Annotated in this window: 133 protein-coding genes and 2 pseudogenes (1 of these 135 only partly in view); 97 read left to right on the top strand and 38 right to left on the bottom strand. The window is 44.7% G+C overall.

The window, feature by feature from the left end; genetic code table 11:
* The 4 genes and pseudogenes from LCL96_RS15495 to LCL96_RS15510 form a co-directional block, all read left to right on the top strand.
* On the top strand, positions 1–598 hold the 3' portion of the coding sequence (locus tag LCL96_RS15495) for a hypothetical protein (RefSeq protein ID WP_224942459.1). The gene continues 77 nt to the left of window position 1, outside the view; 598 of the gene's 675 nt are visible here — the last part of the coding sequence; its start codon lies beyond the left edge, outside the window; its stop codon occupies positions 596–598.
* Between the two features lie 28 nt (positions 599–626).
* On the top strand, positions 627–1,055 hold the full coding sequence (locus LCL96_RS15500) for a DUF4275 family protein (protein WP_412103599.1): 429 nt from the start codon (positions 627–629) through the stop codon (positions 1,053–1,055).
* Positions 1,056–1,306: 251 nt separating this feature from the next.
* On the top strand, positions 1,307–1,846 hold the full coding sequence (locus tag LCL96_RS15505; RefSeq protein WP_224942463.1) for a GNAT family N-acetyltransferase: 540 nt from the start codon (positions 1,307–1,309) through the stop codon (positions 1,844–1,846).
* Positions 1,847–1,904: 58 nt separating this feature from the next.
* Positions 1,905–2,341 (top strand): annotated as a pseudogene (locus LCL96_RS15510) (DUF4275 family protein).
* Between the two features lie 30 nt (positions 2,342–2,371).
* Here the strand turns inward: LCL96_RS15510 and LCL96_RS15515 are convergent.
* The 3 genes from LCL96_RS15515 to LCL96_RS15525 form a co-directional block, all read right to left on the bottom strand.
* Positions 2,372–2,719 carry a potassium channel family protein gene (locus LCL96_RS15515; protein ID WP_224942465.1) on the bottom strand — a complete coding sequence of 116 codons (348 nt, stop codon included), beginning with the start codon at positions 2,717–2,719 and terminating at the stop codon, positions 2,372–2,374.
* A gap of 424 nt (positions 2,720–3,143) precedes the next feature.
* Positions 3,144–4,136 (bottom strand): Gfo/Idh/MocA family protein, encoded by a 993-nt coding sequence (locus tag LCL96_RS15520; RefSeq protein ID WP_224942468.1) that lies wholly within the window; start codon positions 4,134–4,136, stop codon positions 3,144–3,146.
* A gap of 98 nt (positions 4,137–4,234) precedes the next feature.
* Positions 4,235–5,887 carry an ABC transporter substrate-binding protein gene (locus tag LCL96_RS15525; RefSeq protein WP_224942470.1) on the bottom strand — a complete coding sequence of 551 codons (1,653 nt, stop codon included), beginning with the start codon at positions 5,885–5,887 and terminating at the stop codon, positions 4,235–4,237.
* Positions 5,888–5,987: 100 nt separating this feature from the next.
* On the opposite strand from LCL96_RS15525, the gene LCL96_RS15530 reads away from it, so the two are divergent.
* Entirely contained in the window at positions 5,988–7,241 is a 1,254-nt protein-coding gene (locus tag LCL96_RS15530) for an MDR family MFS transporter (RefSeq protein WP_224942472.1), read from the top strand.
* A gap of 120 nt (positions 7,242–7,361) precedes the next feature.
* Here LCL96_RS15530 and LCL96_RS15535 read toward each other — a convergent pair whose 3' ends face one another.
* Complete coding sequence (locus LCL96_RS15535) at positions 7,362–7,889, bottom strand: AAA family ATPase (RefSeq protein ID WP_224942474.1); 528 nt, start codon at positions 7,887–7,889, stop codon at positions 7,362–7,364.
* 38 nt (positions 7,890–7,927) lie between these two features.
* Positions 7,928–8,311, bottom strand: coding sequence for a hypothetical protein (locus LCL96_RS15540; protein ID WP_224942476.1), 384 nt, complete (start codon positions 8,309–8,311; stop codon positions 7,928–7,930).
* A gap of 227 nt (positions 8,312–8,538) precedes the next feature.
* On the opposite strand from LCL96_RS15540, the gene LCL96_RS15545 reads away from it, so the two are divergent.
* The 6 genes from LCL96_RS15545 (at position 8,539) to LCL96_RS15570 (ending at position 12,011) form a co-directional block, all read left to right on the top strand.
* Positions 8,539–9,018: a GNAT family N-acetyltransferase gene (locus tag LCL96_RS15545; RefSeq protein WP_224942478.1), complete on the top strand. Its 480-nt coding sequence runs from the start codon at positions 8,539–8,541 to the stop codon at positions 9,016–9,018.
* A 3-nt stretch (positions 9,019–9,021) separates the two neighbouring features.
* Positions 9,022–9,561 (top strand): GrpB family protein, encoded by a 540-nt coding sequence (locus LCL96_RS15550; RefSeq protein ID WP_224942480.1) that lies wholly within the window; start codon positions 9,022–9,024, stop codon positions 9,559–9,561.
* Positions 9,558–10,157, top strand: coding sequence for a hypothetical protein (locus LCL96_RS15555; RefSeq protein WP_224942481.1), 600 nt, complete (start codon positions 9,558–9,560; stop codon positions 10,155–10,157). Before LCL96_RS15550 ends, LCL96_RS15555 begins: the two co-directional genes overlap by 4 nt.
* Before the next feature lie 85 nt (positions 10,158–10,242).
* A complete protein-coding gene (locus LCL96_RS15560; protein WP_224942482.1) occupies positions 10,243–10,521 on the top strand; it encodes a hypothetical protein in 279 nt (92 codons plus the stop codon).
* Between the two features lie 74 nt (positions 10,522–10,595).
* On the top strand, positions 10,596–11,585 hold the full coding sequence (locus LCL96_RS15565) for a S66 peptidase family protein (protein WP_224942483.1): 990 nt from the start codon (positions 10,596–10,598) through the stop codon (positions 11,583–11,585).
* On the top strand, positions 11,586–12,011 hold the full coding sequence (locus LCL96_RS15570; protein ID WP_224942484.1) for a DUF3021 family protein: 426 nt from the start codon (positions 11,586–11,588) through the stop codon (positions 12,009–12,011).
* Between the two features lie 19 nt (positions 12,012–12,030).
* On the opposite strand, the gene LCL96_RS15575 is transcribed toward LCL96_RS15570, so the two are convergent.
* Together LCL96_RS15575 and LCL96_RS15580 are read right to left on the bottom strand one after the other, a co-directional pair.
* Positions 12,031–12,390, bottom strand: a complete 360-nt coding sequence (locus tag LCL96_RS15575; RefSeq protein ID WP_224942485.1) for an ASCH domain-containing protein — start codon at positions 12,388–12,390, stop codon at positions 12,031–12,033.
* Between the two features lie 27 nt (positions 12,391–12,417).
* Positions 12,418–13,332 carry a GNAT family N-acetyltransferase gene (locus LCL96_RS15580; protein ID WP_224942486.1) on the bottom strand — a complete coding sequence of 305 codons (915 nt, stop codon included), beginning with the start codon at positions 13,330–13,332 and terminating at the stop codon, positions 12,418–12,420.
* Positions 13,333–13,491: 159 nt separating this feature from the next.
* On the opposite strand from LCL96_RS15580, the gene LCL96_RS15585 reads away from it, so the two are divergent.
* The 3 genes from LCL96_RS15585 (at position 13,492) to LCL96_RS15595 (ending at position 14,558) form a co-directional block, all read left to right on the top strand.
* Positions 13,492–13,695: a hypothetical protein gene (locus LCL96_RS15585; protein WP_224942488.1), complete on the top strand. Its 204-nt coding sequence runs from the start codon at positions 13,492–13,494 to the stop codon at positions 13,693–13,695.
* Positions 13,696–13,859: 164 nt separating this feature from the next.
* The gene (locus tag LCL96_RS15590; protein WP_224942490.1) at positions 13,860–14,132 is read left to right on the top strand and encodes an ArsR/SmtB family transcription factor; all 273 of its coding nucleotides are present in this window, start codon (positions 13,860–13,862) and stop codon (positions 14,130–14,132) included.
* A gap of 39 nt (positions 14,133–14,171) precedes the next feature.
* Positions 14,172–14,558 (top strand): VOC family protein, encoded by a 387-nt coding sequence (locus tag LCL96_RS15595; RefSeq protein WP_224942492.1) that lies wholly within the window; start codon positions 14,172–14,174, stop codon positions 14,556–14,558.
* 611 nt (positions 14,559–15,169) lie between these two features.
* Here LCL96_RS15595 and LCL96_RS15600 read toward each other — a convergent pair.
* Both LCL96_RS15600 and LCL96_RS15605 read right to left on the bottom strand, forming a co-directional pair.
* Positions 15,170–15,709, bottom strand: coding sequence for a cupin domain-containing protein (locus LCL96_RS15600; protein ID WP_224942494.1), 540 nt, complete (start codon positions 15,707–15,709; stop codon positions 15,170–15,172).
* A gap of 180 nt (positions 15,710–15,889) precedes the next feature.
* Positions 15,890–16,180, bottom strand: a complete 291-nt coding sequence (locus tag LCL96_RS15605; RefSeq protein WP_224942496.1) for a DUF4190 domain-containing protein — start codon at positions 16,178–16,180, stop codon at positions 15,890–15,892.
* 181 nt (positions 16,181–16,361) lie between these two features.
* Here LCL96_RS15605 and LCL96_RS15610 point away from each other — a divergent pair, with 181 nt between their 5' ends.
* The 3 genes from LCL96_RS15610 to LCL96_RS15620 are packed head-to-tail and all read left to right on the top strand — an operon-like array spanning position 16,362 to position 20,415.
* Entirely contained in the window at positions 16,362–16,838 is a 477-nt protein-coding gene (locus tag LCL96_RS15610) for a MarR family winged helix-turn-helix transcriptional regulator (protein WP_224942498.1), read from the top strand.
* Positions 16,835–18,559, top strand: coding sequence for an ABC transporter ATP-binding protein (locus LCL96_RS15615; protein ID WP_224942500.1), 1,725 nt, complete (start codon positions 16,835–16,837; stop codon positions 18,557–18,559). The genes LCL96_RS15610 and LCL96_RS15615 overlap by 4 nt, the downstream gene beginning before the upstream one ends.
* The gene (locus LCL96_RS15620) at positions 18,556–20,415 is read left to right on the top strand and encodes an ABC transporter ATP-binding protein (protein WP_224942502.1); all 1,860 of its coding nucleotides are present in this window, start codon (positions 18,556–18,558) and stop codon (positions 20,413–20,415) included. The genes LCL96_RS15615 and LCL96_RS15620 overlap by 4 nt, the downstream gene beginning before the upstream one ends.
* A 311-nt stretch (positions 20,416–20,726) precedes the next feature.
* Here LCL96_RS15620 and LCL96_RS15625 read toward each other — a convergent pair whose 3' ends face one another.
* Complete coding sequence (locus tag LCL96_RS15625) at positions 20,727–20,915, bottom strand: capping complex subunit for YIEGIA (RefSeq protein WP_224942504.1); 189 nt, start codon at positions 20,913–20,915, stop codon at positions 20,727–20,729.
* A 24-nt stretch (positions 20,916–20,939) separates the two neighbouring features.
* The gene (locus LCL96_RS15630; RefSeq protein WP_224942506.1) at positions 20,940–21,857 is read right to left on the bottom strand and encodes a YIEGIA domain-containing protein; all 918 of its coding nucleotides are present in this window, start codon (positions 21,855–21,857) and stop codon (positions 20,940–20,942) included.
* A 222-nt stretch (positions 21,858–22,079) separates the two neighbouring features.
* On the opposite strand from LCL96_RS15630, the gene LCL96_RS15635 reads away from it, so the two are divergent.
* Positions 22,080–23,321 (top strand): ATP-binding protein, encoded by a 1,242-nt coding sequence (locus LCL96_RS15635; protein ID WP_224942508.1) that lies wholly within the window; start codon positions 22,080–22,082, stop codon positions 23,319–23,321.
* 122 nt (positions 23,322–23,443) lie between these two features.
* On the opposite strand, the gene LCL96_RS15640 is transcribed toward LCL96_RS15635, so the two are convergent.
* Positions 23,444–24,004: a helix-turn-helix domain-containing protein gene (locus LCL96_RS15640; RefSeq protein ID WP_224942510.1), complete on the bottom strand. Its 561-nt coding sequence runs from the start codon at positions 24,002–24,004 to the stop codon at positions 23,444–23,446.
* Positions 24,005–24,124: 120 nt separating this feature from the next.
* Here LCL96_RS15640 and LCL96_RS15645 point away from each other — a divergent pair, with 120 nt between their 5' ends.
* Positions 24,125–25,408: an MFS transporter gene (locus tag LCL96_RS15645; protein WP_224942513.1), complete on the top strand. Its 1,284-nt coding sequence runs from the start codon at positions 24,125–24,127 to the stop codon at positions 25,406–25,408.
* 171 nt (positions 25,409–25,579) lie between these two features.
* On the opposite strand, the gene LCL96_RS15650 is transcribed toward LCL96_RS15645, so the two are convergent.
* The 3 genes and pseudogenes from LCL96_RS15650 to LCL96_RS23720 all read right to left on the bottom strand — a co-directional run.
* Positions 25,580–25,777 carry a hypothetical protein gene (locus LCL96_RS15650; protein WP_224942515.1) on the bottom strand — a complete coding sequence of 66 codons (198 nt, stop codon included), beginning with the start codon at positions 25,775–25,777 and terminating at the stop codon, positions 25,580–25,582.
* A 128-nt stretch (positions 25,778–25,905) separates the two neighbouring features.
* Complete coding sequence (locus LCL96_RS15655) at positions 25,906–26,487, bottom strand: lysozyme inhibitor LprI family protein (protein ID WP_224942517.1); 582 nt, start codon at positions 26,485–26,487, stop codon at positions 25,906–25,908.
* A 57-nt stretch (positions 26,488–26,544) separates the two neighbouring features.
* Positions 26,545–26,592, bottom strand: a pseudogene (locus LCL96_RS23720) (GlyGly-CTERM sorting domain-containing protein); the annotation flags it as partial.
* 51 nt (positions 26,593–26,643) lie between these two features.
* Here LCL96_RS23720 and LCL96_RS23625 point away from each other — a divergent pair.
* Positions 26,644–28,371: a phosphotransferase gene (locus LCL96_RS23625; protein WP_318246436.1), complete on the top strand. Its 1,728-nt coding sequence runs from the start codon at positions 26,644–26,646 to the stop codon at positions 28,369–28,371.
* A gap of 31 nt (positions 28,372–28,402) precedes the next feature.
* On the opposite strand, the gene LCL96_RS15675 is transcribed toward LCL96_RS23625, so the two are convergent.
* The 4 genes from LCL96_RS15675 to LCL96_RS15690 all read right to left on the bottom strand — a co-directional run bounded on the left by LCL96_RS15675 (position 28,403) and on the right by LCL96_RS15690 (position 32,699).
* Complete coding sequence (locus LCL96_RS15675; RefSeq protein ID WP_224942519.1) at positions 28,403–28,810, bottom strand: hypothetical protein; 408 nt, start codon at positions 28,808–28,810, stop codon at positions 28,403–28,405.
* A 516-nt stretch (positions 28,811–29,326) separates the two neighbouring features.
* A complete protein-coding gene (locus tag LCL96_RS15680; RefSeq protein ID WP_224942521.1) occupies positions 29,327–30,724 on the bottom strand; it encodes a sensor histidine kinase in 1,398 nt (465 codons plus the stop codon).
* Entirely contained in the window at positions 30,714–31,418 is a 705-nt protein-coding gene (locus LCL96_RS15685) for a response regulator transcription factor (protein WP_224942523.1), read from the bottom strand. Before LCL96_RS15685 ends, LCL96_RS15680 begins: the two co-directional genes overlap by 11 nt.
* 39 nt (positions 31,419–31,457) lie before the next feature.
* Positions 31,458–32,699, bottom strand: a complete 1,242-nt coding sequence (locus LCL96_RS15690; RefSeq protein ID WP_224942525.1) for an FG-GAP repeat domain-containing protein — start codon at positions 32,697–32,699, stop codon at positions 31,458–31,460.
* A gap of 174 nt (positions 32,700–32,873) precedes the next feature.
* Between LCL96_RS15690 and LCL96_RS15695 the strand changes: the two genes are divergently transcribed.
* The 10 genes from LCL96_RS15695 (at position 32,874) to LCL96_RS15740 (ending at position 44,270) form a co-directional block, all read left to right on the top strand.
* The gene (locus LCL96_RS15695) at positions 32,874–33,821 is read left to right on the top strand and encodes a polysaccharide deacetylase family protein (RefSeq protein ID WP_224942527.1); all 948 of its coding nucleotides are present in this window, start codon (positions 32,874–32,876) and stop codon (positions 33,819–33,821) included.
* Positions 33,822–33,841: 20 nt separating this feature from the next.
* Entirely contained in the window at positions 33,842–34,714 is an 873-nt protein-coding gene (locus tag LCL96_RS15700; protein ID WP_224942528.1) for an LCP family protein, read from the top strand.
* Between the two features lie 177 nt (positions 34,715–34,891).
* On the top strand, positions 34,892–36,154 hold the full coding sequence (locus tag LCL96_RS15705; protein WP_224942529.1) for a S1C family serine protease: 1,263 nt from the start codon (positions 34,892–34,894) through the stop codon (positions 36,152–36,154).
* 179 nt (positions 36,155–36,333) lie between these two features.
* Positions 36,334–37,221, top strand: a complete 888-nt coding sequence (locus tag LCL96_RS15710) for a peptidylprolyl isomerase (RefSeq protein ID WP_224942530.1) — start codon at positions 36,334–36,336, stop codon at positions 37,219–37,221.
* Between the two features lie 85 nt (positions 37,222–37,306).
* A complete protein-coding gene (locus LCL96_RS15715) occupies positions 37,307–38,176 on the top strand; it encodes a hypothetical protein (RefSeq protein ID WP_224942531.1) in 870 nt (289 codons plus the stop codon).
* Positions 38,177–38,349: 173 nt separating this feature from the next.
* Entirely contained in the window at positions 38,350–39,051 is a 702-nt protein-coding gene (locus LCL96_RS15720) for a response regulator transcription factor (RefSeq protein ID WP_224942532.1), read from the top strand.
* Positions 39,041–40,444: a sensor histidine kinase gene (locus LCL96_RS15725; RefSeq protein ID WP_224942533.1), complete on the top strand. Its 1,404-nt coding sequence runs from the start codon at positions 39,041–39,043 to the stop codon at positions 40,442–40,444. Before LCL96_RS15720 ends, LCL96_RS15725 begins: the two co-directional genes overlap by 11 nt.
* 148 nt (positions 40,445–40,592) lie before the next feature.
* Positions 40,593–41,705: an NAD(P)/FAD-dependent oxidoreductase gene (locus LCL96_RS15730; RefSeq protein WP_224942535.1), complete on the top strand. Its 1,113-nt coding sequence runs from the start codon at positions 40,593–40,595 to the stop codon at positions 41,703–41,705.
* Between the two features lie 14 nt (positions 41,706–41,719).
* Positions 41,720–42,595 (top strand): sigma-70 family RNA polymerase sigma factor, encoded by an 876-nt coding sequence (locus LCL96_RS15735; RefSeq protein ID WP_224942537.1) that lies wholly within the window; start codon positions 41,720–41,722, stop codon positions 42,593–42,595.
* 334 nt (positions 42,596–42,929) lie between these two features.
* On the top strand, positions 42,930–44,270 hold the full coding sequence (locus LCL96_RS15740; RefSeq protein WP_224943486.1) for a sensor histidine kinase: 1,341 nt from the start codon (positions 42,930–42,932) through the stop codon (positions 44,268–44,270).
* Positions 44,271–44,361: 91 nt separating this feature from the next.
* Here LCL96_RS15740 and LCL96_RS15745 read toward each other — a convergent pair whose 3' ends face one another.
* The gene (locus tag LCL96_RS15745) at positions 44,362–45,507 is read right to left on the bottom strand and encodes an acyltransferase family protein (RefSeq protein ID WP_224942539.1); all 1,146 of its coding nucleotides are present in this window, start codon (positions 45,505–45,507) and stop codon (positions 44,362–44,364) included.
* A gap of 149 nt (positions 45,508–45,656) precedes the next feature.
* Here LCL96_RS15745 and LCL96_RS15750 point away from each other — a divergent pair, with 149 nt between their 5' ends.
* The 4 genes from LCL96_RS15750 to LCL96_RS15760 all read left to right on the top strand — a co-directional run bounded on the left by LCL96_RS15750 (position 45,657) and on the right by LCL96_RS15760 (position 46,944).
* Complete coding sequence (locus LCL96_RS15750) at positions 45,657–46,049, top strand: VOC family protein (RefSeq protein ID WP_224942545.1); 393 nt, start codon at positions 45,657–45,659, stop codon at positions 46,047–46,049.
* A gap of 102 nt (positions 46,050–46,151) precedes the next feature.
* A complete protein-coding gene (locus LCL96_RS15755) occupies positions 46,152–46,364 on the top strand; it encodes a hypothetical protein (protein WP_224942547.1) in 213 nt (70 codons plus the stop codon).
* A 29-nt stretch (positions 46,365–46,393) separates the two neighbouring features.
* Positions 46,394–46,516 (top strand): hypothetical protein, encoded by a 123-nt coding sequence (locus LCL96_RS23475; RefSeq protein WP_263628194.1) that lies wholly within the window; start codon positions 46,394–46,396, stop codon positions 46,514–46,516.
* Between the two features lie 263 nt (positions 46,517–46,779).
* Positions 46,780–46,944 (top strand): hypothetical protein, encoded by a 165-nt coding sequence (locus LCL96_RS15760; protein ID WP_224942552.1) that lies wholly within the window; start codon positions 46,780–46,782, stop codon positions 46,942–46,944.
* Between the two features lie 14 nt (positions 46,945–46,958).
* Here the strand turns inward: LCL96_RS15760 and LCL96_RS15765 are convergent, their stop codons facing one another.
* The gene (locus LCL96_RS15765; protein ID WP_224943489.1) at positions 46,959–48,158 is read right to left on the bottom strand and encodes a YhgE/Pip domain-containing protein; all 1,200 of its coding nucleotides are present in this window, start codon (positions 48,156–48,158) and stop codon (positions 46,959–46,961) included.
* A gap of 381 nt (positions 48,159–48,539) precedes the next feature.
* On the opposite strand from LCL96_RS15765, the gene LCL96_RS15770 reads away from it, so the two are divergent.
* The 13 genes from LCL96_RS15770 (at position 48,540) to pepT (ending at position 62,494) form a co-directional block, all read left to right on the top strand.
* A complete protein-coding gene (locus LCL96_RS15770; RefSeq protein ID WP_224942558.1) occupies positions 48,540–49,397 on the top strand; it encodes an ABC transporter permease subunit in 858 nt (285 codons plus the stop codon).
* A complete protein-coding gene (locus LCL96_RS15775) occupies positions 49,394–50,416 on the top strand; it encodes an ABC transporter permease (protein WP_224942565.1) in 1,023 nt (340 codons plus the stop codon). Before LCL96_RS15770 ends, LCL96_RS15775 begins: the two co-directional genes overlap by 4 nt.
* 33 nt (positions 50,417–50,449) lie before the next feature.
* On the top strand, positions 50,450–51,376 hold the full coding sequence (locus tag LCL96_RS15780; RefSeq protein WP_224942566.1) for an alpha/beta hydrolase family protein: 927 nt from the start codon (positions 50,450–50,452) through the stop codon (positions 51,374–51,376).
* A gap of 52 nt (positions 51,377–51,428) precedes the next feature.
* Positions 51,429–52,277, top strand: a complete 849-nt coding sequence (locus LCL96_RS15785) for an ABC transporter permease subunit (RefSeq protein WP_224942567.1) — start codon at positions 51,429–51,431, stop codon at positions 52,275–52,277.
* Positions 52,274–53,284, top strand: coding sequence for an ABC transporter permease subunit (locus tag LCL96_RS15790; protein WP_224942576.1), 1,011 nt, complete (start codon positions 52,274–52,276; stop codon positions 53,282–53,284). The genes LCL96_RS15785 and LCL96_RS15790 overlap by 4 nt, the downstream gene beginning before the upstream one ends.
* Before the next feature lie 376 nt (positions 53,285–53,660).
* Positions 53,661–54,347, top strand: a complete 687-nt coding sequence (locus tag LCL96_RS15795) for a response regulator transcription factor (RefSeq protein ID WP_224942578.1) — start codon at positions 53,661–53,663, stop codon at positions 54,345–54,347.
* On the top strand, positions 54,340–55,704 hold the full coding sequence (locus tag LCL96_RS15800) for a sensor histidine kinase (protein WP_224942580.1): 1,365 nt from the start codon (positions 54,340–54,342) through the stop codon (positions 55,702–55,704). The genes LCL96_RS15795 and LCL96_RS15800 overlap by 8 nt, the downstream gene beginning before the upstream one ends.
* Before the next feature lie 96 nt (positions 55,705–55,800).
* Positions 55,801–58,821 carry an efflux RND transporter permease subunit gene (locus tag LCL96_RS15805; protein WP_224942582.1) on the top strand — a complete coding sequence of 1,007 codons (3,021 nt, stop codon included), beginning with the start codon at positions 55,801–55,803 and terminating at the stop codon, positions 58,819–58,821.
* 17 nt (positions 58,822–58,838) lie between these two features.
* On the top strand, positions 58,839–59,141 hold the full coding sequence (locus tag LCL96_RS15810) for a DUF4359 domain-containing protein (RefSeq protein ID WP_224942584.1): 303 nt from the start codon (positions 58,839–58,841) through the stop codon (positions 59,139–59,141).
* Between the two features lie 61 nt (positions 59,142–59,202).
* Positions 59,203–59,460 (top strand): hypothetical protein, encoded by a 258-nt coding sequence (locus LCL96_RS15815; RefSeq protein WP_224942588.1) that lies wholly within the window; start codon positions 59,203–59,205, stop codon positions 59,458–59,460.
* Positions 59,461–59,569: 109 nt separating this feature from the next.
* Entirely contained in the window at positions 59,570–59,977 is a 408-nt protein-coding gene (locus LCL96_RS15820; protein ID WP_224942589.1) for a YbaN family protein, read from the top strand.
* 269 nt (positions 59,978–60,246) lie between these two features.
* Positions 60,247–60,918, top strand: a complete 672-nt coding sequence (locus LCL96_RS15825) for a permease (protein WP_224942590.1) — start codon at positions 60,247–60,249, stop codon at positions 60,916–60,918.
* A 340-nt stretch (positions 60,919–61,258) separates the two neighbouring features.
* The gene (gene pepT / locus LCL96_RS15830) at positions 61,259–62,494 is read left to right on the top strand and encodes a peptidase T (protein ID WP_224942592.1); all 1,236 of its coding nucleotides are present in this window, start codon (positions 61,259–61,261) and stop codon (positions 62,492–62,494) included.
* Positions 62,495–62,539: 45 nt separating this feature from the next.
* Here the strand turns inward: pepT and LCL96_RS15835 are convergent, their stop codons facing one another.
* Complete coding sequence (locus tag LCL96_RS15835; protein ID WP_224942594.1) at positions 62,540–64,654, bottom strand: diguanylate cyclase; 2,115 nt, start codon at positions 64,652–64,654, stop codon at positions 62,540–62,542.
* An 83-nt stretch (positions 64,655–64,737) separates the two neighbouring features.
* On the opposite strand from LCL96_RS15835, the gene LCL96_RS15840 reads away from it, so the two are divergent.
* From LCL96_RS15840 to LCL96_RS15875, 8 genes are all read left to right on the top strand, one after another.
* On the top strand, positions 64,738–65,376 hold the full coding sequence (locus LCL96_RS15840) for a hypothetical protein (protein WP_224942595.1): 639 nt from the start codon (positions 64,738–64,740) through the stop codon (positions 65,374–65,376).
* 29 nt (positions 65,377–65,405) lie between these two features.
* Positions 65,406–65,702 (top strand): hypothetical protein, encoded by a 297-nt coding sequence (locus LCL96_RS15845; RefSeq protein ID WP_224942596.1) that lies wholly within the window; start codon positions 65,406–65,408, stop codon positions 65,700–65,702.
* A gap of 123 nt (positions 65,703–65,825) precedes the next feature.
* Positions 65,826–66,374 (top strand): DUF6143 family protein, encoded by a 549-nt coding sequence (locus tag LCL96_RS15850; protein WP_224942597.1) that lies wholly within the window; start codon positions 65,826–65,828, stop codon positions 66,372–66,374.
* A 242-nt stretch (positions 66,375–66,616) separates the two neighbouring features.
* Entirely contained in the window at positions 66,617–66,940 is a 324-nt protein-coding gene (locus LCL96_RS15855) for a PadR family transcriptional regulator (protein WP_224942598.1), read from the top strand.
* Between the two features lie 2 nt (positions 66,941–66,942).
* Positions 66,943–67,713 carry an HAAS domain-containing protein gene (locus LCL96_RS15860; RefSeq protein ID WP_224942599.1) on the top strand — a complete coding sequence of 257 codons (771 nt, stop codon included), beginning with the start codon at positions 66,943–66,945 and terminating at the stop codon, positions 67,711–67,713.
* Positions 67,714–68,032: 319 nt separating this feature from the next.
* A complete protein-coding gene (locus LCL96_RS15865) occupies positions 68,033–68,686 on the top strand; it encodes a lysoplasmalogenase (protein WP_224942600.1) in 654 nt (217 codons plus the stop codon).
* 149 nt (positions 68,687–68,835) lie between these two features.
* Positions 68,836–69,375 carry a sigma-70 family RNA polymerase sigma factor gene (locus LCL96_RS15870; RefSeq protein ID WP_224942601.1) on the top strand — a complete coding sequence of 180 codons (540 nt, stop codon included), beginning with the start codon at positions 68,836–68,838 and terminating at the stop codon, positions 69,373–69,375.
* On the top strand, positions 69,368–70,006 hold the full coding sequence (locus tag LCL96_RS15875; RefSeq protein ID WP_224942602.1) for a hypothetical protein: 639 nt from the start codon (positions 69,368–69,370) through the stop codon (positions 70,004–70,006). The genes LCL96_RS15870 and LCL96_RS15875 overlap by 8 nt, the downstream gene beginning before the upstream one ends.
* A gap of 43 nt (positions 70,007–70,049) precedes the next feature.
* Here the strand turns inward: LCL96_RS15875 and LCL96_RS15880 are convergent, their stop codons facing one another.
* Positions 70,050–70,244, bottom strand: a complete 195-nt coding sequence (locus LCL96_RS15880; RefSeq protein ID WP_224942603.1) for a hypothetical protein — start codon at positions 70,242–70,244, stop codon at positions 70,050–70,052.
* A 398-nt stretch (positions 70,245–70,642) separates the two neighbouring features.
* Here LCL96_RS15880 and LCL96_RS15885 point away from each other — a divergent pair, with 398 nt between their 5' ends.
* The 5 genes from LCL96_RS15885 to LCL96_RS15905 all read left to right on the top strand — a co-directional run bounded on the left by LCL96_RS15885 (position 70,643) and on the right by LCL96_RS15905 (position 73,134).
* Complete coding sequence (locus LCL96_RS15885; RefSeq protein ID WP_224943492.1) at positions 70,643–70,843, top strand: hypothetical protein; 201 nt, start codon at positions 70,643–70,645, stop codon at positions 70,841–70,843.
* 81 nt (positions 70,844–70,924) lie between these two features.
* Positions 70,925–71,578, top strand: coding sequence for a hypothetical protein (locus LCL96_RS15890; RefSeq protein ID WP_224942604.1), 654 nt, complete (start codon positions 70,925–70,927; stop codon positions 71,576–71,578).
* Between the two features lie 115 nt (positions 71,579–71,693).
* Positions 71,694–72,206: a hypothetical protein gene (locus LCL96_RS15895; RefSeq protein WP_224942605.1), complete on the top strand. Its 513-nt coding sequence runs from the start codon at positions 71,694–71,696 to the stop codon at positions 72,204–72,206.
* 152 nt (positions 72,207–72,358) lie between these two features.
* On the top strand, positions 72,359–72,913 hold the full coding sequence (locus tag LCL96_RS15900) for a TVP38/TMEM64 family protein (RefSeq protein WP_224942606.1): 555 nt from the start codon (positions 72,359–72,361) through the stop codon (positions 72,911–72,913).
* Positions 72,914–72,918: 5 nt separating this feature from the next.
* A complete protein-coding gene (locus LCL96_RS15905; RefSeq protein WP_224942607.1) occupies positions 72,919–73,134 on the top strand; it encodes a hypothetical protein in 216 nt (71 codons plus the stop codon).
* An 18-nt stretch (positions 73,135–73,152) separates the two neighbouring features.
* Here LCL96_RS15905 and LCL96_RS15910 read toward each other — a convergent pair whose 3' ends face one another.
* Positions 73,153–73,686, bottom strand: coding sequence for a GNAT family N-acetyltransferase (locus LCL96_RS15910; RefSeq protein WP_224942608.1), 534 nt, complete (start codon positions 73,684–73,686; stop codon positions 73,153–73,155).
* A 105-nt stretch (positions 73,687–73,791) separates the two neighbouring features.
* Between LCL96_RS15910 and LCL96_RS15915 the strand changes: the two genes are divergently transcribed.
* The 6 genes from LCL96_RS15915 to rfbD all read left to right on the top strand — a co-directional run bounded on the left by LCL96_RS15915 (position 73,792) and on the right by rfbD (position 80,570).
* The gene (locus tag LCL96_RS15915) at positions 73,792–73,971 is read left to right on the top strand and encodes a hypothetical protein (RefSeq protein ID WP_224942609.1); all 180 of its coding nucleotides are present in this window, start codon (positions 73,792–73,794) and stop codon (positions 73,969–73,971) included.
* Between the two features lie 648 nt (positions 73,972–74,619).
* Positions 74,620–76,761: a hypothetical protein gene (locus LCL96_RS15920; RefSeq protein WP_224942610.1), complete on the top strand. Its 2,142-nt coding sequence runs from the start codon at positions 74,620–74,622 to the stop codon at positions 76,759–76,761.
* Between the two features lie 532 nt (positions 76,762–77,293).
* A complete protein-coding gene (rfbA, locus tag LCL96_RS15925; protein ID WP_224942611.1) occupies positions 77,294–78,190 on the top strand; it encodes a glucose-1-phosphate thymidylyltransferase RfbA in 897 nt (298 codons plus the stop codon).
* Positions 78,177–78,734: a dTDP-4-dehydrorhamnose 3,5-epimerase gene (gene rfbC / locus LCL96_RS15930; RefSeq protein ID WP_224942613.1), complete on the top strand. Its 558-nt coding sequence runs from the start codon at positions 78,177–78,179 to the stop codon at positions 78,732–78,734. The genes rfbA and rfbC overlap by 14 nt, the downstream gene beginning before the upstream one ends.
* 5 nt (positions 78,735–78,739) lie before the next feature.
* Positions 78,740–79,705, top strand: a complete 966-nt coding sequence (gene rfbB, locus LCL96_RS15935) for a dTDP-glucose 4,6-dehydratase (protein WP_224942614.1) — start codon at positions 78,740–78,742, stop codon at positions 79,703–79,705.
* 16 nt (positions 79,706–79,721) lie between these two features.
* The gene (rfbD, locus tag LCL96_RS15940; RefSeq protein WP_224942615.1) at positions 79,722–80,570 is read left to right on the top strand and encodes a dTDP-4-dehydrorhamnose reductase; all 849 of its coding nucleotides are present in this window, start codon (positions 79,722–79,724) and stop codon (positions 80,568–80,570) included.
* Here rfbD and LCL96_RS15945 read toward each other — a convergent pair.
* The 3 genes from LCL96_RS15945 to LCL96_RS15955 are packed head-to-tail and all read right to left on the bottom strand — an operon-like array spanning position 80,565 to position 83,198.
* Positions 80,565–81,431 (bottom strand): glycosyltransferase family 2 protein, encoded by an 867-nt coding sequence (locus LCL96_RS15945; protein WP_224942616.1) that lies wholly within the window; start codon positions 81,429–81,431, stop codon positions 80,565–80,567. The two genes, rfbD and LCL96_RS15945, sit on opposite strands and share 6 nt — an antisense overlap.
* Before the next feature lie 19 nt (positions 81,432–81,450).
* Positions 81,451–82,092: an acetyltransferase gene (locus LCL96_RS15950; RefSeq protein ID WP_263628197.1), complete on the bottom strand. Its 642-nt coding sequence runs from the start codon at positions 82,090–82,092 to the stop codon at positions 81,451–81,453.
* Positions 82,083–83,198, bottom strand: coding sequence for an aminotransferase class I/II-fold pyridoxal phosphate-dependent enzyme (locus LCL96_RS15955; RefSeq protein WP_224942617.1), 1,116 nt, complete (start codon positions 83,196–83,198; stop codon positions 82,083–82,085). Before LCL96_RS15955 ends, LCL96_RS15950 begins: the two co-directional genes overlap by 10 nt.
* 96 nt (positions 83,199–83,294) lie before the next feature.
* On the opposite strand from LCL96_RS15955, the gene LCL96_RS15960 reads away from it, so the two are divergent.
* Positions 83,295–84,362, top strand: a complete 1,068-nt coding sequence (locus tag LCL96_RS15960; protein WP_224943499.1) for a glycosyltransferase — start codon at positions 83,295–83,297, stop codon at positions 84,360–84,362.
* A gap of 26 nt (positions 84,363–84,388) precedes the next feature.
* On the top strand, positions 84,389–85,918 hold the full coding sequence (locus LCL96_RS15965) for a glycosyltransferase (RefSeq protein ID WP_224943502.1): 1,530 nt from the start codon (positions 84,389–84,391) through the stop codon (positions 85,916–85,918).
* Between the two features lie 225 nt (positions 85,919–86,143).
* Here LCL96_RS15965 and LCL96_RS15970 read toward each other — a convergent pair whose 3' ends face one another.
* Positions 86,144–86,593 (bottom strand): hypothetical protein, encoded by a 450-nt coding sequence (locus tag LCL96_RS15970; protein ID WP_224942618.1) that lies wholly within the window; start codon positions 86,591–86,593, stop codon positions 86,144–86,146.
* A 108-nt stretch (positions 86,594–86,701) separates the two neighbouring features.
* On the bottom strand, positions 86,702–86,842 hold the full coding sequence (locus LCL96_RS15975) for a hypothetical protein (protein ID WP_224942619.1): 141 nt from the start codon (positions 86,840–86,842) through the stop codon (positions 86,702–86,704).
* Between the two features lie 381 nt (positions 86,843–87,223).
* Between LCL96_RS15975 and LCL96_RS15980 the strand changes: the two genes are divergently transcribed.
* From LCL96_RS15980 to LCL96_RS16030, 11 genes are all read left to right on the top strand, one after another.
* Positions 87,224–88,426 (top strand): MFS transporter, encoded by a 1,203-nt coding sequence (locus LCL96_RS15980; RefSeq protein ID WP_224942620.1) that lies wholly within the window; start codon positions 87,224–87,226, stop codon positions 88,424–88,426.
* 97 nt (positions 88,427–88,523) lie between these two features.
* Complete coding sequence (locus LCL96_RS15985; RefSeq protein ID WP_224942625.1) at positions 88,524–88,967, top strand: GyrI-like domain-containing protein; 444 nt, start codon at positions 88,524–88,526, stop codon at positions 88,965–88,967.
* Between the two features lie 118 nt (positions 88,968–89,085).
* The gene (locus tag LCL96_RS15990; RefSeq protein WP_224942627.1) at positions 89,086–89,616 is read left to right on the top strand and encodes a DinB family protein; all 531 of its coding nucleotides are present in this window, start codon (positions 89,086–89,088) and stop codon (positions 89,614–89,616) included.
* A complete protein-coding gene (locus tag LCL96_RS15995; protein WP_224942629.1) occupies positions 89,613–90,224 on the top strand; it encodes an HD domain-containing protein in 612 nt (203 codons plus the stop codon). The genes LCL96_RS15990 and LCL96_RS15995 overlap by 4 nt, the downstream gene beginning before the upstream one ends.
* Positions 90,225–90,366: 142 nt before the next feature.
* Complete coding sequence (locus LCL96_RS16000) at positions 90,367–90,540, top strand: hypothetical protein (RefSeq protein WP_224942630.1); 174 nt, start codon at positions 90,367–90,369, stop codon at positions 90,538–90,540.
* Between the two features lie 4 nt (positions 90,541–90,544).
* Positions 90,545–91,336: an aminoglycoside N(3)-acetyltransferase gene (locus LCL96_RS16005; RefSeq protein WP_224942632.1), complete on the top strand. Its 792-nt coding sequence runs from the start codon at positions 90,545–90,547 to the stop codon at positions 91,334–91,336.
* 16 nt (positions 91,337–91,352) lie between these two features.
* Entirely contained in the window at positions 91,353–91,625 is a 273-nt protein-coding gene (locus tag LCL96_RS16010) for a hypothetical protein (RefSeq protein ID WP_224942634.1), read from the top strand.
* A 4-nt stretch (positions 91,626–91,629) separates the two neighbouring features.
* On the top strand, positions 91,630–92,490 hold the full coding sequence (locus LCL96_RS16015) for an ABC transporter ATP-binding protein (RefSeq protein ID WP_224942636.1): 861 nt from the start codon (positions 91,630–91,632) through the stop codon (positions 92,488–92,490).
* A 16-nt stretch (positions 92,491–92,506) separates the two neighbouring features.
* On the top strand, positions 92,507–93,202 hold the full coding sequence (locus LCL96_RS16020; protein ID WP_224942637.1) for an ABC transporter permease: 696 nt from the start codon (positions 92,507–92,509) through the stop codon (positions 93,200–93,202).
* Positions 93,203–93,264: 62 nt separating this feature from the next.
* Positions 93,265–93,516: a hypothetical protein gene (locus tag LCL96_RS16025; protein WP_224942638.1), complete on the top strand. Its 252-nt coding sequence runs from the start codon at positions 93,265–93,267 to the stop codon at positions 93,514–93,516.
* 94 nt (positions 93,517–93,610) lie between these two features.
* Positions 93,611–94,351, top strand: coding sequence for a phosphotransferase family protein (locus LCL96_RS16030; protein WP_224942640.1), 741 nt, complete (start codon positions 93,611–93,613; stop codon positions 94,349–94,351).
* A gap of 30 nt (positions 94,352–94,381) precedes the next feature.
* On the opposite strand, the gene LCL96_RS16035 is transcribed toward LCL96_RS16030, so the two are convergent.
* From LCL96_RS16035 to LCL96_RS16055, 5 genes are all read right to left on the bottom strand, one after another.
* Positions 94,382–95,032, bottom strand: a complete 651-nt coding sequence (locus LCL96_RS16035; RefSeq protein ID WP_224942642.1) for a zf-HC2 domain-containing protein — start codon at positions 95,030–95,032, stop codon at positions 94,382–94,384.
* Position 95,033: 1 nt separating this feature from the next.
* The gene (locus tag LCL96_RS16040; RefSeq protein ID WP_224942644.1) at positions 95,034–95,519 is read right to left on the bottom strand and encodes an RNA polymerase sigma factor; all 486 of its coding nucleotides are present in this window, start codon (positions 95,517–95,519) and stop codon (positions 95,034–95,036) included.
* 286 nt (positions 95,520–95,805) lie between these two features.
* A complete protein-coding gene (locus LCL96_RS16045; RefSeq protein WP_224942646.1) occupies positions 95,806–97,173 on the bottom strand; it encodes a PTS ascorbate transporter subunit IIC in 1,368 nt (455 codons plus the stop codon).
* Positions 97,174–97,203: 30 nt separating this feature from the next.
* Positions 97,204–97,470 carry a PTS sugar transporter subunit IIB gene (locus LCL96_RS16050; RefSeq protein WP_224942648.1) on the bottom strand — a complete coding sequence of 89 codons (267 nt, stop codon included), beginning with the start codon at positions 97,468–97,470 and terminating at the stop codon, positions 97,204–97,206.
* 19 nt (positions 97,471–97,489) lie between these two features.
* Positions 97,490–99,589 (bottom strand): BglG family transcription antiterminator, encoded by a 2,100-nt coding sequence (locus tag LCL96_RS16055; protein ID WP_224942650.1) that lies wholly within the window; start codon positions 99,587–99,589, stop codon positions 97,490–97,492.
* A 240-nt stretch (positions 99,590–99,829) separates the two neighbouring features.
* Here LCL96_RS16055 and LCL96_RS16060 point away from each other — a divergent pair, with 240 nt between their 5' ends.
* The 10 genes from LCL96_RS16060 (at position 99,830) to LCL96_RS16105 (ending at position 105,232) form a co-directional block, all read left to right on the top strand.
* A complete protein-coding gene (locus LCL96_RS16060; RefSeq protein WP_224942652.1) occupies positions 99,830–100,159 on the top strand; it encodes an HIT domain-containing protein in 330 nt (109 codons plus the stop codon).
* Positions 100,160–100,172: 13 nt separating this feature from the next.
* The gene (locus tag LCL96_RS16065; protein ID WP_224942654.1) at positions 100,173–100,577 is read left to right on the top strand and encodes an HIT family protein; all 405 of its coding nucleotides are present in this window, start codon (positions 100,173–100,175) and stop codon (positions 100,575–100,577) included.
* A 344-nt stretch (positions 100,578–100,921) separates the two neighbouring features.
* Positions 100,922–101,182, top strand: a complete 261-nt coding sequence (locus tag LCL96_RS16070; protein WP_224942656.1) for a PH domain-containing protein — start codon at positions 100,922–100,924, stop codon at positions 101,180–101,182.
* A gap of 245 nt (positions 101,183–101,427) precedes the next feature.
* Positions 101,428–102,210, top strand: a complete 783-nt coding sequence (locus LCL96_RS16075; RefSeq protein WP_224942658.1) for a phosphotransferase — start codon at positions 101,428–101,430, stop codon at positions 102,208–102,210.
* 12 nt (positions 102,211–102,222) lie between these two features.
* Positions 102,223–102,708, top strand: a complete 486-nt coding sequence (locus tag LCL96_RS16080) for a GyrI-like domain-containing protein (protein WP_224942659.1) — start codon at positions 102,223–102,225, stop codon at positions 102,706–102,708.
* Positions 102,705–102,956, top strand: a complete 252-nt coding sequence (locus LCL96_RS16085; protein WP_224942660.1) for a hypothetical protein — start codon at positions 102,705–102,707, stop codon at positions 102,954–102,956. The genes LCL96_RS16080 and LCL96_RS16085 overlap by 4 nt, the downstream gene beginning before the upstream one ends.
* Entirely contained in the window at positions 102,950–103,375 is a 426-nt protein-coding gene (locus LCL96_RS16090; protein WP_224942661.1) for a hypothetical protein, read from the top strand. The genes LCL96_RS16085 and LCL96_RS16090 overlap by 7 nt, the downstream gene beginning before the upstream one ends.
* 287 nt (positions 103,376–103,662) lie before the next feature.
* Complete coding sequence (locus LCL96_RS16095; protein ID WP_224942662.1) at positions 103,663–104,229, top strand: histidine phosphatase family protein; 567 nt, start codon at positions 103,663–103,665, stop codon at positions 104,227–104,229.
* Positions 104,230–104,242: 13 nt separating this feature from the next.
* A complete protein-coding gene (locus tag LCL96_RS16100) occupies positions 104,243–104,707 on the top strand; it encodes an NUDIX hydrolase (protein WP_224942663.1) in 465 nt (154 codons plus the stop codon).
* Between the two features lie 51 nt (positions 104,708–104,758).
* Entirely contained in the window at positions 104,759–105,232 is a 474-nt protein-coding gene (locus LCL96_RS16105; protein ID WP_224942664.1) for a DinB family protein, read from the top strand.
* A gap of 73 nt (positions 105,233–105,305) precedes the next feature.
* Here LCL96_RS16105 and LCL96_RS16110 read toward each other — a convergent pair whose 3' ends face one another.
* A complete protein-coding gene (locus LCL96_RS16110; RefSeq protein WP_412103589.1) occupies positions 105,306–105,806 on the bottom strand; it encodes an N-acetyltransferase family protein in 501 nt (166 codons plus the stop codon).
* Between the two features lie 98 nt (positions 105,807–105,904).
* Between LCL96_RS16110 and LCL96_RS16115 the strand changes: the two genes are divergently transcribed.
* The 7 genes from LCL96_RS16115 to LCL96_RS16150 all read left to right on the top strand — a co-directional run bounded on the left by LCL96_RS16115 (position 105,905) and on the right by LCL96_RS16150 (position 110,944).
* Positions 105,905–106,237 (top strand): ArsR/SmtB family transcription factor, encoded by a 333-nt coding sequence (locus tag LCL96_RS16115; protein ID WP_224942665.1) that lies wholly within the window; start codon positions 105,905–105,907, stop codon positions 106,235–106,237.
* A 20-nt stretch (positions 106,238–106,257) separates the two neighbouring features.
* Complete coding sequence (locus LCL96_RS16120; RefSeq protein ID WP_224942667.1) at positions 106,258–107,547, top strand: arsenic transporter; 1,290 nt, start codon at positions 106,258–106,260, stop codon at positions 107,545–107,547.
* Positions 107,548–107,571: 24 nt separating this feature from the next.
* Positions 107,572–107,991: an arsenate reductase (thioredoxin) gene (gene arsC, locus LCL96_RS16125; protein WP_263628201.1), complete on the top strand. Its 420-nt coding sequence runs from the start codon at positions 107,572–107,574 to the stop codon at positions 107,989–107,991.
* Between the two features lie 72 nt (positions 107,992–108,063).
* Entirely contained in the window at positions 108,064–108,429 is a 366-nt protein-coding gene (arsD, locus tag LCL96_RS16135) for an arsenite efflux transporter metallochaperone ArsD (protein WP_224942680.1), read from the top strand.
* 15 nt (positions 108,430–108,444) lie between these two features.
* Positions 108,445–110,217 carry an arsenical pump-driving ATPase gene (gene arsA, locus LCL96_RS16140; RefSeq protein WP_224942681.1) on the top strand — a complete coding sequence of 591 codons (1,773 nt, stop codon included), beginning with the start codon at positions 108,445–108,447 and terminating at the stop codon, positions 110,215–110,217.
* Between the two features lie 13 nt (positions 110,218–110,230).
* A complete protein-coding gene (locus LCL96_RS16145) occupies positions 110,231–110,656 on the top strand; it encodes a dual specificity protein phosphatase family protein (protein ID WP_224942682.1) in 426 nt (141 codons plus the stop codon).
* A gap of 12 nt (positions 110,657–110,668) precedes the next feature.
* Positions 110,669–110,944: an adhesin gene (locus LCL96_RS16150; protein WP_224942684.1), complete on the top strand. Its 276-nt coding sequence runs from the start codon at positions 110,669–110,671 to the stop codon at positions 110,942–110,944.
* A gap of 47 nt (positions 110,945–110,991) precedes the next feature.
* On the opposite strand, the gene LCL96_RS16155 is transcribed toward LCL96_RS16150, so the two are convergent.
* The 3 genes from LCL96_RS16155 to LCL96_RS16165 form a co-directional block, all read right to left on the bottom strand.
* Entirely contained in the window at positions 110,992–111,858 is an 867-nt protein-coding gene (locus LCL96_RS16155; RefSeq protein ID WP_224942686.1) for a permease, read from the bottom strand.
* Between the two features lie 21 nt (positions 111,859–111,879).
* Positions 111,880–112,029, bottom strand: coding sequence for a hypothetical protein (locus tag LCL96_RS16160; RefSeq protein WP_224942688.1), 150 nt, complete (start codon positions 112,027–112,029; stop codon positions 111,880–111,882).
* A 70-nt stretch (positions 112,030–112,099) separates the two neighbouring features.
* Positions 112,100–112,423: an ArsR/SmtB family transcription factor gene (locus tag LCL96_RS16165; protein ID WP_224942690.1), complete on the bottom strand. Its 324-nt coding sequence runs from the start codon at positions 112,421–112,423 to the stop codon at positions 112,100–112,102.
* Between the two features lie 230 nt (positions 112,424–112,653).
* On the opposite strand from LCL96_RS16165, the gene LCL96_RS23480 reads away from it, so the two are divergent.
* Positions 112,654–112,785: a hypothetical protein gene (locus tag LCL96_RS23480; RefSeq protein WP_263628202.1), complete on the top strand. Its 132-nt coding sequence runs from the start codon at positions 112,654–112,656 to the stop codon at positions 112,783–112,785.
* Positions 112,786–112,864 lie beyond the last annotated feature (79 nt).

A 112,864-nucleotide genomic window follows, 5' to 3' on the forward strand; every position in this document is an offset into this window, starting at 1 on the left:
TCCATTCGCCCAAAACGCGGAGCAAAAGGAAATTCAAAAAGAACATCGGCAAAAAGCGGACGTGCAGGAGCAGGAGGAAGTCGTTCAGGAAGAGCCAGAAGAACCAGCTTTTAACATTGATGCGTCTCTTACATTGGATGGGAAGAATATGGTGATATCAGGCAAGACGGACCTTCCCGCTGATACGTTTCTAGAAATTAGACTTATTCCTTATAAAGGAAATGCTACGGTTGAAGACATTAATGAAGATACCGCTGGGACTCTGAATGAGGTACCTGCTAATTCTGTAGGAATCGGGACATCTGTGGAGGAAGGCGGAGCTATTGGAACCAGGACGTTTACCCGACCGGATTTGTCGACCCGCTATCGTTTTGAATTGACCTTTGAACCTGCCGGGCAGGAGGAAGAGATCAAGCAGCGATTAATCGAACAAGCCGGCAATCTGGATGAACTGGCCGGACTTCAAGTATTAAAGGAAGCAGATTCAGAGAATTCGATGACCCATGGGGATGAAGCAGTGAAAGGATATATCCAAACCGTCAACATCATGAAAGCCGATGAAAAGAATGGGGACGGCGTGACGTTGGAGTTTGAGTAAGCGCATAGTTAACGGAGGAACGAAGATGATAGACCTGTACGATAGACTGACCGCTCGTCATATGAAGGTCACTGAAATGCCCGAATGGAGCAACTACCTATTGAAGAAGTGGGAAGAGACGTTTGTGTCCCACCTGAACGACGAAGAAAAGGAATCGATCTTTCTTCATAGTGACCGATACTCCTGCGGATTTCTTTGGCATGTGTTTAGTTATGAGAGAACCGATCGTTTTGTTGGCGAGAAGGCCAAACAGTATTTTCAAAAACAGTCAAAAAAAGAATGCTTTGTGTTTTATCAACTAAAAGACGATGTCCTTCTCCTGAAAAACGCGTCGGGGATTCGAATGGAAGACTTACGGGATGAAGAGGATGTGTATATTGTCGATAAAGAGTTCACCTGGACGTACGTACAAACGCATGATAGTGGGGAGTTCGGTCCTTACTTCACCCATAAGTAATCAGCTTTTGTCAAAAAAGGAATGCCATTCACTCCCTGGTATTCCTTTACTGCTTCTCAGGTTACTGAATCATGGCATACTCGACAAACCCAATCAATCTAATGCCAAAAGAGAAAGGAGCAGGGGGAGGAGCAGGGGGACGGTTCTAGTGCTTCCTGAAGATACAGCATGATGGAAAGACAGAACAATTGAGCAGAGGTTTGTGGTATACATAATGTATAAGAGTAAATTGTCAATAAAGCGGTGAATCTATGAAAATTTTAGAAAAGTTTCCGGATGTACCTAAAATCGAGACGGAACGCCTCATCCTTAGAAAAATCACAGAGGATGATGCAGAAGATATGTATGTATATGCTTCGAATGGAGAAGTAACGAGACTTGTCACGTGGGATACTCATTCTTCACTATCAGATACCGTTCGATTTATCCAAACGTTTTTACCTCGATATGATGCATTATGGGGAATTGAGCTTAAAGAAAATGGAACGTTTATTGGAACCGTTCACTTTGTTTGGTGGCAGTCAGAACACAATAGTGCTGAGATGGGATATGTTCTATCTCATGAATACTGGGGCAAAGGGTTAATGACCGAAGCAGCAGAGGCCATCATCTCTTTCGGTTTCCAACATATGAACTTGGTTCGTATACAGGCGAGGTGCTTTTTAGAAAACAAAGGTTCCGAGGGCGTGATGAAAAAGGTAGGTATGTCTTTCGAAGGGATAAGCAGAAAGGCAATGTATGTGAAAGGAGAACATAAGGACTTAAAGGTATACTCGATTTTGAAGTTTTGAGCGCGGGGAAAGTTTTTGTGCTATGCTTCCGAATTGGTTTGAGAATTGGAGGAACAACATGAAAGATCTGTACGATAGATTGAAAGACCGAAACATGAAGATCATTGAAGCTCCCAAATGGGTCCCTACTTACGTAAGAAATGGGAAGAAGCGTTTGTGTCTCATCTTAGCGACGAAGAAAAGGAAACGATCTTTCTTCACAGTGACCGATACTTCTGCGGATTTCTTTGGCATGTGTTTAGTAATAAGAGGAAAAGTTGTGTTGTAAGCGAGAAGGCTAAAGAGTCGTTTCAAAAGCAGCCAAAAAAAGAATGCTTTGTGTTTTATCAATTAACAGACGATGTTCTTCTCCTGAAAAATGCATCGGAGCTTAGAGTGGATGACTTACGGGATGAAGAGGATGTATATATTGTCGATAAAGAGTTCACCTGGACGTATGTACAAACACATGATAGTGAAGAGTTCGGTCCTTATTTCACCCATAAGTCTAGCTAAAACCAGTTTGAGTCAAAAAAGGAATGGCATTCACTCCCTGGCATTCCTTTTTCGCTTCTCCGGTTTCTGAATCATGGCATACGCGACATACCCAATCAAACCAATGAATGCTCCATTCCCGCAAAAGATATAGAGGATAGTGAACACTTTCCCAAAGGTGGTTTGAGGTTCAAAGCTGGGATGCCCGATGGTGCTAAGGGTCACCACACAAAAATAAAGAGCGTCGATGATGGATAGTCCTTCCTGCTTCACATAGAAGGAGGTACCTGAAAATAAAAGAATGAGAACCAATGTAAAAAGAACTTGAAAGTTTTTTAGTTTAAAAGCTTGCCATAACGCTTTGACTAGTCGTTTCACAGTAAGAAAAAATGAAATCATGGTTGTAAGGGACTCCTTCTTAGGTGGTGATTTCTCTATATCTGATAGCATAACAGATGGAATGATTCGTTGAGAAGAGATGCTTTTGACTCATGGTGTGCGTGAAGATTTAAAGAAAATTCGACACGGAGGATTAATTATTTTAAAAAGGGGATGAATAATTCGGAAAGAGGATTGAAAAAATCTGAACGGGATTAATAATCATCAATAGGGATTAAATCTCGCCGAAATTGGATCAAATCGAGAATCCCCATGAGACATTGGGCCTTAGATCCACTTCAACATATTCTTCCGGGAACTGATTCCAGCTAAAAATAGACAATCTAACACTTTTGCCCTTCAAAAAGCAGATAAATGAAGACAGATGAGTCCCAATTCTAAGAGAGGCAAAAGGGACAGGTCCATTGTCCCTGTCCCATAACTGTTATTCTAATGCCTGAAGGATATCTTCATATAATGTCATGGTCCCGACATTGTCTCTCGCGTTGGAAAGAGGCGTCTCCTTTCCTTCGCAGCACGCGAGGAAGTGCGTCATTTCTCCTGTAAATCCTCTAAGATACAAGTCCCTCATGGTACCTGACATGGGTGAGGTAGATGGTGTGAAGACTGTATCCTGTTCCTTTAATCCTTTCCATGGAAGGTCTTCAAAGGTTTGGGAGGCGTGAATGCGAAGGGTTTCGATTTCCACTGCTTCCGCAAAACCGTGATCGAATGTGACCTGGAGCCTTTCGCTTTCTCTGGACCAGGCGGTCATTCCGCTTAGGAAAACCGTTCCGACAATTCCATTTTGAAACTTAAGGGTTAAACATTGTGAAATATGTGGTCCCACACTGTTCTTGAATCCTTTCACGTTCCTTACTTCCCCAAACAAGTACCGGAGAAGATCGACTATGTGGATCGCGGCGAATTTCAAATACTGCTCGTCGTTTTCACAAAACGGAGTGCTGTCAACAGCGAAGCGGGCTTCGAACGATCGAACCGATCCCAGCTCTTCTTGTTGGATAAGAGTATGAAGGGATTTGTAGACCGGTGCGTACCGTTTCATAAAGCCGACCATGACTTGAACTCCTGCATCCTCAGCAGCATCGGCTATGGCCTGAGCTTCATCCTTTGTCATTCCAAGTGGCTTTTCAACAAATACATGCTTTCCTGATTTGATACAATCCATTACAAGTCGTGCTTGATCTTGAGGCTGGGCAACAACAATCACTCCATCGCACTCTTCCTCTTCAAGCATCGTGATGTGATGGTCATAAGCATTCCCTGTACTGCCGAAACGAAGCAAGGTCTTCTTGGAATTCTCGATGTTTCTGGTTGCCACAGCCTTGATCGTCGCGCCTGCCTCGATCAAAGATGGATAAATATTGGTTGTGGCATGGAATCCTGCTCCAATCATACAAATAGATGGTGGTGTCATTGTTATCTCCTCTTCCATTCAGCGATCTTTTCTTCTTCCTTAAGATACCCGTTTTCAGGTAAAAAATAAAAGGACATATGTCCGGCTTCTCGTTCAATCTATACCTCCGGTCGCACCCACAACCTCGAAAAGTCCACATACCCAAAGTGCTTGATCTCAATATTCATAATATCAGTCGAAAAAGGAATGTAGCGTTTCTCATAATATAGTGGGATCATGATCGATTCTGTCATAAGCCTGTGCTCGAGATTCATATTCAACGAAGTCCATTCTGCAAATGGAGTATGACGATACTCCTCCAAGTAAGCCTCCCATTTAGAGTCTTTTTCAAAAAGTCCAGCCAAAGGGGAATAGCCGTTTTTCAAAAAATAATAAAACGAAAAATCCTGGTTCGATTCAAAGATTTCACCATGCACGAAGAGGTCCACATGGAAAGTTTCAGGCTGCCTCGTCAAGGTGTCAGCAAAGGAGAACCATTGAACGTCGACCGGGATGCCTTCTTTTTCAAAAATCTCCACAAGCCACTCGGTGGTTTTCGCTGTGTGATTGGCAGAGCGGATCACGATCGGCTCTGTAAACAATGGACGGTCCGCCTCCGAAATAGTCATGGATTGATCCTGCCCGATCAGAATACTCTTTCCGTTCGGTGTCAGACGGGGGTCCAGCTCAGAGAGGGTGTGGCGGTTCTTCGCAATCACCCAGTGCAGATAATCCCGGACTTCTTTTCTTTGAATCTGGGAATCCCGTCCCGGTAAGGCATTCATGACGACAATCCCGAAACCAGAGTCACTTTCGACTTCAACGGAGGAGACTTGATTCTCCTCGATGTGAGAATGATAGATTCCCTTAAAGTCTTTCGGCACTTGGACGAATTCAACGGCATCAAGCAACGGTCGTTCCTGGAAGTGCTCTTTAAAAGCAGCGAGGGTCGTCTTGGAATCAGTATTTTCTTCAAGGGAAAAGCATCCTGTCCCGAAGGTCCGTCCCTTGTTTTCTTTATAGATGCTCGCACAAATCATGCTGAGCATGGGGAGGATGTAGCTACAGCCTTTGGGGTGATGGATGTCAATGATGAGGGGAGCCTTCACTTCTATCCGAACAACCGGTTCCCATAGCTCCTGATAGTGAGTGCACGTCCGGAGCCGCTCGAGACAATGGACAACATCCTTTGCTGTCAGGATGGATCCGTCGTGAAACCGGACATCCTTTTTAATATATAGTCGCAGTTTGGTAGGGGATACGTCCCAGCTGTGGGCAAGTTCCGGGAGGATGTCTCCTTTTTCCGTGAAGGAGACCAAGCGGTTGAAGATGTTCGCCACGAGGTGCGCACTCAGGACATCTGCCGCCTCCAAAGGATGGATGGAGAAAAAAGGATAGCGCTTCGGCACGATCAGCTTATCCTTGGATTCCTTCACAAAGCCGAGTTTACTGTGGAAATGCGTCATCAGCCTCATCTTGCTGTCCGTCGACCAGTTGTACATCAAATATTTGCTGCTCTCGTCAATTGGTTCCTCATTCATCAGCTTCACGACTTCCTCTTCAAATTCTTCTTCCACATCCTTCTTCCATAAAAGGGTTGATACATTTCCCCGTCCTCGACCGGGGGTAAAGGCAATCCAGCCTTCTTCATTCCATTTTTTCAAATAGCGGGTGGTTTGTTTGTGGCTCAGTTGAAGGGTTTCAGAGATTTCTTCCACACGGATGCTGCCTGAAGGGTAGTACCTCCAAAGGGTGAGTAATTTGTTCTCCATGTTGCTTCTCCTCCTAAAAGGGGACATCAATTTGAAAAGTGTCTATTTTTATAATCTTCCGTCTAGTTTACTATACAGTAAATAGAGGAGGGGGAACAACATGAAGTGGAAGGAATTACCTCAAAATATTAAAGTAAGGATGATTACGTCATTCTTTAACCGTGCCGTTTCATCCGCCGTCATGCCGTTCATGGCGCTGTTCTTTGCACAGGAACTGAATAAGATCTGGGCAGGGATCTTCCTGATTTCCACCGTGATGATCGGATTCTTCGTTAATCTGGTCGGGGGATACATATCAGACCGCTTTCCGCGGAAAAAAGTCCTGCTGACGACGTCCTGGCTGAACGCCTTGTTTTTCTTCATGATGACGGCAAGCTTATTTCCAAAAGATAATCTGATCCTGCTATTTGCAGGTGCGTATATCGGGTTCATCATCACGAGCAGTCTGGGACGACCGGCGATGCATGCAATCATCATCGACTCGACGACACCGGAGAACCGGAAAGCTGTCTACGCTCTGGATTACTGGTTAATAAACCTGTCCATGGCCATCGGTGCCGCCCTCGGGGGACTGCTGTACTTGAACCATCAGACAGAGCTCTTTATGATGCTGACCTTCACATCGACGACGATTCCCATTGCCTATGGGATTTGGCTTCAGGACAACTTCAAGGACCAGCTGCAGAAAAAGCATGAAAATGTGTTCATCGATCTCGTGAACAATTACCGGATTGCCTTCAAGGATTCAGCGTTTGTCAAAGTGGTGGCAGGGTCCACCTTCATTTTCGCAGCGGAATTCTCTTTGAACAGTTATATCGGGATCCGCCTTGCAGAAACATTCAAGGCCGTGAGTATCGGAAATTTCGAAATCGTTGGGGTCAGGATGCTCAGTATCCTGAACATTGAGAACATGCTGCTCGTCGTATGCCTCACATTCATCATCAATCGCTACACCGATCGCCTGAATAAAAAGAACGCCCTCTTGATCGGGCTTATCCTGTATGGCATCGGCTATGCGACGGTTACATCGGCCAACACATGGTACATCCTGATCGCGTTTAATCTGGTTGCAACGATGGGGGAACTGATTTACTCCCCAATCCGAAACGCAGAGCAAGCGAATATGATCCCAAGCGACAAGCGGGGCTCCTACTCTGCCTTCTCTAATCTGTCGTTCAGCGGAGCGGACCTGGTCGCACGATCCACCATCATTATCGGTGCTTTTCTGATGCCGACGATGATGAGCGTGTATATCGGTTTCATCGTGATGGTTGGAACGGTTCTCGTTTATACGGGGTTGTTTGGCCGGAGCTGGGTGAGGGCGAAGGTGTTGGAAGAGAGTGTTGGGAAGTGAGGGAGAAAGTCCCTTTGAAAGACGATCACGTTGGGAGAAATCTAAAATAGCCATACAAAAGCTTGGGATGCTTCCCAAGCTTTTTGATTTGTATTGAAGTGGTCTAGTCGTTGGGAAGGTCTAATTTTCAATAACCATTTCTCCTTCCCCACTTGGTACCTCAAATCCATTAAGGTAAGATGCTAAACGTTCCTCTGAAATAGGGAAGGAATTTGCATCAAAACGTTGGTTACGCAGCTTTAGTCGTTCACGTAAATCCTTTGGATGTACTTTTAAATAAATCAGTTTCCAGTTACCGCCTGAATCCTCAATCAGTTTCTTGTACTGGTTCCTTCTGACGCGGTCCCAAAAGCTAAAGTCAATCACCACCTGTTGCTTGTCGTGGATTAACTCTACTAAACGGTTACGTAATCGGTTTTCTGCAGATTTTCTATATTCATCAAACTTTTCCATGGGAAAATCAATCCCCCAGCGGCCATTTGTAGCCCATATTTCTTCATCAACTGAAAGACGTACAAACCCTTCCTGTTCCAATATTTTTGAAAATGTGGTTTTCCCAGATCCGGCAATTCCACACATCATGACCACTAGAGGGGTTACATGATTTCTTTCACGATAAATGGTGTCAAAATTAAATGTATCAAACATTAGTAAATCCCCCTTAAATGTTAACTCTTCGGTAAAAATTAAAAAGGTATGTCTTTGGTTAATCCATATATCATGTTGAATTCCCAATACTGCCCTGTTATCCCGAGTAATACAGGCGATTTGTAATATCCCAATTGATGTATAGTTTCACCATCGTTGTTAATAAATAATATTTTATATGGTGGCATTTCAAAATCTAAGGTATTGGTAGAAAGCGTATCAGCATCATCCAGATCGTCAATAAGTTCATTGATAAACTTCTTGTCATTCATTGTGACTACGTACTCCTCTTTTTCCCACGTAACAATCTTTAATTCTTTCACTTCTTCATTAAGATCAATATTTTTGTTTTGTTGACAACCAGCCATCACGAGTAAAAATAATGACGTAAAAAGGACAAGGCAAAACCTGTTTTTCCTCATCTTATACCTCCATACCCTTTTTGTTGCATCTGATACAAATTAACTTATTCCATTCATTTGAATTATTTTTACCGGGCAGGGTGTTACACTTCTGAAGGGGCACTACCTTTGTGTATCCTATTTCTATTTTAACATGGAGCTTCTTATATTTTCCTTTTTTTACAATTAAATCTATGGTATCTTCCAGTAGAGTGCCTCGTGAGATGGAAAAAAGGGGGAGAGGATGAATGAACATCGTATCGCTGAATGAGATACCGAAAGAAGACCTTATTGAATTTTTTAATCAGACGTGGGGTAGCTCGAAGATGGTGATTTCAAGCGGAGTCTATGATTGTACTCGTTTAGACGGCTTTGCCGTTTTGAATGAAGAGAGTGTCATCACGGGCTTGATTACATATGTGTTTAGGGATGGAGAATGTGAGATTATTTCACTTGATAGTTTGGAAGAACGAAAGGGAATCGGCACTGCCCTGATGAAAGAAGTGGAAAGAGTCGCTGCTGAGAACCGATGCACACGCATGACACTGATTACGACCAATGACAATCTGCTGGCATTGAAATTTTATCAAAAGAGGGGCTTTGTCCTATCGAAAATCCACCGGAATGCCGTGGAGAAAGCGAGAGAGATTAAGCCTGAGATCCCTTTGATTGGGAATGAAGGGATTCCGATCAGAGATGAGATTGAACTCGAGAAGGGGGTGGGGTGACGGATGGAACATCACAATTGGCCAAAATGGGCTGTGGAAACAATTGAGATAAAGCGTCCAAACCCGGAATGGATTGAAGCCGGGAGAACGGAAGTGAAGGAGCTTTTGCACCATTTGAGTCCCTTTGGTGTAAAGGACGTGGAGCATGTCGGAAGCACTTCGATACGCGACCTGCCGGCGAAACCGGTTCTTGACGTGATGGCCATGATTCCATCCTTTGCTGATCTTGAGGAGATATCCGAGAAGCTTGCGAAGGATCAATGGCATTATGTACCGACGGAGCTCGATAACCGGCCATGGAGAAGATTCTTTATCAAGGTGGAGAATGAGAAGCGCGTCGCCCATCTGCACCTCATGCTGGAAGGGGAACCGAGATGGGAGGAACAGCGGTTATTTCGAGACCGATTAAATGAAAACCCTTCCTTAAAAGAAGAGTACGCCGAGCTTAAAAAGCATCTGGCGGAGCAATTTCCCGACGATCGGGAGGCGTATTCAGAAGGGAAAGCATCATTTATACAAAGAGTGTTGGGGGAGGAAAAATGAACAAACGATTATTGCTTATCATGATACTCGCCATGGGGTTCCTCCTGATGGCATGCATTGGGGCAGCGGAGCAAAGTGGAAGTACGGAACAAGCGGAGCCCGAAAAGGAAGAAAGCCAACGTGCAGAAGAGACTGAAGCAGATGAAACGGTTGATTCTGTGGATATGCAAGAGGCCACATCACAAAACCAATCAGACAGCGAAGAAGATCCTCTTGCTACATACCCTTCAGACAAAATCGAATACGCCCGCGTCTGGCTGCAGGTGATCGGGAATCAAGATGTAGAAGAGTTGAATGTCCGACATATTTCAGCCGGGGAGAATTTGAACCCTTATGATGAAGAGAGTGTTTCTTATCCTGAAGACGTCATCGTATTAAGCGGCAAAGCCATGGCCGATGGCGTTGTCACATACAGCGGCAATGGGGACGGCACGATAAATGTGTATGATGTTCCATCGCACTGGCCAACAAGTGAACAGCTAAAGGAGTCGATGGAGGAGTATACGCAAGGAATCGTGGAAGGTGCGGAGAAGGTTTCCGTTGATGCGGGGGAGGATGAAGAGGTTATTGGGTTGATTGAGAAGATGGAAGGGTAGGAAGCCATGGGGACAGGCACCATGGCTCATTTTTGAGAAAGTGCCACGGTACCTGTCCCTGTGGTTCAAGAACAGGAGGATAAAATTGAAAAGTGAAGCAACATCAAAGAAGTGGACGTTCTTTAGAACGGTTCCTCTTGCGATCATCCTTTTGATTTCTTTGCTTTATTTATTTGATGAAGATCCTTTTAATAACGACATAGGTTGGTTTATGATGATCCTTTTTTGGTTGTATAAGGGTTTGTTTGATCTGATAGAAGATAAGAGGAATGGGAATAAGAAGTCGATGATTGGGAATGCCATTTTTGTCTTTGCTGCGACCGGAGTTCTGGTTTGGCAGATTGGCACATACTTGGCTGGGTAGTGCCCAATAAAAGAGTTTGTTCAAAAAATAAGAAAAACAATGTATAACGCTATTAAGAAAGTAAGGTGACATCGATGCTTCCATTAAAAAAAGGCGATAAGATAGGGATTTTCACTCCATCAGCACCTGCGACGGTAACAGCAAGGAAACGATACGAACGGGCAAAGGCATTCCTTGAAAGCAAAGGGTTCAGCATAGTAGAAGGAAATTTAACGGGGAAATCTGAAGTCTATCGCTCAGGTTCACCTAAAGCGCGTGCAAATGAATTGAATGAGTTATTGAGAGACCCTGAAATCAAGATGGTCATGTCAACGATCGGAGGCACTAACTCTAACAGCTTATTACCGTATATCGATTATGAGGAGTTCAAACGAAATCCGAAAATCGTCGTAGGTTATTCAGATGTAACAGCCATTTTACTTGCACTTTATCATAAAACAAATGTAACGACCTATTATGGCCCTGCTCTTATTCCTTCGTTTGGTGAATTTGAACCGTTAGTGAACGATACGTATCAGTATTTTGAAAATTACTTTATGAGTGAATGTCACCTTCCTTATGAAATCCCGATGCCGAAGTTTTGGTCTGATGAACCTGTTAATTGGTTAGAAAAGACCAGGGATAAAGCTCTCTATCCAAATGAGTGGATAACAAGAAACACCGGTGCGGCAGAAGGGAGATTAGTAGGTGGAAATGTAAATGCCATGTATGGATTTATTGGAACAGAGTATTTCCCACCCATTCAAAATGGGGACATCTTACTGATAGAGGATTGCGCGAAGGACGCGTCTATCGTGGAAAAAAACTTTGCGATGCTCAAAATGCATGGAATCTTTGAGAAGGTATCAGGAATCATTTTAGGAAAGCACGAGGGATATGATGATTTAGGGATGGGAAAGAAACCTATAGAGATCCTTATGGAGCAATTAGATGATAAAGAGATTCCTATTTTAGGAGAATTTGATACCTGTCATACTCATCCCATGCATCCTTTAGCCATAGGAAAAAAAGTAAGGTTCGATACCAAAACCAAATTAGTACATTGCGTTGAAGAGTGGCTCTAGATGATGGAAAATATCGATCATAAGAAAGGAATCCAAATGAATCTATTAAAAAAAGGATTACTCAGAGGCACTATCCCATTTATTCTCCTGACACTCGTATCCCTTTGGCTTACCTATCAAGGATTATCGGTAGCTTCAAATCACGCCTTTTTCATGGGTCTCATCGCTTTTTTCCTTGGAGTGACAAGTGTCATTTATGAAATTCAAGGTTGGCGTTTCATAAAACAAATTTTCGTTCATTATGTGCTTATGCTGGTAACTGTTTTTCCGACGTTGCTTCTGAGCGGTATGTATCCACTGGATTCCATAAGAGATGTCGTAAATGTATATTTTCTGTTTAATATAGTGGGGGTCATTCTGTTTTTGATTACTCATCTTATTTTTCAATGGCGTTATAGAGCGTATATGAAAGCTCAGAAACAATAGAGTCTTAGAGGATTTACCTCTAAGACTCTATTGTTTGCGCCGAAAGATTGACCCAAATGACCGCCCCCATCGGATGCTTGTACGAAAGGGGCTCTGGATAGATCTTGGGGTTTTCAAGGACCCAGGCATAGGTTTTTTGATAAGGTAAGTCTTGAGCATTCTCACTTTGAACGCAGTGAAACTCATGGCTTTCCTGATAGTCCTTTAAGGTTAACTCTTTACTATCAATGAGATTGACTTCCCCATACACCATACCTGATCCACTCTTGATGAGAGCAATCGTTCCACGTATCTTTGTGTTGGAGCCCCTGATTTCCCACTTCTTTTTTCCGTCCAATATGTGTTCAATCCAAGGGGATTTTATGATGAGCCCTTTCATGGCACTTCTCCTTTTTCTTCCCGTTCGTCACTCTGCATACATATCCGTGATTGATTTACTTCGAATGAATCCAAGGTTTTCGTAGAGCTTAATAGCTGGATTATTTTTAAGTACAGACAGGCGGGTAGCCGGGTATTCTTTACTTGAACTGTTGATGGAATGGGTTAATAGAAATCGTCCGAGACCTTTATGCTGGTGATCGGGGTCTACGGCTAAGCTCATGATGAGAGGATACTCTTCGAATTCCATGTGGAGGCAGACACCTACGATGGTGTTCGTTCCCGTATCGACAATCACTCGTGAACTTTCATCCATGATGGGATTGTTTCGGTGTAAGTCCAGAAACTCCTTCACATGCAGAATATAATCCTCTTTGGCTGCGATGTGTTTATATACAGAATTCGCTCTATAGGCTTTCATAATCAAAGTGGCTATCTCATCCGTATCTTCACAGACAATCGCTCTTGATGCATATCCTTCAGGAAGTATGGCCGACATGGATTGTGTTGGACGGGTCATCCAATAATTCACTTCATGAATCTGGCATCCTTGTTGTTCATACGTTGGCACATGTTCTTCTACCACTTCTCTAATGAGGATCTTATCGTCGGTCTTCGATATCGTTTTTAAATAGGGTAATAGCTTATTGACTAAGCCATCATAATCTTCATAAGGTGGAACAACAAATAAATCTGACATGAAATTTGGTTTCAGGAATACACCGCCAATGATGGTTTCATCCTTCATGATGAAATATCCGCAGTCAAAAATCGAAGCTTGTTCGATTAATGTCGCAGCTGATCTTCTAAAATAGTAGTCTGCATATTTTTGTCCATAATAGATGGAATAATATCGTATGTAATCCTTTGGTTCTTGATAAACTAGTTTGAATCCGCCTTCTAAATGGATAGGTTCTTTCAACGTTTGAACGTGGTCACTCATTCTTCTCGCCCCCTCGCATTAAGTTTAACATATTTTTCCTATGTGGAAGTCAGAGAGATATTTAAGTCATACAACGGCTCATCCATTGATATGATAGAATCAACATAACAATTAGGCGGTTTAGTAAAAATAATTGCCGATAAAGGAGCGAATACGTCATTGGCTATTATCACGTTTCTACTCATTGGATGGGTGCTCACTTGGTTTAAGTTTCAACATTTATTTATTCAGGCATTCAAAGAACTCTTCAAGCTGGATATCAGTAATGCGAGCTATTATTTTGTTTTCTTTTGTATAGGTGTATTTGGTGATCTGATCTTATTCATTCAAGGTTCTTATGAAGTGATTTTGATTCATTCGTAGTGTGGGGAATAAAACCACGACATTAGCGGATTCTTTTTATTAGTCAGGCTGAACCTGAGGTAGGCTTTCTTATTGATAGAAGGTCTATTTTTTTGCCTTGGGTTCGGGGAAGACTCTACTTTGCCTGATTGACGAGCAACTATTTGGTTGCTTATAATGGACGTATGGATAAAGACGTTATATTCAAAGCCCTTAGCGACTCGACGCGGCGATTGATCCTGGATGAGCTTTCCGATCGGAACGAGTTGACGTTATATGAACTTACTGCTCGTCTCGTGATGAAGCATGATCTTTCCATCACCAGGCAGGGCATTACGAAACATCTTAACCTATTGGAAGAAGCCGGGCTCGTCTTGTCACAGCGCAAAGGGAAATATCGAGTGCTTACGTTTAACAAAGAACCGCTTACGAACTTATTAAAAGGATGGGTAGAATAAGGAATCACTCCATCACCCTTCCAGAGGAGGCCATTACAGATGAAGATTTTCATTACCAGTATATTCGTTCAGGATCAGGACAAAGCATTGGCGTTTTATACAGAAACGCTGGACTTTGTTAAGAAGCATGACGTTCCAACCGGGGCTCACAGGTGGATCACGCTTGTTTCTCCGGATCAACAGGAAGGGACTGAGCTGTTACTTGAACCGAATGAACACCCGGCTGCGAAAGAATTTCAGGAGAAACTATTCGCAGATGGCATCCCAGTCACGATGTTTGGGGTTTCGGATATTCATGAAGAGCATAAGCGATTAGTGGACAAAGGGGTAAGCTTTACAATGGAGCCGACAACTATGGGGAACGTCACAATAGCTGTGTTTGATGATACATGCGGAAACCTGATTCAGATGATGGAGCAGAAGTAACCTACATCCTCGACCGTCCCTCTATGTGCTGTATACGGCGCGCAGAGGGGACGGTCCTTTTTTTGATGTAGGACCACACCATAAAAAAATCTGCCTCCATTCGAGACAGATAGGTAGATTACTTTAGAAAAGGGTGCTGATTTTTTCTCTGCAGAAGGGACAGGATATTTCTTTAATTTCTTTAAAAAAGATCGCCTTTTTCGCCGATCGGATATTTTCAAAAAAATCGGGATAAGGAATTCCGCACTCCGTCACCTTGGTATTCTTTATAGCATGTTTTTGAGAGGAAAAAGGTCCTTTTATCACCGGGAATAGCAATAGAAAACCTCCATTATAAATTGAGATGAAAGTATTAATGTAGCATTTGGATATTAATCTAGTGTTGGGGAAATGTTAACGGTTGGTAAAGGTTGCGTTCGTTTTTCTTTATGAGATGGTGTAGAAAGTCTTTACTTGAGGGAGAAGACACGTATTTGAATAAAGGTGAGCATTGCTGATGGCAGTGCTTTTTTTGTATGTAATTCACCTTGAACATAAGGAAGACCTCAATAACAACAGGCGGAGTTTCTTGACCGTGACAAGGGCCTGCCCCTTGTCACGGCCAATCCCTATTAATGTGAGAGATACTTATTCAAAAGCTTATACCTACCTGTTCGTTTTCCAATTTGAATGAAAAACCGAAACAAGAATCGTTGAATCCAAATGGGGATACCGGCTACTAAGGTGTTTTGAAGGTAAAGAATATACACTGTGTTAAACAGATTATTCGGTATGCCTTTATCATTGGTTAAGCCGTCTTCCATTAAACCATAATGAATGCGTACTGATTCTTCAAAACCTTCACCAGGCGCCAATGATACGGTGAATCGAACAGGTTTAGTAGATTGATTATGAAATGTGTGAGCTTCTTTTAACGGAACAAAGATTTTTTTACCAGGTGTTAGGACGTGTTGTTCTTTCTTGTGAGTGACCGTGAGTTCTCCTTCTATGACGGTGAATTGTTCTGTAAAATGGTCATGGAAATGGAGAGGCGGCCCCTCTGTATTGGGAGGAAGACTTACTTCGATTAATAATGCTTCTTTGGTTTTCTTTAAAAAAGAGATGGTTTCTCCTGTGAATGTGTGGGTAACTGTGTTGGAGTCTTGGATCATATAAAACTCCTTTCTATTTTAGATAAAGAATACCATATTATACGGAGAAGAAGTTCCCTTCATATCATGTTGAAACCCATACGGAATTATGACCATAAATTGAGATGAGCTTCTCATTCCCCTCATCTATTATAGAGATGGAGAAAGGGAACGTCCCATACGAAAATTTTCTTTTTAACGCTAAAAAGAGATCCCACTCGAAAACGTCATATACGCCATAACCACCCAACAGATCGAAAACAAAATGCCAATCCCACTAAAAATAACCCCTGCAATGGCAAGCCCCCTCCCCTCCTGGCCACTCCGCTTCACTTCATGTCGGGCAATCATACCCAATATGACACCCACCACCCCAAATATCGCTCCTATCATAGGAATAATCACAATCACAATGGATACGATACCCAATATAAAAGACGCCACCGCTTTTCCATTCAATCCTTTTCTTACTGGCTCATTACCAGGATTCATTCGCTTCTCCCCCTTCTAAAGAAAAGTATATGACTCCACCATGGTGAAACATGAGGGACGGACCTTCATCATTTTTCATGTCGAAATCATTCCTTTGACTAACGAACTTGAAAGGCATAAACTAAAATAGTTCCATTATGAACAATTAAATACATTAACTATTAGAAGTGAGGGTAAATGGATGAAAAATGGAAATAAGGGGATCACTCCTGCACTTCAATTATTGCGTTCCTTTTCGAGAGTGAATAAAACCATGATGCGATTCGTCCAGAAAACAGCTTCACAAAATGGACTATCCGTTCCACAATATACGATTTTAGTCACCATTGCCCCTGAGAAAGAGATGACTCAAAAGGCAGTGGGTGAAAAGACGTTCCTGCCCAAAAGCACGCTAAGTCAAGCCGTAGATGGGCTTGTTCAGGCAGGCTACCTCCAAAGGAAGCAAGTGGAGGACAACCGAAGGGAAATGCTTCTCTCTCTGAGTCATGAAGGGGAGACGATGTTAAAAGGCATTCACAAACAGGAAGGAAGCATCCATCAGCTGACAGCAGGCGCAGTTGACAATCTGTCGGAAGAAGAGTTTGCCGGACTTTTGCTGGCTCATGAGAGGATTGCTGACTTTTTTGATGAGAAAGCGAAAGAGGAGGATGCCACATGATTAAGCTCTTAAAACACTTATCGGCGTATAAATGGATGGTCGTCGGAATCTTTGTGCTGATCTTCATTCAATCCATGTCGACCCTGTATTTACCTACGCTTATGTCTGACATCATCGACAAGGGTGTCGTCGTCGGGGATATCCCTTATATATGGAAGATTGGTGGATTCATGCTTGTCGTGTCCGCTTTCGGTGCGGTGGCTTCCATCATTGCAAGCTTCTATTCTTCTAAAGCTGCTATCGGTTTAGGACGCGATGTCCGCCGAAAGCTCTTTTATCATATTGAGAAATTCTCATTGCAGGAATTTGATGAAGTGGGAACGGCTTCTCTGATTACGAGAACGACAAATGATATTACACAGGTGCAGCAGGTGGTCATCATGATGCTCAGGATGATCATCAGCGCTCCTATCATGTTAGTTGGCGGAATCATCATGGCAGTGTTGATGGATGCGAAGCTATCCCTGGTCATTATCCTGACGATGCCGGTATTGGTCGGATCGATCCTTCTGATCCTTTATAAAGGGATCCCATTGTTCCAAACCGTTCAGAAAAAGTTGGATCAACTGAATCTTGTGCTTCGTGAGAATCTGACCGGTATTCGGGTCATCCGCGCCTTCAACCGTGAACCGGAAGAGAAGGAACGATTGAAGCATACGAACAAGGAACTGACCGACGTGTCGATCAAGGTGAATAAAATCATGGCATTCATGATGCCAGTCATGATGCTTGTGATGAATATGACCGTCGTCGCCGTGATCTGGTTCGGTGGCATTAGGATCGATAACGGCGGCATGCAGATCGGGGACTTGATGGCCTTCATTCAATATGTCATGCAGATCATGTTTGCCCTAGTGATGGCGTCGATGATGTTCGTCATGGTGCCCCGTGCAGATGTATCGGCGAAACGGATTAACAAGGTACTCGAAATGAAGCCTTCTTTTGAAGATAAAGGGACGAAAAAAGCAGACGTTCTGAAGGGGACACTGGAATTCGATTCGGTCACCTTTCATTATCCGGGTGCTGAAGAGCCTGCTCTGTCGGATATTAGTTTTAACGCAAATCCGGGAGAAACGACGGCCATTATTGGGGGAACCGGCTCTGGGAAAACGACGCTTATTAACTTGATTCCGCGATTTTATGAGGTGGCGAGTGGAACCATCCGTGTCAACGGGGTGGATATTCGAGAAGCTTCCCAAGAGGAAATTAGGTCGAAGCTTGGTCTCGTGCCTCAGAAAGCCACCCTCTTTACGGGAACCATTTCGGAGAATATCCGTTTTGGAAAAGAAGAGGCGAGTGATGATGAGGTAGCAGAGGCTGCCCGTATCGCCCAGGCGGAAGAATTCGTCAGCCGGATGGAAGGCGGATTCCAGGCAGAAATCGAGCAAGGCGGTTCCAATCTCTCCGGGGGTCAAAAACAGCGGTTGTCGATCTCAAGGGCCCTGGTTAGGAAGCCGGATATTTACTTATTTGATGACAGCTTCTCTGCTCTCGATTACAAAACGGATGCCAGACTTCGTGCTACTTTGAAAAAAGAAACCGGAGACGCAACGGTACTCATCGTCGCTCAACGGGTCAGCACGGTCGTTGATGCCGACCGGATCATCGTGCTCGAGAAGGGAAAAGTAGCCGGTATCGGTACCCACCAGGAGTTGCTTGACACCAATGAGGTGTATCAGGAAATTGTCGCATCACAGCTTTCAGAGGAGGAAACGGCATGAGTAATCAACGAAAACCTCAAAGAGGCGGCGGTCAGATGGGATTTGGCCCGGGTGGCGGCAACATGATGATGATGGGGCAGAAGCCGAAGAATTTCAAGGCGACCTTGAAACGGCTCCTCGGGTATTTAAAACCGCGCCGTGGACAGTTAACGGCGGTTCTCTTCGCCGCCATCTTAAGTACCGTCTTTGCTATCGTAGGTCCTAAGATTATGGGGAACGCCATTACGGAATTATTTGAGGGTGCCTATGCAAAGTTCAAAGGGGTGCCCGGTGCCGGAATCGATTTTGGCAAAATCGGTGAGATCTTGTTGATGCTTGCCGGACTATATGTGTTCAGCAGTGTGTTCAATTTTATCCAGCAATACATCATGTCGAGCGTTGCCCAGCTGACAGCGTATGACTTAAGGGAAGATGTGAATCAAAAGATTGAAAAGCTTCCTTTAAAATATTACGATGGTCGTCCGAACGGGGAGACCCTGAGCAGGATGACGAATGACATCGATACAATCAGCAGTACGCTTCAGCAAAGTCTGACGCAGTTCATCACGTCGATTGTGACGATTGTCGGAATCATCATTATGATGCTCTCAATCAGTCCTCTGCTGACATTGATTTCCGTCGTCAGCTTACCGGTTTCCATGTTTGCGATCCGACCAATCTTGAAACGGTCCCAGAAGCATTTCGCCGATCAGCAGCGGACGCTTGGTCAGCTGAATGGTCATATTGAAGAAATGTTCACCGGGCATCAAGTGGTAAAGGCTTATGGTCATGAAAAGAAGGCCGGTGTAGAATTCGATTCGGTGAATGACGAACTGTATGAAGCGGGTAGCAAAGCGCAGTTCATCTCCGGTATCATCATGCCAATCATGATGTTCATCGGAAACATCAGCTATGTGCTGATCAGTGTCGTCGGTGGGATCCTCGTCACGAATCGTGCGATTTCCATCGGGGATATTCAAGCCTTTATCACGTACACACGACAGTTCACCCAGCCGATCACCCAGACGGCAAATATCGCGAATATCATCCAATCAACGGTGGCGGCGGCTGAACGGGTATTTGAACTGTTGGATGAGGAAGAAGAAGTGAAGGAAGAAACAGTGGCGCACTTATCCCGTCCGAAAGGCGCGGTTGCGTTTGAACATGTGGACTTCGGTTACGGTGAGAATCTGTTGATCAACGACATGAACATCGACGTGAAGCCTGGTCAGACCGTCGCCATCGTCGGACCGACCGGAGCGGGAAAAACGACTCTGATCAATCTGTTGATGCGGTTCTACGAACTGAACGGCGGGGAAATCAAGATTGATGGCATCGATACGAGGCTTGTCCCTCGAAGTGAACTGAGAAGAAGCTTTGGGATGGTGCTGCAGGATACGTGGCTCTTTAAGGGGACGATCAGGGAAAATATCGCTTATGGTAAGACGGGGGCTACGGAAGATGAGATTATGCGGGCGTCCAAGATGGCCCGTGCCGATCATTTCATCCGTACTTTGCCTGAAGGGTACGATACAGTCCTGAATGAGGAAGCATCCAATATTTCGCAAGGTCAGAAGCAGCTTATCACGATCGCAAGGGCAATCTTAGCTGACCCTCCGATCATGATTCTGGATGAAGCGACTTCGAGCGTTGACACCCGGACCGAGCTTTTGATTCAGCAGGCGATGAACCGGTTGATGGAAGGGCGTACTAGCTTTGTCATCGCTCACCGCTTGTCGACAATCAAGGATGCCGATCTGATTCTCGTCATGGATCAGGGTTCTGTCATTGAACAGGGATCTCATGCAGAACTACTAAGGAAGAACGGTTTTTATGCAGATCTGTATAATAGTCAATTTGGTGAAGTGGCTGGATGAGGGAAGCTTGGGGACGGTTCTGCTGCTTCCAAGATTCAATAATAATAAATATAGGTGCCTGGCTCCCGAGATTATCAGGGGTCAGGCACCTTTTTTCGTTCTAATATAAAGAAAATTCGACAAGACGGATCAATTATCAAAAAATAGGATTAATAAATTTAGTTTAAAGGGTAATAAATTTTGAACTGGATTAATTATTGGAATTAAGGATTAAAAATACTCCAAACAGGATCAATACCTAAGAAGTAGAGGGACGGACCTTTAAACCCCTAAATAATCTATCCCAAATTATGAAAATAGAGGTCCGTCCCTCACACTCTGATCACCAGGTAGTCCCCATTTGTCATTTGGACGACATCGGCTTTCATTCCTTTGGCGATGTCGACGGTCATTTGTTTTAATTCTTCAACGTTGTCGCTGTATAAAAGCAAGGGCCCTCCGCTGATCACTCTGTCACGGTCAGAAGTTAGATACGCCAATATTTGATACGCTGGTTTCATGGAACCTTCCCTGCCCATATCGCCTCACCCTTTCAAATTGGTTTTCATCACGGCATGAGATTTCTTCGTGCTTTCGAGCAGAGGACATTTATTGACAGCTTCAATGAAGGCATCGATGTCCCGCTTGACTGGGACAAGGGTGATCATGACCTTGCCGTCCACATAGTCCTTACGTGTGAATTGATATCGTTTGACCCCGAGTGCCCGGCAGGCTTCAAAGAGTGCCGCCTGCCTCTGACCGAAATTATCCAGGTTGATTCTGAAATGATTTTCTTTCGGGTAGATGACGACGGCCATCCCTTCTTCTGAAAAAAGCTTCTCAGCGTTGTCCGTTCCGAGCAGATTGCTGACATACATATCATCCACATAGAGGGATGATTCTTTGACTTCTACTTTTCCTTCCTTTACCTCTGCAATGTCCCCAATCGTCTTGCCTTTCGTGAATCGCTGCAGGTAATAAAGGAGAGCGAATCCTGTAACGGCGCCACCTGCTATGCAGATCACCAGGTTATTAAAGTTCAGTGCATTGTGCAGAATGGAAATCGTGAGGGATGTGACGAGTGCGACGATAAAGGCAATATAGTTTCTTGCTTCAAACGTTTTCGCGATGCCATCTATGTATGCCTTCCCCCGATAGGTGAATTCCGTTTCCTCCAAGTCACTCAGACTTTCCTTTTCCATTTTGCGGACATCCCTGAATTGCTGGAGAGCCAATGTCAGGAATGTCACGGCCACGAAGTTTTTGCTAAGTAATGCGGGAATTGCGACTGCGCCAAGTGATGCTGCAACAAATCCTGTAATGATCTGAATCAGATAGCCATTCGGATAGCTTGGATACTGCCTGAAATCTTCTTTCATGATCGTGATCCTTGCCAATGTACCAATCACGATGGCGCTGGTGATTGTAATCAGTTCATTCGATGTTAGACTGGTTGCTTCCATGCAGTGGTGTCACCTCATTTAGAATGGAAATATTTTGGATTAGTATAAGGAAAAAGCATACGAATTATGCGATGGTGTCAAAAAGTATAGGGACGGACCTTTCACCCAATAAGCAACTGTCCATCCATTTTTGTCGAATAATCACAAAAAACAGGAGGTATTTCCCGGGAAAATGTCGAAGGGTTAGGAATAAATGCTATTTTCCCTAAAGGAGATACCCCTATGTTAGAGACGATCCATCATTTAATTTTGCATGTGGTATTTATTCTATTTGCGATTCTTGTCTTTCAAATGTTCATGAGCGAATCGGACAGGGGCACAAGAGGGTTCGTCCTTACGTTTATCTTGATGAATAGTGTTGTATTAGTGTTTACCATGACGTTTCCAGTGGTCTACTCCAGCGGATACGTATACGATTTTAAAGTGATACCCATCATCCTCGCTTTTCTCTATGGAGGAAAAAGAGTAGGGTTTAGTACGTTTATCGCCATGCTTGTGATCGGGGTGTTTACTGAACATGTATGGATGTTTTTGCTAATGAATTATGCGATCTATACCGTGTTGCTGATCCCTATATCTAAGTGGTATAGAGGGTTTACCTGGATGAAAAAAATCATTTTGCTTTCTGGTTTTTATTTGTTCATCCCGGTGACAAGATCCGTTTATTTACTTCAGACCCATGAAAAGGAGCAACTCCTATTTATGGTAAGCTCCACCATAATCATATGGATTACGCTGCTCCTCTCCATCTACCTGATTGAAAATCGACTGGAGCAACTCAGAATCAAAAAAGAACTTATCAAGGCGGAGAAATTTAACGTCGTCAGCGAGCTCGCGGCCTCCGTCGCACACGAAATTCGAAATCCCATGACGACGGTCAGAGGATTCATGCAGCTTCTGCAGAAAGGATCGTTAACGGCAGAACAAAAGAGCTTCATTGACATCTCCATACAGGAACTAGATCACGCCCAGGAGGTCATTAATCAGTATCTTTCCCTGGCCAAGCCTCAGACAGAGGAATACCAGGTGTTCAGTTTGACGGATACCATGAATGAATCGGTCGACGTCATGTCTACGTATGCGGTGATGAACAGCATCAAGATCACTAAACAGATAGAGAATGATCTGATGATCCAGGGGATGAAGCTAGAGGTGAAGCAAGTCCTCCTTAATCTTCTGAAAAATGCCATCGAGGCGGTAAAGGAGAACGGGGAAATTAAGGCAACGGCGAGTCGTCATCGTGACGGACGGATGCTGATCATGATTCAGGATAACGGAGTCGGCATGTCTCCTGAACAGCTGAAGGTACTGGGCAGACCCTATTATTCCACCAAGGAAAAAGGGACAGGACTTGGACTCACAGTCAGTTATCAAATAGTCAAACGGATGAAGGGAGAAGTAAAGGTCGAAAGTGAACCTGGTGTGGGGACGACGTTTAAGGTGTTTTTGCCGAGTAGTATATAGATGAGGGACGGACCTCTGAGCCGGGGGAACAGGTACCTTGGCATCATCATGATAAAGAGCCACGGTACCTGTCCCCATGGTTGAAAAGAAAAAAACAGAATGCCACACCCGGCATTCTGTTTTTAATTGGATTCGGAGTAGTAAATCACCATGCTCAGTTTTGTCATTTCGCTGCCTGGATTGGAATAGGTATGAGGGGTGTCTGCCTTGAATTTAATGGAGTCCCCCGTTTGCAGCACATAGTCCTTTTCATTGACGGTCAGAGAAAGAGTACCGCTGAACACCGTGATGCATTCAATCGCTCCTGAGTGATGGGGACCTGCATTCAGGCTGGCCGTTGGTTCCAATTCGACAGAGTACATTTCAAATGGCATGTCATCCTCAAAGCGGAAGGATGGAAATAACCGATATAGCCCATTCCCCTCGATAAGAGGATCGATCTCTGACTTCCGGACGATTTCTGTTTCTGGAATTTCTCGCTCCATCAAGGAAGTGAACGGTATTTTCAATCCGTCGGCGATTTTCCATATCGTCGAGATCGTCGGATTGGATTCTTTTTTTTCAATTTGACGTAAAAGGCTTTTGCTGACACCTGTCATCGAGGATAAATCATCCAGGCTTAATTTTCTCTTGTTTCGTATATTCTTTAAATTATTTGAAATGATCCCATGAATTTTTTCCAAAAAGGCATTCCTCCTATATACATTATAATAACCATATTGTACAATATAATAAATTCAGTATAGTGTCCATTTTGTTCAATATAATAATTATATCATTTTTTGAAGGGCGTGGGAGGAAGTATGAGTCGGAGTCGAGTTCATTATAGTTGGATCATCTTGATGATCGTCTTTTTTTCGATCATTGCAGCCGGAATTGTCAGGTCTTCTTCAGGCGTGTTTATCGAGCCTTTTGAACACGAATTTCATTGGGACCGTTCCGTCATTTCGTTGGCCTTTGCCGTCGGATTGTTTTTATACGGAATATCCGGTCCTTTCATGGCGGCCCTTATTGAGGTGCTTGGACTGAAGAAAATCATGATCTTATCCATGGCCACCCTGCTGGCGGGCACACTGCTTACGTTCCTAATGCAGCAGTCGTGGCAGCTTATCCTCATTTGGGGAATCATTATCGGGTTAGGTTCCGGTCTATTTTTAACCGTCCTCAGTCCGTATGTAGCCAACACGTGGTTTGAAAAAAGAAGGGGGCTAGCGTTAGGGATCCTGACGGCCAGTACCGCAACCGGTCAGCTCATCCTGCTGCCCATCCTCGCTATGCTGATTGATCACTATTCCTGGAGATGGGCGATCGCCTTGATTATGCTCCTAAGCGCCATCATGCTGGTCATCATTCTTTTGTTCATGAAAAACTCCCCAAAGGAAGTCGGAATCCTTCCTTATGGTCTTGAAAAAGAAACAGAATCTGCTGAGGAAGATACCAAGCAAAATCCGATTGTGATTGCATTCAAAGGTTTATTTGAAGTGGTAAAAGTAAAAGAATTCTGGTTACTGGCAGGCAGCTTCTTTGTGTGCGGCCTTTCTACGAGCGGCTTGATCGGCACGCACTTTGTGTCCTACTGCATCAGTTACGGTATCCCTATTGTCACTGCTGCATCGCTACTTTCGTTCATGGGGATCTTTGATCTTGTCGGGACCACCCTTTCCGGATGGTTATCAGACCGGTTTGATAACAGATGGCTATTATTCTGGTATTACGCTTTAAGAGGCGCGTCGCTCCTGTTACTACCGATCGCCTTATCGCAAGGATCCTATCCATTGCTCATCATCTTCGCCGTATTTTACGGACTGGACTGGATCGCCACTGTCCCGCCGACCATTGGGATATCCCGGCAAATATTCGGAGTGAAGAAGAGTGGGGTCGTATACGGATGGATCTTTGCCTCCCACCAAGCCGGCGCAGCTGTGGCAGCCTTTGGCGGCGGAGTGATCTTTCAAGCCTTTGATTCTTACACGTGGGCATTTTTCTTAGCGGGCCTTTTTTGTGTCGTAGCGAGTTTGTTTGTGATTGTGATCAAGAAGGAGAGGTCTGTTGATCACGGTGCTGGTTCTCGTGCATCTGTTTCATAGAGAAAATTCGACACGAATGTAGAATAATTGGGAAAACGGATTAATCTTTTCTGATTTGGATTAATAATTGGTACAAGGGATGAATTATTTTGATTCCGGATTAAAGAGGGGAGAATCCGGATCAATTCCCGGATTGCCGTTTACGGATAAGGATTCTTTTAAAAAAACGAATTATCTCAGAATCCTAAGGTGCCTCTCGATCCTCTCGACTCTTTGAGTTAAAGAATAAATCTTTCGATCCAGCATGGCATATTGTTTCCTGAGAATATCTATCTCCGATTCATAGCCTCCTGGATACTGACGTACATGGTGATAGTATCCTGGGGCATTGGCATACACTGGTTGATTGTTTCCTCTGTGAACCAACATTTTAGTCAACTCCTATTTAAAAGACTCGCGTGCAGTGAATTCGATCATTTAAAGTGTATGTGCAACAGCCTATTCAGGTGAAACAAAAAGAGGGAAGTCCTGAAACTCCCCTCTATAACACCCGTGCTTTAGTTTGTCATATACTCCTCCACCAACTCATAACATCGATCCTTCGTCGACTCATACAACGAAATATACCACGCTACATATTCAAACGTTCCACCTTCATACTTCAGTCTTTCTTTTTCCGCTTTTTCTTCTTTCTCCTCGATCCATTTCAATTGTTCCGTTTTTAACTCTGCCATGACTTCAGGAGACAGCTCTTTCTTCAGCAGGGCATAGATCTCATTCAGGGCATCGTCATATTTTTCGTAGGAAACTCCATAATAGCTTTTCATCGCGATTGTAACACCTTTATCTGAATCTTTCTTTTCAGGCATGGCATCGAGTTCCATTTGGATATCATCCAGTTTTTCTATATATGTTTGTTTTCCTTCTACTTTAGTGACGGGCTCATCCTGCTCCGGGGTACTACTTTCAACGGATGTCTCCTTCTCGTTAGCGTCAGATGCGGTTATGCTGTCCGCAGATGAGTCATTCGAATTCGTTACGGAAACGGCATCCGATTCAGAAGATTGACTACAGGCGGACATTCCCACCAATAACATTACGGATAAGGTCATCACGACGAAAAGGTTCCTTCTCTTCATTGTTACAGCTCCAATCTCTAGTTAAAAATGCATTACTTGGGTTATTTTAACATATATCTATCTTCTGAAAATACAAGCTGGTAAAATTAGGAGTGTGAAAAAACCGGAAAATCAGAGAATGCTATTTTATAAGAGTTTGCCCAATGGAGGTGCCACATGCTCAATATCAAAACCGAATACCATTTTAAAAAAATCGACCCCATCACCAAAGGCTGGTCGAGTGACAAGAAATATTATGTAGAAGCAGATACAGGAGAAAGACTGCTGCTCCGGACGGCGGATGCTTCAGAGTATGAGAGTAAGAAGAGCGAGTTCGAGGCGATGAAGCGTCTGGCCGAGACGGGGATCCCGATGTCAAAGCCCCTCGAGTTCGGTGTGTGTGAAGATGATCAAGTGTATACACTTTTTACTTGGTGTGAAGGAGACGACGCGGCTGAGGTGCTGCCTAAGCTGACGGATACGGAGCAGTACGAGCTCGGTCTGAAGGCGGGTCGCTATCTCCGGAAAATTCACTCCACGCAGGCACCACCCAATCATGAAAAGTGGGAAACGAAATTCAATCGAAAGGTGGACAAAAAGATTCAGCAATATCATGATTGTCCGGTGAAAATCGAAGCCGGTGATCTCATTCTTGAATACATAGAGGCAAACCGGCATCTTCTCGTCGGCCGTCCGCAAACCTTTCATCACGGCGATTATCATGTAGGAAATATGGTCATTTCAAATGAAGCGGAGCTCTCCGTCATCGACTTCAATCGCCATGACTTCGGTGATCCGTGGGAGGAGTTCAATCGCATCGCTTTCAGTGCGTCGGCAAGTCCCCATTTTGCAACAGGACAGCTCAACGGCTATTTTAACGGAAGACCGCCGGAGGAGTTCTTCAAGCTCATGACCTTTTACATCAGCAGCAATATGCTGTCTTCCATACCCTGGGCGATGATGTTCGGGGAAGAGGAAGTGGATACGATGAAGAAGCAGGCGAAGGAAGTGCTGGAGTGGTTCGACAGGATGAAGAATCCGGTACCGACGTGGTATGTGGAGGATTTTTATATTCAATATATCGATCAAATTCCGTATAAATTAAAGTCCCCGTACGACCTCTCTTTTATCGAGGAGTATGGAGAGGTCTTTAAGGTGTATGATGATCAGGATTCCGGCAATATCTGTTTCGGGGTACAAAATGGTGAACACAAAATGTTTATCAAATTCGCCGGTGCCCCGACAGCGCGTTATGCCGGTCAACCGGAAGAGGCAGTCGCCGAGTTGAAGGCTGCCGTCAAGGTGTATGAAGATCTGCGACATCCTCATTTGATCTCATTGATTCGTGGGGAAGAAGTCGGCGGGGGATATGCCGCGATCTTTGAATGGACGGACGGGGAGTGCATGGGGAAAATGTATCCCCGCTCTCGGGAAAAATTTATGGAAATGCCGGACAGCACAAAAATGGATGTCTTCCGTGATATCCTCGACTTTCACATCCATGTAGCGGAGCAGGGCTATGTGGCCATCGATTTCTATGACGGCAGCATCCTGTATGATTTTGCAAAAAAAGAAACGTTGATCTGCGATATCGACCTCTATTCGAAACGCCCTTATATCAATCCAATGGGCAGAATGTGGGGATCCTCCCGATTCATGTCGCCGGAGGAATACGAACAGGGTGCCGTCATCGATAACATCACGAATGTGTACCTGATGGGAGCCACCGCCTTCGCGTTGTTTGGCGGAGAGCGGGACCGGTCGATTGAAAAATGGAGATTGAGCAGTGACTTATATGAAGTGGCGATGAAAGCAGTGAGTGATGATCGGGAGAAGCGTCAGCAGTCGCTGGAAGAGTTGAAGGAAGAGTGGGACAGGGGGACAGGTTCGTTGTCCCAGTCTTGATGAGCCAGGGGGTCTGACCCCCTGGCTTTCATTATCCATTTAAATAATAGACATACACGTTTCGGTCTTCATCATACTCGAGAGATAAACGATTATATGTACGGTCCTCAATCGTGACGCTGTCTAAAGATAACGCCAGCATGATATCCTCTTTGTTCGTTTCAGTAGATTCCTTGATGATCTCTCTGCCTGAATGAAACAAACGGTATTCAATCGTGTTGGGTGCTTTTTCACTAGCGTCCGCATATGGCTCTTCGCCCTTGCATTCATGCAGTTCCATCACATAGTGACCATCTCTGAAATGATTACCCTTATTTTCATAAACAATTCCATCATGGACCCAATAGTTTACAAAGAATCGGATACTTGTTTCCAAACTGGATAGGTCCTCAAAGGTTTTGATTGATTGATTTTCCAATCGATACTCCAACGTGTTCAATGAAAGTCCTCCCTTATTCGTCTATCTTTCTATATTTAAATGTTAACATAAATTAACAAATCAGGGAGGTGCGTTGTCCCCTTCTTCAATTGGTCATGAGTCAAGGTACCTGTCCCCATGGTTTTCCGTAAAGATTATTCGACAAGTTGGTTGAATAAATGGAAAAACGGATTAATAAATCGGATTAAGGGGAGAATTCGCTGGATTAGGGATTAATCGTTTTGGAAAAAGGGTGAATCATTTTAAAACCGGATTAATTCCTCCATGAAAGTCGTTTGATGGTTCAAATTTCTTTAATTATCAGAGGTGAGTGGCCATCATCGCTATGATATACAGAGACTTACTCTATTACGGAAGCGATGAAGTCCATGTTCTCGATATGTTGCGGCATAGATCAGGGGACAGGTACACTGTCTGCTAAACAATCATGAGCCAAGGTACCTGTCCCCCCGGCACAGCAACCTCACCACTCCACAAAAAAGACAGACCCAACCGGATCTGCCTCTCTCAAAACGATTAACCCCGCCCACTATTCAAAAGCGGCAACGAGAATCCAACCGTTGTTCCTGCATGCTTTTTACTTCTGATGAATAGCTCACCGTCATGATGTTCAATAATTTGTTTGCAAATCGCCAGCCCAAGTCCGACGCCATCTGTATTTTCGTTGGCTTTATAGAACAGGGTGGAGACATGTCGTAAGTGTTCTTCTTCGATTCCTTCGCCCTGGTCTTCCACTTCAAATTTAAGGTCATGTTCTCCTTTTGAGTATCGAACCGTGATGGTGCTGTTTTTACCTGAATATTTGATGGCATTCTCGATCAGGTTGAGGAGCACTTGCCGGATCCTGTTCTGATCAGCCATTAGTTTAAGAGGTCCGTCCTCAATCAGGATGATTTCCTGTTCTTTTTGCTGGCGCTTCTTATCGAGCTGTAATATGACTTCCTTCACCAGCTGATCAAAATAAAACGGTGACGGGTTGATTTCAAATGTCCCGTTCTGATAGCGGGAGAAGTCCAGGAGTTCTTCCACCATGTCAATCAGTCTGTCGGTTTCTTTCGTGATGATGGAAAGACCCGTTTTGGTTTCTTCCACATTCTCGGGATCCCCTGTTTGCAATGTTTCGCTCCAGCCCTTGATGGAGGTGAGGGGGGTCCTGAGTTCATGGGATACGGACGAAATGAATTCGTTTTTCATTTTTTCCGTCCTGAGAAGCTCTTTTCCCATATTGTTAAATGTTTGGCTCAGGGTGTGGAATTCATCTTTGTACTGTCCGTTCACCCTTGCTTCCAGATCGCCTTCCGCCATGCGGTTCGAGACGTTCGTCAATTCGATGACGGGCTCCGTGATGATCCGGGAAAAAAAGGTACTGACGATAAAGACAATCCCGAGAATCCCAATCCCGATTGCGGACAGGGTGATCAAGATTCTTTGAAAATTTTCATCCAGTCCTTCGACGGATGTGATAAAACGGAGGATGCCGATCGTCTTATCACTGGATTCCAGTGGGACCGAGACGGCAAGGATTCTCTCTCCTGTTGCCGGATTGGTGCCGAACCAGGTGCCTTTTCCTTTTGAAAAGGCATCCTTTACGTCGGGATAGTCCTGTTTTTCATCGGGGATGAAGCCGCTCGAGGACGATAAGACGATTCCAGTTCCGCTCAATATTTGAGTCTCGGCCTGGTCGATGGAGAAGTTGCTCTGAAGGTCCTGCAGATTCTCCCTTAGATTGTACGGTGATAAATGACCATAGCGCTTGGCGAATGTTGCTGAATTCTCTGCATGGTTTTGCAGGATTTCAGCCGTGCCGTTGTAATAATAATGATAAATGCCGGAAGCGACGATGCCTAGGAACAGTAAGATCGTCATCGTGATCAGCGTTAGATTTTGTATGAGTAAACGACGTCTAATTCCCATTATGCTTACCTTCTCCGGATTCATCCCAGCGATATCCGTAGCCCCATACCGTCAATAAATAGTTCGGATTGGAGGGGTCTTCTTCAATTTTTCGCCGGATCCGCCTGATGTTGACATCGACGATTTTTGGGTCCCCCATATAATTGATCCCCCATACCTTGTCGAGCAGGTCGTGACGGCTGATGGCTTTTCCATTTGCTTTCAGGATGGTGCTGATCAGATCATATTCCACCGGGGACAAATCGACGTCCTTCCCCTTTAACTTTAGGAGCCGCTTGCTTTCATCGAGATAAATGGACGTAGCCGGCTTTTCCGGTTCAACAGGGCGGATCCTTCTTAAAAGCGCTTCGATCCGGGCGATCAACTCATTCGGACTGAAGGGCTTTGAAATATAATCATCGGCCCCGTTCATTAACCCATGAACTTTATCCATTTCCTGGACTTTCGCGGTCAACATGATGATGCCGATTGACCGGTTCCACTCCCTGATCTCTTTGCATGCTTCAAATCCGTTCATCCCGGGCAGCATGACATCAAGAAGGACGATATCCACCGGATTCACCTGTTGTTTCAACAGCTCAATGCCAGCCTCTGCATTGTCTGCCTGCAGCACGTCGTATCCATATCGTTTCAAGTTGATTTCAATGAAGCCCCTGATGCTTTCTTCATCTTCAATGATCATGATTCGCTTCAATCTTACCACCTGCATTTCATTTGAAAGTGACTGCTTCTGTTATTCAGAAGATAATACATGTACATATTCCTTGAATTCTGATGCGGACGATTTCGTCACGTAAACGAATTGGTTGCTTTCCATCAGGACATTCCAGCCTTCAAGGGAATCTTTCTTATCTTTGTCCACGACATATAGATCAAATAGGAGGGAGCCGTCTTCCTTCGAGAGGAATTTGACATATCTCCTTCCATCGGATGCTTCAATTTTGATTTCCGGCCATTCTTCCGGGATCGTCAGTTCATACTGATACGGATAGTTCTGATAGGAACGGGAGACGAATTCCGGCTTGCCGCCATCAGACAATTGATAGTATTCGTGTATGAAAGGCATATCCACATACGGTTTGTCGGGATTCGCCTCGATCAGGATCGGAAATTCCAGAATGCCGTCCCCGTTTTTGTCTTCACTGTTTGCGGAAGTGGCACGGAATAATTTATCTTTCATTTCCTTTGGAACGAGTTCCACTAGCTTCTTGTTTTTTACACCGACGATGAACGAAGTCGAGGAATGGGCCCCGACAGTGGAATCGAATATCGCCCCTTTAACGGACGGAGTGACGTAGCCGGATGCCGAGTTATAGTATGGATAGACATAAGGATCGAGCTTCAGTTCATCCACCTTCTCCGGTTTCTCTTTTGAAAAGGTATAAAGGGAGACGGTATGCTCCTGATTCGGGATCAACGATGAAAGCAGGAGCTCCTCACGCCCGTCTTCATCATAGTCATCCGAAAAGAATGCACTATATTGGGACTCGAACAGCTTGGCTGGCTTTTTGCCTTCTATATTATAGATGACGAGGGCCGAGTCAGACGCTTCTGCCGCATAGGAAAAGCCAATCAGCAGTTCCTTCGTGCCGTCCCCGTTCAAATCAGCTGCTTCGACCTTCATCAATTCCCTTCCAATATCTTTAACGCCGGACATCTTCGTCCATTTGCCTTCTTTATTTTCAAGGATGATCCCCTCCATTTGAGAGGTTTCGTCGGGAAGGCGGTAGAAGACAATCAACTCTTCTTGCCCGTCCCCATCCAGATCGGTTTTCATGATCGTGTCTGCCGTTTTATCTTCGTTTGGAGAGAGCCACTCCGCCTGTGCTGGAACGAATGCCTGAATGGCCTGCTTCAATTCCTGCTGTTCGACAGGAAGCTCCGGAGGCTTCATCAAGGAGGAGTTGGATTGAAATAAGGAACAGCCGCTTGTGATAAGCAGGATCCCGGTCAAGAGAAAGATCATTTTTTTCATCTGTTTTTCACATCCTACCAATTGCTTTCAATAGTATAGTGTAAATTTATTCGACAAAAGTAACAAGAAAGTAACAAATTTTGCAGAGTGATTGTAACCGCCTAGTAACCCTTTCCCTCCGGTTTTCTCTTACGATGAATATAGAACAAAACAGCCGGAGGAAAGGTGAATCACATGCGAAGAAAAAGAAGATTAAAGAAAAGTGTACGAATGACATTCGGGTTACTATCGGCCCTTCTCATCCTAGTATCGACCATTTGGGTGATGGATATAGGCGAAGCCAAAACAAATGAGAATATGGAAAAAGTAATGGCAAAAGAATCAGCAGATCAGAAACCTGCCAAGGATCAGAATGATGATGTGAAAAAGAAGGTGGAAGAGGGGAGCAAGGATACCCCTGAACAAGAAGGGAAGGCAGAAGAGTCAGTTCCGGTTGATGGGCAGTCACAATCCACCGTCGATCAGCCTGAAGTGGAGGAAACAACGGAGGGTGATCAAGCACAGGAAGAACAAACTCCACAAGACGAACAGCCGACGGTTTATCTTACATTTGATGACGGTCCAAATGAAAACACAGAAGCCATCCTAAACGTCCTGGAACAATACGATGCGAAAGCGACATTCTTTATGCTTGAGCCGAATATGAGGAGATTCCAAGATTCGGTGAAAGAGATGGCTGAAGAAGGCCATTCAGTCGGCATGCACGGTGTGACCCATGATGCGGCGAAATTCTATCAATCTAGTCAATCGGTAGTCGGCGAAATGAAAAAAGGGCAAGCGACCTTGGAATCGATCACCGGCATCCACAGCAACCTGATCAGGGTCCCTTACGGATCGGTGCCGAATATGACGCCTGCTTACCGGGCAGCCGTTGATCAAGCAGGATTTCACATGTGGGACTGGAACATCGACAGCGAAGATTGGAGGCTGTTAAGCAAAGAATTTGTTCCGAATGTGATGGAGCAAATCAACGCGTTCCCTTATGGAGATTCACCGAAAATCATCCTGCTTCATGAAAAAGATGTGACCCTTGAGTATTTGGAGGAGCTTCTCATCGACTTGACAGAAAAGGGATACGACATGAAGGCAATCACACAGCAAATGGATCCCGTGACATTTTAACGAAAGAGGAGTTGTAACACATGAATAAGAAATGGAAAATAGGCATCACAATCCTGATTGGATTGACCGTCATATCGGGAGGACTTCTGTTATTTGTTTTTGCAAAGGTGGGGGCATTCTTCGATGAAACATATGAACCGATTGACGTTCCCAAAGCGAAAGAAGAAAAAAGTGAAACGGCACCCGAAGATAAAATCCATATCCTATTGATGGGAGTCGATGAACGACCACATGATAAAGGAAGGCCGGACGTCATGATGGTAGTCGAAATCGATCCCGTATCCGACAAAACCAAGGTAGTCAGCCTCCCGAGGGATACCAAAGTATCCATCCCGGGACGAGACGAAAGCACCAAACTGAATCATACGTACACATATGGAGGGACCACCCTCACCGTCCAGACGGTTCAACAACTATTGGACATCAACATCGACTACTACGCAAAAGTAAATATGAACGGATTTGAAGAAGTCATCAAAGAAGTCGGTGAACTGACCTTTGAGAATGATTTGGACTTCACCTTTGATGGATACCACTTCCCAGAAGGAGAATTGACGCTGTCCCCGGATGAAGCACTCGCCTATGTCCGAATGAGAAAGCAGGATCCGATGGGTGACGAAGGCCGGAACGAACGGCAGCGGAAAGTCATCAAGGCATCCGTCGATAAGCTTCTGGAACAGAACGATTACGGAAAAATCCTTGAACTGCTCGATACCGTCTCTCCATACCTTCAATGGAATATCCAGGAGAAAGACCTGAAGGAATTATACACAGACTATTCACACGCGATGAAACAGATGGAATCGTCGGAACTTCCGGGTGAAGGGAAGCTCGAGGATGATGGGTTATGGTATTTCATTGCTGACAATCCGGAGCAGGTATTCTCAGAGTAATATAGATAAGAAGTAACCAGAACCTTGTACGTGAGGCCAAACGTACAAGGTTCTTTTTTCTTTCCCACAATCTTCCCAGCATGTACACACATTGTTAATAGTTTCGTAATATTTACCTTCTAAGATGGATTTAACAGCAAAGAACAACCGAGCAAATCCACAATAGGAGGTAGCGACATGCTAGACCATCACAATCAAAACGAAGAAATGACGCATATAGAATCAGAAGAACCTGTGAAGAAAGAAGACATGCAGAGAAGCCCGAAGCCGAAGAAGACGTTTAAAGGACGTGGCTTCCTGAATACGGTTGGTGCCGGGATCATCGGATCTGTCCTGACACTGACGGTACTCCCTCAAACGAATTATTTCGACAATCTGACTCAGTCTGGTGTTGAACAATCTGCAGACAACGGACAGGCGGATACGGCAGCGGATTCAGGAATCACGCCGACAACGGTATCCACTGGAAACAGCGGTGATATCGCCAATATCGTAGAGGATGCCTCTGAATCCATCGTCGGAATCGTCAATTATCAACAGCAGAACAGCATGGGAGGTTCGCAGGAGGCTGCGGCCGGGACAGGCTCAGGTGTTCTCTTTAAAAAAGACGGGGATAACGCGTATATCATCACAAATAACCATGTGATCGAAGGGGCCTCTAAAATTGAAGTGTCTCTCTATGATGGAGAAAAGACGGATGGTGAGCTGATTGGAGCCGACCCACTGACGGATCTTGCCGTCGTGAAGATCGATGGGAAATATGCCGACAACCTGTTGGAAGTCGGTGATTCCAGTGCATTGCGAGCCGGTGAACAGGTCATCGCGATCGGGAACCCCCTCGGACTGGATCTTTCACGGACGGTGACGCAAGGCATTGTCAGTGCCGTCGATCGCACGATTCCTGTACAAACTTCTGAAGGTGAATCGGAACTTAACGTCATCCAAACCGACGCTGCCATCAACCCTGGTAACAGCGGAGGCGCGCTCTTGAATTCCAAGGGTGAACTGATCGGGATCAACAGTGCGAAGATCTCGAACTCCGGTGTTGAAGGACTTGGGTTTGCGATTCCAAGCAAGGATTTCATGCCGATCGTCAGCGAAATCATCAAAACAGGTAAGGTGGAACGTCCGTATATCGGAATCGGTATGACAAACCTTTCAGATGTGCCGCGTCACTATCTGCCGAACCTGCCACAGTCAGTAGAAGCCGGTGTGATTGTCGCGAATATCGACCCAACATCCGCAGCAGCCGACGCCGGAATCAAAGAGGGCGATGTCATTACAGAGCTGAACGGAGAATCTGTTGGAAGTGTCGCCGATTTGAGAAGACAGCTGTATGGAGACTTGAAGGTTGGGGATAAGATCACCCTGAAGATTTTCCGGGATGGAAAAGAGATGAGTGTGGGATTGACGCTTACTAGTAATGAAATGATGAATTAAAAATGGGATGATTTGTGCCTGGTACAGATCGGTTGGAATGTACCAGGTACAGAGTGAATGGAATGTACCTGGTACAAATCAAATGAAATGTACCAGGCACCGAACCAAAAAACCAATCATACCAAAACACCAAAAATCAACAATAAAACGACGAAATGATCACAAAGGAGTACGGGTAAGTGACGAAAAAGAAACGATCGATCACAATTTGGAGCATTATTGGAGGAGTTGTCCTCATCGGATCACTGCTGGCGGTGTTCGGCTTTTCCAAGGAGGAGGTGGTGGCGAAGGTCGGAAGCGAGTCGATCAGTAAAGAGGACTTGTATGCGACGCTGGTGGATCAATACGGGGAAGGCGCTTTGGATACGTTGATTGCCGAGAAGATTGTGAAGCTTGAGAGTGAGAAGAAAGACCTCACGGTGAAGGATAGTGAAATTGATAAGGAACTGGAGAACATCAAAGGTCAATATGACAGCGAAGAGGCATTCAATGAGGCTCTTACATCAAGCGGAGCGGATCTGGATAGCGTCAAAGAGAATATCAAGACGTACCTGCTGACAGAGAAGCTACTGAAAGACAGAGTCTCGATTACGGATGATCAGATTAAGGAATACTTCGAAGCGAATAAAGACTCGTTTGCTCAGGCGGAACAGGTTGAGGCCAGTCATATTCTAGTGGATGATGAAGAGACCGCCAAGGAAGTGAAGGCGAAGCTCGATGACGGTGGGGATTTCGCGGAACTAGCGAAAGAGTACTCCACGGATACATCGAATGCCGAGTCAGGCGGGGAGCTAGGTTATTTTGGCAAAGGTGAAATGGTGACGGAGTTCGATGATAAGGCATTTTCCATGAAAAAAGGGGAAATCAGTGAGCCGGTCAAGACGGAATTCGGCTACCATATCATCAAAGTGACGGATAAGAAGGAAGCGAAAGAGGCCGTTCTTGCCGATCATAAAGACGAAATCAAAGACACCCTATTTGATCAGGCTCTACAGACAGAGTATGGAACATGGCTTCAGGAAAAGAAAGAGGATTATAAAATCGAGAATCTATTGAAAGATTCATAAACCGGTCATGGTTTGTTCATGATTTGGTCATAATTGTTGGAAATACTGTACATGCAGCTGCAACATAATAAAGGAGGAAAAATACATGAATAAGAAAAGAAAACTAACGTATGTTTTAACTGGTGCTTTGGCGGTCGGAATTCTGGGGTCCCTTCCAGCATTCGCCGCTGATGAGGATACTGCAGGGAAGACGAATGACTCGGCGGTTGTAGGCAACCATGAGTTTGGAAGACATGGCGGTGGACCAGGAAAGTTTCATCTGAATGAAGAGCAGTTAAAGACGAAAGCGGAAGAGCTTGGGATCGACAGCGCTGATATGGATAGACGGGAACTGGCCAAAGCGATCATGGATGCTGAACTTGAGAAAAAAGCAAAAGAATTAGGGATCGACACCGAAGGAAAAGATCATCGTACCGTGATGGATGAGATCCGTCAGGCGGAACTGAACAATAAGGCGAAGGAACTGGGGATTTCCACTGACGGAAAAGACCAGGAAGAGCTGGCTCAAGAAGTAAGGGAAACCGTACTGAAGCAAAAGGCGAAAGAGCTTGGGGTTGAAACCGACGGCAAGGATCTTGAAGCCCTTGCGGATGAGGTGAGGGAAGCAGCTCTTATGAAACAGGCAAAGGATCTTGGAATTGAAACGGAAGGCAAAGATGAACACGATTTGCGCCATGAAGTGATGGATGCGTCCATCCTGAAAGCAGCGAAAGAACTGGGCGTCGAAACCGATGGCAAGACGTCTAGAGAACTGATGGAAGAAATTATGACCGAACATGCTGATGAAGCGAAGAGTCTAGACTTCTTCCCATTTAATAAGGATAAGGAAGAGGGCTTCTTTTTCCACAAGGGTGGTAAAGGCCATCATGGTCCGGGACACGGAAAAGGACCACATGAAGACGAAGCGGAACAAAGTGACCAGACTTCAGAAGAATCTGCAAACACAACGTTATAAGTCAGGGAATCCCCGCCGGGTGAGCGGGGGTTTTTCCATTGTGTGTAAATACATAGAACGTAAGGGGAAAAACGTCTATACTTTAAAGTGAGAGGGAGCCATGGGGACAGGTACCATGGCGCAGGAGCCAAGGTACCTGTCCCCATGGTTTGCCACGGAAGGGAGCGATGTTCATGAATGTATTGGTAGTGGAAGATAATCAAAGTGTCACCAGCATGCTGGAGATGTTTTTTACGAAAGAAGATATAAAGGGTGAGTTTGTCCACGACGGGGCAGAAGGGTACCGTCGTTATCAGGAAGGGGATTGGGATCTTGTCATCCTGGACTGGATGCTCCCGGGGATGGACGGCGTAACGATTTGCAGAAAGATCAGGGAAGAGGGCTCACAAGTTCCTGTGATCATGCTGACGGCGAAGGACAGTGAGTCCGATCAGGTGCTTGGACTTGAGCTTGGTGCTGACGATTATGTAACCAAGCCTTTCTCGCCCCTTGCCCTGATGGCAAGGATCCGGGCCGTCACCCGCCGTTATCAAGGGGAGAAAACGAATTCGGGAACTCCAGAACAAGGTTCTTCTGATTTCCGCATCAGCAAGGAAACCCGTGAAGTCTTCCTGAAAGGCGCACCACTTACTAATTTGACGCCGAAAGAGTTTGAACTGCTCTATTTTCTTTCCCAGCATCCGCGTCAAGTGTTCTCAAGGGAGCAGCTTCTCGAGAGGGTATGGGGATATGATTTCTACGGGGACGAACGGACGGTGGATGTCCATATCAAGCGGCTTCGGAATAAGATCGGCAGCAAGGACCAGCCGTATCTTCATACGGTGTGGGGCGTAGGCTATAAATTCGATGAGACGGCGGCCGGAGATGAAGTTTAGATATCTGTATCAGCTGCTTCTCAGTCATACGAGCGTCCTGATCATCGCCTTCATGATCCTCGGTCTCCTGTTTTCGCAATATGTTGAAAACCTTGTGTATGAAAATAAGGTGACGGAACTGAGGACGTATGGAGAGAAGATTTTATCAGACCTTGAACGGCCAAGCCCGAGAAGGCCCCTGTACCTGGAAGAGTACAGTAACCTTCTGCACGCCCGGAATATCGATGTGATCACCTTCAATCGTCAGGGGGAAGTATCCTTCTCAAGAGGAGGAGTATATCCGCGGATTCAGCTCTCCAAGGAAGAATGGGAGAAGATCGAAAGCGGGGAAACCGTCCCGTTGAAAAAAGATTTCGGGCGCTTTAACCAGGCTGTATCGCTTGTGATCATGCCCCGGATCGTCAATGATCAGCTGACAGGCGGACTGATCCTGATTTCCCCGATTAGTGGGACGCGGGAGATGCTGAGTGAGATCAATCACTATCTGCTGTATATCGTTCTGCTGGCTTTGGCGATTTCCGTTCTTCTCAGTCTTTTCTTATCGAAACTTCACGTAAAACGGATTCAGCGGATCAGAGAGGCGACGTCACGGGTATCATCTGGGGATTATGATGTTCACGTCCCAAGCTCCAACTTCGATGAAATCGGTGACCTCGCAGAAGACTTTAATGAAATGGTGACAAAGCTGCAGGCATCCAAAGAGGAAATCGACAATCTTGAAAGCAGGAGACGACAGTTCATGGCGGATGTGTCCCACGAACTGAGAACACCGCTGACTACGATCCGCGGTGTCATCGAGGGCATTCGGAACGACATGATCCCCGAAGAACAGAAAGAGAAAAGCTTCGGTCTCGTCAGCGAGGAAACGAAGCGTCTCATCCGTCTCGTGAACGAAAACCTGGATTATGAAAAAATCCGTTCCAATCAGGTGGTCCTCTCGAAAGTGACCCTGCCGCTCCTCGATGTCTTCGAAGTCATCAAGGAACAACTTGATTTCCAGGCTGAAGAAAAAGGAAATGAAATCAGAATCCTCGCAGATCCGGATGCGATGATCCACGCCGACTACGACCGTCTTATCCAAATCCTGATCAACATCACGAAGAACAGCATCCAGTTCACCACCGGAGGAATGATCACTCTCAGCGGTTCCTCTGATGGAAACGAAACAGTAATTGAAATCGAAGACACCGGAATCGGCATGGACCCGGATGAAATCAAGTCGATCTGGCGCAGATTCTATAAAGCCGACCTGTCACGGACAAACAACCCGTACGGTGAATTCGGCATCGGCCTCTCCATCGTGAAGCAATTGGTGCTCATGCATGAAGGAACGATTGACGTGTTTAGTCAGAAGGGAGAAGGCACGAAGTTTGTGATTCGGCTGCCGATGTGAGGCCAGGGGGACAGGTCCCTTGGCCCAACTTGTTGAGGAGAAATCGGGCCAGGGGACCTGTCCCCCTGGTTTTTTTTATCTTTTTTTTCCGTTTGGTCACATTTTGTATCCCTGAATCGTTCTATTAGTAGATACGGAGGGATGTAAGATGAAACATATTGTGATTGTAGGCGGAGGATATGCGGGTATTAATACGCTGGAGCATTTAAAGAAGCGGTTTGGGAATAGACTGGGTCAGGACATACGGATGACGCTCATTGATAAGCAGCCATACCATTTAAGGAAGGTCCTTTTATTCAGACGCATTTCAGATAAGGATTTCAATCTGCATATACCCCTTACTTCTTATATAGGAGAAGGTATTTCGTTTGTGCAGGGAGAAGTAGAAGAAATCAAAGAGAGGGAACAGGCGATTGTCGTAACACGCGATGGAATGAAAAGGGAAAATATCTCATATGATCAACTTGTATTAGCGATGGGGAGTTCATCTCGCCATCAGGAGGATCAAGGCGGGATTGCCCTTGAAACGAGTAAGGCTGCCGATTTGATCAGGCTCAGAATTGAAGAGGGGATCAAGTCCGGAAAATCGATTCACATAGCCATTGTGGGGGCCGGTATTTCTGGGATTGAAACAGCTGCGGAAATCGGAGGCTGGCTTAAGGATGCTAAGGTTACGTTGGTGAACGCAGATCGTCGATTGTTGAGCTCAGCTCCTAAGAAGGTATCGGCGCACATGGAAGAAGAACTCACAAAGGTGGGTGTGAATGTGATCCATGGAGTCAAGGTTAATCAGTATGATGATCAGGCAAAAACGCTCTATTATTCAGATGGAACAACAGAAACGGTTGATGTGTGTATCTGGACGACCGGTTTGAAATCCAATGTATTATCTGCGAGCCGAGAAAAGGGCAGGATCATGGTGGATGAGTCTTACCATGTGAAGGGAATGAAAAATGTTTACTCGATTGGGGACTGTGCACTCGTTACAGATGTGAAGACAGGCAGAATAGACCAAATGACGTGCAAAGAAGCTGTTTATCAATCGGGTAAATTAAGCAGGATCATGGTGAAGGATATGACTGGAAGTGGGAAGAGACTCACCCACAAGAGTATTCCGGTTGAATTTTACTGTGTAAGCCTCGGGCAAAACAAAGCGTTAGTGTGGATGAAAAAAGGGAAGTACAGCATGGTGCTCCGAAACAGGCTGGCTCTCTTTATTCGAAAATCCACGTGGGATTCAGCCAGTTTGGTAAAAAAATAGATAAGGAGATTAACATGAGTGAGATAGAAGCCATCTATGAAGAGAACAAGCATCTGCTAACCCATATTGCCTATCACATGCTCGGTGACATCAACGATGCGCGTGATGCGGTTCACGATGTATTTACCCGAAATCTAGGTCTGGACACTTTTAACAGGGTGGAAAACATCCAGGCTTTTCTTTGCAAAAGCGTGACCAATCGATGCCTTGATGTCTTAAAGTCAGGCACCAGAAAACGGGAAGTATGTGTAGGGACATGGCTGCCGGAACCTCTTTCTGTAAACGATGATCCTTTGGACGTGTTGATCACGAAACGTACGTTGTCCTATTCGTTCATGTTCCTCTTGGAACGCCTTTCACCAGTGGAAAGGGCGGTATACATCTTACGTTCGGCATTCGAATATCCCTATGAACAGATTGCGGAAATCCTTCATAAATCCAATCCGGCTGTAAGGAAGATCTATAGCAGGGCGAGGCAGAAAGTACAGGAAGGATCAATGCGGGAAGAAGAAACAGAAGTGGAAAATGACCTGAGCGAAGCTTTTATCAAAGCATTGGAAACAGGTGAGACGTCTCTCTTCTTAAAGTTACTGTCAGAAGACGTCACGTACTATGCTGAAGGCGGAGGGGAACTACCCATCGCACGCAAACCACTTCCTTATAAAGCTTTTGCCCAATTATTCTCCTATCTTTCTAAACAAGTTCAACATAGTAGTTACAAGGACCTCAAAATGGTAAGCGTAAAAATCAATACCGGTTATGGGGTGTTACTAAAACGCAACGAAGAGCCACTGGCCATCGTGTGTTTCAGAAGCGAAAACGGAAAGATCGTAGATATCTATAACCAGACTAACCCTATGAAACTAAAAATCACGGGAACAGCCCTTTGAGCGTGTGGGGGTTGTTCTTTTTTTTGTGGGAAGCCAGGGAAGCTATGGGGACAGGTACCTTGGCACAGACTTTTGTATTTGGAGCCGGGGTGCCTGTCCCCCTGGTTCGGAAATTTCCCAAGTTATACGTGTTGACAATCTCCCCTCCTTACACTTTGAGGTGGTAACTTTGCTACAAGAACTTTATCATGTAGGTATTTCAGGGTGGTTTTTCCTGCTTTATCCACAATAATCGACATTTTTAAAATTGAAAGATGGGACTTTTTAATGATGATTCACAATTTTGCAAATTCGGTTATAATAAGGAGTGTGGAATGATGTTTAAATTTTGAAAATGGAAAGTGGGGATGCCAAGCCGATGAATCATTATGAGTTACTGACCGGTTTACTGATTAATCTCCTTGTCATTTTGATTGTTATTTTGCTGTTGAATTTTCATTTTCTATCCAGGAATAAAGTACATAAAGTTCATATGAAACCTCTTTCGCTTTACTTGATCAGTTCGTTTCTTATGATTCTTAGTCTAGGGCTGTCCGTTCAGTTGGAGGATGGATTCCTGTATGATTTGCGGTTCATCCCTTTTCTCTTAGGAGGAATTTATGGAGGTACACGGGTCTTACCTTGGCTTGCCGCCACAATGATTGCCATCCGTGTTCCGATGTTAGGCGAGGGATTGGCGATTACGGCGATCATTGCGATTGTATTCACCATGGTCATTCTATATTTGCGCCCGAAGTTGATGACAAAAGCATTGAGGGTGAGGGTGTATTCGTATACGGCAGTGTCGTTCGTTTATTCCATTCTTTCCTTATGGATACCTGCAATGATCTTTGATTTCGGTAAGCCGAGTTCATTCGCGATCTATTCAGCCGTTCTGACAGGGTCCACGTTCTTTGTGTATTACTTATGTGAAATCATCCGGACCATTCACATCCTTCAATTGAAATCGATCAAATATGAGAAAATGCAAGTGGTCAGTCACCTTGCGGCCAGCATGAGTCATGAAGTGCGGAATCCGCTGACTACGGTGAAGGGTTTCCTGCAGCTGATCAATGAAGATCCATCCAATATTACCAATAATAAAGTACTTTCTGAGGTCGCCGTCAGTGAAATCGACCGGGCGACTGAAGTCATCAACCAATACTTGAATTTCGCCAGACCGCATCCAGAGCTTGAGGAGGAAATCGCGATTCGGGATGAGATTAATCGGTCGAAGGAGATCATCATGCCCCTTGCCGTCAAAAAGGGCATCATTTTGAAAGCGAACATCCTGCATCACCATTCCATCATGGGAGACCCTAATAAGCTGCAGCAGGTTCTCATCAATGTCATGAAAAATGGCTTAGAGGCGATGGAATCAGGCGGGACTCTACGAATCTTCAGCTATCTTGAAGAACGAAAAGTGATCATCGTCATCAACGACACAGGAATCGGCATGACGAAAGAGCAGCTCATGCGCCTCGGGGAACCGTACTTCTCCATGAAAGGCAAGAACGGAACAGGCCTCGGCATGATGACCGTCTTCCAGCTCGTCGAAGGCATGAAAGGCACCATCAAAGTCCTAAGCAAACCCGGCAAAGGCACCTCCGTCATCATGTCCTTCCCCACCTACCAAAAAGAACAAAAAGAACAAACAGCCAAACAAGCAACAGAGGTCCGCCCTTCACTGCATTAAGTGAGGGACGGACCTTCTTTTGCAGCCCCAACCAAGGGGGAAACCCCTTGGTTTGGGGCTTTAGGTTGTGCTTTTGGAGGTCCGTCCCTATCTAAGTAAGCATATCCGGATGAACAGGAGGAGTTTGAGGGACGGACCTTTTCTTCCCCCGGATTCCGAATAGGATCCTCAGGAAGGAGACCCGGCGGATGAGAGCGTGGTAAGTGAAGGCAATGATGACGAACGATCCACTTACAAGGATGACCACTTTTACCGGAATCGGCCAGCTGAGGCCACTGATTAGGAATCCTATGGTCACGATGACGGGCTGGTGCAGGATGTAAAACGGCAGGGAAGCTTCACTGCAATACCTGAGCACCTTATTGGTAAAGGATAAATAGCGGTTTGCCAAAGTGTAAAACGTCAGGATCAAATGGAAGCTGCCGATCACCATGAAGCAGGTAAACAGAAATGCACCTAGCGACTTCTCTGATGGAAGTCCTGTCATGAACCATATTGTATAGATGACGACAGAGACGACCCCCACCGAAAGATGATATCGAAAGGTCTTTTGCAATAGGGGGAGGAGTGAATGGCTGCTGAACACATAATACCCTGCGAGAAAGAATAATAGATATACAAGCAAATCCCAACCACCGAGATGAATCGTCTCAATGAATGTCGACACGAGAATGATGACTACCTGTAGCGACAGGAGGTGTAAAACAGTAACTCTTTTTAATGAATCCGTTTTGACAAAGGCGTGCGCAGTCAAAAGAGAGAAAACAATGAGTGCAAGCAAATACCATAGATGCAATCCGAAGAATGCAAAGTTCCCCTTTCCGCCGATTTCCAAATATAGACCCTCAAACGCGTGGGGGATGAAATCGAGAAATGAGCCTGTGAATTGATGATTGTATATCCTCTCAATGTAAACCTGAGGTGGGGACAGGATAAACACACCGAATAAAAGGGGAATCCCGAGACGGATGAACCGTTCTTTCAGATAGGTATCCAGGCTCCTCTTTTGTAGCGAATAATGTGAGCTGATCCCTGAGATGACAAAGAAGACCGGCATGATCCAGCTTCCTATCAAAAGGGAAAAAGCCAGGATGACGGGCGAGTCGATGTCATTGTTTTTGACATGCCAGTCAAATGGATTGAAAAACATAGAGCAATGATACAGGAACACACAGACTGTGGCGATTACCTTGATCCAATCCAGGTCGTCTCTTCTTTTATTGTGATGGTGGTTCATGAGCTCTCTCCTCTGATTAAATGATTCTAAAGTACTCTATGTTATTCGGCGGTATGGGCATTATTTCCTTTAAGGTTCAACGAGATTGTTAGCTCAATAGCTTTTTCTTCTGTACAATAAAACAATACAAAAGAAAGAGGTGACCCCAATTGATTACATACAAAAGTCTCCACCACGTAAGCCTGAACGTGACCGATCTTGAGAAAGCGAAAGAATTCTACGGAAAGACCCTTTGCCTGAAGGAAATCGAAAGGCCGGATTTCGGTTTCCCCGGAGCATGGTACGAAATAGAAGGGCAGCAGCTTCACCTGATCGTGGACCCGACCTCTCAGACGATCCGACACGACAAACATTTATCCAGTCGTGAGGGTCATTTTGCCCTTAGAGTGGAAGATTACCATAATACGCTTCAGTGGCTAAAAGAGAAAGGTGTGGAAACCTTAGAGAAACCCTATTCGAAAAGCGGATTCGCCCAGATTTTCTGTGCCGATCCGGATGGGAATCTGATTGAACTGAATGTAGACCAGAACGATTTTTCATAACGTTTGAAACCGGCAGCGGCGTCTGCCGGTTTGTTTTTTGAAACTTTTTACCATCTTTTACGTATGAATAAGTAAGGAACACTATGAAAGGAATGGATTGTAATGGATGGAATATTCCTGATCATCATCCTAATGGCAATCGGATGTGCCATCGTCGGGACAATCTTTTTAGCCAATAAAGCTCTGTTTCAATACATGCACAATCGGAAGGGGATGGACCAGCAGTCGGTGACGGTCACTTGTCCCCATTGCGGTGCGAAGAATAAAAGGCAGATGAATGGTCAGCATTGTCGGAAGTGTTATGTGGCGTTTTAGATTCTGAAGCTTGATAGGGGGAGGTAGCATTGAAAATAATGATTGCGCTCGCTGTCCCTGTACTTACCATCATCTCCTTGGTCGCTATCGGGTTTTGGTCGAAGTACAGCGAGGATTTGGAAAATGAATTGAAACGGAATGAAAAACACTAATCATCTCCATTCGTCTACACTTAAGTAGATTCGTTAAAAAGAAAGGATGGCCATTATTTTAGAAACCGTATTTGGAATCGTAATCGTTCTCTTTATTTTAGGACTAAGTTTATTCATCGCATACTGGGGTCTAACTTCTTTATTAAAAACGTCAAAAAGAAATAAGCAACTATCATGGAGAAGAGAAATCGATTCTTTAAAACAGAGAGTCGAGTTTCTAGAGAAAGAACGAACCGGGAGATAGAAGAAAGGAGAGGTCACACATGGTTTTCCTATTCATATTAGTGCCCGTCATCCTCGTCTCAGGCATCGCCATTTATTTAGAAAGAAAATCAGGCATGACGCCTCCAGATTTAACTGAGCACGCTACGAAAATCGGTGAAGCGTATAAGATTAGCGATATCAATAAATACTCCAGTGGTTCATAAAAAATGGTCAGAGGCTATACGCCCTGACCATTTTCTATTACTGATGTTGTTTTGCCGGAGGTTTGAGGCTTGAGCGCAGTCGCAAGAATGACCAGCATTCCCCCAACCCCGATCCAAACAAGCGTCGATACTGAAGAGCTCCATGATAAGTCCTCTCCGAAGTAGAAGAGTTCACGTAATCCTTGCACCATGAATTTCATTGGCAGCCAGGAATAGAACCAGTCCCGGTAAAACGAAGACATCATTTCAGGAGCCATGGCGAGAAGCGGAGCCCCGAAGAATAGCATGAGTACAAAGAGCGGCATGCCCTTAATCCCGATCAGTGATAGGATCGCAGAAATCATAAGATAGAAACTGAACGATGTCAGACTGAGGAATAAGGCGGTATCACTCACATCCGGGATATGGAATCCAATCAATCCGTCCGCTAGCCATGTGAGGCCGAATCCGACGATCAGGGCCACAACCGCTCCGATCAGGATTTGGACGAATTTAGCGGTAAGCTTTTCTTTACGGCCGGCGACCGGTAATTTGCTGACAGCGAGATAGATGATCGCGGCACTTGCCATGCTTGCCATCCAAAGTGGCTGGAATAAGGAAACAGGTGCATTCCCGTTTGCACTGTTCGTTCCGATTTCATTGACGTTCGTCACCGACTTAGTAATAGGGGTGATCATACTTGAAACTTGTGTCGGAGTCAGAGTTGCACCTTGCTTCTCGAATCCATCCAGGATCTGTTCGCGGACCACGTTGTTCATATTGTCCACGACGCCATTCAAGATCTGACCTGCAGCAGTCGAGGCCATCGTGTTCATCCCTTGATTGATGAAGATCTTCACTTCAGCAGAAGTCGGATCCGGTGTGCGCAGGGAAGCCTGCTTCGCGCTGAAATCCTTCGGAATGACAAGGGCAGCATAGTATTCTTGATTGTCTAATCCTTTTTGCACGGCTTCAGTACTTTTCACGTTCACCCACTTAACGGCAGGGTCTTCATCCGTTGATGTATTGGACATCGTTTGAATCTTTTCAACAAGGGTTTCCCCCATATTCATCTTCGGTTGATCCGGTACTTGCACACCTTCATCTTCATTCACAATCGCAATCGGTAGATTCTTCGGCTGCGGCTGAACCGAGGGGAACAGCGTCAGAGAAAAAATAAAGATGATGGCCAGCGCTATGAGAGGGGATGCGAGTACCAGTTTGTTTTTTAAAATGTTCAATGTAAGAACCTCCTTTTTGGTAAAAGTGAGTAATCACTCACAACTAATATTACTCCGTTTTGAAAGAAAGTCAATAAAAAAAGTGAGTAATCACTTACTTATCGAAATTTCCCAATAAGGAAGCGAAATGATTGATGAATCTCGTCATTTTGTAAACATTTCATTGAAGGGGTCACTGGTTCATTGGTTTTCCATTTATGACCTGATTTGAATACTGTATGAATCCCTTTTCAGATAGATGAGAAGATGATTCTGAATTCGAAAATAAAAGCTGGAACCCTGCTATATAAGCCATTCTGACACAGATATGATCAATTGACAGAATTTTCAATTCTAGTATACTGGTAATTATTAGAAAGGTAAAAGGGGTACATAATGAAAAAATCCAGTCTGGAAGCTGTTCTTATCATACTAGGAATCATCCTCGTCAGTGCAACATCCGGCATCTTCAAGGATCAGGCGTTTTCCCTCGCGAGCTATGGTCAGGAGTTCCTCATGTTATGCAAAGAGTTGGTAGAACCTCATAAGCTTGTCTATTCAAACCCTGTCTCGGGTATCGAACGCCCACTATTTCCGATCATATTAAAGGCGTTCATGAGCAGTGCCCGAATTTTTTTCTTGGCATTGGGAATGGCATTAATGAGTTCGATCCTCCTGATGATCCTCTATTTTTCAGTGGGGAAAAGGATCCGGAAAGGAATCGAAGGAGTCTCGTTTTATCTGGCATCGCTGCCTGATATTTTTATCATTGGGATCCTGCAGATGCTCGTCATCTGGTTCTTTAAACAAACCGGCATTCTCGTCATCGATATCGCCTCACTCGGGGAAAATCAGGTCATCCTGTTCCCGGCAATCACGCTCTCGATCCTCCCGACATTCTTTTTCCTCGGATCGATGGTGTCTTTTTTGCAGGAAGAAGAGGGACTCCCTTATGTGGAATTGGCGAAGGGGAAGGGTCTCGGCAAATTCAGGATCATGTTCATCCATATGATGCGGAACGTGCTGGTCAGTTTAACGTATCACGGAAAACAGATCGTCTGGATGATGCTGTCGAATCTATTGATCCTGGAGTATTTATTCAATGTATTCGGGGTCACATCGTTCTTGTTTTCCTATAACACACCGGCCATCTTTGCCATCACCTCGATCATGCTATTTGTGCCGTTGTACTTCCTATTAAAAATCATGCAGCTTGTGATTTCCAAAAAAATAGGCAGGGAGATGAGTCTATGAAAACCTGGAATCGACATCATATCACCATTGCCTTCTGCTTCCTATTCATTGTCGTGCTGGTCGGGTGGAGCCTGATCTTTAATGTGACGGACGGGGAAATCCCGAATACGTTCGTTCAGTATGACGATGATGGCAGGATCATCGGGGATGCGCCGTTCCCGCCTTCAGCGGATTTTCCATTTGGGACGGACCGGGAAGGGGACGACCTGTTTTACAAAGTGTTGGAAGGGGCGCAGTATACGATTGGCGCTGCCATCCTCATCTCCCTCTTGAGCTTCATGCTTTCCTTTGTCATCGGAGTAGCGGGAGGATTTACAACATCTCGTGTGAAAAAGTGGACGCAGTCGATCTTTACGTCCTTCTATTTCATCCCGCAATCGATCATTGCCTACAATATTCTTTATCCCTTGCTGTGGGAAACTCCACAGGGATTTGAAACGAGTTTTACAGAACGCGTCGTTTGGCAGTCGATCACCCTGGCTTTGATCACGGCACCGACCACAGCGATTCTATTATCCAATGAAACCCGGGAGATTCTGAATAAAGAGTTCGTGACCAGCGCACGGGTCCTTGGCGGGAGTCGGTTCTTCCTGTTCCGGAAGCATATCCTGCCTCATTTGAAGCTGCGACTTTTCATCATTTTTCCGAAGATTACGATCCAGGTACTCCTCATCATCGCACACCTCGGATTCTTCGACTTGTTCTTCGGAGGCACTGATGTTTGCTACGGCCCGGCGTGTGATCCTCCACAACCGTTCGTGCAGGAGTGGGCAAGCATCATGTCCATGAGCTTTGTGGAATTGACCAACGCCTGGTGGATCTTTATCATTCCGATGAGCTTCTTTGCCTTGACGATCCTTGCCCTGACGGGAATCGCGAGGGGACTTGAAGGATTGTTGGAGGAGGATGAGGTGAAAGCGGGAGCAGGTAGGGCTGAATCTTCTTCGATGATAGGTGAAGGGGCGTTGGCTGAGAGTGATTTTGTTTTGGTGGAGCAGAGTGTGGATAGGGGAGTTTGATTGAGCTGATGTATGTATCTAAAGGGGGATAATATGAAATTCACAAAATCTCTAATTCTATTCATCTTGTGTCTGCTTTTGGCCTCTTGTTCTGGTGAGAAGGAGAAAGCGGCCAAACATGATGTATTATCATTTGATCCGATACAAGTGGACGGTCTGGATTCCTCTTTGCTTTCATATAAAATGACCTATTCCAGCGAAGGGGAACAAGCCGTTGCTTACGTGACGTTACCGAAAAAAGCAGGTGCCTATCATGTGAATCTTTCATTGCACGGCGGTTTTCCAGCGTCAAAAGATCTGTCCCATGTACAAGATATGATGGGGTTGACCTTTGATAAAAATATGCTTCTCTATACCTCAACCCCCGGCATGATCAGTCTCGTACCCCTTTACAGAGGATACGGAGAAAGCGATGGGACTGTTCCCGGATTGAAGGGAGCCACTCTTGACACAAGTCATGCCATCGATGCTTTAACCGCCTATCTTGAAAAAAATGAGACAAGAAAGAGCACCGGAAAAGTGTTTGTATCCGGAACATCGCTTGGAGGTGGAGTCGGACTGAAGCTTGCCACCATGCGGGACGATATTGCAGATGTTGTGGCCGTAAGCCCTTACGTCGGTCTGGATATTGTTTATCCATGGCTGTTGGACAATCGGGACAAAGACATCGGTTTTCTGGAAATGTTTCAGGAAGCCTATGGAGCCTATGATCAAAACTCGGAGGAAACGAAAGAAGAGTCCATCCTTGTTGAAAAAATAGATGTACCGGTCCTGATGGTACAAGGGGATGCCGATACGCATATAGATTCGCATACCGTCGAGGTTTTCTATGATCGTCTGAAAAAAGAAAATGAACATACGACCTATAAACTCATTCCTGATGGAGATCATGGTCTCACAAATAAGCAGCAGGAGTTGAATGCGACCATTACCACATGGTTTCATGAGCAGTTTCAGTAATAGGGGTTTGTGATAAGCAGACTCCTTTTTTAGATAAAAAGGAGTGATCACAATGAAAACCACCATCCGCATTCTATCCATCATGCTGACGATCCTCATCCTCGGAGCCTTCATCAGCCTCTTCCAAAACGGCATCCATCTCAGTCTCGCATCCTTCTGGAAGAACTTCACCCACCTCATCTACACGCTCACTCATCCTGCATCGATGACCTTCCAGACCGAGTCGTTCATGCATGACGCGAAGTATGATGTCTTTCCTGACTTTTTTGGCTTTTACTTTTACACACTGACGATTTTATTCCTCGGCTTCCTATTGTCATTGGGGCTCGCCATTTTATTGATTTTAATTACGTTTCAGCTTTCCTTGAATAAAAGGAAGCTGTTGATCCGGAGTTCGACGATCCTTGAGTCGGTCCCGGATGTGTTCGTCATCGTCCTGGCCCAGATGTTCTTTGTGTTTTTATTTAAAAAGACCGGAATATTGGTCTTCGAGGTGGTGGGGGGAGCGGAACGGCCTTATGCGCTGCCGCTCCTAACGTACAGCATCCTGCCGACGATTTTTCTGTACCGGACGCTGATCCTCATATTCGAAGAGGAATTGATGAAGCCTTATGTGGAGCTTGCAACGGGGAAAGGACTGACCGGCATTCAAGTATTGATGAGGCATGTGTTCCGCAACAGCGTGGTGAGTTTGATCAACCATTCGAAGATGATCATTTCGTTTATGCTCTCCAATCTGATCATGCTGGAAATTCTCTTTAATACATACGGTCTCACCTGGTTTGTCATCAATCATCCCTCGTATGAAATTGCCACCATGAGTGTCATCCTCATGTTCATCCCGCTTTTTCTACTGGAGGAATGGGTCAAAAAGATGAAAACGAAGGTGGTGGGAGGATGATCGCATTGTGGAGAAATAAACTCTTTATGACCGGCTTTTTATTTATCTTCCTCACGCTTATCGGGAGCTTGATATACGGTTGGTTCTTCGATAATCATATCCCGGTGGCAGAACTCCGCTTTACGGAAGATGGTGTGAAGAGCCCGCCTTATTCCCCGTGGGAGTATCCGCCATTCGGGACAAATAATCTCGCTGAAAGCATCTTCCATATCCTCCTGATTGGGGCGAAGTATACGCTCGGTGTCGCGTTCCTGATTGCGGCTTTACGCTTTGTGATCTCATCTGTATGGGGAACGTTATCGGAGCTTTATCTGCCAAAGCTGAATGAACGGACCCGTCCGTTCCTTGAGGCATTTTACTACTATCCGGTCACGCTCATTGCTTACCTGATGCTGTATTGGGTGCTGCTTTCAGACGGAGAGTTTAACGGTACTGATAGCGAATTCACCTATGGCTTTGGAGCCAGGGTTGCAATCGAGATCCTCGTCCTGACTCTCGCTGCCGTTCCCATCACTTCGCTGACGATTTCAAAAGAAGTCAATCTAATTCTAAAGAAAGAGTTTATGGAGAGTGTTCAGGTACTTGGTGGGAATCGCCGGCATATTCTCATGAAACATATCCTGCCGTTTTTAAAGCCTCAGCTTGTCGTCATCTTTCTCAGGGAGATGATCCAGGTCCTGATCCTCCTCGCACACCTGGGGATCTTGGGCATCTTTTTCGGAGGAGGAACAATGAAAGAAGACCTCTTTCAAAATATGATCTTCGTGTCCTTTTCCAATGAGTGGTCAGGGATTATCGGCAACAACTTTCGCTTTCTGTTTACAACATACTGGTGGATCGCTATCTGCCCCGTTTTTTTACTAACCCTGACAGTCCTTGCATTTAAACTGATGCTTGAAGGGTACCAGAATGTAGAGGCATCTTCCTCAAAAAGTCTACAGAAGCCTGAAAAAGTAGACATCACCCCTGTTGGAAAAGAGGAGCATTTTGATCGGCTGTTTTTCTAAACTATGGTGAAGTGGCTGATTACCATGCAAAGTTTTTTACTTTAACTGAGGATTTATTAGTAAACCATTTAGCTCTGTCATAAAAAATGTATTAAGAGGGTGAGGGGAACTGCGTAGACTCCTACGGAAAACGGGCGAGCCGAGACCCCGGAAGCGAATTTTGCTGAGGAGGCTCGGCCGAACGTCCGTGGAAAGCGAAGCAGTTCCCCCCACCCTCAAGCACACACTCAATGACAGAGCATTTTCAAATCGTATTGAATTGACACCAAGTTTAACCCAATCAATAATATTGCTATAATACATATCAGTAAATGGAAATTCAGATAAACAATGTTAAAGAATAAATAGAAATCCCCAATCAAAAGAGGTAGATACCATGTCACTCATCACCATCCTGATTGTCGATGACGATCCCCATATCAGAGAACTGATCAATCTTTATTTAACCATGGAAGGATACAATGTATTACAAGCCAATGACGGCGAAGAAGCAATGGAACTTGTGAAGCAGAAAGAAATCCACTTAGTGGTAGTTGATATTATGATGCCAAAGAAGGATGGCTGGGATCTTTGCAGGGAGATCCGGGAGGACTATGACCTGCCCATCATCATGGTGACGGCGAAGGGTGAAAGCGAGGATAAAGTGAAGGGCTTTGAGCTCGGGACGGATGATTATATTGTGAAGCCCTTTGAGGCGAAAGAGTTTATCATGCGGGTGAAAGCCCTCCTTCGCCGCAATAAGGTGCACACAGAGAAGCGGGTGTCGATCGGGAATCTGACAATTGACAGCAAAAGCCTTGAAGTCGCTTTGGGAGATGAGCGTATCGACTTTCCTTTAAAAGAGTTTCAGATTCTATACAAGCTTGCATCCAACCCGGGTCTCGTTTTCTCCAGGGAGCAGCTGATTGAAGAAATTTGGGGAATCGATTTTGAAGGAAATGAACGGACCGTCGACTCTCATATTAAAAAGATCAGAAAAAAACTTGAGGCGAAGAGCTCGAACGTATCGATTACAACCATCCGGGGGCTTGGTTATCGGCTAGGAATGGAACAAGATGATTAATACACTGTATTCCAAAATGGTGTTAACGTTTATCGGAGTGGTGTTCATCAGCGTTACTGCGTCTTTTTTTATCACCTATAATATGTACGAAGAACGGGTCGTTGCCGAAATCGAGGAAGAATTGATGGTGGCGGGTAAAGGGATCATCGAATTATCGAAAGTGATGGAACCGGAAAGCGTCGAGAATTACATAGAGAAAGTGTCAACCATACGCTATAACATTGCACTCTATTCAGAAGATGGAAAGTCGAAGTTTTACGGAGAAGCAAAGCCCGACAACTATGCCACACCGGATGAGGTAGAAGAGGTGCTTGCCGGAGGGGTTCACCGTATCACCAATAAGGATAGAAAGTTATTTCATTATGCATCAGTGGGGCTACCCTTTGAATTGAACGGGAAGAAGTATGCCCTCTTCTTAAAGCCTGGTCTCGCCGGAAAGCTTGATTTTGTGAGGAGAATCTTGAAGACGGTGTTATTCAACGTGTTGATGATTGGAAGTCTCCTTTATTTATTCGTAGCCCTTTATTTCGTGAGTCCCATCAAGAAATTGACGGCCTTCACGTCGAAGGTGGCGAAAGGGAACTTTCATGAACAGGTTTCTGTGAAGAGAAAAGACGAAATCGGCGAACTTGCCGAGAGTTTTAACAGGATGAATAAGGAATTACATAGCGTCGAGAAGATGCGGAGAGAGTTCATTTCAAATGTCTCCCACGATCTTCAGTCCCCTTTGATGTCCATTAAGGGATTTGCCAGGGCCTTAAAGGAACATTCCTTTCCTAAAGAACAGCAGGATCAATACTTGACCATCATTGAAAAGGAGAGTGAACGGCTGGGTAAACTAAGTGCAAACCTGCTGCAGTTATCTGTCCTTGAGAGTAAAGAAAATCCAACGAACAAAGAATGGTACCGCCTCGACCAGCAGATCCGACAGGTGTTCCTCAGCCATCAACCACAGTGGCTCGACAAAGGGATCGTCATCGATCTGGAAGATGTACATCCGGCAGAACTGTCAGCGGACAAAGATCAACTTGAGCAAGTATGGCATAACCTCCTGACAAACAGTATCAAATTCACGGATCATGGTGGAGAAATAACGGTTTCTTTGAAAGAAGAAGGAGAACGGATCGTCGTCGTTTTCTCTGATACAGGTGTAGGGATATCTGAGGAAGATGTTCCTCACATCTTTGATCGCTTCTTCATGGTGGACCGGGCAAGGGAAAGCTCGAAACAGGGGAGTGGACTCGGATTATCGATTGTGAAAAAAATCATCGACGTTCATCATGGCAGCGTGGACGTTACCAGTAAAGCGAACCAAGGCACCACCTTCACATTCACTCTTCCGAAAAGCATGGATTAACGTCCATGCTTTTTTCTATGGAAACAGATTTAATCCATTGGTCATATTGGGGTCACAATTCTCCTATACGATGATTCCTATCGAAAAGGAGAGATCATGATGAAGAAAATAGTGGATTATTGCCTAAAGAAAAACGTGGCCATTATTGTATTGGCCCTATTGGTGGTAGCAGCGGGATTGGTTTCAACCCAATCCATTAAAGTAGAAACCTATCCGGATGTTGATTCACCGACCCTCATGATACAGGGAGTCTATCACAATCACTCATCGGAAGAAATTGAGAAAGCGGTGACGACACCGGTAGAAGAAGCGATTGAAGGGATCAAACCGTATGATTCCTTAACCAGCACCACGAGAGAAAATAGCTTTATGATTCAGGTGACCTATGAGTTCGGAGAGAATATGGATGAAATCGAAAGCAGTATCCAGTCTTCGATTGGGAAGATGAATCTGCCGGATGAGGTCGACCTATCGTATAAGCGGATCTCTGCCAGTGCAAAGCCAATCTATAAAATGGCGTTGTCAGATGAGAATCTGGAAGAGTTACAGAGAGATGTGAACGAAGATTTACTTCCGTCATTAACGAATGTACCAGGCGTTAGTGAGGTTAATCTTTCAGGTACAACCGACACCAAGCTCTTTGTGGAAGTCGATAAAGAAAAAAGCCGTCAAGTTGGGTTGACTGCATCAGACGTTGCAGCTGCCTTGGAAAAGGAAAATGTGGTTCTTCCTGTTGGGAGCCTGGAGAACGGAGGCAATGACATTCCAGTCAGTCTCGAAGGGCATGTGGGTTCCATCGAACAATTAAAAGAAACCCCCATTCCTGTTGCCTCTAAAGGGGCACAACCCGTCCAGTCGATTGCCCTATCTGACATCGCAGAAGTAAAAGAGGTAAACGAAGCGAATGCCATTACCCGCTATAATGGGGATCCCGCCATTATCGTGGAAGTGTTGAAATCTCAAGATGCCAACACAGCCGAAGTGGTGGAAGCATTAAAAACAGAATGGAATCATTTTAACAAGACGTTCGACTATGATTCCTATACCATCATCGACCAGGGAAAAGAAGTCGAGAAATCAGTGGAATCCCTCCTGAAGGAAGGTGGATTCGGGGCGCTTTTCACCGTCGTGATCATCCTGTTATTCTTACGGAATACCCGAGCGACTCTCATCGCCATTTTATCGCTCCCTCTATCCATATTGGGGACGATCGCGGTACTTGATTATCTGGGGTACTCCCTCAACATCATGACCCTTGGCGGAATGGCCGTTGCCATCGGACGAATCGTGGATGACAGCATCGTCGTCATTGAAAACATTTATAAATGGCTACACAAGGAAGAATCGTATACGAAACGAGAGATCATTCTGAATGCGACAAGAGAAGTGATCGGTGCTGTCACCTCTTCAACCATTGCGACTGTCGTCGTGTTTCTGCCCCTTGCCTTTGTGGGTGGAATTGTAGGAGAGTTCTTCAGACCGTTCTCAATTGCAGTGGTCACATCGATCATTCTGTCACTGCTCGTGGCATTCATGGTCATCCCTGTACTCGGCTTCACGTTTTTAAAGAAAGGAAAGCAGGAGGAGAAAACAGGGTGGTTGGCAAAAGGGTACGACCGAATTTTACGTAAGTCCCTTTCCCATAAATGGGTCGTCATTACGGTTTCCATCTTCATGCTTGCCGGTGCCTTAGCGATGGTACCTGGGATCAATAAGTCATTCCTGCCGAGCGGTTCGGCCAATGCTCTTGAACTCGAGGTCGAGCTTCCCGTGACGACGTCATTGTCTGAAACGGATAAAATCGCGAAGGACATCGAAGCAGCGCTCATGAAAAACGAAGAGGTTGAGTACGTTCAGGGAGCCGTCGGCATTGCGAACAACAGCTCTCCGTTACAGATGAAGAGTGGCAGTGATTCAACAGCTACCTTCTCCGTTCAACTGTCAGAGGGAGAAACGGTGGAAGAACAGAAAGACCAACTCGAAGAGACCGTTTCGGATCTAGTAAAAGAGCATGATCTTGAAAGCACCATCAGATTGAAGGAAATACGCCAGGAAGGACCTCCATCGGGTAAAACCATCGATATCACCCTTTATGGCGAGAATCCAGCTCACTTAACAGAAGCAGCGGATAAAGTAGAGAATCTCATGGAGCAAAACGATCAATTGACCAATATCTCGAATACCGCAGCTCAACAGCAAAAAAAGATCATTCTGGAGCTGAAAGAGGAAGCCAAGAAGCAGGGCATGACCCAACAGGCAGTCTATCAGCAGGTCCAGGAACAGATGAACGCACGTCCTGTAGGAAGTCTTGAATTGGAAGAGGAAGTATGGGTGTCCTATGATACCTTGGTCACGACGAAGCAGGAGTTGGAAGATGTAGAAATCATTACTCCTAGTGGCATTCAGCGATTATCTGACATTGCTGTCATCAAAGAACAGGAAATACCGGCAACGATTGAACATAAGGACACCAAATCCGCCTACACTTTGTCTGCCGAAAGCGAAGGGGAAGATGTCGGGAAAGTAACAGAAGACATCAAGAAAGACTTAGAAGCCCTTTCTTTACCGAGCGATATTGAATGGAAGGTCGGCGGCGGTCAAGACATGATGACAGACGGATTCAAGGACTTGGGTCAGGCGATGATAATCGCCGTAGGACTTGTGTTCTTAACCTTAACGATCACATACGGTGGAATCATCACACCACTGGTCATCCTATCCTCCATCATCTTTGTCCCGATTGGTTCTCTCGGAGCCCTCATGTTGACGGGTGAAACGTTATCCATGAGCAGCATGATCGGAATGCTCATGCTGATTGGCATCGTGGTGACGAATGCTGTCGTCATGCTTGACCGTGTGGAAAGCAACAGAAGAGAAGGAATGAAACTGGAAGCGTCCTTAATAGAAGCCTGTAACGCCCGCTTCCGCCCGATTTTAATGACCGCACTCGCCACGATCCTGGCGCTGATGCCGCTAGCTTTATCCCACTCTTCTTCCGGGGTCATTTCAAAAGGATTGGCCATCACGGTGATCGGCGGATTAACGACCAGTACACTGCTGACATTGGTATTTATTCCAGTGCTTTACCGCTTATTGGGCAGATGGAGAAAGCTTTAATTGGGGGGGTGGATGAAGTGAAAAAATGGATCATCTTATTATGCAGTTTCGTCATCCTATCAGCCGTCATGTTTGAGACCAAGCCTTCTCAAGACCACTATACGGACTGGCTATTGGAGAACATAAGCTACCGCATGGAGGGAGAGTCCCCGTTGATGACAATGGGGATCTCATTATTCGGTGAGCAAATGGTTGAAAACCATACAGAAGTAAACGACTATCTCCTCTTTAATACGTTTAAAACGGAATTTAGAGGAAAAGAGCTTAAGTTTATCGGTGTCTTTCACACGTTTATACCTTTGTCATTAGACAAAGAGTGAAGGATGTCATGCCGTCTCCCATTCTTTCATATCCTTAGAGAAAGAAAGGGGATGTTCCCATATGAGTAAAGAAGTCACACTGGCTCTTATCATGTTTATCATTACCGTAGGATTGGTTTGTATCTATCTTATGAATAAATACAAGCAACAGGCGGTTAAAGTCATTTCTCTAGAGAGCTTTCTTCATCATTCGACGCTGGATGAAGACACGGGACAGAAGAAAAGCATCGTCGATTCCATCAATGATTATTTTGATGACGGATACGGGGATTCAGGTGATCACGGAGATGATGATGGGGGCGATGACGGCGGGGATTAAGGCAGGATTCATCATTAACAATAATCTCCTAAACAAGCAGACGGACCTTCATGCTATATTTATAGTACAATGAAAGGTAGAAAAACGGCGAGGGTAGGAGAGATGAATCATGACATGGAAAAAGATGAAGAGCATCCTGTTTATGGTGCTTGGGTTCATAGCGTTAGTGTTCGGAATTGCCGGCACGGTACTACCCGTTCTGCCGGGTGGACCGTTTTACCTGTTGTCGGCCTACTGCTTTGCGAAGAGCTCGAAACGTATGGAAGCATGGTTCCAAAACACTACCATTTATAAAAAATACGTCGTCGCATTCCTTGAGAAAAAGGGAATGACCTTAAAAGAAAAAATCAGAATCAACATCACAGCGGATTTCTTTATCCTGCTTTCCGTCCTTTACGTAGACATTCTCGCTGTCCGGATCATTCTCATCGGACTCGCTTTGTATAAACATTATTATTTTATTAAGAAAATCAAGACGATCCAGCCGGAGCCGTATCAAGTGGAGGAGAGCCAGTGATCGCTCGGGGTCACTGGCTTTCATCAAGATGAAGAAGTATCAGCTCAAACGTGATTTCAGAGGCGTGAAAAAAGGGGCCCGATTCTATTTGGTCGTGGAATCTGAATATATCGGCATTAAGGAGTATGTTGTGAGAACGCAGGACTTCTCCAGAAGGATGATCCTTTCTGAGAAGGAAATGGAGAATTATTTTTTTCGTGTGACATAAGAACCCGTCGGTGAACGAGGCAGGTTCGTGAAAAAATTCAAGAGTGTAGGATGATAAATCGATGATAGGATTAAGCATAGCAACGAAGTGGGAATATGAAGCGGCATTGGACTATTTCGACGTAAAAGATCATGAACGTTTCGTTTATCCTTATGGCGAGTATTTCATGAGAACATTGAATGATACCGAACTTGTTTTTTATAGTACAGGTGTAAGAAAAGTAAATGGTGTTGGTGGGAATCAGTATATGATTTCTACATTTCATTTAACGAAAGTAATCGTTGCTGGAACATGTGCAGGAATCAATGATACGTTCAGTAATTTGGATATTTTGGTACCCGAAAAAGCCGTTCAATATGATTGCACAGTTAAAGAAGTTGAGCCTCTTATTAAACAATCTTTCATAGTTGATATTGATCTATCAAAATATGGGAATGATTTTCATACCGGAACAATTGGCACCGCTGATAAAGCAGTCGTGATGTGGAAGGACTATTTAGAACTGAAAGAAAACGACATAACCATAGCCGATACAGAAGCGGGTGCCATCGCTTATATCTGTAAGAAGAATGATGTTGAATGTATAATTATTAAAGGAATATCTGATTTTCCAACAGATGAAAGAAACTCTGATAAATTCGAATCAAACAATGAACAAATCAATGTTTATTTAGAAAACACACCCAAAGTAATGAACAAAATTTTTGGCAAATATTTAGAAAGATTTATTTAAATACATTAGATGATAAAAACGCAGAGGATGCTAAAACCTCTGCGTTTTTCTGTGTGAATTCCATTAACCTTGTGAACTTCGGTTTCTATTCCACAACCGAACTACTTACGGTGAGACGAGTTTATTTTTATTCGAAAAGTCGGCACGATTATGGTCAAAAGTCGCATGATAACGGGTATTCCGGCATGATTATTCTGAAACTCGCACGATTCTTTCATATCCCGCATGATTGTCCTCCAAACCGGCATGATTCCTTCTCGCCCTTCGTGAACAAAAAAGAGCCAAGGAACCTGTCCCCGTGGCACGAATCTGATAATATAAAAAGAAAGGGGGAATCACGATGAAACAGGAACTAATCGATCGATTAACAAGATATGTGAAAGTGTATACAGAGTCAAAAGACGGCGTGGAGGAAACGCCTTCAACGCCTGGTCAGCTTGTACTTGCCAATATGCTGGTGGAGGAACTAAAGGAAATCGGAATGACGGATGTTTCGATTGATGAGTACGGCTATGTGATGGCGACTTTACCGGCCAATACTGAAAAACAGGTCCCAGCCATTGGATTTCTTGCCCATGTGGATACATCAGAAGACTTCACGGGGGAAAATGTGAAGCCCCAGCTCGTAGAGAATTACGATGGGAACGACATCGTGTTACATAAGGAGCAGGGGATTGTGCTGTCTGTGAAGGATTTTCCTCAGCTGACCGGATATAAGGGACATACCCTCATGACAACCGATGGAACGACCCTGCTCGGAGCGGATAATAAAGCCGGAATCGCAGAAATCATGACAGCGATGGCTTATTTAAACGAACATCCTGAAGTGAAGCACGGGCCGATTCGAGTGGGCTTCACGCCGGATGAAGAAACAGGGAAGGGTGCCCATAAGTTCAATGTAGAGCGGTTCAATGCCGAGTTCGCCTACACGGTGGACGGTGGACCACTGGGTGAATTGGAATATGAAAGCTTTAATGCCGCAGAAGCGAACATCAAGATCTTCGGCCGAAACGTTCACCCCGGGACAGCGAAAGACAAAATGGTGAACGCCGCCAAGATCGCCATGGAACTGAACAGCCGACTCCCGGTCGGAGAGGCGCCTGAATCGACAGATGGGTACGACGGATTCTTTCATCTTACTTCGATTCAAGGAGACGTTGAACAGACAACCATGCATTATTTGATCCGTGATTTCGATGGGGAAAACTTCAATGAAAGAAAAATGAAGTTAGAGGAGATCGTCAAAGACCTGCAGTCCATCTACGGACAGGGGTGCATTCAGCTCGACATCAACGATCAATATTACAATATGCGGGAGAAAATAGAGCCCGTGTTCGAAATCGTTGAGTTAGCCAAGCAGGCAATGGAAAACCTCGACATCACACCGGATATTAAACCGATTCGCGGAGGTACGGATGGATCCACCCTATCCTTTATGGGGCTGCCGACACCGAATCTCTTTACTGGCGGCGAAAACTATCATAGCCGTTACGAGTTTGCTTCCGTCGATAATATGGAAAAAGCGACAAAGGTGATCATTGAGATTGTCCGGTTGTTTGAAGAAAAAGCGGAATAAATGAAAAGGTGCCCTGTGGACAAAGTGTTGTCCACAGGGCACTTCTCAAGAACCGGCCGCTACTTGGTCCCGGCCGTTCCGTTTCGCATGATAAAGTTGTTCATCTGCCAGTTGAATCATTTCATCAACGGTGAGATAACTGAAAGCCTGACTGCTGCAGAATCCGATACTGACGGTTAGGTAGATGGATCTGCCATCCTCAAGGAGCAACCCTTCTTCGCGAAATGCTTCGAGTAAGTGATTTGCCCAGTCGAGTGCCTGGCTTTCTCCGGTTTTATCCAGGAACACGATAAATTCTTCTCCGCCGAATCGTCCAACCACCCCGAACTTTTTAAAGACTCTTTTGATGAGGTCTGCGGCAAACACAATGGCCCGATCGCCGATGAGGTGCCCATACGTATCATTGATCCTCTTGAAGTGATCGATGTCAATGAGTAATAAGGAAGCGGAATCAGATTCTTCATAGATCTCATTGGCTTTCTTCAAAAAGTACTTCCGGTTTAACAGCTTGGTTAAGTGATCATGCATGGCCGATTTCCGAAGCATCTCCACGTCCTCTTTTTGAACGACGAGAGTAGTGAACTGATCAATGAACGCCGGAAGGAAACTTTCCATGATCGATAAGTCAACTTCTTCCTGGGTGCTCCAGATGACAAATTGTCCAGAATGCGTGCTAGAAGAGATAGGGACGGTGAACGTAGAGCCATCAAGGATCCCGTTCTTCCCATTTTTCCACGAATCGTATTGCTCCAGGAGGAAGTCTTCCATTTCTTCAGGCACATCCACTTTCGATAGCACATTCCACCTCTCCTCATCCTTTGATAAATAAAAGCCCTTTTCAAAATGGGTGACATCCATCAAGCAGTGTAGTCCCTGCTTTGAGAGGGAGGCCAGATCGTCCATATCTGCCATCTGTTTTACGGCGTTTTGAAGCAGTGTATGGACATAATACTTCTTCGTCTCATACTCTTTCTCTTTCCTCATCCTCTTGATTCTGTCCGCGAGACCGAGGGAAAGGACCAATACTTCAACGACGGCCCCGAACTTAGGGGCAAAAAGCGTCAAGTCCGTCAACGGAACGAGCTGATACGCTGCCAGTATGTTCAGAAGCACGCCAATAAAAAGAAGGGACCAGGCGGTGAGATAGAACCTTGCTTCCCTTGTCTTCCATCTGACCGTCCAGGCAATGGCAATCAGGAATAGGACAAAAATCGTCGCCATGCCCGTGCTGATCATGGTCATGGTCCCGATGTTGACGAAGAAAGGAAGAACTAAACTTATAGCGCAAACCTGATTGAAGATGGTGACCACCCGATGAAGGCGCGGCGCATGCTCTCTCAGCTGCAAAAAATGCTTGGCGAAAAGAAGGGCAAACAGAGACGTCCAAATGATGAAAAAAGAATTGGATCTCAGCGCCCACCACGGAAAGTCCCCCCAGATAAACTGAAAGGCAAACCCATCCCAGACAGCCTGCATCATCGTAAATCCCGAAACGAACAATATGTAATAAAGATAACTTTTTTCTTTAAGGGAAAGGAACAAGAATGTATTATACAGAATCATGGCCAGCATGATCCCGTAGAAAATCCCGTGAATCGATTGATTCATATAATTGGCTTCAGAAAACGCAATCGGATCCCACAGGGACACGGGAGCCTGAAAGAAACTATCCGTCTCGATTTTCATAAAATAGGCTGTGGACGCGTTCGGCTGAAGATCCAGTGAGAATACAAGATTACGATGTTTATAGTCTCTCTGGTCAAAGGGATAACGATAGCCGATCGTCTCTTCTTTCTGAAGCCTTTCGTTCTTTAGGGTGTACAACGTAACCGAGCTAAGGTGAGGTTTCTTTATTTCAAGGAGAAGATTTCGCTGCCGTTCGGAATCATTTTCTAGATTCACTCGCAGCCAGTAAACGGTATCCGAAATATCCCCCGAAGGATTTGATGTTGATAAGGGAATAAATTCATCGCTTTTGCTCAAAATTTGTTTGGCGGTCAGATGATTCTGATCGAAATAGACATCTAGTTGATCGGAGAGATCCAATTCTTGAAGGGAATCCGGAATGACGACTTTATCTGCTGCTAGAGCAAGTGTATTAGGTCCGAATAACACTGTGAACGCAAAGGTTATGAAAAGCAGGATGGCGAATTTTTTCATAAAAGAGGCTCCTAAATTTAGTTAATACTGTATGATTATAGCACATACTCTTTATGAGAAAATTTAAAAAAGGAGAAAAAAGAATGAATTCTCAAACCTTTGATGAACTTAATCCTGCCCTAAAGACAGGGGACCTTGTCCTATTCAGCGGACAATATCAAATCAGTAAAATGGTTGAAACATTGGAGCACAGTATGTGGTCACACGTCGGAATGGTTTTCCGGCCAGATCCTAAAGGAGAGGTCTTCTTCTGGGAATCCACTGCCTTGACGAATTTAGAAGACGAGGTCATGCATGACCACCTGACTGGCCCGAAGATTGTGAAACTGCACGACCGACTGAAAACCTACGGGCAGGATGTCGTACCATACCATCCACCAGCATATGCCCTGAGAAGCCTGACTCTCGGTAGACCCCTTGATGAACAAAAATTGATCAGCTACATGAAAGAAGTCCATGGAATTCCAAACCCATCGGAGTGGAACATGATTGAAGAGGTAGTCGAAGGAAGAATCTTCTCCATTCCTTCAAAGAAGAAGGACTACACATGCAGTAAATTGATCGGCGAAACGTATCAGCAATTAGGAATTGCTTCTTTTACTATGCCGTTAAATGGACTGATGCCGTCGGATTTTTCTTCAAAAGGAAAGATGAAACTGCTGGACTGCACGTTGGGAGATGAGGTATTGATCAACGTTGAAGCAGCGGATGTAACGCTTTGAGCTGAATGAAATGGGAGAGGAGGATTGATATGCTCACTATGGCGATTGTGCCTTTGGTCCTTATTGGAGGCGTTGCAGTATGGGTGATTCAAAGACTTCATCGCATACATAGCCAGGGCACTTCAGGTCAAACAACCTCGAAAGCCGCACAGGATTTGTTGGTTAGTTTATTACCGGTAGGGATGATTTTTGGCAGTGCTTTCGGTGTGATCATTAGCATTCTTTTTTCTACATCTCTCCTTTTTACAGTTAGCGTAGGTGCGGGAATCGGCTTGTTAGTTGGATTTATTGCTTATGAAGTTTGTACCCTGAAGGAATCGACGTGATTTGTAGCAGATCTTGAAGGGATAATCAAACTCATGTGAAAAAAAGACTCTGTGGAGTCTTTTTTTATCTATTCGCAACTTCCTTTCTTCCCTCATAAACTCTAGAAAGGAGTGATTTGTCACATGCAATGGTTCATGAACGATCGACTGAGTAAGACCGTCAGTATTCCCAATACATTGTATCAATCCATGGAGGGAAGATATTTTGTCGGCCAAACAGAGCATTTGTGCTTCGGAAGAGGAAAAAATGCGTGGGGTGGTTTGCTGAATCCGGAACACTCGAATGTGCATTTATTCGTCAATGCCTTTACCATCACCAATCATTCAGATCAACCGTTTGAAGCGGAGATCTGGTTCAATCCTATTCCTCCCGGAAAGCCGAGGATCTCAAAGAATGTGACACCCGCCAATACGGCCCTTTCCCCGCTTCCAAAGCCCGAAGTCAAAATCGCCTATGCTGACGATATCCAAGGGACACCGCGGAAAGGGGTCAACGCCTTCAGGCGGATCGTCCCGCCTCAAAGTACGTTAGCCAGTGATGAGGATGGGAAATTCATCTTTCCACCTGGCGGATCCTTTCTGCTGAATCTAGTATCCCCAGCTGATGAAATCATTCAATCGGAAGTCGCGTTCGGTTGGTTTGAAAAAGCTGGGACGGACGATTGTCGATGAGTGTAAAGAGCAAAAGAGGGTTATCTGCCATCCCGTTCAATTCCGATGTGATAAAGTCATAAGCAAGAATTATAAGGTCCGTCCCTCGGACCTTATTTGATTTCGTTCTTGCTTAAAATTCCAGTATCTGCTAAAGTGTATCTATATTGTATTGCAACCTAGTTTGCGTATAGATATTTTTTTAGATAACTATATTGTTTTGCAACATAGTGAAACAGCCTACTGCGAAGGGGGGAACGATCGTGTCGTCCAGTCAATTATTAAAAGGGATTCTGGAAGGATGCCTGCTTTCCATCATTTCAAAAGGTGAAGTATATGGGTATGAAATGATGGAGAAGCTCGCGTCCAACGGATTCAGGATGGTCAAAGAAGGAAGCATTTACCCTTTGCTGCTTCGCATGAAAAAAGAGGGTCTTGTGACCACTAAGCAGAAAGAAATGCCTTCAGGGGGACCGAAACGGAAATATTATTACATCACTCCAAAAGGGGAAGAAGAGTTGGAGGATTTCAAACATAGGTGGAAAGAAGTCTCGATGAGCGTGAATCAACTATTGGGGGAGGAATAAGGATGCCATTATCTAAAAAGAGTGAAGACTTTCTCGGGAATCTGAGAATCTATCTGATCTCAAGCGGCAAAAATGAAAAAGAAGTCGACGAGATCGTTGGAGAATTAGAAGACCACTTAGTTCAGGCAGAAAAACGGGGCAAGAACGTAGAAGATGTGACGGGTTTAACTCCAAAACAATACATGGCACAAATTTCTGACGAGATGCCTATTGATTATAAAAGTATCTTTAAATATATCGTAATGGTATTGCTCGGTGCTCTTTCCTTTATACTGCTTGGTGATGCTTTAAAAGGTGACCTGGAATATTCACTATTTGTATTGATCGGTTATCCCCTGGTCATGATTGGATTTTTATTCTACACGGCAGCACTCTTAAAATACGTATCCAGTCACCAGATTTCAAAGAGAAGAGAGTGGACGTTCTATTATATTCTTGGTGGAGTCCCCACTCTGATTTTTATTGGATTGCTATTACTTAGCCAAGTCATAGAGGTTCCAACATTAGCATTTGGAGGAAGTTGGAGAATCTTTGCTCTGATTCTTGCCATCTCTGTCCTCATAGGGGTGTCCATTTGGTCGAAAACCTGGATAATGATCATTCTGGCGATCCTTCTTAACGTACCGGAAATACTTATTCAGCATAGTTCCTTTTCTGAAAAAACAAAACTCATACTGACTGGAATTGCTTTTCCTTTGTTTGTGGGTGGATACTTTGTTTTTCTTTTAATAAGGGAGAAGAAAAAGGAGAAGCATTCAAGGCCAGTGATGTAATGAATTTTGATAGGACGATGCTTGGTGGCATCGTCCTTTTGGTTGTTGGGAAAAAAGAAAATCCGACATGCCGGCACGATTATGGTTGAAACTCGCATGAAAATTACAGTTCCGGCACGAATAGTATGAAATACGCACGATTACCTGAAATCCCGCATGATTATTCAAAATCCCGGCATGATTCATTGGAGAAAAGCCTTTTCCATAAAGCCAAGAGACCTGTCCCCGCGGTTCCCCATGCCCCCAGAAGGAATTCCTCACACCAAACGAGTATATATATTAAAAGAAGAAAAAATCCCTCCACAGGATGTGACGATTCATGAAAAAAGGGTTATTCCCCATTCTCATCGCGATAATGGCAGCCATCTATATATTCATCATTCCTCAAGAGCCCGTTGCTGTAAAAATCATGTTTAAGCTAATCCCGATGATTCTCATCATTGTCTACGCATTCCGGCAACTACCGGCCAAACCGCCTCTGTCCATGCGTCTTATTCTCATTGGTCTGTGCTTTTGCATGCTGGGGGATGCGTTCATTGCCGTTTCATTTATTGCCGGGCTTGGAGCTTTTCTAGTCGGGCATGTTTTCTACGTAACAGGCTTTACGAAGCAACCCCGCATGAAGAAGTGGAGTATTAGTGCGGCAGTTCCGATCGCCCTGTACTCTTTCATCATAGGCTGGCAATTGATTTCATCTCTACTGGCGGGTGGGAACGATCCACTCGTCATCCCGGTCATTGCCTACATGCTCGTCATTTCCCTGATGGCTCTATCGGCGATCATGACAGGAAACAAGTGGGCCATTGCAGGCAGTCTTCTGTTTGTTTTATCAGACACCATCCTGTCATGGAATATGTTCGTATCAAACATTCCGATTTCGGATGTTCTGATCATGACAACCTACTACTCCGCACAGTTCCTGATTGCGGGCAGTCTTTCATCTTTTCAGCAAATAAAAGAAAGGATTGTCTAAACTGGAATTTTTTGTGATAATGATAGCGGCACTGCCTAACGAAAGCCTGCCTGAGGATTCTCGACAGGTTTTTGTTTTGGGTAAAATTGTAAAAATCAAACTTTATTCATTTGAGCTACGTCTAATATAAAGCAGGTGAACTTTCGAAAATGGAAAAGCGGACAAAATTCGAGAAAGACCAACTACTTGAAGAAGCCATGACGAACTATGGAAATGATGTCTATTATGTTGTCTTTTCCTATGTAAAGGAACATAGCCTCGCCGAGGATCTGACACAGGAGATCTTCATCAAGTTTTATCAAAAGATGGATACCTTCAGGGAGGATTCTTCCCTGAAGACATGGATCATCTCCGTCGCCATCAACCACTGTAAGGACCATTTAAGACGGTGGGACACAAGGATGATCAGTATCTCTAATAAGATCAACGATATGGTGAAGGGAAAAATGGGGGCACCGGAACAGACCGTGATCAAAAATGAGCAAAATTCTGAGCTGATCCAAAGCGTCTTGTCCCTGCCCGTTAAATATCGGGAGGTTATCTTCTTATATTATTTCGAAGAGATGAAGTTAACCGAGATCGGTGCGAGCCTTGACATCAACACGAATACGGTGAAGACCCGACTGGCAAGAGGCAAGTCCCTGCTCGGTTCCACGATTAAACGAAGCGAGGTGTATAAGAATGGATGAACTGAAATCTTTACATAGACTGATGAAAGAAGAAACCTTCAAGGGCCGGGGGTTTACCGATAAGATGAGAAAGAATATCTTACATGAAATCCATTCTAAACAAGCCAAATCGTTTTCTGGCCCTAAAAAACCGATTTTTGCCCCTATCATGTCTATGCTATTTTTCGCCGCTTGTCTATCCATCTTTGTCTACTTTGGTGGAACACAGCTGGGCATCTTCGGGAACAATGCGAGCGCACCGTTATATGAAGCAAGCGATCGCCCGGAGTTTCTGGGGAAAGAGTTTAAGTTCATTACCAAGGTTCCTTTCGAAGTGAAAAATGTCAGCACGAAAACGTCAGAAGGTCCATATGGAAACATACAAACCGTCACCCTCATCGGGCCAGAAAAACAGACGGTCACGATGTCCTTTCAACTCCTTGAACCCGGGACTGATTTGACCTTTTCACAGGAGCCGGTGAACGTTGGTACTTCTAAAGGAAGCTATACTGAAACAGGGGGACCATTAACGGTGAGTGTTCTGACATGGATAGAGGGGGAGTCCATGTATGAACTGAAATACATGCCGGCACGGTCCGGCATCACTCTAACGAAAGACGACATGATACAGATGGCGGAGTCCTTCCGTTAATGAAAAAAGGATGATGGTTTCCTGTGCCATCATCCTTTTCCAATTAGGATCCGTAGACCGTCTTCACTATGTTTCCGCTTTTATCATAGGTGACCTTTTTCCACTGGCTCCCACCATTTGCGCTTTTATATAAGACGATCGTATAACTGCCCGAAGTACTCCTTGAGACTTCCTTCCAGGTGACGCCACCTTGGCCACCGCCTTCAATGACTTTCGTTCCTACATCCATTTCAGCCATTGTCTACAACTCCTTTTGTTAGAGAATACCATTAATCTATGCCTATCATACTATAAAACTTCTGAATTCAGTTTCTTTTCATATAGGTTTGTAATAGAAAAATCACCGGTAAAGATCGGGATATCTTAAGCAAATCTGTTGAGATATTAATATTTTAATAAAAGGGCGGATCGAGGAAGGAGGAAACAATCATATTCGACAAGCTGGCATGATACTGGGAAATCTCGCACGAAAAGAAGGATTTCGGCATGAAAAATCTGAATCCGGCATGATTAATGTAAGCATTGTCTAAAATGTGTTTTTTTGAAATAATTGGTAGTGTTAAAGGTTCTGAGGAAATGGTTTTCCTAATTCTAATGGGAAGAAGCTGGGCTATATTCTTTGTGAAAAGGAAGTGGATGTTCTTGGCTAATAATGAATCTTCCAAACCTGCCAAATGGAGTGCGAAATATGGCAGTTTGGTTATTGCAATCAGTTGTTTATTAACTACGATTACAAGTTGGGGAGAGAATTGGATTCTCACAATTGTTTTAGGATTAGGCGTTTTGACTTGTGGAACGATCAGTATCTTTGACATAAAGAAAAATATAAATGATTAAGTACTCTCTGATTAAATCGGAAATTCGCTTCTCCCGCCAACTACGATTTAACATAAGTTAATAGAAAAGGAAGATGGAAAAATGGTCCAAAATAAAAAAGCGCTCATTGCCTCAGCCGTGATATTGATTATATGCATGTCTCTATATTTCCCGTATCCCAATCATCAAATGATTTTTAATCGCATGACGTTCATGTCTTTTCCCATCAGCGATCAAGATGGATACAATGTGCTCGCCATCATCGGCTCATTCTTATTTATCTTCGCCATCGTTTTACTTGTGAAGGGGATTTCAAAATATCATGTATGGACAGTGATCATCGTGTTATTTGCTTATTCATTGCTACCCTTGGGGCTGGTTACGTTGTACCAGGAAACATTAGCAAATGGAATTGCCGCCATTTCCTATGATGGAAAGGGAACGTGCGACTTCGAAGAGGAAAGTAACGATTTAGTGAATGGAGAATGCAACCTCCTGATCACCAATCATAGCGGAGACCCGGTGACCTTCGAGGTTGAATTCCTGGATACATTTTTTCCAGAAGAGGATCTTCGATTGACATCACTCATGAATGAGGGCGGTCCTTATAAAATCACGATCGAACCCAATCGTAAAAAATCGGTCAGACTGAAGGAACTACTAGACTTATCAGGTATTCCCAATCATATAACTGGGGGAGGCTCGATGGAGGTTCATTTTAAAATTATGGATGGGGATGAGGAACGGGTTATGTAGTAGGTGTAAGAAAGGTATCTTGTAAGGTGAGACTGAAGGTTATCCGAATTGAAAGAACAGGTGGAGGTACGTCACAATCCTTCCACCGTAGTTTTATACCCGGAGGAGAAGGTGTATGAAGTCATTTATAACTCCATTTGTAGAACAAATGGTTGAAAACTATAAAAAGAAAAACATCCCTCACCAATTTTCACTGAACCAAGTGGATGGGATATTAAAAGAGAAATACCTTGCAGTGGAAGAGAATGTGTCTGATGCAGATATAGATCAAGAATCTCGCATTCATGCAATTAAATATTATGTCATCACAGATGAGAATGTCTTACAAAGGGTATTTACAGCTATTGAAAAAATCGACTTTTTTGAATTGATGAATTCGTCCGATCAAGATGAGAAACAAACCACCGTAGAAAAAATGTGGACGGATATACAATATGGCCAAAGAATTAATGTTATCTTAGAAAGCATGGATCATACATACATTAGTGGTTTTACCCTTCAAGGTAAGAGTGAAAAACTCTTTCATGAGTTGAATGTTTTTGTAGGAATCGATCCCGGTGAATGTACAGTGGAAAATGAATGTTTCCTTCATTACTTAAGGAGTTTGGTGGTTGCCGGATATCTTTAAAACTTTATTGGAAGAAACAATTGAATTATGCCGTAAGTACACAGGGGTGATTATGACGAATGGAAGCAAGGAATGATGAATGGTCCCGGTTTACTTTTGGAAAACAAAAATAAAATGGGGACCACTATGAAATATGTCAGGGGCGAATCGACTTGGAAACACACCTCTTAGAATGGTTCAACACACTAGGCGTCTATGCCATCGTATTAAGTATTTTACTCAACATCATCATCAGTGTCCTCGGTGTCATGCCTAGCGTCGCGATTACCGCTGTCAACATCACGTTTTTCGGATTTGAAAAAGGTGTGACCGTTTCCATTGCGGGAGAAGCACTTGGTGCGATCGTCAGCTTTATTTTATATCGCAAGGGCATCAAGACTTTCTTTAAAAAGAAGGAAATACACAGCAAGTTACTGGCGCGTTTACAAAAGTCAAAGGGCGCAGAAGCCTTCTGTCTCATCCTCGCCCTTAGGATCTTTCCTTTCATTCCATCAGGGTTTGTGACCTTAGCGGCAGCCATCAGTAAAGCCGGGGTGCTCAATTATTCCGTTGCCAGCACAATAGGAAAAATACCGGCACTTGTCATTGAAGCGTATTCGATTCAGCAGGTGCTGGTATGGAATTGGAAAGGGAAATTCATTTTGAGTGTGTTTTTACTTTTCATCATTTGGCTTGTTTTGAGCAGAAAGAAATCTGCAAAGGAGTGAACATATTGAAACTCACAAAACGAAGGCTGATATGGCTCATTCCAAATGTATTTTGTTACCTTATGTTTATAGGGGTCGCTCTTTTTATCACATTCTACTTTGAAGGTCTGCAAGAAATCAACCGACTTGGCATCTGGTTGGTGGCGGTGATTCTGTTATTGGCGGTCTCCGTCCACGGCAGTTATACCATTTTGAAATGGATGAGAGAAGGAAGGCTGTAGAACCAGAACAACCTTCCTTTATGAAGAGAATGCCTCAGAATAGTGAACGACACCTTGTACATCATGAAGAGCGTTCTCCGTCAATTCCGTTGCCATGAATACATCATCGGGCACGTCGAATGGAGCCCGGATATTCCAAGAACTGGCCGGTTTAAAACCGAATTTAGGATAGTAGTGTTCGTGCCCCAAGACAATCACGGATTGATACCCCATCTCCTTCGCTCGAGTCAAGGCTTCAGTGATCAGTTGGCTCCCGATTCCTTTTTTCTGATGCTCCGGTGCAACCGAAACAGGGGCGAGGGCAAGTGAATCTACCTCTTGACCCTGATGGACAATGGTCACTTTGGATAGGAGGAGATGGCCGATCGGCTGGTTATTTTGATCGGTGGCGACGAGGGACAAATCAGGTATGTAGGCGTCTGACTTCCTTATACGGTGTATGAGAAGGTGCTCTGTTTGGTCGCTGAGTTTTTCTTGTGAAAAAGCGCTTTTTACCACTTCCTCTATTTGAAGATAATCTTCAGGCTGTTCTGGTCTTTTGTGAATGTGCATTTGAATTCTCCTTTATAAAATGGGGTTTCACTCATTTTAAAGAGTAGTAAAATGGAAGTCAATGCCAGATCATAGAGAACTATTGAAAAAAAGGAGTCCTTTAATATGTTTAAAGAAAGTATTCGACTCCCCCTTATCTATTTCGTTGTAAAGACACTCTATCAAGGGGTTAAAAACGGGGATATAAGATGGATTGAAAATATGGCAATCTGTTTAGTAATGTTCTTATTCATCCTGCTATGGGAATGGGCAAAGGTACCTTACAAGAGAAGGAAAACGGATTGACGAGGCCCATGTAGGATAAAGGGATTTGACTAACAAATGTTGATGAAAGTCCATGAAATAGTGTGGCGCATTCTTCAATCAATTTCATAGAAAAAAGTAGGGTGCTAATCCATTTTCCAAGGGATTTGTACCCTTTTTCGTTGTCCCATTGTACATCTTTTTTTGTAATCCCATGATATACGTTGTGTCCAACCTCCTCCAAAAAATATATACATATATAGATATTGTTAAATAGCGCAGTTTGTTATCAATCTTTGACTGTCAGTTTTAGATTGAAAGAATCAGATGTCGAATACAGGTTAATAAACCTTTCTATCGCTTATATTAGCATTCTTTTTTCAGTCCAGCATCTGTTTAAGAATTTCTTCCTGGAGGAGAGGGAATTGAACAAGAAGAACAATCAAAAGAAATTAAAGCTAGGAAGACAGAATTATTCACTGAAAGATTATTTCAAAGATTTATATGAACCGCCTGAAAGCTGCTCGTTCTTTCCATATAAATGTCCCCCAGGTCCTCAGGGTCCACAAGGACCTCAGGGGATAAACGGAGAACAGGGTCCTCAAGGGCCGGCTGGGGGAGAACAGGGCTCTCAAGGTCCTCAAGGCCCACAAGGTGAGCAAGGTCCACAAGGCGAACAGGGACCACAAGGTGAGCAAGGTCCACAAGGCGAACAGGGACCACAAGGTGAGCAAGGCCCTCAAGGTGAGCGAGGTCCACAAGGCGAACAGGGACCACAAGGAGAACAAGGCCCACAAGGAGAACAAGGCCCACAAGGAGAACAAGGTCCACAAGGAGAACAGGGTCCACAAGGTGAGCAAGGTCCACAAGGCGAACAGGGACCACAAGGTGAGCAAGGCCCTCAAGGTGAGCGAGGTCCACAAGGCGAACAGGGACCACAAGGAGAACAAGGCTCACAAGGAGAACAAGGCCCACAAGGAGAACAAGGTCCACAAGGCGAACAGGGACCACAAGGAGAACAAGGTCCACAAGGCGAACAGGGTCCACAAGGTGAGCAAGGTCCACAAGGCGAACAGGGACCACAAGGTGAACAAGGCCCACAAGGAGAACAAGGTCCACAAGGTGAGCAAGGCCCACAAGGTGAGCAAGGTCCACAAGGCGAACAGGGACCACAAGGTGAACAAGGCCCACAAGGTGAGCAAGGCCCACAAGGAGAACAAGGTCCACAAGGCGAACAGGGTCCACAAGGTGAGCAAGGTCCACAAGGCGAACAGGGTCCACAAGGTGAGCAAGGTCCACAAGGCGAACAGGGACCACAAGGTGAACAAGGCCCTCAAGGTGAGCAAGGTCCACAAGGCGAACAGGGACCACAAGGAGAACAAGGTCCACAAGGTGAGCAAGGCCCACAAGGTGAGCAAGGTCCACAAGGCGAACAGGGACCACAAGGTGAACAAGGCCCACAAGGTGAGCAAGGCCCACAAGGAGAACAAGGTCCACAAGGCGAACAGGGTCCACAAGGTGAGCAAGGTCCACAAGGCGAACAGGGTCCACAAGGTGAGCAAGGTCCACAAGGCGAACAGGGACCACAAGGTGAGCAAGGCCCTCAAGGTGAGCAAGGTCCACAAGGCGAACAGGGACCACAAGGCGAACAAGGTCCACAGGGCAATCAAGGCCCTCAAGGAAACCAAGGTCCTCAAGGAAACCAAGGTCCTCAAGGAAACCAAGGTCCACAAGGAAACCAAGGTCCTCAAGGAAACCAAGGTCCTCAAGGAGAACGTGGCCCACAAGGGAATCAGGGTCCACAGGGGAACCAAGGTCCTCAAGGAAACCAAGGTCCACAGGGGAACCAAGGTCCTCAAGGAAACCAAGGTCCACAAGGAGAACGTGGCCCACAAGGGAATCAGGGTCCACAGGGGAACCAAGGTCCTCAAGGAAACCAAGGTCCACAAGGAGAACGTGGCCCACAAGGGAATCAGGGTCCACAAGGGAATCAGGGTCCACAAGGAGAACGTGGTCCTCAAGGAAACCAGGGTCCACAGGGGAACCAAGGTCCTCAAGGAAACCAAGGTCCTCAAGGGAACCAAGGTCCACAAGGAGAACGTGGCCCACAAGGGAATCAGGGTCCACAGGGGAACCAAGGACCTCAAGGAAATCAAGGGCCTCAAGGAAACCAAGGTCCACAAGGAGAACGCGGCCCACAAGGGAATCAGGGTCCACAGGGGAACCAAGGACCTCAAGGAAATCAAGGGCCTCAAGGAAACCAAGGTCCACAAGGAGAACGTGGCCCACAAGGGAACCAAGGTCCTCAAGGAAACCAAGGTCCACAAGGAGAACGTGGTCCACAAGGGAATCAGGGTCCTCAAGGAAACCAGGGTCCACAAGGAGAACGTGGCCCACAAGGGAACCAAGGTCCTCAAGGAAACCAAGGTCCTCAAGGAAATCAAGGCCCACAAGGAGAACGTGGCCCACAAGGGAATCAGGGTCCTCAAGGAAACCAGGGTCCACAAGGAGAACGTGGCCCACAAGGGAATCAGGGTCCACAGGGGAACCAAGGACCTCAAGGAAATCAAGGGCCTCAAGGAAACCAAGGTCCACAAGGAGAACGCGGCCCACAAGGGAATCAGGGTCCACAGGGGAACCAAGGACCTCAAGGAAATCAAGGGCCTCAAGGAAACCAAGGTCCACAAGGAGAACGTGGCCCACAAGGGAACCAAGGACCTCAAGGAAATCAAGGGCCTCAAGGAAACCAAGGTCCACAAGGAGAACGTGGTCCACAAGGAAACCAGGGTCCTCAGGGTAACCAAGGACCTCAAGGTCCACAAGGGCCTGTAGGTACCGGTTCCGGCATCTATTTAGCTACTCCTGCAAATGTAAGTAACGGACATTATATTGGATTAGGTTCAAATTCTAATATGTATGCAAGAAATACCGTAGTGGTCCCACGTAATTCAACTATCACCGGCGTCGTTTTACACACTCGTGATAATGCCATTACAACAGTAACAGCAACAGTTGTGAGGAGTACTACCTGTGCGGTCACCCCGGTTGATACGACTGCAATCGTAACCGTTGTTAATCCTAATTGCTGCAATTTTGCTTCTGCAAATGTTCCGGTTAACCAATGTGATCTGTTATCGGTAAGAATTGATCATGCTATGGGTACTAACCTTAATAATGGAGTAGCTGTCACTATATTGTTATCCTAACAGTTTGAAGATAGTAGCCGCACTATGGGTATGGTGCGGCTTTTCTGTATGGGAGAAACAGTCACTTTTTCTTAATAAGTACAGTTCCAAATGAAAATCTATCTCATACAATACATATGAAATATGATTAGTTTCTTTGATGAGAGGAGGGGAAAGTATTGAAAGGCATCGTATTAGCAGGAGGTAGTGGTACCCGGTTATTTCCCCTGACCAAATCAATATCAAAGCATTTGTTGCCTATATATGATAAACCAATGATTTATTATCCCTTATCCACTCTGATGAGCGCCGGAATCAGAGAAGTGTTGATCATCTCCACTCCTCAGGATGTGTCAAGATACAGGGAGTTACTTGGTGACGGTTCCAATCTAGGAATTCAAATTGATTATGCGGTACAACCAAAGCCGGAAGGGATTGCACAGGCTTTTCTGATTGGAGAGAAGTTTATTAATAATGATCGTGTTGCTTTGATTCTGGGTGACAATCTCTTCTATGGGCACACTTTCGAGCAGAGAATGAGAAAGGCAGTGGAGCGCAACAAAGGTGCCACGGTATTCGGGTCTTACGTAAGCGATCCTGAGCGTTTCGGAGTAGTGAGCTTTTCAAAGGACGGAAAGGCAAATTCCATTGAAGAGAAGCCATTGTACCCTTCTTCACATTATGCAGTTGCTGGACTCTATTTTTATGATCAACGTGTGGTGGAGATAGCGAAGAACCTGAAACCATCGGATCGCGGTGAACTGGAAATCACGGATATTAATCAAGTCTACCTAGCTGGTGGGGAGTTATCCGTGGAATTGCTCGATTCCAAGGATGCCTGGATTGACGCAGGGACGACACAGTCTTTATTCAGGGCATCACAGTTTGTCAAGACAATTGAAGAAACACAGCAGATAAAATTGGGGTGCATTGAAGAGATTGCTTACCGGAAGAGGTATATCTCTGAAGCACAAATGAATACTCTTGCAGATACTCTTGTGAAAAGCGATTACGGTAAGTATTTAAAAGAGTTGGTCAAGAAAAGGCGATTCGAGGTGGAACATGAAGATACGTGAAACGGAAATAGAGGGGGTGTGGATTCTTGAGCCAAGAATTCATACAGATCATCGGGGATTTTTCATGGAAACCTTTCATAAACAATGGCTGAAAAGCCTGGGCCTCCCTCAAGAGTTCAAACAGGATAATCACTCCTTTTCCAAGGAGAAAGGTGTCTTAAGGGGGTTGCATTATCAATTGAATCCGAAGGCTCAGAGCAAGCTTGTGAGAGTGGTCACCGGTTCCATCTATGATGTGGTAGTAGATCTGCGCCGAGATTCAACCACATATGGCCACTGGCTTGGTTTCGTATTGGATTCAGAGAGTAATCGCCAGCTACTTGTGCCGAAAGGGATGGCTCATGGATTTTGTACACTTTCTCCAAACACAACGGTTTTGTACAAAGTCGATGAGTATTATGATCCTTCATTGGACAGAGGGATCAAATGGGATGACGAGAAACTGTCCATCGATTGGCCGGTAGCGTCTCCGGTATTATCCGATAAGGATTCTGCACTGCCTTCGTTGGAACAGGCGGAATTTGATTTTTCAATAAAGGAGTAACGTATATGACGATACTGGTGACAGGCGGGGCGGGATTCATTGGAAGCCACTTTATCCGCTACATGATCGAGAAGTACCCGAAGCAGCCCATAGTGAATGTGGATGTTTTGTCGTATGCCGGTAATTTGAAGAATGTGAAGGATATCCAAGGGAGTGAGCATTATTCCTTTGTGAAGGGGGATGTGACACATCATGAATTGATGGACAATGTGATAAGAAAGCATCATGTGGAGCTGATTGTCCATTTTGCCGCAGAATCCCACGTGGACCGGAGTATCCGGAGCTCTGCGGAATTCGTCCGGACGAATGTGATGGGGACCCAATGTTTGTTGGATATCGCCAAGGAACATGGGATTCGGTTTATCCAAATTTCCACGGACGAAGTGTATGGATCGTTGGGACGCTCTGGGGCATTCACAGAAGAGAGTCCTCTGAAGCCGAACAGTCCATATTCAGCCAGTAAGGCAGGTGCAGACTGTCTGGTCAGTGCCTATTACGAAACATTCGGTCTGAATGTGAATATCACCCGTTGTTCCAATAATTATGGTCCGTTTCAATTTCCGGAGAAACTTATTCCCCGTATGATCCTACAGGCCATTCAAGAGAAGGAGCTGCCGGTTTACGGAAATGGAGAGAATATCCGTGATTGGCTGCATGTCAGGGATCATTGTTCCGCCATCGATGCCGTTATTCAAAAAGGGAAGCCCGGTGAAGTTTATAATATCGGAGGACACAATGAGCGAACCAATCTCGAGATTGTGCATAGTATTGTGGATGCTCTCGGGAAGTCACGGGATCTGATCATGTTTACTGCCGACCGGCCGGGTCATGATTTTCGCTATAGCATTGATTCTGGAAAAATTCAAAGGGAGCTGGGGTGGAGTCCGTCCCATTCGTTTGAAATAGGTCTTCTGGAGACGATTACCTGGTATCAATCGAACGAAGAATGGTGGGGAAAGAGAACGGAATGAAAGGGGGAGACTCTCTGTGAAGAAGGTGCTTGTCACAGGAGCCAAAGGGCAGTTAGGGACGGATCTTTGTCGGCTTTTGCAAAGCCACGGGTATAAAGTGCTGGGGAAAAATAAAGCTGAGATGGATGTGACAATTCCAGACAACGTTGAAGAAGTCATCTTGAACGCACATCCGGATGTCATCATTCACTGTGCTGCATACACCAAGGTGGATGCAGCGGAAAAGAATGCCGACCGGGCCTTTCTGGTCAATGCTTGGGGCACCCGCTATGTAGCAACGGCTGCAGAACGTTTGGGAGTACCGTTTGTGTACATTAGCACCGATTATGTATTTGATGGGGAATCAGGTGTACCCTATCATGAATTTTCCCATCCATCACCAATCAATGTCTACGGGGAATCAAAGTTAGCTGGTGAAAGGATCGTGAAGGAAGTGAATTCACGGTATTTTATCGTGCGAACATCCTGGTTGTTCGGTCAAAAAGGTCCGAATTTTGTCGAGACGATGCTGAAGCTTGCAAGAGTGAGATCACCCCTTTCCGTTGTGGATGATCAAAGGGGGAGCCCGACGTATACCGTAGACCTTTCATCTTCCATTGTCGGGCTCATCGGCACCTCCAAATATGGAACGTACCATATAAGCAACTCAGGCTACTGCAGCTGGTATGAATTTGCGGAAGAACTGTTCATTCAGCGCGGTATGGAAGTCGACCTCAAACCGTGTACGTCAGAACAATTCAGTAGGCCTGCTAAGAGGCCCGCCTTCTCAGTGCTGGATCACATGGGGCTCAGGATCAATCATTTTGGGGCCATGCCTCATTGGAAAGACGGTTTGAGGAGATATTTAGCTCAGAATCCATCATGACCTCATTTGGTTCAATGTATCAGCGATCCGTTTGAGATCGTCCTTGAAAGCGGGACGATGTTGCACCCTTTCCCGATAGCGGAGAAGGGCTTTTTGAAAATCTTCATCTGCTTTTAAAAAGCCACCTTCCCTTGACGCAATGATCAGGTCCAGCCACTGGCTGAACGTCTTTTCACCAAGAGTCTGATTGTTTTGGGACGGATGGATCCTGAAGTAGCTCAAGGCATCCGTCAAGTAAGCTACCTTCCCTTTGGAAAGAAGCCCAAGCCAGGAAGCGAGATCGTTCAGCAGGGAATATTGTTTCCCCTTATAAACGCCAAAAGGCTCATCAAGATCGCTTTTTCTGAATAGAACCGTCGTAGGCTCTCCGACAATATTCAAGCATTGTGTCAGAGCCATGTCCCCAAATATCCTGCCATCCATGATCCTTGATTCTTTGAATAAGCGTTTCGTAGCGGTTAAGGGGGCGATGGGATCCCCTGCTTCATTAATGGTTTGCCTGAAAGAGGTCACAAGGGAAATCCCTTCAAATGATTCAAAGAAATAGATCATTTTCTTTATTTTGTCACGGTGTAATACATCATCGTCCATCAGATAATTGATGTATTCCCCCTTAGCCAGATCAAAGCATTTATGCCAGTTTTTTAAGAACAGATTCTGCTCGTTCTTTACATAGGTGATGAAGGGGTGCTTCTTTAAATAGGGCTGAACCATTTCCTTTACATCATCGTTCGAACTGTCATCACAAATGATCACCTCGATCGCCGGATACGATTGGGAGAGGACACTCTCTAAAGCAATTTTCAATGTGCCAGGCCGATTGTATGCGGGAATGACGACGCTCACCAACGGTCGATCCATCTTATCACCTCATTCTTCGTTATGGCCAGTTTTTCTTAAATATGGCGGGGACCCCGCCATACAGCGTATGGGGAGGGACGTTTCCTTTCACAAATGAACCGCCTCCGATCATCGACCAGGCTCCTATGGATACCTTTTCCCGGATCGAACTCCCGATCCCGATTGTTGCTCCTTCTCCCACCGTTACATTTCCTGCTATGCTTGCACCTGGGGAAACCGTTGCATAATCGTGAATGATATCATCATGACTCAGGATGACACCCCTATTCAGAATCACGAAGTTACCGACCTGAACGTTCGTCGTCAGGATCGTTCCTTCACAGATGATCGTTCCTTTACCGATTGTATTCCGATTGGACAAATATATGGAAGGGTGAATCAAAGAATCCGCTGGCTGAAAGCCGAGGAGTGTCGTTTTTTCAACGAAATGTTTCTTTAAAAAAGGATCACCTACTCCGGCGCATACTATCCTCACCTGATCCTTGAGATGCAGAATATCTTGGAGATCACCGAGAACAGGGAGGCCGTCCACGACTTTTCCCTTATACTCTGGTCGCTCATCAAGAAATCCGATGACAAGTACTCCTATTTGCTCGCATAGATGAAGAACCTCCCGTGCATGACCGCCGCATCCCCATATGACAAGCGGTCCTATGAGCAAGCCATCCTTGTTACAATTCGTTCCACCAACGGCTCCGTCATTTCCTCCCACAAGGGAAGGCTGACAATTCTTCTTGAAATATGGTCCGTGTAGCGCATGGTCGTTCGCTTATGGTTTGAAAACAGGGGATGCTGATGGCAGGGAGGTGAGAAATAGGTGCGGGCTTCGATTTGATCTTGATTCAGGACCTCGATGATTTCATGGTTTTTCTTTTCAGGTGGGCATAAGACGGGCATGAATTGATAGGGAATCCGGCCCTTTGCCGCTTGAAGTTCCCACCCCTGTGATAAAAGCCGCTTATCCTTCAAGGCTTCAACATACCATTGGTAGATTTTTTGCCGTTCACCTATCTTACGCGGATAGGCCTGTAACGTGGCAAGCCCGATAGCCGCAGGATATTCAGACATTTTGCCGTTCAGTCCTTTTAAAGCAGTTTCTCTTCCTGCGGTGAATCCGAAATTTTCCGTTTGTCTGATGTCTGAAATGGATCCTTCATCCCTTGAATAGATGAGACCGCCTTCTCCCACACCAAATGATTTTGTTGCATGGAAGCTAAATACCACAGTTCCAGGAAACCCTTTTCCGAAATGTCCGTATTGTCCATTCACACCGAAGCTCGCTGCCGCATCTACAATGACCGGTATCTCTGAATCATGTAAAGAGGCATAATACGTAAGATCCAGATTAGTTCCGAATGTGGCATACGGCATCACGGCCGCCACTTGATCTCCCAAGGTGGAAAGTAATTCATCGACCATTTCTGTATCCATGCACCAATCGTCCTTATTTACATCGACAAAGTACGGTTCCAGTCCACACCATAACGCCGATAAAGGGGTGGCTGAAAAGGTGAAGCTTGGCATCAGTACATACTTTCCATGAGGACGTCTGCATCTTGAAAGGGCCAATATCAATCCGATGGTCGCGTTGCTAACAGTGGTGACTGCTCCAACTCCTTCAAAGTAATCGTCCAGGATCATTTTTTCAAGACGTGCATTGAGCGGTCCGAAATTGCTATATTGTCTGGAAGCGTCAATCTCCCTCAAATATGGAGAAAGATCTTCCTGAGTCACTAAATGAGGTCGTAAAAAGGGAATATTCATCATAGGATAGGAACGTTCAACTCCTTTCCCTATTCAATATATTTTGAGTGGCCAGAGAATAGACTTTGTATGAAGAGTTTACGAATGATGAAGAGGAGAGTGAGGTCTTTGAATTTACGACAAGGACGCCGCCTTGCAGTCATTGATACTTTTTTTCCCTGGAAACAGAGCGGGTTTCGGTACTGGGAATCTATTGAGTTTTTTAAACAGAGGCCGGACACGTTATTTTTTGCTACTAACGTAAGCTGTGACGAGTTCCCGGCACCGGTATTTCCTATTGAAGTATTTAAAGAAATGGCAGAAGAGAAAGGGATCACGGATGTTTATTGTGTGTTCCTGAATCTTGCTTGCAGCTTGCTTGGGTGTACAACGATACCTAGTGGATTCACTTTACCGGGCTCAAAACCGCATTTAGACTTATCTTCTTTTTTGAAAGAGAAGGGCATTCGACTGCATACCACATTGTATCCAGGGGGTGGGCTGGAACCTGAAATTCCTGCTCCATTCCTCTCTGTGGTGAAAGAGGGATGTTCATGCATCTTTACCAATGTTCAAGAGGTCTTAGACGAGATTCCAAGTAGTATCTTTACTCCAATTGTCATTAATACTGACTATTATTCATTTAACCAAAAGTTTCTTGAGGATAAGATTCAACTGACCTTTGCTGCCAATAGGAGTGTTAGGAAAGGGTTTCCTCTTTTAGCAAACGTGTTTAATCAATTGGATGATAGCTTTTATTTAAATATTGTTGGAGATTGGGAGAGGGAGCTTCATCTGTTGACGAATGAACAGTTCTCTTATTATGGTTCTTTATCACCGGAAGAATTGAAGAAGATATATCAGCATTCTCATGTGTTTCTATATACTGGTACTCAAGATCAGTATGCTCTCGACGGTTTCCCCGTAACGGTAGCAGCCGATGCCATGTCGACGGGATGTCTGCTTGTGTCAACAAATCCAAGAAATGACCGTCTGACCCTGGTGGCAGGGGTGGATTATTTAGAGGTTGAAGCAATGAGCTACTCAATTGTCGATGCATTGAACTGGGTAAAAGAAAATGTAAAAACAGCTATGAAAATAGGAGAGACAGGTGCAGGATCCATTCGAAGAAAGTTTAACTGTAAGGAAGTGGTGATGAAAAAAATCCAATATATGATCGGTTCGTAGGACGTTTAAATGAAAGGGGAATTAGTATATCTATGAGTGGTACTCCCATATTGACAGCTTATCTGATAATTTCAGCACAGTATAAAGATGAAAGGATTGGAGAGTTGGTTCTGAAGCTTAATGAAAGTGGGATATCGGTGAATGTATTGGGGGCGATTGATCCCTTGCCAGAGATTCACCCTAAGCATCCCCGTGTATATGTGACACTTGGATCAGACTGGGAAGAATTCAAAACGATGAGTTCACTTCCCACAACAGAGAGAAGACGCTGGCTTCATTATTCCTCCCAAGATGATATTGAACCTTATCGGCTGTTCTATTGTTGGTTGATACGCACCGATCCGCTTCCCTTCTCCAAACCGGTCCCATCCAGCCAATTTACCTCAGACCTGCCCATGGTATCCGTATTCACAGCGGCCTATCGATCAGGGGGAAAAATCAAGCGTCCCTATCGGTCTCTCCTTAATCAATCCTATACTAACTGGGAATGGGTGATCGTGGATGATTCCGGCGACGATGATGCCACATATCATAAAGATCTAAAGTCGCTCGAGGATCCTCGTGTGAGATGTTACCGCCAGGATTCACGGAGCGGTTACATTGGAGCAGTGAAAAGGTATGCAGCGGGTCTATGCACCGGAGAGATTCTTGTGGAAATCGATCACGATGATGAATTGACACCAGACTGTCTGCAGAAAATCGTGACTGCATTCATTGACAATCCAGATTGTGGATTTGCCTATGGTGACTGTACGGAAGTCTATGATACAAGCAAGCGGGCTCATTGGTACGGTTGGGATTCAGGGTACGGATACAGTATCTATTATCGAGTGTGGGTCCATGCTATGAACCGGTGGCAGAATGTAAATAAGCACTCAGCCATCAATGGGAGCACCATCAGGCATCTGGTCGGCTTGCCGAATCATCCGCGTGCGTGGACGAGAGAGTGCTATCACTTGGTGGGGGGACATCGGGAAGAACTGATGGTAGCGGACGATTATGATCTCCTCGTCCGTACATTCCTGACCACGACTTTTGTAGCCATTCCCGAGTTATTGTACATCCAATATCGAAATGAACACGGCAGCAATTCGACCTTTACCCGGAATCAGCAAATTCAGATTCTGGTCAAACAGCTCCATCGTTATTATCATGAGCGAATCGTTCAACGATTGCGGGAAAAGAATCTTATAGAGGAAATTCCCTACAAGCGGGTTTGGGAAAGGAAAGAAGATGATAAAGGAAAAGAGACGGCCCATATCATCCATGAAGACGAGTCGAGGGTGTCAATCCTTTTTCCCATTCCATACTCTTGTAAGGACTACGATTCCACCCAGTTGATCAAGACCCTCAAAAAGGGCAGCGAAACCCGGTTCCGGAATCAAGAAGTTGTCGTGGTGGGGCGCATCCCGACTGAAGTGGAAACCTATGCGTCCCTGGCACCGATGGGATCCATTAAGTGGTGGCCGATGGAACCTGTTGACTCTGTAGAAACATGTATTTCGTATGCTAAATACTGTTCTACATGTAAAGAGAAGATTGTGGTTATGCCGTAGGGCATAGTGATTTTTGAAGATATGGTAAAGTTCCTGTTTTGGATGATTTATCAGGGGGGCTGTGTCAGTGGCTTTCAAAGATGGTTGGGAAGTGGAGTAAGATAAAGGTTTGAACGTAAGAGTAGAGCTATTTTAAAAAGTGGAGTTTTTTTATGGAATCTGGAGTCATGAAAGAAATGAGGGTGGACATATTGAATGGTGATGTCTCTTATTTCATTCCGAAACTTATCGTTCCACCCGGTTCTCAAGATTGAAGACACGTTTATCGATATCTGTCAGTCTTGTATTCAAATAGTGAAATTCAGATTCTGTATTCTGCTTCGTCACCTTTAACAAAGGAATGACATCTTCGTTTTGTGATGCTTCAATACGATTAACGGTTCCCTTGATTTCCTTTACATCATTTTGGGTCGTTTTCAGATCGGAACGAATAATACGGACGTCATCTTGGGTCGTTTTCAGATCGGAACGAATAATACGGACGTCATCTTGGGTTTCTTTCAGATCGGAACGAATAGTACGAACGTCATCTTGGGTTTCTTTTAGATCTGAGCGAATGGTACCTACATCAGCTTGAGTCTTTTGCAACTCACTTCGAAACTCTTTCATATCGCTACGGACTTCTTTCATCTCACCTTGTAAATCTAGAAGTATTTCAAGGATCTGCTTTTCCAATTTTCTCACCTCCTTCATTCCATTATAAAACATGTGAATCGGACATTCTACCTTCAACCCATACCTCATTGAAAAAGTAGAAGGCGGTATGAACCGCCTCCTCTGTCATTAGTCACGCATGGCTCCTGCTTCACGGGAAGTCATGGCTCCCTGGCCATTTGCTACATCTTTTTGTATTTGTTTTTTCACCTGTTGAGGGTCGGTCCCAGACGGCAAGGCTTTCATTTCAGATTTATTCGTCTGCTTCATAAAGAAAATCACCTCCCAGTTTGTTCTTAGTATGAACAGGCATGGGGGAGATATGTTGAAGGGATCAATGTTTATCTTGTCCAGAAAAAGGAAGAGAGATATAATGAAATAGAATCTTACAATTTAAAGGAGGGAATATCATGCATACGTTCACTGTAGACATCAAAAAATATCGTGTATTAATGATGTCTATTATTGGAATTTCAGCCGTCCTCGGGACACGTCTGTCCTTTTTTAGCTGATTTTTCATAATGTGAACAAGTGTATGATTTCCTATTAATAGCGAGAGCCATGGGGAATGATTCCCTGTGGTTTTTTTACTTTTATTCAGCTCCGGCGGGTACAGCCGTCTGTGCTTTCTTAACGAGAGGACGAAATGAAATGATGAGCATATTGAAAACAAAGAACAATATCTATTTACTATACTTTTATCTCTTTTTTGCCCAGCTGTTCTTCGACCGGGCGCTATGGGTCATCTATCTTGGCTACAAGGGGATGACACTGGGTGAGATTGGGATTCTCGAGTCCCTGCTCCATTTGGCCATCGTGTTATTCGAGGTGCCAACTGGGATGATCGCTGATTTGTATGGAAGGAAGGTCAGTCTCTTGATTGGGAATGTGTTCAGCTTGCTTTACGGATTGTTCATGCTGTTAAGCGGCACGTTTTCCATGTTCACTCTGGCGTTTTTGTCAATGGGACTCATGGTCACCCTGCATTCAGGAGCCGAGCAGGCATTTGCTTATGACACATTGAAAAATGATAAACGGGAAAAGGATTATACGCGGGTCATCGGCAGCATGACGGCGATTTCCCTGTTATCCCTGAGCCTGGCAAAATTCCTCGGCGGTTTCATGGCTGAAGTCAGCTGGGAATGGGTGTACGGGTCCACGATCTTCACCCACGTCCTGGCGGTGATCCCCCTTCTCTTCATGAAAGAACCTGAGCGGGAGAAGACCGAGGAAATCAGCGGACGTTGGTACAGCAAGTGGGTCCATCAATTCCGGCTCGGGGTCAGTGTGTGGAGAAATAACGGGGTCATTCACGCACCGGTCGTCCTCTTTATCCTGGCAAGTGCCGTCATGGTCATTATGGTATTTTACGGACAGGAATACTTCGTGACACTTGGCTATTCATCCATCGTCGTCGGAGCCGTCTTCACGATTGAAGGACTCCTCGGCGTCGTCATGGCAAAGATTGCGTACAAGGTGGAGGAACGATTCAAATTCTTCAACATCCTGTATTACGGATTAGGACTTTTTCTAGTGTTTTTCGTCCTCTTTATTTTTGCAACAGACTGGGCGATTCTCCTGTCGTTTCTGATCCTTGCACAGCTTCTGAGCCTGTTCGAACCGATCTTCAGTTCGTTCGTGCAAAGCTTTTTGAAAAGCAATATCCGGTCTACTTTTCTTTCTCTGATCGGTCTGATGGAGAGTTTTGTCATCATGATCAGCTTTCCGCTCTTCGGCTATGCTGTTGAACGGACAGGATTTACGGATGGATTTGCCTGGCTGTTGGTCATTTTCTTTGTGCTGGCAGGTGGATATTTGGTTGGTCAGAGGGTGAAAATGAAGGGGCGGACATAAGAGATAAGCTTCTCATCTTTTAGGATGGGGAGCTTTTTTTATGATATTAATCAAAAGGGAAATAATGGTATGATAAACCTATCAGGGAGGGATATGCATGCCAGTTGAAAAAATGACGAAAACGTTTCGTGTCATCGGGTTAAAAGGGGAAGGTGCTTTTGCTGCCTTTAGTACGGAAGTGCCAAAGAGAGCCAAACAATTTTTAAAGAGATTACATGAAGTGGAAGCCGTCACAGGTCCGGAAATCGCTCTGTATGAACCGAAAAAGGGTAGTGATAATCAAGAGGGGATCTATTATGTGGGAGTTACTGTAGACGAAGCTCTCACTACCATTCCTGCCGGGATGCTATATATTGAATTGAACGAAGATTATGCAACGGCGAAGGGAACGGATATTGAACATCTTCAATGGGATCTTAACAAGTGGATAAAAGAACAGGGACATCAAAGGAAAACGGAATCATATATTGTGGAGACGTATCATCCCACAGAGGATGGCGGGGAAGAAGTGGAGGTTTATCTACCGATTGAAAGAGCTTAAGATAAGCTTCTTTTTTTATATCTGATTTCATTATAACACTCTTATTTCTAAAATATCAGTCTGTTAAAAATGGAGGGAATTGGTAAAATACAGGGTAGATTAGCTAGGGGGAATGGAAATGATCGATTATCGCATAAAAAATAACGGTGGTTACACGAAAACGATGGGGGAACTCGTTTCAATGCTTGAACATACCCGGTCCGTTACATTGGAAGAAATCAAGGATCTCTGTGAAGAAGACTTAGATAAGCTGGTAGATGGCGACATCAATACAATCGGAACACTTCTCCTTCATATTGCTTCTATTGAGTTTGTTCATGGGGTTATTTCATTCGAAGGACGGGACATCAATGAAGTTGAGCTACAGAAATGGAAAGCTGCACTGGAACTCGGTGAGGAAGCGGTGAAAACGATAAAAGGCCACCCTGTTCAATACTACATTGACGAGCTCTCATCAGTAAGGGAAACGACCCTGGGCGAACTTAGAAAGAGAAGCGATGACTGGCTGTTTGAAGAGAATGAGTGGCCGAACGGTGTCTCGCATAACCATTACTACCTCTGGTTTCACGTTTTGGAAGATGAAATCAACCACCGGGGGCAGATGAGATCGCTTAAACGCAGATTGTTAAAGACGGAGGAGCACACATGAAGAGAGACCTTTTTAACATATTAGAACTCATTAAACTGGGAGAAAAGCTGAAATACGAAATGAGGCACAGCTGGCTCTCAAACGGTAGGCAGGAAAGCGTCGCAGAGCATACGTGGAGGGTGTCCCTGATGGCCATGCTGATAGAGCCATTTTTAACTGAGAAAGTGGATTCGGCGAAATTATTGAAAATGATCATCATCCACGATCTCGTGGAAGCGGAAGCTGGGGACATCCCGGCATTTGATACGATGAATGACTCAGCAGTAAAGGAACAAAAGGTGCTCAATGAGAGGAAGTCCATTGAGAGAATACGATATATGCTGGGAAATGCTTTAGGAGAAGAGCTATACGAACTGTGGTATGAATTTGAAGAGAAAGAAACGTATGAAGCTAAAGTCGCCAACGCGTTGGATAAATTGGAAGCCCAAATTCAACATAATGAAGCGGACATTTCTACCTGGCTAGATATTGAACATCGGATGAGTTTTATGATGGATAAGCATGTGGAGTTTGATCGAACATTGCAGGCTTTCAAGGATGTTATCGAGGCTGAGGCAGATTTGAAATTGAAAGAAGCGGGAATCGATACAGATAAATTAAAAATCTGATGGTAGCACCCAGCTCCTCTACGATCGTTTTACATTATGAGAATCAACGCTACGCTTCCTGAATAGATAAAAAAAGATTGTGAATTTCTCACTAATTTGAAATAATTGGAATTAACAAGAAAGATGATCGGAGGAACCAATTATGGAAACGGGTAAGCTTTTATTCATTGCCGGGTTACTCCTCTTTATGTTGGGAATCTATTTGTCTACCTATATCGTAAGCCTAGGAACTCTAATGGGTGTCGGTGGTGGCATGATGCTTGGAGTCGGCAGTTACTTAATAGGGACCAATCAGGCGAAACGTACTAGAGGGTGAATACATGGAAAAAGGAAAACTCATTACCAAAGGTCATATTGTAACAGATTTAAAGAGGATGGGTGTCGCCAAGGGAATGACCCTCATCGTCCACTCATCTTTAAAATCAATCGGCAGAGTGATAGGCGGACCGGTTTCCGTGATTCTGGCATTAGAAGAGGCAGTCGGTGCGGATGGAAATATTGTGATGCCAACCCAAACCGAGCATCTTTGTGATCCGACTGAATTTGAAGACGGGTATACAGATGAAGAGCTGAAACTCATCCGGGACAATATGCCGATCTTTCATCCCGATCTCACCCCCACCTCTTACATGGGGTTCATCCCTGAGACGTTCAGAAAGCAGGACGGGGTGTACCGGAGTCCGCATCCCCATACTTCTTTTGCGACTTGGGGGAAAGACGCACGATATCTGACACAAGAACATGGGCACGATTTTTCCCTGAATGAACACTCACCACTGGGGAAGCTGTATGAACTCGGGGGCTACATTCTTCTCCTGGGGGCCCCGACAAACTCAAATACTTCTTTACACCTTGCTGAATACAGGCAAAATAACACCTTTGTGAAAGAGAAAATCTGGGACGTCAAAGTAAAAGAAGGCACGGAAGAAGTGTGGACTACGTATCGTGATATTAACAATGAGTCCGACGATTTTGACCGGCTGTTTGATGATTTTTACAGAGAAACAGACTTTGTGAAAGAGGGAATGATCGGAGAAGCAACAAGCTATTTTATGCCGATGAGACAGATGGTGGACTATGCTGTAGGCTGGATGGATAAGAACAGAAACTGACGGGGAGGCATTCATCATGACGATGGACGTGTTATCTTTGGTGGTCGTAGGAATGGTTGTTGCATGCCTTTTACAGGCTTTGCAGAAATACGGTCGGGTTCCGTCTTTTTTTTATGTAAAGCTTTTTTTCGTGCTGACCCTTTTGTCGGCTGTATGTTGGATAATGAGCCTGGCGGTAGGAGGATGGGGTGGTTTGAGTTTGACTGCAATCGGATTGAACGGATTGGTGGCAGCGGTGTCGGGGTTGGTTCTTTCCTTCTTATTAAATATGTTGGCAGGGGATGGGTGAAGGGATGGGACCGCTTATAGAGTTGAAAGCAGTGACAAAAAGCTATGGTCAATCAATCATCTTGAAGGAAACATCCTTGTCCATTTTCCCTCATCAAATCATTGCAGTGGTGGGGGAAAACGGATCGGGGAAGAGCACTCTTTTAAAAATGTTTGCTGGAATAGGGAAACCTGACAGAGGTGAGGTGATCAAAGGGGCTCCTTCTTTAAAGATTGGATATGTACCGGAACGAACTCCTGAGACGATTCCATTTACACTGGGTGAATACTTGATTCATATGGGACGCATCAGGGGAATGGAGAAGGGGCCACTTCGAAATAGAGTGGATGATTTACTTCAGATCTTTCATATGGTGGATGTCCGGAATACACGGATTGGTACTTTTTCCAAAGGAATGAAGCAAAAGGTCACCATTATGCAGGCGATGCTGGAAGAAACGGATGTCCTGATTCTGGATGAGCCTCTATCCGGGCTGGACGATGTGGCTCAGAGTGACTTGGAAGATATTCTTGCAAACTTAAAGGAGGTTGGAATCAGTATCATCCTAAGCTGCCATGAAACACGGTTGTTGGAAAATCTAGTGGATGAGGTTTTCGTTATTAAGGATAAAAGGGTCATTCAACGGAGTGAATCGAGGGAAGTTCCTTCTGCCGTTTTGATCTTTGAAATAGGGGAGGAAGCGTTTGAAGGAGTGCCCGGTTCCCTAGAGGTACAAAAGGTGAGTGAGCTTGAGACGGGGATCAAGAGAGTGGAAACGAGGGTGAACACTATCCATGTCGATGATGTGTTGCGTGATCTTCTGACAAGAGGAGCCTCCATCAAGGAGCTGCATGCCTCCGTTCATCATATGAAAGAATACTTCTAGGAAAGGAGACGGGAAATTGAACGCTTTGATACGTTATCATGTCATCCATTATCTAAGATCTTTCACTTTCATCCCTCCATTGACCATCTTTATTTTTACCTTGATGCTGAATTATACATATAAACCTAATCCCATATACGACAGCTACTCATTTACATCATTGGCCCTGTTTTTTATGATGGGATGGTTTACAGTGACGGTTTTTCACAGTGAGGATCAGGGGCAGAAAGAGATCACTCTGCTGCATACCGGGAGTCAATGGAAGTATCACCTAGCTTTGTATATCGTTTGCGTGATGATTGCACTCTTGTTAAGTCTCGTTTCCGTACTGTATCCAATCGTGTGTCATGCCTTTGGAAATGAAATAGATCCCTCCCACTTTATCCTTGGCTTTTTGTCCCACTTTTGCTTAGCGATTCTTTCGATCGGGTTGTCGACCATTTTCACAAGGGAGCTTGTTCGTCATTCGCTGAATACATGGTGGGGAGTTCTAAGCGTCCTCATTTTGTCACTGGCTGCCTCCGCATTTCCAGATGCAGGACTGCTGGACTGGCTGTACCCACCTGTGGAGTTGTCATTAACAATGATGAGTATAAGCGATGGCGTTACGTTCATCCCGGTTCGTTTTTATTGGGAGTATGGTTGGATTATGCTGTACGGATTTCTCTTTGTGGGCATATATTTCGTAATGATGAAGAAGAAAAGGCACTAGCTGGGAGACGAATGAATATTGTTCACCCCACATATGTAAATAGGAGAAGAGGAGGAGTACAATTGAAAAAAGCATTCAGTATAGGTTCACTCATCATCTTTATAATCGGTCTTGTATTCTATTTTTTAACCCTATCAGGAAAGGACACTTTCTTACTACCTGCAGTCATCACGGCAGTCGTAGGTTTTCTGTCAGGCTTGTTCGGAGAAAAAACAATCCCTAGAAAGATAGGCCTGTTTGGAAATGGTCTCTTATTAGTGGTCGGACTGCTTCTTCCATTTGTGGTGACGACGTTTTTTTGGAATAAGCCATAAAGGCCACATGCTTAACGCCAAGAACTTCTTGTCCATAGAAGTTCTTTTATTTTATAGAATTAAAAGAATTCAGGAAAAGTAAGGAGGAAAAGCAATGAACCTAGGCACCCCAATCGCAACCGGAAACACAGCCCAAGTCTATCTCTATAAAAATAATATTTACAAAATCTTTCATGACTCATTACCAGCCGGTGAATCCTTCAAAGAAGCGAATAAGCAACAGTATGCCCATTCATTTGGACTGCCTGTGCCGGAAATCTATGATGTCACAAACATAGATGGGAAACAGGTCATCATCATGGAGCACATTAAAGGGAAAACGATAGGGGATTTCCTGAATGACAACATGGAAAGAGCGGAGTACTATATGAGCATGTCTGTAGACATTCATATGGGCATACATCAGACCAAGGCTCATTCGATTGAACCTATGTCGGGAAAACTGCGTCGCCAAATACAATCTGCACCCGAATTGGGTAATGAGCTAAAGTCCGTTTTAATAAAAAAACTAGATTCCATGACCTTTGAAGAAAATCTCTGTCACGGGGATTTTCATTTATACAACTTGATTCTTTCAAATGATAAGGTCACCATCATTGACTGGGTTGATTCCAGTGCAGGGGATAGACGGGCTGACGTATATCGCACACATCTCCTGTATTCCCAGGTTTCAGTGGAACTGGCTGATATGTATATGCGTCTCTATTGTGAGAAAAGCGGTTTGTCTAAAGATGAAATTTTCCAATGGGCACCCATAATCGCTGCGGCCAGATTGTCGGAGAGGGTTTCGTCTGAAAATCCAAAGCGGCTATTGGAGATAGTACATCAGTTTTGAGAAAATGCCATGGGGACCTATCCCCATGGCTTAATCATTTCGATGGTATAAATCTATTAATGATATTTCTTTCGTGCGGTCTTTATATTGGATGGATAGTTTTTCATTGGCTGTCAGTTTTTTCACTTTCCCGTTATCCAGTAGCAACGTGTTTTCATCCAGGAACGTATACGAGATGTTGATTCCATCCTTCAGGTTTTCCGGTGTGTATAGATCTTCTCGCATCTCATAGACGATCATATTGTCTGTATAGTCTTGATTCAGCTGTTCTTTTCTAAGTAACAGATATCGGTTGTCTTGTTTTGATGTAAATGTCAGTGTAACCGAGTTACCTTGCGTTTGGATTGTCGTTTGAACATCGTTTGGATCGGCTATCCACATTTTTATATAGAGCAGGTAATAGCTAATGGTCAAAATGAGGAAAAGGGATAGCAGAGAGGTGACAATCGTGAGTATTTTCTTTCTGTTCTTTGAGCGTACCTTTTTGAAGTAGTCCACTTTTCTATCCTCTTTTGCCTGTTCATGCACATTTTCTGACATCCATTCTTCTTGCATCTCATGTACATAATCTCTACAGTCTTTGCACTGCTCCATATGTACTTCCATTTGCATAGTGGTCTCTTCGCTCGTTAAATGTTCCATATAGCTCGGAACCAAATCTTTAAACACATGATGATTCATTTCATTGTTCACCCTTTCTTATTTGTTGTTTGGCAAGGTAAAATGTGACTCTTGCCCAATTCTCTGTTTCTCCCAAAATCGAGCCAATGTCTTTGAAAGATAAATTCCCCAATAACCTGAGATAAAGGAGTTCACGTTTTTTCTCGCTAAGTTGTTGAGCCTGTTGGAAAAAGTGGATTTTGTCTTCGTTTTGAATATATTGTTCTTCCATACTGTAAACGGGAGTGTGTTCACTGCTTAGTGATTCCACTAACCGGTGCTTCTTCCTTACACGATTCACTTCTTGCAGCCAAACGTTTTTGGCGATGGCACAGAGCCAGGTTGAAAATGTGGCTTTTCCGTCTTCTTGAAAATGATCGATGGACTTAAAGGCCTGATAAAATGTTTCTTGAGTCAACTCTTCAGCAGATTGAGCGTCATTTGTCATGGTTATAAAATATCTATATATTATATTTGCGTATTCTTGATAAACATCTTCCTTATCCACGTCTTACCTCCTTTTCGATAAAGTGTTGGCTGTAAAAAAATGAATCCCTTTAAATATCTAGTTATCTATTACTCCAGAAAAACGTGCATTCGTTACAATTAATTAAAAAAATATGTAAAAATTTCTCAAAATAATCATGACATGGACCAGATTACACTAAAACCTTCTTTTAGAGAATGATTTTTTATACTTTGACAATGATTTCACGAGCCATGGTACCTGTCCCCATGGCTCGTAAACGACAAAAAAACAGCCACCCACAACAAAATGGGTGGCTGAATCCATCTTATGCTACTTCCGTCTCATCCTTCTCCCCAGTCCCTTTAGTCTTAAAGCTGATAAAGAAAAGGACAGCGAGAAGGACAATGATTGAAACGAATACCATCATATTGGATTCGATCAGGTTCACAAGGTTACCGAGCACAATGCCGACTAAACCGAAGTCTGCATCTCCAAACGTGGTTCCCTGGAATCCTAATGAACTTAACACCGGTAATAGCAGAGCCGGCAGGAAGCTGATCATGACTCCGTTCGCCATGGAACCGATGACGGCACCGCGACGTCCGCCTGTGGCATTACCGAACACTCCGGCTGCTGCCCCTGTGAAGAAGTGAGGGACAAGTCCCGGAACGATGACTTTCAATCCTAGTAAAGGTAAAAATAACATGCTGACGAGTCCAGCGATGAAGCTGAATAGAAATCCGATGATAACGGCATTCCCTGCAAAAGGGAAGATGGCTGGGCAATCAAGGGCCGGTTTGGCATTCGGGACGACTTTGTCCGCGATTCCTTTGAATGCCGGTACGATTTCACCAAGGAGCATGCGTACCCCTGCTAAGATGATGTACACACCAACGGCAAATGTGATCCCTTGCATAAAGGCGAATACCAGGAAGTTTTGTCCTCCGCTTAGTTCTCCTTCCACGAAGGCAGGACCTGCTGCGCCTGCTACGACGAAGAACAGGATGACCATCGTCAGAGAAACGGAGACAGATGTGTCACGCAGGAATCCGAGTGACTTTGGCACTTTTATTTCTTCCGTCGATTTGCTTCCTTTCCCAACGGCTTTCCCGACCATCGCGGAAACCAAATACCCAATCGATCCAAAGTGACCAACGGCAAAGTCGTCTGAACCGGTAACTTTGCGAGTGAAAGGCTGAAGCATCGCAGGTGACAGGACCATGAGAGCTCCAAGTATAATAGAACCTAGAACGATCAACGGAACTCCCGTAAATCCTCCGGTCGTCAAGATAACCGCGATCATGCAGGCCATGAACATTGTATGGTGTCCGGTTAAAAAGATGTATTTAAAAGGACTGAATCGTGCAATGACGATATTGACTACCATACCGAATAGCATGATCATCGCCGTTTCCGTACCGAAGCTTTCCTGAGCCAGAGCTACAATGGCTTCGTTATTCGGGATGACGCCGTCGACTTCGAATGCGTGATTGAACATGCTGCTGAATTGTCCTAAGGATTGCACGAGTACATTCGCACCCGCCCCGAGGATGACGAAGCCCATGACCGTTTTCAGGGTTCCGGACACGACATCCCCCGAGTTCTTACGCTGGATGAGGAGCCCGATTAAGGCGAATAGACCGACAAGGATCGCAGGCGTACCGAGTATATCCTTCATAATGATATCAATCATGTGTATCGCTCCTTTCTAACTCATAGTGGTCTAGATATTTTGTTCCAGTGCTGTACGAAGCTCGTTCTTATCCATCAGATTCTTTAATTTCACGACATTCTTCTTACCGTCTTCCAGGCTTTCGACGATATCTTCTGAACCTAGGAATAGATCCGCTTGTTCTGTCTTCGCTGTAGTCAGATCCGTGTGGGATACTTCCGCTTCTTTCCCCATATCCTTCAGTGCTGCTTTTACGTTCATCTCTACGATCATGCTGCTTCCTAATCCATTTCCACATACGACTAATACTTTTTTCATTTTCATTTCCTCCTCAGATTTATACTTCTACTGTTTGATTGATTAATTCGATGACGGTTTCTTGATCCTTTGCTGCGATCAACCGTTCCACGTTGCTTTCAGTTGATAATAATTCCGTAAGCTGTGCAAGTGCTTTCAAGTGCGTTTGATTATCAATCGCCGCCAGCACAATGATGAGCTGCGCGCGATGCTTTTCTTTTTCGGAAAAATAAACAGGTTCCTCTAGTCGCAGGAAGCTCATTCCCAGCTGTTCGACACCAGTCTCCGGACGGGCATGGGGGATGGCGATTTTTGGTGCGATGACGATGTAAGGACCCAATTCCTTCACGTTCGTAATCATGGCCTCCACATAGTCCGGTCGGATCGATTGCTGATCGACAAGGGGCTCGCTCGCCACCCTGATGGCTTCCTCCCAGCTTGTGACACGATCTTTCAGCTGTATCGTTTGTTCAGTCAGTAATTCATTAAGCATAGGCTTTCTAAGCTCCTTTATCGTGGGAGTAGTTTGTTCTAAAAGCTGGACCAGTTCTTTCTTCAGTGCGTCTTCTTCATGAATGGTCGCGTGACGTTTGATCACGTCCATCAGAAGATCAGTCCGGTTCTTTTCGGTCGGCTTCGAGTCGAAAAGCTCGTTCATCCGCTGCATGACCCGTTCCTTTTCAAGATTCGTCAGGATGGCAGGAACGTGGATGACGGGGATGTCTTTTTCTTTTATATAATTGGTGGAAAAAATGATATCCGCTTCGTACTCGTTCGTTCGATATTCCCTCATGGAGAGGGTAGTGATCACATTCAGCCCCGCGATCAGGTTCTCGAGCTGGGTCCGGAGCATATTGGACGTCCCGATCCCGTTTTCACATACGATCAGGGCTTTGAACTTCGTCTCGACCTTTTTCTTCTCTTTCGTCAACCATCCGCCGAAGTGGAGGGTAATATAAGCGGCTTCTTCATCGGGTACGGATTTTCCTACGTACAGTTCCAGATGTCTCATCACACGTTTCGTGAGATGAAAGATGTCCGGGTACGTTGTTTGAATGCTGTCGGACAGGTCATTCGCAATTGTGAGCCCGTACTTGAGCCTGTAAAACGTCGGTTTAATATGGGAGATCAGGTTTTCCTCAAGTCCTTTTTTGTCATCGAAAACGACACAGGAGTATAGCTGGAAATCATGGATCATCCGTTGAACGACTTCCTTCAGCCCGGACATTTCCTGCTCCGTATAGCGGTTGAAATTATCCTGCTGGACCTTGGACCCGAGCAGGTTCATCGTGATGAAGCAAACCTCGTCATCGGGAAAAGAGACGTCAAGCTTATTGGTGATATGAAGGGCGGCCCTGTAAGCTTCTGTCTGCTTCAAAACCTCTTTTTCCGCTTCCGGAACCGAGATATACTTGCGCAGTTCAATTCGCTTCATGATCATCAGGATCTGAAGAGACAGGATCTCCACCATCTCATCCGTCAGCGTCAATCCCAATTCCTGTTCCGCTTCATAAAGAATTTCCCTCACCAGACGCCTTTGCTCCGTTTCGTGTGACCATGTATCAGCTTCCGGCTGAATCATCCGATGAACCTCATTCCGGACATTCTGCCATTCCTGATGCGAGAAGATGGTCGCAAGGATAGTAGAAAGCATCGTTCGCTTTGCTTCCTCAGGACCACTCAGCCGGTAACCCGATCCCTTCTTGTAAAAGAGGTCCAGACCAGCTTCGCGAAATTCCTTCTTGATATCTTTAATCACCTTCGCGATCGTCCCCCGGCTCATACTGGTCAAATCCATGAACCGCTCCATCGAAGCCTCTTGTTCTTCCAATAGAATGGACGCTTTGATCAGGACTTCGCGTTCCTCCTTGGACAGTTGATACTGCCAATCTTCAAAACTCTGATCCTTTGAAACCATCAGCTTCGATTTCGAGTCAGGGGGCAAAAACAAGCCTTTTCCATGCTGACTCTCGATCGGTTCCAAGCCTTCCGTCCTCAGCCAGTTGTTGATCTGATCAAGGTCGTAGTAAATAGTCCGTTGAGACAAATTCATTTTCGCAACCAGATCCTTTGTCGGGATCGGGTCAGGCGAATGTTGAATGATGGATAATAAGTGTGCACGTCTTTTATCCAATACCATGAGGATCCTCCTCTAGTTAATTTTGCATATTTATATTCTTGTTTGGTAGATGATCATCTTATGAGTCTAGTATATGGGCATTTAACTAGTAATGAAAGGGGTTTCAGTGTGTAGAGTTTGTAAGGGGTGTTTTTGCAAAAATGAACAGATGGGTAAAAGAGCATCAGATAGGGAAGTTGGGATTGTCATAGAAACAGAGGTTTGAAATAATTGGAAGAGGAAAACAAGGGAGGTACTCTTATGACGAGTGATTTTTATTGTGATGAGGTGTTAAGTAGAAGGACGGAAGTAGAAAAAGTGATGGAGACAGACAATGTCCTCGCCTACCATCATACCCGGCCGTTTTATCCCGTCCATATCGTGGCGATTCCGAAGAAGCATATTCCTTCACTCCTTACGTTGGAAGAAGAGGATGATGCATTATTGCTTGAGCTGATGGGGGTCATCAAAAAGGTGGCGCGTGATGTCACGAAAGAGCATGGGGCCTGTAAAGTCATCACGAATATGGGGGACTATCAGGACTCGAAGCATCTGCACTGGCATATTGTTTCTGGAAAGGCGCTGAGGTGAAAGGAGAATACACATGACCTATATGGAGACCTGTCCATTCTGCCATCCAGAACAGGACCAGGATCAAAACATTGTATTTGAAAACGAATCCTGCTATTTCCTACAGCATAATAAGCACCAGGGTGTTCTGGAAGGATCCGGCGTGATCGTCCCAAAGAATCATCACGCAAACGCATTCGAGTTGACGGAGGAAGAATGGAACGATACATATGATCTGCTGCAGAAAGCAAAGGCTTACCTGGATAAGGAATATTCTCCAGATGGCTATACGCTTGGATGGAATGTCGGTGAGGTGTCCAATCAGTTTATTTTCCACAGCCACCTGCTCGTCATCCCGAGGTACAATGACGAACCGCTAGCGGGAAAAGGGGTGAGATATTGGCTGAAGCAACCCGAGAATAGAAGAGACAAACGGTGAAAGAAGATTCCGTTTTTGAAGGTATTCTCTCAAAACCATTCCGTTATTGACAGGGAGACGAGCAATACCGGAATTTTTGAGCGTTCCAGCTTTCATTCAAGCGCGGATATGATCCGGTTTTCGCAACTTATGAGCCGGATCTGAAATATATGATCCCTCCCGAACATTTATGAGCCTGAATGTTGATTTATGATCCTTCAGCCACAAATATGATCCCTAAACCAGGGTTTATAAGCCGTTTGTCGAAAAATCTTCAGAACACTATAGATAAACATAATTGGAAATAATTGAAACTTTCCATCCCAACAAACGTACATATGGATATACAGACGGGAGTGATGAAGATGGAAGTGAAAGTATCAAGGATTGGCGAGAACTTAAGGATCAAATGGCAGTTCAGTCAAATCTATATCCCTTTTTCTGAAATCAAAGACGTGACAAAAGATGATACATATAGTGGTGAGGGAAAGACGGCCATGAGGATCGGGTTTCCATATGGGCACACTGACAGAGTCGTGATTAAGACCAGCTCGGAGACGTATATCCTATACACAAGTAATGGCGGCATGAAAGAGAAGATTCTCTCATTCATGGAAGCGAGTTAGATGAGTTTCTGGATGTGGACCGCTATTTTTATTGCATTGGCAGGCGGGATATTCGCCGCTAACTCCAGACATAAAAAAAAACGGAAAGAAAATATATAGGTGCTCTACTTGTTTTTATCGTTGCAGTAATCATCTTTTTTCTTTGGTGGTATACGATAAGCTTCTTTTTTGAAAAAAGAAAGATTGAGTTCATTGCAGTTATTTGAAATAATTGGAATATAGGGGAATGAAAGGTGGAAGTCCACATGTCACAAGAAGAAAAATTAACCGGCGGGAACGTCTCAACCGTCTATCGTTCCGGAGATACGGTCCGTCGGGAGATAAAGCCCGAAAGCGTCAAAATCCACATGCTCCTGAAGCATTTAGAAGAGAAAGGATTCCCCCATGCACCAGCGTTTCTCGGAATCGATGATAAAAACAGGGAGATTCTTTCTTTTATCGAAGGAGAAGCAGGGAATTATCCGTTAAAGGAATACATGTGGTCAGATGAATCGCTTTCAGGGATCGCGATGATGCTCCGCCTGTATCATGATGCTGTGAGTGATTTTCCAGTGAGCGAAGACTGGGAGCCGATTGATCTCACGCCACAGCCGTTTGAGGTACTCTGTCATAATGACTTTGCTGTATACAATATCATTTTTAACGAAAAACGTCCGGTCGGGATCATCGACTTTGACGTAGCGGGTCCCGGTCCAAGGCGATGGGATATCGCCTATACCCTCTATACCTGCGTTCCACTGAGCCGGGTGCATTATTCTGAAACGGGGGAGGCTGTTCACTATGAACCGACAAGGGATGCCGAACGAATCAAACAGAGAGTGAAGCGGTTCTTTGAATCGTACGGTATTGATTTTGGAATGGATGATCTCCAGATGGTTCTGCTCCGACTGAAGGCGATATGCACGACCATCCATCGTAAAGCGGGAGAAGGCGACGCTGCTTTTCAAAAGATGGTGGAAGAGGGGCATGTAGAGCATTATCAGAAGGATATCGCATTTATTCAGGATCATCTCAAAGATTGGATATAGGAGGCGAAAACCATGAGTAGTGTCGTGAAAGACGTAGGAGAAGTGAAACTGGTCGGATTCAGGATTCTCTGTTCTGGAGAAGAATATGTGACAGAAATTCCGAAAGCTGCTTTGAGGTTAAAAGAAAGAGCAGAAGAAATCCAGAACTTACTAGATCCCCTTCAGCAGATTGGCGTATTTGTCGTCGAAGAATCTTCACCTGAAGAAGATGGGTACTGGATTGGACTTCAGGTAAGTGAATTCGGTGACATCCCTGCAGGTATGACGAACTTGACGATTCCTCCGCACCGATATGCCACCATCCTTCATCAGGGGCCGAATGATCAGATCAGAAACAGCTACGAGAGGCTGCATCAATGGATCAGCGACCATGGCTATACCCGTTCCACTCAAAGCTGGAATCTCGAAATCTACCAAAAGGAAAACCAGCCTAATAAGCCTTCCTATGTCCAGGTGGAATTATGCGACGCCATTTTGTCCGGGGAGAAAGGGGAATGAATAAAAGTAGCTTCATATTCGCTTCCCTTTTATTGACCAGCTGTCAAAGCAGTGAAAATCACCTGACAGAAGAACAGGCGAGTAACATCATAATAGAGCACCATGGAGGCACTGTTGAAATTGTCTCCGTCACAAAGGAATGGAATAAATACATTGTGGCATGGGAAACCGAAGACAAATGTGAGCGGGGGATAGATAGTGTGAATAAAAATGGTGAAATTAAAAATTTGGGGAGCGCCATATGTTGAGGCGTCGATTCGTAGCTGTATTATGCATTCTCGCGGTCTTTATTGTAACGGCATGTTCAAAACCGGTGGACAGTGAACAGCAGAACATCGTCGTTGAAAAACAGGTGGGCGATGAAAATAAGTATGAAGAGTTTAAAAAGGTCACAGACACAAATCAAGTCGAAGAGGTAAGAGAGATTCTTTCAAATACCCATTGGAAAGAAGCACAAGTGGACTTCATCCGTCCCGCGGATTATCGATTTATCTATGAATATCAAAACCCTGAAATCGATGCGAAGGCAGTGCTTCACAGCGTGTGGGTCAGCCCGAAGAAAGATGAGCTTGAAGTCATGCAGGGAGATCATGAATATGCGCAGCTTCCTAAGAAAGAGTCTGCCCGTTTGTTTAAGATTTTGACAGGGGAACGTTTAGGAGAATGAGAGGTTGAGATCATTCGACAAACCGGAATGATAAAGTGTGATCCGGCATGAATTTCTTTATTTGCGCACGATTAATCTGGAATCGGCATGATTAGTCTCTATCCGGCATGAAAGTGGAGGAAACCGGCACGATTATCATGCGTGGAGATACTTTCAATAACACACATGTCGTATCATTACGATTTGTCAAAAAGAAAGGAATCAACATGAAAAACAAAACGATTTGACTACAATTAATACGAGGAACTGAAAAGAAGGGTGCTTTGGAATTTGGAGGGAACCACATAATGAGCACACACATGTACATGGTAAGACACGGTGATTCACCGAAAACAGGCGATGAACGAAAGCGTGCTCTAACGGAAAAAGGAATGGCAGACGCCCGGAGAATAACCGACTTATTGAAAACAAAAGAGATCGACACGGTGGTGTCAAGTCCATACCTGCGTTCCGTTCAAACGGTTGAAGGCGTAAGTCGCCATATCGGGAAACCGGTGGTTATCGAGGAAGACCTGAAGGAACGGGTCTTTTCAGCAGGAAATACCCGGATATCCGATCAGGAGCTTGGTCCGCTTCTTGAGAATTCGTTCCAGGATCCGGATTACGCACTAAAAGGCGCAGAATCCAATGCTGAATGTCAAAATAGAGCAGTCGCTGTATTGAATACGCTCTTGGATACATACGAAGGAAAGAACGTCGTGATTGGTACACACGGAGCCGTTATGACGTTGATGATGGGCTTTTACGACGCACGATTTGATTTGGATTTTCTATATAGTACGTCGAAGCCTGATATTTACAGGATGGAATTCAATGGTCTGGAATGTGTGGGGGTTCTGCGGTTATGGTCTTAAATGGAGGGAATCGATGATGGAAGTTCCAATCAGATGTACCGGTACAGCCGTCGTTTTATTAAAAGAAGTTGAAAATCAATACAGAGTATTACTAGTGAAGAGAGCGGAGGCAGTTTTGAAAGATGTGTGGTGCTATATCGGTGGTGCTATAGAAGAAGGGGAAACCGCCACAGAAGCCGCGTATAGAGAGGTGAAGGAAGAGACAGGAATCTCGGATATTTCTTTATACTCTGCCAATACCTTCGATAAGATCTATTCCATTGAAGGGAATTACATATACATAGCACCAGTGTTCGTTGGGTTCGTAGCATCTGATCAGGGTGTGACACTAAATGAAGAACATAGTGAGTATAGATGGTTGTCATTTCAAGAAGCCGTCGATACGGTGTCGCTTCCGGGGAATGATGAAGTTCTATCGTTTATTGAAAAACATTTTGTTAAGCAGGAAGCTCCCCGTTATTTGAAGGTGGGGGACTGAGTTGAAAAGAATAGGGAAGTCAGCAAAAAACAATGTTAGGAGATTAAGAAAATGGATGTTTTCGTAAATCAATACGAGTGGATCAGACGTACTAGAGAGGTGTTATTCCGATACTGTGAATCAATGTCACAATCCGATTATGTAAGAGAGCTGGAATCGTTTGGCGGGGGTTCCATTCGCAGCCTCCATGTTCATGTGGCGGATTGCTACCGAGTATGGTTGGGAAGTAGAGGACTTGGTCAAGCCCTTCCAAAGATTACGGCGGATTCTGCCATCAACGTAAAGGAGATGCGCAGGATTTTCCAGAAAACGGATGATATTGTACATGAATTTCTTAATAAGTTTCAAGGGAATTGGGACAAGACCATTCAAGTATCCTTTGAGGAAGGTGACAGTACAGAGATATCCGCTTTGTGGCTGTTTACACATACTGTGACACACGAATTTCATCATAAAGGGCAAATCGTGAAAATAGGCAGGCAGCTGGGGTACACCCCTCCAGATACGGATTTGATTGGATCTTGATTGTTCCAGCGGTAGCCCTCTTAATTTTTTTTGTATTCTTCCGAAAGGATACCGGGGTTCAGGCCCCGTTTTCTCATTCGATTCCAACTCTTTTACTCCTCCTCTCCATCAAAACCGTATCCCTCCATACCCCATCCATCTTCCCGATCTTTTCCCTGCGGCCGACGATGCGAAAGCCGTGTTTCTCATGCAGTTTGATGCTTGCAACATTCTCAGGGAATATCCCCGATTGAAGGGTCCAGTACCCGTTTTGCTCACTAATCTCAATTAATGCATTGAGAAGAAGACTGCCAATTCCCTTACCGTTATACTGATTTGAAACGTACACGCTCACCTCGGCTACCCCACTGTATACACATCTGCTAGAGACAGGACTCAGGGCAGCCCAGCCTAATATGGAATCATTTTCACGGGCAACGATGCGACTTACTTTTATATGGCTGCCATCCCACTCTTCCCAGGAAGGGACGTCCTTTTGAAAAGTTGCGTTACCCGTTGATATTCCTTCTAGATAGATGTCGGCTACTTGATTCCAATCATTTTTCTTCATCTCAGATATAGTACCCATTTGCATGAAAGCCCCCTTTTTCTTAGAATAATACAAAAATGTCTTGTTATCTATATATAAGTGAACTATTATATAAGCATACATTAATATATGGAGGTGAGAGGATGGCTGATATAGACAAAACTGCAACGATTTTAAAGCTACTGGGGGATAAGACCCGCTTAACGATGATCAAAATATTAGATACGAATGACTGTTGTGTGTGTGAATTTGTGGAAATCTTCAAAGCAAGTCAGCCTGCCATCAGTCAACACGTCCGTAAGTTAAAGGATGTGGGGATCGTGAGGGAGAAGCGTCGTGGTCAATGGATCATTTACTCCCTTAATCGTGAGAGTGAATACTATCCAATGATCCAAAGCCTCCTGGACCACCTGCCGAATCAGGACTTCAAATTGAAGGAATTGGAGGAGCAGGGCTTACGCATTTCATGTGATTAATAGGAGGTAAAAACGGAATTATGACTATTTTAGCATCTGTGATTTTTCTCATCACCCTTGTGTTCGTCATTTGGCAGCCAAAGGGACTTTCCATCGGATGGTCAGCCATCGGCGGAGCGGTACTTGCCCTGATCGTAGGGGTTGTCGATTTCAGCGATGTGGTGGATGTAACGGGCATCGTCTGGAATGCGACATTAGCATTCATTGCCGTTATTATTATTTCTCTCATCCTGGATGAGATCGGATTTTTTGAATGGGCTGCCTTGCATATGGCAAGAGCGGCAAAAGGAAACGGCGTGAGGATGTTTGTCTACGTGTCACTCCTTGGAGCAGTGGTGGCGGCTCTATTCGCCAACGACGGAGCGGCGCTGATCCTTACACCGATCGTCCTTGCGATGGTTCGGAATTTGAATTTCAGTGAGAAGCTGGTGTTTCCGTTCATCATCGCGAGTGGATTCATTGCTGATACGACGTCACTGCCTTTAGTGGTCAGTAACCTAGTGAACATTGTATCCGCTGACTTCTTCGGAATCGGCTTTGTGGAGTTTGCTTCCCGGATGATCGTTCCTAATCTGTTTTCATTAATCGCCAGCATTTTGGTTCTTTATCTCTTCTTCCGGAAGAGCATCCCGAAGAATTATGATGTCTCCCAGTTGAAGAAACCGGTGGATGCCATACAGGATATCAAGATGTTCCGTCTTTCCTGGTTGGTACTTTCAATCCTGCTTGTCGGCTACTTTGCCAGTGAATTCATTGGCATTCCGGTATCAATCATTGCAGGGATCATTGCTATCTTCTTCTTGTTCATGGCCAGAAGAAGTCCAGCCGTTAATACGAAAACCGTTATCAAAGGGGCTCCATGGGCCATCGTGTTCTTCTCCATCGGCATGTACGTGGTCGTGTATGGCCTTCGTAACGTAGGGCTGACGAATGTACTGGCGGATGTCATCCAGATGACAGCGGATCAAGGATTATTCGCAGCAACGGTCGGAATGGGATTCATCGCGGCGATTCTTTCGTCCATTATGAACAATATGCCGACGGTGATGATCGATGCCCTGGCGATTGCCGGTACGGATACGACAGGTGTCACGCGCGAAGCGTTGATCTATGCCAACGTGATCGGTTCCGATCTAGGACCGAAGATCACCCCGATTGGATCATTGGCCACATTGTTATGGCTACACGTTCTTTCATTAAAAGGAGTGAAAATCTCCTGGGGGACGTATTTTAAAACAGGGATCATCCTGACCATTCCAACGCTTTTTATCACACTGGTCGGGCTATATATATGGTTAATAATCATCTAACAACGATAAAAGGAGAGATTCAACATGTCAAAGAAAACCATCTACTTCCTATGTACAGGTAATTCATGCCGTAGCCAAATGGCAGAAGGCTGGGCGAAACAACATTTAGGTGACGAGTGGAACGTATACAGTGCAGGAATCGAGGCACACGGATTAAATCCCAATGCGGTAAAAGCAATGAAAGAAGTCGATATCGACATCACGAATCAAACGTCCGATATCATCGATCCTGACATTTTGAATAATGCTGATTTAGTCGTCACACTTTGCGGAGATGCAGCAGATAAATGTCCGGTGACACCTCCTCATGTGAAACGCGTACATTGGGGATTCGATGACCCTGCGAAGGCGGAAGGAACAGAAGAAGAGAAATGGGCCTTCTTCCAACGCGTTCGTGATGAGGTGGGCGAGAGAATCCACCGTTTTGCCGAGACCGGTGAATAAAAACACATAGCCAAGAGACCTGTTCTCTTGGCTTTCTTTTTCTGGAGTTTTTATAAAAAGAGGAGTGATACGATGAGTAAAATGGAGATTTTCGATCCAGCGATGTGTTGTTCAACAGGGGTATGCGGACCAAGTGTCGATCCCGAATTGACAAGGATTGCATCTGCTGTGTATTCCCTTGAGCAAAAAGGATATGATGTATCCCGTTATCAGTTGACCAACGAACCTGAAAAGTTTGCGGAGAATCCAGTTATCAGCAAAATCCTAAAGGAGAAGGGTCCGGATTCTTTACCACTTGTATTTGTGGATGGAGAAGTCGTGAAGACAGGGATTTATCCTACCAACGAAGAATTAGCAGAATGGTTCAACCTCTCACCGGAAGAGTTAACGAAGAAGCCGAAAGTCCGACTTTCCCTTGATTTAAAATCAGGGAAATAAGAAAGGATGAGCCATATGTTTCGAACTTATGTCCCTCAGCAAGTGGTGCATACTCCCTTTCTTTTTATCACAGGAAAGGGCGGCGTCGGAAAGACGTCCACAGCGAGTGCAACGGCCATCGCCCTTGCCGATCTAGGTAAAAAGGTCTTGCTTATTAGCACCGATCCAGCGTCAAATCTTCAGGATGTGTTTCAAATAGAATGTTCCAACACGCCCACTCCTGTTCCAGGAATCGACCGTTTATTTATTTGCAACATTGACCCTGAAGAATCTGCACGTGCGTACCGGGAAAAAGTGGTCGGTCCTTACAGGGGAGTCTTCCCGGAGTCTGTTGTTTCGACCATGGAGGAACAATTGTCTGGAGCCTGCACAGTAGAGATTGCTGCGTTTGATGAGTTCTCTGGCCATCTTTCCAATCCGGAGATCATAGAAGAATACGATCACATTCTGTTTGATACAGCTCCGACCGGGCATACGCTCCGATTATTGCAGCTTCCGACGGCTTGGAATGGGTTTCTGGAAGAAAGTACTCACGGAGCATCCTGCTTAGGTCCACTTGCCGGATTAGCTGAGAAAAAAGCCCTTTATGCCAAAACGGTGGCGGTATTATCCGATGAGAACCAAACGACTTTATTGCTTGTTGCAAGAGCGGATGGACCCTCTCTTTTGGAAGCGAGCAGGGCATCCGTGGAATTAAGGGAAATCGGGTTAGACAATCAGATTCTTCTCGTAAACGGGCTTTTAACCAGTAAAGTGGATGATGATTCGATCTCACTTGCTTTCTATCACAAGCAGCAACAAGCATTGAAAGAGATGCCTCAAACCTTGAAGCAACTGACGAGTTATTCACTGCCGTTTGTTTCGTATTCATTGACAGGGGTTGAAAGCCTGCGCTATTTATTCCAGTCAAACACCATGCCTGCAAGTGTCGTTCAAGATCAAGATGTTCCGATTGAAACAGAAAAGCTGAACGATCTGATTGAGGACTTTTCCCGTAATGAAACTTCTTTGATTTTCACAATGGGGAAGGGAGGAGTCGGGAAAACGACCGTAGCTTCTGCGATTGCTGTAGGTCTCGTTGAAAAGGGGCATCGCGTCCACTTAACGACGACGGATCCCGCTGCTCATATCCACTATCAATTTCAACAGGAGCAAGTAAATGAACGATTGACGATCAGCAGCATTGATCCCAAAGCAGAAGTGGAAACGTATAAGAGTGAGGTTTTAAATAAGGCGAAAGAGGGTTTGGATGAGGATGGGCTTGCTTATCTGGAAGAAGATTTGAATTCTCCTTGTACCGAAGAAATTGCCGTCTTCCGTGCATTTAGTGAAGTGGTGTCACGTTCAGAGAATGAGATTGTGGTCATCGACACAGCCCCGACTGGACACACGCTCCTGTTATTCGATGCGGCAGAATCATACAGTAAGGAAATTGAGAAATCGACAGGCGATGTCCCATCAAGCGTGAAAGAGCTGTTGCCAACCTTACGAAATGAAAAGGAAACGGCTGTCGTTATTGTGACACTGCCAGAAGCCACGCCAGTACTGGAAGCCTCTCGCCTGCAGGATGATCTTAAGCGCGCAAGCATTACTCCTACATGGTGGGTCATTAACCAAAGCCTGTTATACGCACAATCGAATGATCCTATATTAAAGGGGAAAGCCCATGCTGAGAAAGAGTGGATCGTGAAAGTACAAGAACAGTTTGCAGAAAGAACAGCTACGATCCCATGGATGGAAGAAGAAAAGATAGGATATAACAAGTTGAAGGATTTTATCATAAACTAGTGGAGGTACCAACATGACGAGAAACTATCATGAATTAATCAAGGACCGCATCTTTATGGGTGGAGCGGATGATGCAGAAGAAGCAACGAAAAAGGAACAGATTGATCTTGTCTTCGATTTGCGTGCAGAAGCTTCAAATCCTAATGCAGCATATACACGGATCCATAGCCCAATTGTGGACAACGAAGGAGATCAAGATCAATCGATTAAAGCATCCATTGACCAGGTAGTAGCTGCGTATAACGAAGGCAAGAACATCTACTTCCACTGTCAGGGAGGCAGCAACCGTACGGGTACAGTCGCTGTCGGTACGCTCTTCGAACTTGATCAAGCAAAGACGTTGGAGGAAGCGGAAACCATAGCTAAACAGGCACGACCAAAGATCAATGTCAAACCTGAAATGATGGAATCTTTACGAAAGCTTTACCCGCAAAAATAGGAGGGAACGTATATGAACATTACGGATCAAGCAAAACAAGTGTTATCTGAAGTGTTAAGAGAACAAGGAGCAGAAGGGATCCGTTTATCTTCTGTAGCAGGGTGCTGCGGTCCCCAAATTTCAGTATCAATGGACGATCCAGAACCAACTGATCATATCGAAAGCATTAACGGGATCCGAGTTGCCATCGATTCATCCATGCAGGGAACCGAAGCGTTAACGATTGATGTCGAAACCACTCCTCAAGGAGAAGGCTTAGTCCTGATCGGGGCCAATCAGTGTTGCTAATGAATGGAAAGGCAGCTGCTTTTATGCGGCTGCCTTTTTCAAACCCATTAAACCCAATAGAAGATAAAACCGGACACGGTAGACATGGTGATAACCGATAGTACAAAGGTAATGACCAGTTGTTTTCTAAAGATGGATTTAAGGAGGATCACTTCAGGAAGACTGGCCCCGGCTGAACTGATCATCATCGCCATGACAGGACCAAGTGCCATTCCTTTCATAATCAATATCTGTGAAATGGGTATCATGCTCGAAAGTCGGATATACAAAGGAACCCCGATGATGGCGGCAATCGGGATGAGCCACCAATGCTCCCTTCCGAAGAATCCAGAAATCCACTCCGTTGGTACGAGTCCATGGATGACAGCACCAATTGCAGCACCGATGATGAGATAAGGATAGACACTTCTCATTAGATCAGCAGTTTCCATCCAGGCTCCTTTTAAAGAGAAACTCTTCACTTCCTCTTTGAATCCAGTCATCATGACGTTCTTGACGTATTTCTCAAAACCGAATGCTTCCAATAGGAAACCGATGCTTATGGAGAAGATGGTTGTCACCACGGTATAAATGAGAGCCACTTTCCACCCAAGAACCACTCCCATTATCGTGAGGATCGTCGGATCCAAGACAGGAGAAGCGAATAAGAAAATCATGACAATCCCAAATGGCATCTTCTTTTTTAGCATGTTTACCACAACCGGTATCGTTGAACACGAGCAAAATGGCGTAATGAATGCAAACAAGATCGCAGCGGTCACACCCCATACACTGTTCTTTCCTGAAATCATTTTCTCGATTTTTTCATAAGGGATGAATCCTTGTAATAAACTGATGACAAATGAAATGACCACAAACAATACCGTTAATTCCAGTGCAATTTCCAGAAAGCTTCTAAGTGTTTCTCCCCACATATTAATCGTCCCCTTTCAGAATTAAACGGCCGGGCAGCAAGGGCTGCAGCATATTGGTTCTTTTTGGTTGATGATCGGAGCTGCTGGTTTCGTTTGGTATAGGGCGACGAATTCCTGCATTTCCGTTCTTTTTAATTTTAAGGTCATTTCTTCTTTGTGAAAATTCAGCATATGTTTCTCTCCTTTTAATCAAGATAATTTGATTTATTAATCAAAAAAAATTGATTTATAATCGAAAATTTTAACAGGAAGGCCTGAACAGGCAGCATAATTCGGCTGAAAGCAGGTGGTTGATCTCATCCTGATTCAAGCTGTAATAACTCCAAGTTCCTTTTGTTTCTTTTTTTACAATGTTTGCGTCTAGAAGGATCTTTAAGTGGTAGGATAATTTGGACTGCTTCATTTCCATTAATGGAGCCAGGTCGCATACGCACATTTCGCCTTTCATAGTCAAAATGTTCATGATCTGAAGCCTTTTTTGATCGGCAATGGCTTTGAATTTCTGTTCGTAGGTTTCAAATATCTTTGTGCCCGATACGTCTTGTAATGGAATATCGTTTGTCATCACTGGATCCTCGTTTCTCAATCAATTTTTCTTGATGTAGTCATCTTATATCCATTATTTTCATGTGTCAAGCATTAAATCAAATAATTTTGATGTATACTATGCGGTGGAGGAAGCCGGTGTTCATAAAATCAATTTTTTTTGATTTAATAGTTGCATTTCTAGAAAATGGAACATATACTTACGGTATAAATCAAAATAATTTGATTAATTAAAAGGGGATGGATGAGATGAATTTTATTAAGGTTTTAGTAGGGAACAAGAAAAGCAATTCTCAAGATTGTTGCCAGATTGAAATAAAAGAAGTGAAAGATGAGAGCTGTTGTAGTGCTGATGAAATCGCTGAAACACCATGCTGCTAGTATACAATAGATATGGATAAGGGAAAGGTACCCTTATCTTTTTTTATGTTGAAATGGGAAATATTATTTGATAAGTGGA

It is taken from the genome of Rossellomorea aquimaris (assembly GCF_020172085.1).
In the GTDB taxonomy this organism is placed as follows: Bacteria; Bacillota; Bacilli; order Bacillales; family Bacillaceae_B; genus Rossellomorea; species Rossellomorea aquimaris_E.

Excerpts from the sequence above, each read along its gene's own strand:
- LCL96_RS15505 (WP_224942463.1), top strand. The coding sequence starts at position 1,307 with ATGAAAATTTTAGAAAAGTTTCCGGATGTACCTAAAATCGAGACGGAA.
- LCL96_RS15515 (WP_224942465.1), bottom strand. The coding sequence starts at position 2,719 with ATGATTTCATTTTTTCTTACTGTGAAACGACTAGTCAAAGCGTTATGG.
- LCL96_RS15520 (WP_224942468.1), bottom strand. The coding sequence starts at position 4,136 with ATGACACCACCATCTATTTGTATGATTGGAGCAGGATTCCATGCCACA.
- LCL96_RS15525 (WP_224942470.1), bottom strand. The coding sequence starts at position 5,887 with ATGGAGAACAAATTACTCACCCTTTGGAGGTACTACCCTTCAGGCAGC.
- LCL96_RS15530 (WP_224942472.1), top strand. The coding sequence starts at position 5,988 with ATGAAGTGGAAGGAATTACCTCAAAATATTAAAGTAAGGATGATTACG.
- LCL96_RS15535 (WP_224942474.1), bottom strand. The coding sequence starts at position 7,889 with ATGTTTGATACATTTAATTTTGACACCATTTATCGTGAAAGAAATCAT.
- LCL96_RS15540 (WP_224942476.1), bottom strand. The coding sequence starts at position 8,311 with ATGAGGAAAAACAGGTTTTGCCTTGTCCTTTTTACGTCATTATTTTTA.
- LCL96_RS15545 (WP_224942478.1), top strand. The coding sequence starts at position 8,539 with ATGAACATCGTATCGCTGAATGAGATACCGAAAGAAGACCTTATTGAA.
- LCL96_RS15550 (WP_224942480.1), top strand. The coding sequence starts at position 9,022 with ATGGAACATCACAATTGGCCAAAATGGGCTGTGGAAACAATTGAGATA.
- LCL96_RS15555 (WP_224942481.1), top strand. The coding sequence starts at position 9,558 with ATGAACAAACGATTATTGCTTATCATGATACTCGCCATGGGGTTCCTC.
- LCL96_RS15565 (WP_224942483.1), top strand. The coding sequence starts at position 10,596 with ATGCTTCCATTAAAAAAAGGCGATAAGATAGGGATTTTCACTCCATCA.
- LCL96_RS15570 (WP_224942484.1), top strand. The coding sequence starts at position 11,586 with ATGATGGAAAATATCGATCATAAGAAAGGAATCCAAATGAATCTATTA.
- LCL96_RS15575 (WP_224942485.1), bottom strand. The coding sequence starts at position 12,390 with ATGAAAGGGCTCATCATAAAATCCCCTTGGATTGAACACATATTGGAC.
- LCL96_RS15580 (WP_224942486.1), bottom strand. The coding sequence starts at position 13,332 with ATGAGTGACCACGTTCAAACGTTGAAAGAACCTATCCATTTAGAAGGC.
- LCL96_RS15590 (WP_224942490.1), top strand. The coding sequence starts at position 13,860 with ATGGATAAAGACGTTATATTCAAAGCCCTTAGCGACTCGACGCGGCGA.
- LCL96_RS15595 (WP_224942492.1), top strand. The coding sequence starts at position 14,172 with ATGAAGATTTTCATTACCAGTATATTCGTTCAGGATCAGGACAAAGCA.
- LCL96_RS15600 (WP_224942494.1), bottom strand. The coding sequence starts at position 15,709 with ATGATCCAAGACTCCAACACAGTTACCCACACATTCACAGGAGAAACC.
- LCL96_RS15605 (WP_224942496.1), bottom strand. The coding sequence starts at position 16,180 with ATGAATCCTGGTAATGAGCCAGTAAGAAAAGGATTGAATGGAAAAGCG.
- LCL96_RS15610 (WP_224942498.1), top strand. The coding sequence starts at position 16,362 with ATGAAAAATGGAAATAAGGGGATCACTCCTGCACTTCAATTATTGCGT.
- LCL96_RS15615 (WP_224942500.1), top strand. The coding sequence starts at position 16,835 with ATGATTAAGCTCTTAAAACACTTATCGGCGTATAAATGGATGGTCGTC.
- LCL96_RS15620 (WP_224942502.1), top strand. The coding sequence starts at position 18,556 with ATGAGTAATCAACGAAAACCTCAAAGAGGCGGCGGTCAGATGGGATTT.
- LCL96_RS15625 (WP_224942504.1), bottom strand. The coding sequence starts at position 20,915 with ATGAAACCAGCGTATCAAATATTGGCGTATCTAACTTCTGACCGTGAC.
- LCL96_RS15630 (WP_224942506.1), bottom strand. The coding sequence starts at position 21,857 with ATGGAAGCAACCAGTCTAACATCGAATGAACTGATTACAATCACCAGC.
- LCL96_RS15635 (WP_224942508.1), top strand. The coding sequence starts at position 22,080 with ATGTTAGAGACGATCCATCATTTAATTTTGCATGTGGTATTTATTCTA.
- LCL96_RS15645 (WP_224942513.1), top strand. The coding sequence starts at position 24,125 with ATGAGTCGGAGTCGAGTTCATTATAGTTGGATCATCTTGATGATCGTC.
- LCL96_RS15650 (WP_224942515.1), bottom strand. The coding sequence starts at position 25,777 with ATGTTGGTTCACAGAGGAAACAATCAACCAGTGTATGCCAATGCCCCA.
- LCL96_RS15655 (WP_224942517.1), bottom strand. The coding sequence starts at position 26,487 with ATGAAGAGAAGGAACCTTTTCGTCGTGATGACCTTATCCGTAATGTTA.
- LCL96_RS23625 (WP_318246436.1), top strand. The coding sequence starts at position 26,644 with ATGCTCAATATCAAAACCGAATACCATTTTAAAAAAATCGACCCCATC.
- LCL96_RS15680 (WP_224942521.1), bottom strand. The coding sequence starts at position 30,724 with ATGGGAATTAGACGTCGTTTACTCATACAAAATCTAACGCTGATCACG.
- LCL96_RS15690 (WP_224942525.1), bottom strand. The coding sequence starts at position 32,699 with ATGAAAAAAATGATCTTTCTCTTGACCGGGATCCTGCTTATCACAAGC.
- LCL96_RS15695 (WP_224942527.1), top strand. The coding sequence starts at position 32,874 with ATGCGAAGAAAAAGAAGATTAAAGAAAAGTGTACGAATGACATTCGGG.
- LCL96_RS15700 (WP_224942528.1), top strand. The coding sequence starts at position 33,842 with ATGAATAAGAAATGGAAAATAGGCATCACAATCCTGATTGGATTGACC.
- LCL96_RS15705 (WP_224942529.1), top strand. The coding sequence starts at position 34,892 with ATGCTAGACCATCACAATCAAAACGAAGAAATGACGCATATAGAATCA.
- LCL96_RS15715 (WP_224942531.1), top strand. The coding sequence starts at position 37,307 with ATGAATAAGAAAAGAAAACTAACGTATGTTTTAACTGGTGCTTTGGCG.
- LCL96_RS15720 (WP_224942532.1), top strand. The coding sequence starts at position 38,350 with ATGAATGTATTGGTAGTGGAAGATAATCAAAGTGTCACCAGCATGCTG.
- LCL96_RS15725 (WP_224942533.1), top strand. The coding sequence starts at position 39,041 with ATGAAGTTTAGATATCTGTATCAGCTGCTTCTCAGTCATACGAGCGTC.
- LCL96_RS15730 (WP_224942535.1), top strand. The coding sequence starts at position 40,593 with ATGAAACATATTGTGATTGTAGGCGGAGGATATGCGGGTATTAATACG.
- LCL96_RS15735 (WP_224942537.1), top strand. The coding sequence starts at position 41,720 with ATGAGTGAGATAGAAGCCATCTATGAAGAGAACAAGCATCTGCTAACC.
- LCL96_RS15740 (WP_224943486.1), top strand. The coding sequence starts at position 42,930 with ATGGAAAGTGGGGATGCCAAGCCGATGAATCATTATGAGTTACTGACC.
- LCL96_RS15745 (WP_224942539.1), bottom strand. The coding sequence starts at position 45,507 with ATGAACCACCATCACAATAAAAGAAGAGACGACCTGGATTGGATCAAG.
- LCL96_RS15755 (WP_224942547.1), top strand. The coding sequence starts at position 46,152 with ATGGATGGAATATTCCTGATCATCATCCTAATGGCAATCGGATGTGCC.
- LCL96_RS15760 (WP_224942552.1), top strand. The coding sequence starts at position 46,780 with ATGGTTTTCCTATTCATATTAGTGCCCGTCATCCTCGTCTCAGGCATC.
- LCL96_RS15770 (WP_224942558.1), top strand. The coding sequence starts at position 48,540 with ATGAAAAAATCCAGTCTGGAAGCTGTTCTTATCATACTAGGAATCATC.
- LCL96_RS15775 (WP_224942565.1), top strand. The coding sequence starts at position 49,394 with ATGAAAACCTGGAATCGACATCATATCACCATTGCCTTCTGCTTCCTA.
- LCL96_RS15780 (WP_224942566.1), top strand. The coding sequence starts at position 50,450 with ATGAAATTCACAAAATCTCTAATTCTATTCATCTTGTGTCTGCTTTTG.
- LCL96_RS15785 (WP_224942567.1), top strand. The coding sequence starts at position 51,429 with ATGAAAACCACCATCCGCATTCTATCCATCATGCTGACGATCCTCATC.
- LCL96_RS15790 (WP_224942576.1), top strand. The coding sequence starts at position 52,274 with ATGATCGCATTGTGGAGAAATAAACTCTTTATGACCGGCTTTTTATTT.
- LCL96_RS15795 (WP_224942578.1), top strand. The coding sequence starts at position 53,661 with ATGTCACTCATCACCATCCTGATTGTCGATGACGATCCCCATATCAGA.
- LCL96_RS15800 (WP_224942580.1), top strand. The coding sequence starts at position 54,340 with ATGATTAATACACTGTATTCCAAAATGGTGTTAACGTTTATCGGAGTG.
- LCL96_RS15805 (WP_224942582.1), top strand. The coding sequence starts at position 55,801 with ATGATGAAGAAAATAGTGGATTATTGCCTAAAGAAAAACGTGGCCATT.
- LCL96_RS15815 (WP_224942588.1), top strand. The coding sequence starts at position 59,203 with ATGAGTAAAGAAGTCACACTGGCTCTTATCATGTTTATCATTACCGTA.
- LCL96_RS15820 (WP_224942589.1), top strand. The coding sequence starts at position 59,570 with ATGACATGGAAAAAGATGAAGAGCATCCTGTTTATGGTGCTTGGGTTC.
- LCL96_RS15825 (WP_224942590.1), top strand. The coding sequence starts at position 60,247 with ATGATAGGATTAAGCATAGCAACGAAGTGGGAATATGAAGCGGCATTG.
- pepT (WP_224942592.1), top strand. The coding sequence starts at position 61,259 with ATGAAACAGGAACTAATCGATCGATTAACAAGATATGTGAAAGTGTAT.
- LCL96_RS15835 (WP_224942594.1), bottom strand. The coding sequence starts at position 64,654 with ATGAAAAAATTCGCCATCCTGCTTTTCATAACCTTTGCGTTCACAGTG.
- LCL96_RS15840 (WP_224942595.1), top strand. The coding sequence starts at position 64,738 with ATGAATTCTCAAACCTTTGATGAACTTAATCCTGCCCTAAAGACAGGG.
- LCL96_RS15845 (WP_224942596.1), top strand. The coding sequence starts at position 65,406 with ATGCTCACTATGGCGATTGTGCCTTTGGTCCTTATTGGAGGCGTTGCA.
- LCL96_RS15850 (WP_224942597.1), top strand. The coding sequence starts at position 65,826 with ATGCAATGGTTCATGAACGATCGACTGAGTAAGACCGTCAGTATTCCC.
- LCL96_RS15860 (WP_224942599.1), top strand. The coding sequence starts at position 66,943 with ATGCCATTATCTAAAAAGAGTGAAGACTTTCTCGGGAATCTGAGAATC.
- LCL96_RS15865 (WP_224942600.1), top strand. The coding sequence starts at position 68,033 with ATGAAAAAAGGGTTATTCCCCATTCTCATCGCGATAATGGCAGCCATC.
- LCL96_RS15870 (WP_224942601.1), top strand. The coding sequence starts at position 68,836 with ATGGAAAAGCGGACAAAATTCGAGAAAGACCAACTACTTGAAGAAGCC.
- LCL96_RS15875 (WP_224942602.1), top strand. The coding sequence starts at position 69,368 with ATGGATGAACTGAAATCTTTACATAGACTGATGAAAGAAGAAACCTTC.
- LCL96_RS15880 (WP_224942603.1), bottom strand. The coding sequence starts at position 70,244 with ATGGCTGAAATGGATGTAGGAACGAAAGTCATTGAAGGCGGTGGCCAA.
- LCL96_RS15885 (WP_224943492.1), top strand. The coding sequence starts at position 70,643 with ATGTTCTTGGCTAATAATGAATCTTCCAAACCTGCCAAATGGAGTGCG.
- LCL96_RS15890 (WP_224942604.1), top strand. The coding sequence starts at position 70,925 with ATGGTCCAAAATAAAAAAGCGCTCATTGCCTCAGCCGTGATATTGATT.
- LCL96_RS15895 (WP_224942605.1), top strand. The coding sequence starts at position 71,694 with ATGAAGTCATTTATAACTCCATTTGTAGAACAAATGGTTGAAAACTAT.
- LCL96_RS15910 (WP_224942608.1), bottom strand. The coding sequence starts at position 73,686 with ATGCACATTCACAAAAGACCAGAACAGCCTGAAGATTATCTTCAAATA.
- LCL96_RS15915 (WP_224942609.1), top strand. The coding sequence starts at position 73,792 with ATGTTTAAAGAAAGTATTCGACTCCCCCTTATCTATTTCGTTGTAAAG.
- rfbC (WP_224942613.1), top strand. The coding sequence starts at position 78,177 with ATGAAGATACGTGAAACGGAAATAGAGGGGGTGTGGATTCTTGAGCCA.
- rfbB (WP_224942614.1), top strand. The coding sequence starts at position 78,740 with ATGACGATACTGGTGACAGGCGGGGCGGGATTCATTGGAAGCCACTTT.
- LCL96_RS15945 (WP_224942616.1), bottom strand. The coding sequence starts at position 81,431 with ATGGATCGACCGTTGGTGAGCGTCGTCATTCCCGCATACAATCGGCCT.
- LCL96_RS15955 (WP_224942617.1), bottom strand. The coding sequence starts at position 83,198 with ATGATGAATATTCCCTTTTTACGACCTCATTTAGTGACTCAGGAAGAT.
- LCL96_RS15975 (WP_224942619.1), bottom strand. The coding sequence starts at position 86,842 with ATGAAGCAGACGAATAAATCTGAAATGAAAGCCTTGCCGTCTGGGACC.
- LCL96_RS15980 (WP_224942620.1), top strand. The coding sequence starts at position 87,224 with ATGATGAGCATATTGAAAACAAAGAACAATATCTATTTACTATACTTT.
- LCL96_RS15985 (WP_224942625.1), top strand. The coding sequence starts at position 88,524 with ATGCCAGTTGAAAAAATGACGAAAACGTTTCGTGTCATCGGGTTAAAA.
- LCL96_RS15990 (WP_224942627.1), top strand. The coding sequence starts at position 89,086 with ATGATCGATTATCGCATAAAAAATAACGGTGGTTACACGAAAACGATG.
- LCL96_RS15995 (WP_224942629.1), top strand. The coding sequence starts at position 89,613 with ATGAAGAGAGACCTTTTTAACATATTAGAACTCATTAAACTGGGAGAA.
- LCL96_RS16000 (WP_224942630.1), top strand. The coding sequence starts at position 90,367 with ATGGAAACGGGTAAGCTTTTATTCATTGCCGGGTTACTCCTCTTTATG.
- LCL96_RS16005 (WP_224942632.1), top strand. The coding sequence starts at position 90,545 with ATGGAAAAAGGAAAACTCATTACCAAAGGTCATATTGTAACAGATTTA.
- LCL96_RS16010 (WP_224942634.1), top strand. The coding sequence starts at position 91,353 with ATGACGATGGACGTGTTATCTTTGGTGGTCGTAGGAATGGTTGTTGCA.
- LCL96_RS16015 (WP_224942636.1), top strand. The coding sequence starts at position 91,630 with ATGGGACCGCTTATAGAGTTGAAAGCAGTGACAAAAAGCTATGGTCAA.
- LCL96_RS16030 (WP_224942640.1), top strand. The coding sequence starts at position 93,611 with ATGAACCTAGGCACCCCAATCGCAACCGGAAACACAGCCCAAGTCTAT.
- LCL96_RS16035 (WP_224942642.1), bottom strand. The coding sequence starts at position 95,032 with ATGAATCATCATGTGTTTAAAGATTTGGTTCCGAGCTATATGGAACAT.
- LCL96_RS16045 (WP_224942646.1), bottom strand. The coding sequence starts at position 97,173 with ATGATTGATATCATTATGAAGGATATACTCGGTACGCCTGCGATCCTT.
- LCL96_RS16050 (WP_224942648.1), bottom strand. The coding sequence starts at position 97,470 with ATGAAAAAAGTATTAGTCGTATGTGGAAATGGATTAGGAAGCAGCATG.
- LCL96_RS16055 (WP_224942650.1), bottom strand. The coding sequence starts at position 99,589 with ATGGTATTGGATAAAAGACGTGCACACTTATTATCCATCATTCAACAT.
- LCL96_RS16060 (WP_224942652.1), top strand. The coding sequence starts at position 99,830 with ATGACGAGTGATTTTTATTGTGATGAGGTGTTAAGTAGAAGGACGGAA.
- LCL96_RS16065 (WP_224942654.1), top strand. The coding sequence starts at position 100,173 with ATGACCTATATGGAGACCTGTCCATTCTGCCATCCAGAACAGGACCAG.
- LCL96_RS16070 (WP_224942656.1), top strand. The coding sequence starts at position 100,922 with ATGGAAGTGAAAGTATCAAGGATTGGCGAGAACTTAAGGATCAAATGG.
- LCL96_RS16075 (WP_224942658.1), top strand. The coding sequence starts at position 101,428 with ATGTCACAAGAAGAAAAATTAACCGGCGGGAACGTCTCAACCGTCTAT.
- LCL96_RS16080 (WP_224942659.1), top strand. The coding sequence starts at position 102,223 with ATGAGTAGTGTCGTGAAAGACGTAGGAGAAGTGAAACTGGTCGGATTC.
- LCL96_RS16085 (WP_224942660.1), top strand. The coding sequence starts at position 102,705 with ATGAATAAAAGTAGCTTCATATTCGCTTCCCTTTTATTGACCAGCTGT.
- LCL96_RS16090 (WP_224942661.1), top strand. The coding sequence starts at position 102,950 with ATGTTGAGGCGTCGATTCGTAGCTGTATTATGCATTCTCGCGGTCTTT.
- LCL96_RS16095 (WP_224942662.1), top strand. The coding sequence starts at position 103,663 with ATGAGCACACACATGTACATGGTAAGACACGGTGATTCACCGAAAACA.
- LCL96_RS16100 (WP_224942663.1), top strand. The coding sequence starts at position 104,243 with ATGATGGAAGTTCCAATCAGATGTACCGGTACAGCCGTCGTTTTATTA.
- LCL96_RS16105 (WP_224942664.1), top strand. The coding sequence starts at position 104,759 with ATGGATGTTTTCGTAAATCAATACGAGTGGATCAGACGTACTAGAGAG.
- LCL96_RS16110 (WP_412103589.1), bottom strand. The coding sequence starts at position 105,806 with ATGCAAATGGGTACTATATCTGAGATGAAGAAAAATGATTGGAATCAA.
- LCL96_RS16115 (WP_224942665.1), top strand. The coding sequence starts at position 105,905 with ATGGCTGATATAGACAAAACTGCAACGATTTTAAAGCTACTGGGGGAT.
- LCL96_RS16120 (WP_224942667.1), top strand. The coding sequence starts at position 106,258 with ATGACTATTTTAGCATCTGTGATTTTTCTCATCACCCTTGTGTTCGTC.
- arsC (WP_263628201.1), top strand. The coding sequence starts at position 107,572 with ATGTCAAAGAAAACCATCTACTTCCTATGTACAGGTAATTCATGCCGT.
- arsD (WP_224942680.1), top strand. The coding sequence starts at position 108,064 with ATGAGTAAAATGGAGATTTTCGATCCAGCGATGTGTTGTTCAACAGGG.
- arsA (WP_224942681.1), top strand. The coding sequence starts at position 108,445 with ATGTTTCGAACTTATGTCCCTCAGCAAGTGGTGCATACTCCCTTTCTT.
- LCL96_RS16145 (WP_224942682.1), top strand. The coding sequence starts at position 110,231 with ATGACGAGAAACTATCATGAATTAATCAAGGACCGCATCTTTATGGGT.
- LCL96_RS16150 (WP_224942684.1), top strand. The coding sequence starts at position 110,669 with ATGAACATTACGGATCAAGCAAAACAAGTGTTATCTGAAGTGTTAAGA.
- LCL96_RS16155 (WP_224942686.1), bottom strand. The coding sequence starts at position 111,858 with ATGTGGGGAGAAACACTTAGAAGCTTTCTGGAAATTGCACTGGAATTA.
- LCL96_RS16160 (WP_224942688.1), bottom strand. The coding sequence starts at position 112,029 with ATGCTGAATTTTCACAAAGAAGAAATGACCTTAAAATTAAAAAGAACG.
- LCL96_RS16165 (WP_224942690.1), bottom strand. The coding sequence starts at position 112,423 with ATGACAAACGATATTCCATTACAAGACGTATCGGGCACAAAGATATTT.
- LCL96_RS23480 (WP_263628202.1), top strand. The coding sequence starts at position 112,654 with ATGAATTTTATTAAGGTTTTAGTAGGGAACAAGAAAAGCAATTCTCAA.